The sequence below is a fragment of the Pseudoalteromonas sp. GB43 genome (assembly GCF_054923805.1).
On the sequence record NZ_JBPCHJ010000002.1, the window covers coordinates 461,372 to 576,714 of the forward strand.

At 40.6% G+C, this 115,343-nt stretch carries 96 protein-coding genes and 17 pseudogenes (2 of these 113 running past the window's edge); 64 read left to right on the plus strand and 49 right to left on the minus strand.

The features are described 5' to 3' along the window. Positions 1 to 272: the start of an IS30 family transposase gene (locus tag ACRWSG_RS19460; protein WP_074989424.1), read on the minus strand. Its footprint begins 676 nt before the window's first position; 272 of the gene's 948 nt are visible here — the first part of the coding sequence; its start codon is at positions 270 to 272; its stop codon lies beyond the left edge, outside the window. Between the two features lie 49 nt (positions 273 to 321). On the opposite strand from ACRWSG_RS19460, the gene ACRWSG_RS19465 reads away from it, so the two are divergent. The 7 genes from ACRWSG_RS19465 (at position 322) to ACRWSG_RS19495 (ending at position 4,725) form a co-directional block, all read left to right on the plus strand. Beyond that, the gene (locus tag ACRWSG_RS19465; RefSeq protein WP_462167265.1) at positions 322 to 585 is read left to right on the plus strand and encodes a hypothetical protein; all 264 of its coding nucleotides are present in this window, start codon (positions 322 to 324) and stop codon (positions 583 to 585) included. A gap of 40 nt (positions 586 to 625) precedes the next feature. Next, complete coding sequence (locus tag ACRWSG_RS19470) at positions 626 to 1,678, plus strand: hypothetical protein (RefSeq protein ID WP_462167267.1); 1,053 nt, start codon at positions 626 to 628, stop codon at positions 1,676 to 1,678. 50 nt (positions 1,679 to 1,728) lie between these two features. Next, positions 1,729 to 2,538 (plus strand): hypothetical protein, encoded by an 810-nt coding sequence (locus ACRWSG_RS19475; protein ID WP_462167268.1) that lies wholly within the window; start codon positions 1,729 to 1,731, stop codon positions 2,536 to 2,538. Positions 2,539 to 2,552: 14 nt separating this feature from the next. Further along, a complete protein-coding gene (locus ACRWSG_RS19480; RefSeq protein WP_462167269.1) occupies positions 2,553 to 2,930 on the plus strand; it encodes a hypothetical protein in 378 nt (125 codons plus the stop codon). 87 nt (positions 2,931 to 3,017) lie between these two features. Further along, positions 3,018 to 3,821: a hypothetical protein gene (locus ACRWSG_RS19485; protein ID WP_462167270.1), complete on the plus strand. Its 804-nt coding sequence runs from the start codon at positions 3,018 to 3,020 to the stop codon at positions 3,819 to 3,821. Next, on the plus strand, positions 3,818 to 4,213 hold the full coding sequence (locus ACRWSG_RS19490; RefSeq protein ID WP_462167271.1) for a hypothetical protein: 396 nt from the start codon (positions 3,818 to 3,820) through the stop codon (positions 4,211 to 4,213). The genes ACRWSG_RS19485 and ACRWSG_RS19490 overlap by 4 nt, the downstream gene beginning before the upstream one ends. Continuing rightward, positions 4,213 to 4,725 (plus strand): DUF6795 domain-containing protein, encoded by a 513-nt coding sequence (locus ACRWSG_RS19495; RefSeq protein ID WP_199528519.1) that lies wholly within the window; start codon positions 4,213 to 4,215, stop codon positions 4,723 to 4,725. The genes ACRWSG_RS19490 and ACRWSG_RS19495 overlap by 1 nt, the downstream gene beginning before the upstream one ends. Here the strand turns inward: ACRWSG_RS19495 and soxR are convergent. Beyond that, a complete protein-coding gene (gene soxR, locus ACRWSG_RS19500; RefSeq protein ID WP_199528517.1) occupies positions 4,722 to 5,177 on the minus strand; it encodes a redox-sensitive transcriptional activator SoxR in 456 nt (151 codons plus the stop codon). The two genes, ACRWSG_RS19495 and soxR, sit on opposite strands and share 4 nt — an antisense overlap. A 218-nt stretch (positions 5,178 to 5,395) precedes the next feature. Between soxR and ACRWSG_RS19505 the strand changes: the two genes are divergently transcribed. Next, entirely contained in the window at positions 5,396 to 5,881 is a 486-nt protein-coding gene (locus ACRWSG_RS19505; protein ID WP_138599212.1) for a hypothetical protein, read from the plus strand. Positions 5,882 to 5,942: 61 nt separating this feature from the next. On the opposite strand, the gene ACRWSG_RS19510 is transcribed toward ACRWSG_RS19505, so the two are convergent. Beyond that, positions 5,943 to 6,356, minus strand: a complete 414-nt coding sequence (locus ACRWSG_RS19510) for a hypothetical protein (protein ID WP_462167272.1) — start codon at positions 6,354 to 6,356, stop codon at positions 5,943 to 5,945. Between the two features lie 50 nt (positions 6,357 to 6,406). Then, a complete protein-coding gene (locus ACRWSG_RS19515) occupies positions 6,407 to 7,039 on the minus strand; it encodes a hypothetical protein (RefSeq protein ID WP_462167274.1) in 633 nt (210 codons plus the stop codon). A 211-nt stretch (positions 7,040 to 7,250) separates the two neighbouring features. Between ACRWSG_RS19515 and ACRWSG_RS19520 the strand changes: the two genes are divergently transcribed. From ACRWSG_RS19520 to ACRWSG_RS19535, 4 genes are all read left to right on the plus strand, one after another. Continuing rightward, on the plus strand, positions 7,251 to 8,198 hold the full coding sequence (locus ACRWSG_RS19520; protein ID WP_074989424.1) for an IS30 family transposase: 948 nt from the start codon (positions 7,251 to 7,253) through the stop codon (positions 8,196 to 8,198). A gap of 184 nt (positions 8,199 to 8,382) precedes the next feature. Next, positions 8,383 to 9,045, plus strand: a complete 663-nt coding sequence (locus tag ACRWSG_RS19525) for a GAD-like domain-containing protein (RefSeq protein ID WP_462167276.1) — start codon at positions 8,383 to 8,385, stop codon at positions 9,043 to 9,045. Between the two features lie 59 nt (positions 9,046 to 9,104). Further along, entirely contained in the window at positions 9,105 to 9,263 is a 159-nt protein-coding gene (locus tag ACRWSG_RS19530) for a hypothetical protein (RefSeq protein WP_462167278.1), read from the plus strand. 159 nt (positions 9,264 to 9,422) lie between these two features. Beyond that, positions 9,423 to 10,523 carry an RHS repeat-associated core domain-containing protein gene (locus ACRWSG_RS19535; protein ID WP_462167280.1) on the plus strand — a complete coding sequence of 367 codons (1,101 nt, stop codon included), beginning with the start codon at positions 9,423 to 9,425 and terminating at the stop codon, positions 10,521 to 10,523. A gap of 1 nt (position 10,524) precedes the next feature. Here ACRWSG_RS19535 and ACRWSG_RS19540 read toward each other — a convergent pair whose 3' ends face one another. Next, complete coding sequence (locus ACRWSG_RS19540) at positions 10,525 to 11,472, minus strand: IS30 family transposase (RefSeq protein WP_074989424.1); 948 nt, start codon at positions 11,470 to 11,472, stop codon at positions 10,525 to 10,527. Positions 11,473 to 11,588: 116 nt separating this feature from the next. On the opposite strand from ACRWSG_RS19540, the gene ACRWSG_RS19545 reads away from it, so the two are divergent. From ACRWSG_RS19545 to ACRWSG_RS19585, 9 genes are all read left to right on the plus strand, one after another. Continuing rightward, positions 11,589 to 12,779, plus strand: coding sequence for an ADP-ribosylglycohydrolase family protein (locus ACRWSG_RS19545; protein ID WP_462167282.1), 1,191 nt, complete (start codon positions 11,589 to 11,591; stop codon positions 12,777 to 12,779). Between the two features lie 368 nt (positions 12,780 to 13,147). Beyond that, on the plus strand, positions 13,148 to 14,242 hold the full coding sequence (locus tag ACRWSG_RS19550) for a polymorphic toxin type 15 domain-containing protein (RefSeq protein ID WP_462167283.1): 1,095 nt from the start codon (positions 13,148 to 13,150) through the stop codon (positions 14,240 to 14,242). Then, complete coding sequence (locus ACRWSG_RS19555) at positions 14,239 to 14,625, plus strand: GAD-like domain-containing protein (protein WP_462167285.1); 387 nt, start codon at positions 14,239 to 14,241, stop codon at positions 14,623 to 14,625. Before ACRWSG_RS19550 ends, ACRWSG_RS19555 begins: the two co-directional genes overlap by 4 nt. Beyond that, positions 14,568 to 14,924: a T6SS immunity protein Tdi1 domain-containing protein gene (locus ACRWSG_RS19560; RefSeq protein WP_462167287.1), complete on the plus strand. Its 357-nt coding sequence runs from the start codon at positions 14,568 to 14,570 to the stop codon at positions 14,922 to 14,924. Before ACRWSG_RS19555 ends, ACRWSG_RS19560 begins: the two co-directional genes overlap by 58 nt. A 164-nt stretch (positions 14,925 to 15,088) precedes the next feature. Then, entirely contained in the window at positions 15,089 to 15,397 is a 309-nt protein-coding gene (locus tag ACRWSG_RS19565) for a hypothetical protein (protein ID WP_462167289.1), read from the plus strand. Between the two features lie 17 nt (positions 15,398 to 15,414). Next, positions 15,415 to 15,555 (plus strand): Imm49 family immunity protein, encoded by a 141-nt coding sequence (locus tag ACRWSG_RS19570; protein WP_462167291.1) that lies wholly within the window; start codon positions 15,415 to 15,417, stop codon positions 15,553 to 15,555. Further along, the gene (locus ACRWSG_RS19575; RefSeq protein ID WP_462167547.1) at positions 15,555 to 15,935 is read left to right on the plus strand and encodes an immunity 49 family protein; all 381 of its coding nucleotides are present in this window, start codon (positions 15,555 to 15,557) and stop codon (positions 15,933 to 15,935) included. The genes ACRWSG_RS19570 and ACRWSG_RS19575 overlap by 1 nt, the downstream gene beginning before the upstream one ends. Before the next feature lie 76 nt (positions 15,936 to 16,011). Beyond that, complete coding sequence (locus tag ACRWSG_RS19580) at positions 16,012 to 16,461, plus strand: hypothetical protein (RefSeq protein WP_462167293.1); 450 nt, start codon at positions 16,012 to 16,014, stop codon at positions 16,459 to 16,461. Positions 16,462 to 16,739: 278 nt separating this feature from the next. After that, positions 16,740 to 17,426, plus strand: coding sequence for a GAD-like domain-containing protein (locus ACRWSG_RS19585; RefSeq protein WP_462167294.1), 687 nt, complete (start codon positions 16,740 to 16,742; stop codon positions 17,424 to 17,426). 259 nt (positions 17,427 to 17,685) lie between these two features. On the opposite strand, the pseudogene ACRWSG_RS19590 reads toward ACRWSG_RS19585, so the two are convergent. Then, positions 17,686 to 18,637, minus strand: a pseudogene (locus ACRWSG_RS19590) (IS30 family transposase). Positions 18,638 to 18,859: 222 nt separating this feature from the next. Between ACRWSG_RS19590 and ACRWSG_RS19595 the strand changes: the two are divergent. Beyond that, complete coding sequence (locus ACRWSG_RS19595) at positions 18,860 to 19,567, plus strand: immunity 49 family protein (protein ID WP_462167295.1); 708 nt, start codon at positions 18,860 to 18,862, stop codon at positions 19,565 to 19,567. A gap of 70 nt (positions 19,568 to 19,637) precedes the next feature. Here ACRWSG_RS19595 and ACRWSG_RS19600 read toward each other — a convergent pair. Then, positions 19,638 to 19,800, minus strand: a pseudogene (locus tag ACRWSG_RS19600) (MerR family DNA-binding transcriptional regulator); the annotation flags it as partial. Positions 19,801 to 19,876: 76 nt separating this feature from the next. Between ACRWSG_RS19600 and ACRWSG_RS19605 the strand changes: the two are divergent. The 3 genes and pseudogenes from ACRWSG_RS19605 (at position 19,877) to ACRWSG_RS19615 (ending at position 21,521) form a co-directional block, all read left to right on the plus strand. Continuing rightward, a pseudogene (locus tag ACRWSG_RS19605) lies at positions 19,877 to 20,342 on the plus strand (flavodoxin family protein). 47 nt (positions 20,343 to 20,389) lie between these two features. Next, positions 20,390 to 20,914: a DsrE family protein gene (locus ACRWSG_RS19610; RefSeq protein WP_462167296.1), complete on the plus strand. Its 525-nt coding sequence runs from the start codon at positions 20,390 to 20,392 to the stop codon at positions 20,912 to 20,914. Between the two features lie 124 nt (positions 20,915 to 21,038). Further along, the gene (locus ACRWSG_RS19615) at positions 21,039 to 21,521 is read left to right on the plus strand and encodes a GDSL-type esterase/lipase family protein (RefSeq protein WP_462167297.1); all 483 of its coding nucleotides are present in this window, start codon (positions 21,039 to 21,041) and stop codon (positions 21,519 to 21,521) included. A 71-nt stretch (positions 21,522 to 21,592) separates the two neighbouring features. Here the strand turns inward: ACRWSG_RS19615 and ACRWSG_RS19620 are convergent. Continuing rightward, positions 21,593 to 23,852 (minus strand): annotated as a pseudogene (locus tag ACRWSG_RS19620) (TonB-dependent receptor). 256 nt (positions 23,853 to 24,108) lie between these two features. On the opposite strand from ACRWSG_RS19620, the pseudogene ACRWSG_RS19625 reads away from it, so the two are divergent. From ACRWSG_RS19625 to ACRWSG_RS19645, 5 genes and pseudogenes are all read left to right on the plus strand, one after another. Continuing rightward, positions 24,109 to 25,115, plus strand: a pseudogene (locus tag ACRWSG_RS19625) (LacI family DNA-binding transcriptional regulator). A gap of 104 nt (positions 25,116 to 25,219) precedes the next feature. Continuing rightward, a complete protein-coding gene (locus ACRWSG_RS19630; protein ID WP_054554017.1) occupies positions 25,220 to 26,476 on the plus strand; it encodes an MFS transporter in 1,257 nt (418 codons plus the stop codon). 2 nt (positions 26,477 to 26,478) lie between these two features. Beyond that, positions 26,479 to 26,865: a trehalase family glycosidase gene (locus ACRWSG_RS19635; protein WP_462167298.1), complete on the plus strand. Its 387-nt coding sequence runs from the start codon at positions 26,479 to 26,481 to the stop codon at positions 26,863 to 26,865. Between the two features lie 31 nt (positions 26,866 to 26,896). Beyond that, a complete protein-coding gene (locus tag ACRWSG_RS19640; RefSeq protein WP_462167299.1) occupies positions 26,897 to 27,988 on the plus strand; it encodes a trehalase family glycosidase in 1,092 nt (363 codons plus the stop codon). Positions 27,989 to 28,151: 163 nt separating this feature from the next. Continuing rightward, positions 28,152 to 28,850 (plus strand): helix-turn-helix transcriptional regulator, encoded by a 699-nt coding sequence (locus ACRWSG_RS19645; protein WP_462167301.1) that lies wholly within the window; start codon positions 28,152 to 28,154, stop codon positions 28,848 to 28,850. Between the two features lie 148 nt (positions 28,851 to 28,998). On the opposite strand, the pseudogene ACRWSG_RS19650 reads toward ACRWSG_RS19645, so the two are convergent. From ACRWSG_RS19650 to ACRWSG_RS19675, 6 genes and pseudogenes are all read right to left on the minus strand, one after another. After that, positions 28,999 to 29,773, minus strand: a pseudogene (locus tag ACRWSG_RS19650) (CsgG/HfaB family protein). Next, complete coding sequence (locus ACRWSG_RS19655; RefSeq protein WP_462167302.1) at positions 29,773 to 30,198, minus strand: curli assembly protein CsgF; 426 nt, start codon at positions 30,196 to 30,198, stop codon at positions 29,773 to 29,775. Before ACRWSG_RS19655 ends, ACRWSG_RS19650 begins: the two are co-directional and overlap by 1 nt. Beyond that, on the minus strand, positions 30,188 to 30,580 hold the full coding sequence (locus ACRWSG_RS19660; RefSeq protein WP_054554012.1) for a curli production assembly/transport protein CsgE: 393 nt from the start codon (positions 30,578 to 30,580) through the stop codon (positions 30,188 to 30,190). The genes ACRWSG_RS19655 and ACRWSG_RS19660 overlap by 11 nt, the downstream gene beginning before the upstream one ends. 36 nt (positions 30,581 to 30,616) lie before the next feature. Beyond that, the gene (locus tag ACRWSG_RS19665; protein ID WP_462167303.1) at positions 30,617 to 30,910 is read right to left on the minus strand and encodes a hypothetical protein; all 294 of its coding nucleotides are present in this window, start codon (positions 30,908 to 30,910) and stop codon (positions 30,617 to 30,619) included. 237 nt (positions 30,911 to 31,147) lie between these two features. Next, positions 31,148 to 31,564, minus strand: a pseudogene (locus ACRWSG_RS19670) (curlin); the annotation flags it as partial. A 50-nt stretch (positions 31,565 to 31,614) separates the two neighbouring features. After that, positions 31,615 to 32,130 carry a hypothetical protein gene (locus tag ACRWSG_RS19675; RefSeq protein WP_462167304.1) on the minus strand — a complete coding sequence of 172 codons (516 nt, stop codon included), beginning with the start codon at positions 32,128 to 32,130 and terminating at the stop codon, positions 31,615 to 31,617. A gap of 556 nt (positions 32,131 to 32,686) precedes the next feature. Between ACRWSG_RS19675 and ACRWSG_RS19680 the strand changes: the two genes are divergently transcribed. The 3 genes from ACRWSG_RS19680 to ACRWSG_RS19690 all read left to right on the plus strand — a co-directional run bounded on the left by ACRWSG_RS19680 (position 32,687) and on the right by ACRWSG_RS19690 (position 36,539). Beyond that, positions 32,687 to 35,185, plus strand: coding sequence for a S8 family serine peptidase (locus ACRWSG_RS19680; protein ID WP_194441301.1), 2,499 nt, complete (start codon positions 32,687 to 32,689; stop codon positions 35,183 to 35,185). Between the two features lie 134 nt (positions 35,186 to 35,319). After that, the gene (locus ACRWSG_RS19685; protein WP_462167305.1) at positions 35,320 to 35,676 is read left to right on the plus strand and encodes a hypothetical protein; all 357 of its coding nucleotides are present in this window, start codon (positions 35,320 to 35,322) and stop codon (positions 35,674 to 35,676) included. Further along, positions 35,574 to 36,539 (plus strand): MFS transporter, encoded by a 966-nt coding sequence (locus ACRWSG_RS19690; protein WP_462167306.1) that lies wholly within the window; start codon positions 35,574 to 35,576, stop codon positions 36,537 to 36,539. The genes ACRWSG_RS19685 and ACRWSG_RS19690 overlap by 103 nt, the downstream gene beginning before the upstream one ends. Before the next feature lie 49 nt (positions 36,540 to 36,588). Here the strand turns inward: ACRWSG_RS19690 and ACRWSG_RS19695 are convergent. After that, positions 36,589 to 38,987: pseudogene (locus ACRWSG_RS19695) on the minus strand (TonB-dependent siderophore receptor). A 152-nt stretch (positions 38,988 to 39,139) separates the two neighbouring features. After that, positions 39,140 to 40,360, minus strand: a complete 1,221-nt coding sequence (locus ACRWSG_RS19700) for an MFS transporter (protein ID WP_462167307.1) — start codon at positions 40,358 to 40,360, stop codon at positions 39,140 to 39,142. 138 nt (positions 40,361 to 40,498) lie between these two features. On the opposite strand from ACRWSG_RS19700, the gene gtfA reads away from it, so the two are divergent. Next, positions 40,499 to 41,971 carry a sucrose phosphorylase gene (gene gtfA, locus ACRWSG_RS19705; protein ID WP_462167308.1) on the plus strand — a complete coding sequence of 491 codons (1,473 nt, stop codon included), beginning with the start codon at positions 40,499 to 40,501 and terminating at the stop codon, positions 41,969 to 41,971. On the opposite strand, the gene ACRWSG_RS19710 is transcribed toward gtfA, so the two are convergent. Next, positions 41,968 to 42,999, minus strand: a complete 1,032-nt coding sequence (locus ACRWSG_RS19710; protein ID WP_462167310.1) for a LacI family DNA-binding transcriptional regulator — start codon at positions 42,997 to 42,999, stop codon at positions 41,968 to 41,970. The genes gtfA and ACRWSG_RS19710 overlap by 4 nt on opposite strands. A 129-nt stretch (positions 43,000 to 43,128) precedes the next feature. On the opposite strand from ACRWSG_RS19710, the gene ACRWSG_RS19715 reads away from it, so the two are divergent. Beyond that, complete coding sequence (locus ACRWSG_RS19715; RefSeq protein ID WP_462167311.1) at positions 43,129 to 43,800, plus strand: YoaK family protein; 672 nt, start codon at positions 43,129 to 43,131, stop codon at positions 43,798 to 43,800. Here the strand turns inward: ACRWSG_RS19715 and ACRWSG_RS19720 are convergent. Next, positions 43,790 to 44,698: an AraC family transcriptional regulator gene (locus ACRWSG_RS19720; protein WP_462167312.1), complete on the minus strand. Its 909-nt coding sequence runs from the start codon at positions 44,696 to 44,698 to the stop codon at positions 43,790 to 43,792. The genes ACRWSG_RS19715 and ACRWSG_RS19720 overlap by 11 nt on opposite strands. Positions 44,699 to 44,875: 177 nt before the next feature. Here ACRWSG_RS19720 and exaC point away from each other — a divergent pair. The 5 genes and pseudogenes from exaC to map all read left to right on the plus strand — a co-directional run bounded on the left by exaC (position 44,876) and on the right by map (position 49,590). Then, a pseudogene (exaC, locus tag ACRWSG_RS19725) lies at positions 44,876 to 46,395 on the plus strand (acetaldehyde dehydrogenase ExaC). A 655-nt stretch (positions 46,396 to 47,050) separates the two neighbouring features. Continuing rightward, complete coding sequence (locus ACRWSG_RS19730; protein ID WP_462167313.1) at positions 47,051 to 47,791, plus strand: hypothetical protein; 741 nt, start codon at positions 47,051 to 47,053, stop codon at positions 47,789 to 47,791. Then, the gene (locus ACRWSG_RS19735; protein WP_462167314.1) at positions 47,727 to 48,536 is read left to right on the plus strand and encodes a S41 family peptidase; all 810 of its coding nucleotides are present in this window, start codon (positions 47,727 to 47,729) and stop codon (positions 48,534 to 48,536) included. The genes ACRWSG_RS19730 and ACRWSG_RS19735 overlap by 65 nt, the downstream gene beginning before the upstream one ends. Before the next feature lie 72 nt (positions 48,537 to 48,608). Further along, on the plus strand, positions 48,609 to 48,815 hold the full coding sequence (locus ACRWSG_RS19740; protein ID WP_462167548.1) for a ParD-like family protein: 207 nt from the start codon (positions 48,609 to 48,611) through the stop codon (positions 48,813 to 48,815). Next, positions 48,808 to 49,590: a type I methionyl aminopeptidase gene (map, locus tag ACRWSG_RS19745; protein ID WP_462167315.1), complete on the plus strand. Its 783-nt coding sequence runs from the start codon at positions 48,808 to 48,810 to the stop codon at positions 49,588 to 49,590. The genes ACRWSG_RS19740 and map overlap by 8 nt, the downstream gene beginning before the upstream one ends. A gap of 8 nt (positions 49,591 to 49,598) precedes the next feature. On the opposite strand, the gene ACRWSG_RS19750 is transcribed toward map, so the two are convergent. The 4 genes from ACRWSG_RS19750 to ACRWSG_RS19765 form a co-directional block, all read right to left on the minus strand. Continuing rightward, positions 49,599 to 50,060, minus strand: coding sequence for a hypothetical protein (locus ACRWSG_RS19750; RefSeq protein ID WP_054553999.1), 462 nt, complete (start codon positions 50,058 to 50,060; stop codon positions 49,599 to 49,601). 110 nt (positions 50,061 to 50,170) lie between these two features. Then, positions 50,171 to 50,443: a hypothetical protein gene (locus tag ACRWSG_RS19755; protein ID WP_462167316.1), complete on the minus strand. Its 273-nt coding sequence runs from the start codon at positions 50,441 to 50,443 to the stop codon at positions 50,171 to 50,173. Then, the gene (locus tag ACRWSG_RS19760; protein ID WP_462167317.1) at positions 50,416 to 51,339 is read right to left on the minus strand and encodes a BamA/TamA family outer membrane protein; all 924 of its coding nucleotides are present in this window, start codon (positions 51,337 to 51,339) and stop codon (positions 50,416 to 50,418) included. The genes ACRWSG_RS19755 and ACRWSG_RS19760 overlap by 28 nt, the downstream gene beginning before the upstream one ends. A gap of 42 nt (positions 51,340 to 51,381) precedes the next feature. Continuing rightward, entirely contained in the window at positions 51,382 to 52,173 is a 792-nt protein-coding gene (locus tag ACRWSG_RS19765) for a hypothetical protein (RefSeq protein ID WP_462167318.1), read from the minus strand. 335 nt (positions 52,174 to 52,508) lie between these two features. Between ACRWSG_RS19765 and ACRWSG_RS19770 the strand changes: the two genes are divergently transcribed. Beyond that, positions 52,509 to 54,005 carry an arylsulfatase gene (locus ACRWSG_RS19770; RefSeq protein WP_054553996.1) on the plus strand — a complete coding sequence of 499 codons (1,497 nt, stop codon included), beginning with the start codon at positions 52,509 to 52,511 and terminating at the stop codon, positions 54,003 to 54,005. 40 nt (positions 54,006 to 54,045) lie between these two features. Here ACRWSG_RS19770 and ACRWSG_RS19775 read toward each other — a convergent pair whose 3' ends face one another. The 4 genes and pseudogenes from ACRWSG_RS19775 to ACRWSG_RS19790 all read right to left on the minus strand — a co-directional run bounded on the left by ACRWSG_RS19775 (position 54,046) and on the right by ACRWSG_RS19790 (position 60,012). Then, positions 54,046 to 56,286, minus strand: coding sequence for a cytochrome c3 family protein (locus tag ACRWSG_RS19775; RefSeq protein ID WP_462167549.1), 2,241 nt, complete (start codon positions 56,284 to 56,286; stop codon positions 54,046 to 54,048). Positions 56,287 to 56,412: 126 nt separating this feature from the next. Continuing rightward, the gene (locus ACRWSG_RS19780; RefSeq protein WP_082389304.1) at positions 56,413 to 57,639 is read right to left on the minus strand and encodes a threonine/serine exporter family protein; all 1,227 of its coding nucleotides are present in this window, start codon (positions 57,637 to 57,639) and stop codon (positions 56,413 to 56,415) included. A gap of 149 nt (positions 57,640 to 57,788) precedes the next feature. Continuing rightward, entirely contained in the window at positions 57,789 to 59,009 is a 1,221-nt protein-coding gene (locus ACRWSG_RS19785) for a glycosyltransferase (protein ID WP_462167319.1), read from the minus strand. After that, positions 59,006 to 60,012, minus strand: a pseudogene (locus ACRWSG_RS19790) (LacI family DNA-binding transcriptional regulator). Before ACRWSG_RS19790 ends, ACRWSG_RS19785 begins: the two are co-directional and overlap by 4 nt. A gap of 162 nt (positions 60,013 to 60,174) precedes the next feature. On the opposite strand from ACRWSG_RS19790, the gene ACRWSG_RS19795 reads away from it, so the two are divergent. The 3 genes from ACRWSG_RS19795 to ACRWSG_RS19805 all read left to right on the plus strand — a co-directional run bounded on the left by ACRWSG_RS19795 (position 60,175) and on the right by ACRWSG_RS19805 (position 64,549). Next, entirely contained in the window at positions 60,175 to 62,628 is a 2,454-nt protein-coding gene (locus ACRWSG_RS19795) for a S9 family peptidase (RefSeq protein ID WP_462167320.1), read from the plus strand. Positions 62,629 to 62,743: 115 nt separating this feature from the next. Continuing rightward, positions 62,744 to 63,343, plus strand: coding sequence for a hypothetical protein (locus tag ACRWSG_RS19800; protein ID WP_462167321.1), 600 nt, complete (start codon positions 62,744 to 62,746; stop codon positions 63,341 to 63,343). Positions 63,344 to 63,451: 108 nt separating this feature from the next. Continuing rightward, a complete protein-coding gene (locus tag ACRWSG_RS19805; RefSeq protein ID WP_371351600.1) occupies positions 63,452 to 64,549 on the plus strand; it encodes a serine hydrolase domain-containing protein in 1,098 nt (365 codons plus the stop codon). A 24-nt stretch (positions 64,550 to 64,573) separates the two neighbouring features. Here ACRWSG_RS19805 and ACRWSG_RS19810 read toward each other — a convergent pair whose 3' ends face one another. After that, the gene (locus tag ACRWSG_RS19810) at positions 64,574 to 65,479 is read right to left on the minus strand and encodes a LysR family transcriptional regulator (protein ID WP_462167322.1); all 906 of its coding nucleotides are present in this window, start codon (positions 65,477 to 65,479) and stop codon (positions 64,574 to 64,576) included. Between the two features lie 110 nt (positions 65,480 to 65,589). Between ACRWSG_RS19810 and ACRWSG_RS19815 the strand changes: the two genes are divergently transcribed. Both ACRWSG_RS19815 and ACRWSG_RS19820 read left to right on the plus strand, forming a co-directional pair. After that, positions 65,590 to 66,348, plus strand: a complete 759-nt coding sequence (locus ACRWSG_RS19815; RefSeq protein ID WP_462167323.1) for an SDR family NAD(P)-dependent oxidoreductase — start codon at positions 65,590 to 65,592, stop codon at positions 66,346 to 66,348. Positions 66,349 to 66,439: 91 nt separating this feature from the next. Continuing rightward, complete coding sequence (locus tag ACRWSG_RS19820; protein WP_300358652.1) at positions 66,440 to 67,057, plus strand: LysE family translocator; 618 nt, start codon at positions 66,440 to 66,442, stop codon at positions 67,055 to 67,057. A gap of 58 nt (positions 67,058 to 67,115) precedes the next feature. On the opposite strand, the gene ACRWSG_RS19825 is transcribed toward ACRWSG_RS19820, so the two are convergent. Next, positions 67,116 to 68,024, minus strand: a complete 909-nt coding sequence (locus ACRWSG_RS19825; RefSeq protein ID WP_138599394.1) for a LysR family transcriptional regulator — start codon at positions 68,022 to 68,024, stop codon at positions 67,116 to 67,118. Between the two features lie 118 nt (positions 68,025 to 68,142). Here ACRWSG_RS19825 and ACRWSG_RS19830 point away from each other — a divergent pair. From ACRWSG_RS19830 to ACRWSG_RS19890, 13 genes and pseudogenes are all read left to right on the plus strand, one after another. Then, positions 68,143 to 70,120: pseudogene (locus ACRWSG_RS19830) on the plus strand (ligand-gated channel protein). Positions 70,121 to 70,341: 221 nt separating this feature from the next. Further along, complete coding sequence (locus ACRWSG_RS19835; RefSeq protein WP_462167324.1) at positions 70,342 to 72,522, plus strand: extracellular catalytic domain type 1 short-chain-length polyhydroxyalkanoate depolymerase; 2,181 nt, start codon at positions 70,342 to 70,344, stop codon at positions 72,520 to 72,522. 593 nt (positions 72,523 to 73,115) lie between these two features. Further along, a pseudogene (locus ACRWSG_RS19840) lies at positions 73,116 to 73,993 on the plus strand (NAD(P)-dependent oxidoreductase). 98 nt (positions 73,994 to 74,091) lie between these two features. Then, positions 74,092 to 76,343: pseudogene (locus tag ACRWSG_RS19845) on the plus strand (polysaccharide lyase 6 family protein). Between the two features lie 9 nt (positions 76,344 to 76,352). Further along, positions 76,353 to 78,427: pseudogene (locus tag ACRWSG_RS19850) on the plus strand (heparinase II/III domain-containing protein); the annotation flags it as partial. Positions 78,428 to 78,520: 93 nt separating this feature from the next. Then, positions 78,521 to 79,468 (plus strand): IS30 family transposase, encoded by a 948-nt coding sequence (locus ACRWSG_RS19855; RefSeq protein ID WP_074989424.1) that lies wholly within the window; start codon positions 78,521 to 78,523, stop codon positions 79,466 to 79,468. Between the two features lie 182 nt (positions 79,469 to 79,650). Further along, positions 79,651 to 79,998, plus strand: coding sequence for a cupin domain-containing protein (locus ACRWSG_RS19860; RefSeq protein WP_054553983.1), 348 nt, complete (start codon positions 79,651 to 79,653; stop codon positions 79,996 to 79,998). Between the two features lies 1 nt (position 79,999). Beyond that, positions 80,000 to 81,295: an MFS transporter gene (locus tag ACRWSG_RS19865; RefSeq protein ID WP_462167326.1), complete on the plus strand. Its 1,296-nt coding sequence runs from the start codon at positions 80,000 to 80,002 to the stop codon at positions 81,293 to 81,295. A 57-nt stretch (positions 81,296 to 81,352) separates the two neighbouring features. Further along, positions 81,353 to 82,279 (plus strand): sugar kinase, encoded by a 927-nt coding sequence (locus ACRWSG_RS19870; protein WP_462167327.1) that lies wholly within the window; start codon positions 81,353 to 81,355, stop codon positions 82,277 to 82,279. Between the two features lie 73 nt (positions 82,280 to 82,352). Then, positions 82,353 to 82,973, plus strand: a complete 621-nt coding sequence (eda, locus tag ACRWSG_RS19875) for a bifunctional 4-hydroxy-2-oxoglutarate aldolase/2-dehydro-3-deoxy-phosphogluconate aldolase (RefSeq protein WP_462167329.1) — start codon at positions 82,353 to 82,355, stop codon at positions 82,971 to 82,973. A gap of 11 nt (positions 82,974 to 82,984) precedes the next feature. Further along, on the plus strand, positions 82,985 to 84,076 hold the full coding sequence (fbaA, locus tag ACRWSG_RS19880; RefSeq protein ID WP_462167330.1) for a class II fructose-bisphosphate aldolase: 1,092 nt from the start codon (positions 82,985 to 82,987) through the stop codon (positions 84,074 to 84,076). Beyond that, entirely contained in the window at positions 84,064 to 85,029 is a 966-nt protein-coding gene (locus ACRWSG_RS19885) for a class 1 fructose-bisphosphatase (protein WP_462167331.1), read from the plus strand. Before fbaA ends, ACRWSG_RS19885 begins: the two co-directional genes overlap by 13 nt. A 766-nt stretch (positions 85,030 to 85,795) precedes the next feature. After that, entirely contained in the window at positions 85,796 to 88,756 is a 2,961-nt protein-coding gene (locus ACRWSG_RS19890; RefSeq protein ID WP_462167332.1) for a TonB-dependent receptor, read from the plus strand. A 104-nt stretch (positions 88,757 to 88,860) separates the two neighbouring features. Here ACRWSG_RS19890 and ACRWSG_RS19895 read toward each other — a convergent pair whose 3' ends face one another. Further along, complete coding sequence (locus ACRWSG_RS19895) at positions 88,861 to 89,592, minus strand: FadR/GntR family transcriptional regulator (RefSeq protein WP_462167333.1); 732 nt, start codon at positions 89,590 to 89,592, stop codon at positions 88,861 to 88,863. Between the two features lie 255 nt (positions 89,593 to 89,847). Here ACRWSG_RS19895 and ACRWSG_RS19900 point away from each other — a divergent pair, with 255 nt between their 5' ends. Beyond that, positions 89,848 to 90,492: an HAD family hydrolase gene (locus tag ACRWSG_RS19900; protein ID WP_462167334.1), complete on the plus strand. Its 645-nt coding sequence runs from the start codon at positions 89,848 to 89,850 to the stop codon at positions 90,490 to 90,492. A gap of 41 nt (positions 90,493 to 90,533) precedes the next feature. Here ACRWSG_RS19900 and ACRWSG_RS19905 read toward each other — a convergent pair whose 3' ends face one another. The 6 genes from ACRWSG_RS19905 to ACRWSG_RS19930 all read right to left on the minus strand — a co-directional run bounded on the left by ACRWSG_RS19905 (position 90,534) and on the right by ACRWSG_RS19930 (position 97,547). Continuing rightward, the gene (locus tag ACRWSG_RS19905) at positions 90,534 to 92,612 is read right to left on the minus strand and encodes a TonB-dependent siderophore receptor (RefSeq protein ID WP_462167336.1); all 2,079 of its coding nucleotides are present in this window, start codon (positions 92,610 to 92,612) and stop codon (positions 90,534 to 90,536) included. Between the two features lie 235 nt (positions 92,613 to 92,847). Beyond that, on the minus strand, positions 92,848 to 94,494 hold the full coding sequence (locus ACRWSG_RS19910; RefSeq protein WP_462167337.1) for a hypothetical protein: 1,647 nt from the start codon (positions 94,492 to 94,494) through the stop codon (positions 92,848 to 92,850). A gap of 166 nt (positions 94,495 to 94,660) precedes the next feature. Then, complete coding sequence (locus ACRWSG_RS19915) at positions 94,661 to 95,542, minus strand: EamA family transporter (RefSeq protein ID WP_138599398.1); 882 nt, start codon at positions 95,540 to 95,542, stop codon at positions 94,661 to 94,663. Positions 95,543 to 95,692: 150 nt separating this feature from the next. Further along, positions 95,693 to 96,097 (minus strand): hypothetical protein, encoded by a 405-nt coding sequence (locus ACRWSG_RS19920; protein ID WP_462167338.1) that lies wholly within the window; start codon positions 96,095 to 96,097, stop codon positions 95,693 to 95,695. Then, a complete protein-coding gene (locus ACRWSG_RS19925; protein WP_462167339.1) occupies positions 96,067 to 97,260 on the minus strand; it encodes a PepSY-associated TM helix domain-containing protein in 1,194 nt (397 codons plus the stop codon). The genes ACRWSG_RS19920 and ACRWSG_RS19925 overlap by 31 nt, the downstream gene beginning before the upstream one ends. Further along, positions 97,257 to 97,547 carry a hypothetical protein gene (locus ACRWSG_RS19930; RefSeq protein WP_462167340.1) on the minus strand — a complete coding sequence of 97 codons (291 nt, stop codon included), beginning with the start codon at positions 97,545 to 97,547 and terminating at the stop codon, positions 97,257 to 97,259. Before ACRWSG_RS19930 ends, ACRWSG_RS19925 begins: the two co-directional genes overlap by 4 nt. A 443-nt stretch (positions 97,548 to 97,990) precedes the next feature. Here ACRWSG_RS19930 and ACRWSG_RS19935 point away from each other — a divergent pair, with 443 nt between their 5' ends. Continuing rightward, a complete protein-coding gene (locus ACRWSG_RS19935) occupies positions 97,991 to 100,006 on the plus strand; it encodes a TonB-dependent receptor (protein WP_462167550.1) in 2,016 nt (671 codons plus the stop codon). A 36-nt stretch (positions 100,007 to 100,042) separates the two neighbouring features. On the opposite strand, the gene ACRWSG_RS19940 is transcribed toward ACRWSG_RS19935, so the two are convergent. The 7 genes and pseudogenes from ACRWSG_RS19940 to ACRWSG_RS19970 form a co-directional block, all read right to left on the minus strand. Then, positions 100,043 to 101,719, minus strand: a complete 1,677-nt coding sequence (locus ACRWSG_RS19940) for a methyl-accepting chemotaxis protein (protein ID WP_294410969.1) — start codon at positions 101,717 to 101,719, stop codon at positions 100,043 to 100,045. A gap of 151 nt (positions 101,720 to 101,870) precedes the next feature. After that, complete coding sequence (locus tag ACRWSG_RS19945) at positions 101,871 to 102,857, minus strand: Gfo/Idh/MocA family protein (RefSeq protein WP_462167341.1); 987 nt, start codon at positions 102,855 to 102,857, stop codon at positions 101,871 to 101,873. A 2-nt stretch (positions 102,858 to 102,859) separates the two neighbouring features. Then, positions 102,860 to 103,659: pseudogene (locus ACRWSG_RS19950) on the minus strand (class I SAM-dependent methyltransferase). A 4-nt stretch (positions 103,660 to 103,663) separates the two neighbouring features. Then, positions 103,664 to 104,035: a hypothetical protein gene (locus tag ACRWSG_RS19955; RefSeq protein WP_462167342.1), complete on the minus strand. Its 372-nt coding sequence runs from the start codon at positions 104,033 to 104,035 to the stop codon at positions 103,664 to 103,666. 54 nt (positions 104,036 to 104,089) lie between these two features. Further along, on the minus strand, positions 104,090 to 104,509 hold the full coding sequence (locus tag ACRWSG_RS19960) for a DUF3429 domain-containing protein (protein ID WP_138618328.1): 420 nt from the start codon (positions 104,507 to 104,509) through the stop codon (positions 104,090 to 104,092). A gap of 78 nt (positions 104,510 to 104,587) precedes the next feature. Next, positions 104,588 to 106,124: pseudogene (locus ACRWSG_RS19965) on the minus strand (AMP-binding protein). Between the two features lie 92 nt (positions 106,125 to 106,216). Then, the gene (locus ACRWSG_RS19970; protein ID WP_462167343.1) at positions 106,217 to 107,236 is read right to left on the minus strand and encodes an AraC family transcriptional regulator; all 1,020 of its coding nucleotides are present in this window, start codon (positions 107,234 to 107,236) and stop codon (positions 106,217 to 106,219) included. A 141-nt stretch (positions 107,237 to 107,377) separates the two neighbouring features. Here ACRWSG_RS19970 and ACRWSG_RS19975 point away from each other — a divergent pair, with 141 nt between their 5' ends. The 3 genes and pseudogenes from ACRWSG_RS19975 to ahpF all read left to right on the plus strand — a co-directional run bounded on the left by ACRWSG_RS19975 (position 107,378) and on the right by ahpF (position 110,396). Beyond that, the gene (locus ACRWSG_RS19975; protein WP_054553959.1) at positions 107,378 to 107,881 is read left to right on the plus strand and encodes a 2,4'-dihydroxyacetophenone dioxygenase family protein; all 504 of its coding nucleotides are present in this window, start codon (positions 107,378 to 107,380) and stop codon (positions 107,879 to 107,881) included. Positions 107,882 to 108,088: 207 nt separating this feature from the next. Continuing rightward, positions 108,089 to 108,660: pseudogene (ahpC, locus tag ACRWSG_RS19980) on the plus strand (alkyl hydroperoxide reductase subunit C). A 155-nt stretch (positions 108,661 to 108,815) separates the two neighbouring features. Beyond that, positions 108,816 to 110,396, plus strand: coding sequence for an alkyl hydroperoxide reductase subunit F (ahpF, locus tag ACRWSG_RS19985; protein ID WP_138599405.1), 1,581 nt, complete (start codon positions 108,816 to 108,818; stop codon positions 110,394 to 110,396). 87 nt (positions 110,397 to 110,483) lie between these two features. On the opposite strand, the gene ACRWSG_RS19990 is transcribed toward ahpF, so the two are convergent. The 7 genes from ACRWSG_RS19990 to ACRWSG_RS20020 form a co-directional block, all read right to left on the minus strand. Beyond that, complete coding sequence (locus ACRWSG_RS19990; RefSeq protein ID WP_462167345.1) at positions 110,484 to 110,735, minus strand: DM13 domain-containing protein; 252 nt, start codon at positions 110,733 to 110,735, stop codon at positions 110,484 to 110,486. Next, complete coding sequence (locus tag ACRWSG_RS19995) at positions 110,692 to 110,955, minus strand: hypothetical protein (RefSeq protein ID WP_462167347.1); 264 nt, start codon at positions 110,953 to 110,955, stop codon at positions 110,692 to 110,694. The genes ACRWSG_RS19990 and ACRWSG_RS19995 overlap by 44 nt, the downstream gene beginning before the upstream one ends. A gap of 2 nt (positions 110,956 to 110,957) precedes the next feature. Further along, complete coding sequence (locus ACRWSG_RS20000; protein WP_462167348.1) at positions 110,958 to 111,764, minus strand: substrate-binding periplasmic protein; 807 nt, start codon at positions 111,762 to 111,764, stop codon at positions 110,958 to 110,960. A gap of 38 nt (positions 111,765 to 111,802) precedes the next feature. Further along, positions 111,803 to 112,381, minus strand: a complete 579-nt coding sequence (locus tag ACRWSG_RS20005; protein WP_462167350.1) for a methyl-accepting chemotaxis protein — start codon at positions 112,379 to 112,381, stop codon at positions 111,803 to 111,805. Further along, a complete protein-coding gene (locus ACRWSG_RS20010) occupies positions 112,369 to 113,427 on the minus strand; it encodes a methyl-accepting chemotaxis protein (RefSeq protein WP_462167351.1) in 1,059 nt (352 codons plus the stop codon). The genes ACRWSG_RS20005 and ACRWSG_RS20010 overlap by 13 nt, the downstream gene beginning before the upstream one ends. Positions 113,428 to 113,621: 194 nt before the next feature. Then, positions 113,622 to 114,230 (minus strand): hypothetical protein, encoded by a 609-nt coding sequence (locus tag ACRWSG_RS20015; protein WP_462167352.1) that lies wholly within the window; start codon positions 114,228 to 114,230, stop codon positions 113,622 to 113,624. Further along, on the minus strand, positions 114,187 to 115,343 hold the 3' portion of the coding sequence (locus ACRWSG_RS20020) for a carbohydrate-binding family V/XII (protein ID WP_462167353.1). The gene runs 478 nt beyond the window's last position; 1,157 of the gene's 1,635 nt are visible here — the last part of the coding sequence; its start codon lies beyond the right edge, outside the window; its stop codon occupies positions 114,187 to 114,189. Before ACRWSG_RS20020 ends, ACRWSG_RS20015 begins: the two co-directional genes overlap by 44 nt.

Sequence of the window (115,343 nt, forward strand, 5' to 3'; positions counted from 1 at the left end):
TCAGGGCTCCATTTTTGCTCCAATCCAAACTCAACGAACGCAATTGTAAGTGCTGGCATGGAATACTTGGCAGCTAGATGTTTTCGTTTACATGCCTTTGAATGTGCAACCTCAGGCAAGTAATGACTTCGAGTACTATTGCGCCTAACTTCACGACTTATAGTGCTGTGGCTCACTTTTAGCCTTTTCCCTATCTCTCGATAGCTAAAACCCTCGCGTAAGTAGGCCTCAATCTGGTATCTTTGCCCTTCGATCAACTGCTTGTAACTCATGGTATCTACTCTTGTTTTTTGGCGATTACAGAGTACCACCAACAGGCAGTTGATTCTCTTCTCACCGTTTAACCATGAGTGGTGCACTTATTATCTGAATTCGGGCCAAGCAAAAGACGAGCAATTAAAAGAGTTTAATGATGACGAGCAACTAGATAATTTACTGATGGGTAAACCAATCAAAAAGCTCAATCCACCTGAAATCTTTAAGTTTCCTTGGAAATACGCAGAAAATATAAAACCAGAAAGTGAGATTAAATTTGGCAAAACAGCGTGGCAAAAATTCACCTCGTTTTTAATGATTGATTTGTAAAAACTGACTGTTAGGGCAACATTGAAAGATAAGGATATCAATGTCTATTTCGTATAGATTCGCAAAAATGAATGCAAGAACAATCGAAGCGTCGCAAAATTTTAAAAATTATTTTTCGAAGAAGAGGTTTAATAAATTCACTGATTTAATGGGTTTTCAAATAGTAAAAATTCTAGTCTTAAAGGATGAAGAAAGAAGGCTTAAAGATTTAAATAGTATTGATAACGAAGGGCGTTATTTAGGTTTCCAAAAAGCAAATGATGCGATGCTTGCGTTAACTTTAGGGCCGATATTATTGGGGGCAGTGCTAACGTTTATTTCTATTATAGCTTTAATGGTGTGGGTCTATGAGTCAATTTACTATCCAAATAATGCTGCTTCTCCATTGTTCTTTGTATGCCTCTCCTTAGGATTTAACCTTTTCTTCCTCAACTTCGGGCCTATTATAGCGCGTTATATTTTACCTCGGCGAGAGGTGTATTTTGACCGCATAAATCAAACGGTGAGTTTTACCTGGTCGGTTGATAATGCGCAAAAGAATGAGCTTGGTCATGCGACATTCCCATTCTCAGATATCGAGGCGTTTTACGCTAAAGCCAACCATTCACAAGGACATGGTGTGACTCATGCGATGTATGTGGCTCATAAAGATTACGGCAACCATGCAGGTGCGTTTAGTGAAATTCGCGTTAAAGACAACCCACAAAATCCAAACTACTGTCGTTATACATGGGAGCGCGTGGTGCGTTTTATGGATTTAAGCAAACCATTAGTGGACTCAGCCGAAATTGAGCTGTTTCGTCATTTAGACCCACTAACACGCGATTTTGATAAACAGAATAACCGCCCAGAAAAGTATTGGCGTTTAATGGGTTACAAACAGATGCAGCAGATAGAAGAAAAGCTTGATAACGATATTTATCGTTTTAACTTTGATGGCGCAATAACCAACCCTAAACGCTGGGCAAACAAAGAAATCACTAAGCCATGGGAAAAATGGCCAATTGACGAAAGCTTAAATCAGCCTGATACAACGCCTTATTGGAAGCGATTAACAAAAACCTTATTAAGACAAGTAGCAGTGGGTGTTTAGGGTCTGAGATATTTAAAGTGGAATGGTTAAAACAAGGAATGTAGATAGCAATGACTATGAGTAGCGATGATAAAGGCTCTGTAAAATCAAGCAAGCTGGATGATTTAATTGATAACCTTATTAGTGATGAGGAGCTTGAGCGCTATATTGCTGAACAAAACGACGGTTTAACTCATGAAGAACGAGAAAAAATTAAAAGAGAAAATCGTATTAACGCAATTAATCAGTGGTGCGCCGAAAACCCTGGTAGAGACCCAACAAGAGCAAAAGATAAAACCATCAAACAGCTCGCCTTAGATGAAGAAGCTGAGGTGCTATTAGAAGAATTTAGAAGAGATAACCCTGAAAAAGCTGCAGAAAATAGAAGGAGAGCCGAAAATAGTTGTAGGTACCGTAAGAATAGTCAAACCTATAACGAACAGCTGCCAAGAGACTACTTACATCAAGACAGTTATGAAACACGATTAAAAAAAGCAGAAGCACTCAATGGCTGCAGCTTTAAAACTCGTACCTTTAAAAGTAAGCGTTTTACTGATCAATATGCAGCAGAGCTTGAATCCCCTAATCGTGGCTCAACACTTGAGGGGCATTGGGTAGAGAATGATGGTAAGCAGTTGGCTATTTCATGGTTTGGAGGGTGGTCTAACTTATTTACAGCACTTGGCTTTTTCTTTGAAACACTCGCTTTTATGGTTTTCTTATTTCATGTATATGCGTTAATTGCGAATGGGTTTGAATATTTTTGGGTGATGGCCTCAATCTATGTGACGCTCTTTGGTTTGGGTTATTTCACTTTAAAACATCGAGCCATATTAGCGCACCGAGATAATTTTTACTTTAATCGCCATACCGTATTGTAAAAACCCCGCATACTTTGTTTAGAAAACCGTTTTATTTACCTTACGAAGACATTGTTTGCTATGGCGCAAATCAGCGTAATGTCGGCTCAGCCCGTGGTGGCTCACGTGTATTTGTATCACTCATGGTGCCGTTAAAATACCCTAAACATTACCGCTTCACTAAGCCCACTTTTTATGTAGGTGGTTCAAATCGTGAATGGGATTCACTGGCATATGCCACAGCCATGACCTTTATGGATACATCCATCCCGCTTGGCACTCACTTATATCAATCGATAGAGCATTACTTCAAAATTGATAAAGACATAACAGAAAAAAACGGATTCCCTGAGGAGCTAAAACCCTATTTAGATCCTACAGATTGCCAAGTGAATAGAGAGGCCGTGTGGTAGTGAAGTCTATTAAGACAAATAGCGGTGGGTGCTTAGGGTCTGAGATATTTAAAGTGGAATGGTTAAAAACAAGGAATGTAGATAGCAATGACTAGTGATGATAAAAGCTCAGTAAAATCAAGCAAGCTGGATGATTTAATTGATAACCTTATTAGTGATGAGGAGCTTGAGCGCTATATTGCTGAACAAAACGACGGTTTAACTCGTGAAGAACGAGAAAAAATAAAAAGAGAAAATCGTATTAACGCAATTAACCAGTGGTGCGCTGAAAACCCTGGCCGAGATCCTGCTAGAGCAAAAGATAAAACCATCAAACAACTGGCGTTAGATGAAGAAGCTGAGGTGCGAATAGAAGAGTTTAGAAAAAATAACCCTGAGGAAATGGCTGAAATTGAAAGAAGAAATGAAAACAAAAGCAAATATTTTGATGATAGAGAAACCTATAAAGCGCAACTGCCAAGAGACTACTTACATAAAGACAGTTATGAAACGCGATTAAAAAAAGCAGAAGCACTCAATGGCTGCAGCTTTAAAACTCGTACCTTTAAAAGTAAGCGTTTTACTGATCAATATGAAGCAGAGCTTGAATCCCCAGATAGTGGCTCAACACTTGAGGGGCATTGGGTAGAGAGCGATGGTAAGCAGTTGGCTATTTCATGGTTTGGAGGCTGGTCAAATTTATTTACTGCTCTAAGTTTCTTGCTAATGGTCGCAGCGGTTATGTTTTTTTTCGTTGATTTGGTTGTTATTGGTTTTGTGTGGGGCGACTATCGATGGGTGCCATTTGCTATATATGCACCTATGTTTATTGTCGGTTTTTATATGCTGAAACATCGCGCAATATTAGCGCACCGAGATAATTTTTACTTTAATCGCCATACCGGTCCGTGAAAACTCCGCATACTTTATTTAGAAAACCGTTTTATTTACCTTATGAAGACATTGTTTGCTATGGTGCAAATCAGCGTAATGTCGGCTCAGCCCGTGGTGGCTCACGTGTATTTGTATCACTCATGGTGCCGTTAAAATACCCTAAACATTATCGCTTCACTAAGCCTACTTTCTATGTAGGTGGTTCAAATCGTGAATGGGATTCACTGGCATATGCCACAGCCATGACCTTTATGGATACATCCATCCCGCTTGGTACTCACTTATATCAATCGATAGAGCATTACTTCAAAATTGATAAAGACATAACAGAAAAAAACGGATTCCCTGAGGAGCTAAAACCCTATTTAGATCCAGTCGATTGCCAAGTAAATAGAGAAGCCGTGTGGTAGTGAACTTTGTTAGGTTAGCATTTATCGCTATTTTTCTTTTTACTTCAACTGAGGTATTCGCAGGCATGTTTGGTTTGTTCAATAAAAGTGATTTTTTGTTATCGGCTCCAGTTCAAGGGGTTTTACTAGATAATGGTAAACCGGTGGCAAAACAAAAAGTAACCCGTTCGCTTACTTATGGTAAAGAATATATTGATAAGACGATAACAGATGAGAATGGCCGCTTTCGTTTTGATAAAAAACTAATAAGAACAGCTAAACCTGCAAATATGTTTGATAATGACTCGCTTATTCAACATATCTACCTTGAAAATGGCACTCCCGAAGGTATTGTGCTTTGGTATACAAGTATTTCAATTCATGAAAATAGTAATACCCTTAAAGGGTTGCTTGGTGATCTTGTTTGCGATTTATCAAACAGCCCACAAACAGTTGATATTCAGATAGAAGAGGCGCCTGAGCATACGTTTGCTATTTACGGTATGTGTGAGCTGAGCAAAGCTAAACTTTAATCTCTTTCTAACAGCACAGCGCCGCTGTGCTCTTCACCTAAATAATCATCTTTGTTGTAGATAGGGCATTTGGCCATTGATAAACAGCCGCAACCAATACAACCATTAACGCGCTCGCGCAATCGCTGCATGTATTGAATGCGTTCATCTAATTGCGTTTGCCAAACTTTAGAAAGAGCTGCCCAATCTTGTTTAGTGGGTGTGCGCTGCTCAGGTAGGGTGCTTAACGTTTGTTTAATGTCTTCAAGAGTTATGCCCATGGTTTGTGCAGCTTTTATTACGGCAATTCGGCGCAATACATCGGGTTTATAGCGGCGTTGGTTACCGTTATTACGCCAGCTGCGAATAAGCCCTTTAGACTCATAAAAATGCAAGGTCGAAACTTTTACGCCACTGCGTTTTGCCACAAAGCCAACCGAAAGGTTTGCATCAATAAGTTTCTTATCTGACATAATTTGCTCCAATGTGTTGACCTAAAGTTAGCTTGAGGTAATGTGCATTCAATAGTAAAAAAAATGCATTTCACTGTGCAAGCAATATTTCAATCTTAGTGTCGAAATTTTAATTTCATCTATGAATAAAGTAACTTTTTTAATATTTTTGGTAATTTTTTGTGTTTTTTGATGTATAGTATATTTCTGTTTATGTTTTAAATACAAAAGGAAGGGTTATGAAAAATAAATTGTTATTTGGTATGGTTTTATTAATGGCTAGCTCAACATCATATGCGTCAGTGAAAGATAAAAAAGCAATGAGGAACGTTGACAGTAATATTGTAGCTGAAGTGAGTAAAGTAAAATCTAGCTGTGGGAATTCAGCTTTAGATGTAACTGTAGACTGGGATAGCTATAAGAATATGATTAGTAGTAATAGTGAAAAGCTTAATAAAGATAACTATAAGAGTGAGTGGGTTATTTCTCATTCAGGTCAACGAACCGTTGCGGCACTTGAGGCAATAACATCTATATGTGGAAGTGATGAAGATTATAAAGAAGAATTAGCAAAGTTAAAAAAGATTAAAATAACAGCTAAGCAAGACTTTTTAGATTCAAAAAATAACTTTACTTTATCTGATAATACTTTAAATATTGAAACAGGTCATAAGATGACTCGAAGAGCGTCTGATTATACTGATAAAATAAAATCTTTATTTTAAATTGATTGTTGTAATGATCTACTAAATGTAGATCATTACATTTAAGTCTATAACTAGAATGTTATAGCTCTTTTTCTATAGCATTCTGTACTGATTCAGCTCTTTCATCTATTTGATTCGCCGCATTCAATATTGGTGAATGATTTAAGGTTAAAATACCCTTGCTGTATGTCGCAAAGTGGTTAGCATTATGAACATTACCATAGTTTTGAATGATTAATTTTTTCAAATCTTCTTCTATCGCTTCTTTAGAAAATTCATCAGAACACATTTCTTTAAATGCTTTTATGGTTGGTTCAAAATAGATTATAGGCCAAGTTTGATCATATAAATGAGCGTAATCATCAATAGCAAGCGTTTCCCAATTTACTTCTATATCAAATTCGAATTTGGCTGCTTCGAAAATTTGTCTTTTAAGTGAATCGAAACGATTCTTTTCAAATTCTCTTGCTGCTTTTTTCTCTCTTAGTCCCATTGTCATTCCTTATTTATTTGACATGTTTATTAATGATTTAACTTAATGAATTACAAAGTTCTATTAAGTCCTTTTTCGATAAGTTGATTAATGTTGTGTGGTAGAGGCTCTGAGTAGTTAATTTTTATTGTTATAGTTTTATTGTTGAGCTTCAAATTAAACTTTGACATTTCGTCATTATTAATGTGGAATGTATGTACTTTATTTATTGCTGATAATGTGAAGTCATCATTAGTTAATTTTTTTATGTTTTCTGTTAAGTAATCGATAACAATAGAAATTTTTTCAGCCTCAATATTGTTATTATATTTATCAGCAAAGAATTTAAATTCTAAATCATAACTTGATTTAAACATTTCTGACGTTAAATTTATTATTTCATCTATATCAATTATTTCTGATGTTGGCTGTTTGGCTTCTAAGTTTTTAAATAAATTTACTGTTGAATTTTGGTCTTTAATTGTTACGTGTGTTGCATAATTTAAATCAAAAATGGTTTTGTTTTTATCTTTATCAGATATGAGTACAGTGTTACTCTTTTCACTTAACTCTTCTAACCTGCCGGTAAAATTATTTCCAAACTTATCAAAAAGAGTAACTTCAAAAGAAGATTCTTGATTGATTAACCTGCTTATTAAATCTATTGGAGAGGGGATTGTTGGTTTTTCTTGGGTGTTAATCATGATATTCCTTATCTAGATTTAGTCCTTAATTTAGGGATATTATCTTTTTTTTTTGATTCAGACAATATCATTTTTCACTTTCTGTGTTAAAAACCTTTGTTTTATAGCCCGAATTCAGATAATAAGTGCACCACTCATGGTTAAACGGTGAGAAGAGATCAACTGCCTGTTGGTGGTACTCTGTAATCGCCAAAAAACAAGAGTAGATACCATGAGTTACAAGCAGTTGATCGAAGGGCAAAGATACCAGATTGAGGCCTACTTACGCGAGGGTTTTAGCTATCGAGAGATAGGGAAAAGGCTAAAAGTGAGCCACAGCACTATAAGTCGTGAAGTTAGGCGCAATAGTACTCGAAGTCATTACTTGCCTGAGGTTGCACATTCAAAGGCATGTAAACGAAAACATCTAGCTGCCAAGTATTCCATGCCAGCACTTACAATTGCGTTCGTTGAGTTTGGATTGGAGCAAAAATGGAGCCCTGAGCAGGTTGCGGGTGTAAGCAAAATTATCGGGCATCCTGTGAGTCATGAATGGATTTATGGCTATATTCAAAAAGATAAATTGAGTGGTGGCAAGCTATACAAACATCTGCGACAAGGGCACAGACGTTATCGTAAAGGCAGCCGAAGCAAACGTGTCATCATCCCAAATCGTGTTGGCATTGAACATAGACCTGCGATTGTTGACACTAAGACACGATTTGGTGATTGGGAAGCGGATACAGTACTTGGCAAGCATGGTACGGGAGCAATCGTTAGTTTAGTCGAGCGTACAAGTAAGTTTTACCTGATACGCAAAGTGCCAGCAAAAAGTGCAGCGCAAGTGAGCAGAGCAATGATAGGTATGCTGTGGCGCTATCGACGCCATGTTCATACGATAACCGCAGACAACGGGAGTGAGTTTTGTGAACATGAGCATGTTTCAGACAAGCTAAAAACCGACATCTACTTTGCTAACCCCTACTCATCATGGGAAAGAGGGTTAAATGAGAACTTTAATGGCTTGTTGCGTCAATATATTCGCAAAGGCACTGATTTACGAACGGTGACAGATAAGCAAATTGCGCACATAGAAAAGGCGCTCAATGCGAGGCCGAGAAAATGTCTAGGGTTTAGGCAACCAGCGGTAATATTCGATGAATTACGCAAAGCAGCCTAATTTAGCGAGTGGTGCACTTCGGACTTGAATTCGCGAGTCACTGCTTAATTATTCACCATTGTTCACAATGGTCGAAAGCCGATAGAGTTGATGAAATGGATAAAGCAGCTAAGCAAGCCATGGATTTGCACGGTCAGATGCAAAAATGAATGTAGAATTATCACGTTTTAAATAAGGGGAACACATGAGTGAGTTTAAGTTGGATGAAGGTTTTGAATATTTTTTAGAGAAATTTGGGAAACCAGAAAAACAAGAATGTTGCTCCGTAGAGACGTTGGAGAAATTTAAAAATAAGCTCCCAGATTGCTTTTTAGAATATTGGCAAGAATTTGGGTTTTGTAGCTTCAAACAAGGTTTATTTTGGATTGTCAATCCTAGTGATTATGAAGACTTATTAGATGAATGGTTAGAGCCTACAGATATACCTGACAATGATGTTTATCATGTTTTTGCTCGAAATGCTTTTGGTGATTTATTCCTTTGGGGTGAAGAAACTGGTTATAAATACAAAGTAATGGCTGCAAGAGGCTGGGTGATAGAAAAAAAAGGTAGAGTAAAAAAAGATTATAATACCGCAATTGAATACTTTTTTGGTTTTTTAGACACAGCATCTCATGACTTTAAGGATGAAGCGGGAAATGTTTTGTTTGAACCTTGCATTAATAAATTTGGTGAATTAAAAGCAGATGAAATGTTTGGTTTTGAACCGAGCTTAATTGTTGGTGGAGAAGCTATTTTTGACAATATTAACAAGGTAAATATTTTTGTTCACTTATCTATATTGGCGCAATTTGGTCAAATCGAAGTACTTGATCATGATGCACTTATACGAAAAGCTTTTTCATAATTAGAATACTATTTAAAATCGTTCTTTAACAACACGGATGTTCTATAGGCTTGGGCTATTTGGCTAAGCCTTGCAAATATTTTGGCTCTTATTGCCTAGCCCATTTTGGCGATAGCGATTTTGACTACGACCCACTAGGTCGTCGTATCGCTAAGCAGACTGAGCATGGCAAGATTGATTATATTTGGGATAACGACCAGCTAATAGGTGAATACTAGCACGGCGAGTATACCTGGTACATCAACCTGCCCAATCAATTTCACCCGGTCGCACTGATTAAACAAGGTGAACTGTATTACTACCACCTAGACCAACTTAACACCCCACGTTTTGTAACTAATAAAAACGCAGAGGTTGTATGGCAAAACCACGCCGATGTGTACGGCTATGAAGAACCAGAAGCTAATGCTGACTTTAATAAAGAAAACAGCTTCACTCAGCCAATACGTTTTCAAGGGCAATATTTTGATGAAGAAAGCGGCCAACATTACAACCGCTACCGCTATTACAGCCCCAAACAACAACGCTTTATAAACCAAGACCCGATAGGCTTAGTGGGTGGCATAAACCACTATCAATACGCGCCGAACCCGGTTAATTGGGTGGATCCCTATGGGTTGATGTGTAAGGAAGGTGAAAGAAGTTTAAAAATAAGCTTAGATAGAGCTTTCAATAAAGGTGTGATTAGTAGGGAGTTACAAAGGAATCTATTTGAAGCTGCGCAAATTGGTTTCATCACTCCGAAAGAGATTAAACAAGAGCTTATATCTGGAAATCCAGCTTCATTACTTGTATTCGAAGCTAAAGACAAATCAGAGCCACTAGTTTCTCAATCTGTAATAAAAGAAAGTAATAAAACTCCGCCCTCTGTGGATGAGCTAATTATGTCAGATTTTAACATCGGCAATAGTTTAAATGGTTTAGAAGGTGAAGATTTCAAAAATCATGTCCTTATGAATTACTACTTACATCCAGGTTTAGATGTACTATCGCGCGAAGAATTTTTGTCAATCTCTGTATATACAACAAACTTATATGAACCAATTAATAATGGTTTAAGAGGCTTTTCTTCCGATGATAAAAAGAAATGGTCTAGAGTTGTTGAAAATGCCAATAAAGGCTTAGAAAAACTAGCTGAAAACCCAGAGTTCAGATATGAAGGTGAGGTTGTGCGGGGAGATAAGTTTAGTGATGATTTATTAGATGAGTTATTTCCCATTGGCGGAATACATTATGAAAAGGGTTTTAAAAGTACCAGCTTTAATCCAGATAAAAGTTTTTCCGGTAATACAAAGATTACAATTAAATCAAAAAATGGTGTTAAAGTGGCTGACACAGCTTCAGTAGCTCCACATGAAGAAGAAGTTTTATTTAAATCGGGAACTAAATTTAAAGTTATCAGCCGTGAAAAAGTTAATGGTAAAAATTTTATAGAGTTGGAAGACGCGAATTCAAGTCCGAAGTGCACCACTCGCTAAATTAGGCTGCTTTGCGTAATTCATCGAATATTACCGCTGGTTGCCTAAACCCTAGACATTTTCTCGGTCTCGCATTGAGCGCCTTTTCTATGTGCGCAATTTGCTTATCTGTCACCGTTCGTAAATCAGTGCCTTTGCGAATATATTGACGCAACAAGCCATTAAAGTTCTCATTTAACCCTCTTTCCCATGATGAGTAGGGGTTAGCAAAGTAGATGTCGGTTTTTAGCTTGTCTGAAACATGCTCATGTTCACAAAACTCACTCCCGTTGTCTGCGGTTATCGTATGAACATGGCGTCGATAGCGCCACAGCATACCTATCATTGCTCTGCTCACTTGCGCTGCACTTTTTGCTGGCACTTTGCGTATCAGGTAAAACTTACTTGTACGCTCGACTAAACTAACGATTGCTCCCGTACCATGCTTGCCAAGTACTGTATCCGCTTCCCAATCACCAAATCGTGTCTTAGTGTCAACAATCGCAGGTCTATGTTCAATGCCAACACGATTTGGGATGATGACACGTTTGCTTCGGCTGCCTTTACGATAACGTCTGTGCCCTTGTCGCAGATGTTTGTATAGCTTGCCACCACTCAATTTATCTTTTTGAATATAGCCATAAATCCATTCATGACTCACAGGATGCCCGATAATTTTGCTTACACCCGCAACCTGCTCAGGGCTCCATTTTTGCTCCAATCCAAACTCAACGAACGCAATTGTAAGTGCTGGCATGGAATACTTGGCAGCTAGATGTTTTCGTTTACATGCCTTTGAATGTGCAACCTCAGGCAAGTAATGACTTCGAGTACTATTGCGCCTAACTTCACGACTTATAGTGCTGTGGCTCACTTTTAGCCTTTTCCCTATCTCTCGATAGCTAAAACCCTCGCGTAAGTAGGCCTCAATCTGGTATCTTTGCCCTTCGATCAACTGCTTGTAACTCATGGTATCTACTCTTGTTTTTTGGCGATTACAGAGTACCACCAACAGGCAGTTGATCTCTTCTCACCGTTTAACCATGAGTGGTGCACTTATTATCTGAATTCGGGGAGGTTTAAAATATGAGCGAAAAAAAATACTATAATGATTTTGGTGAGTTAATTACCTCTTCTGCAATAATTCGTATGTTAGAAATGGAAAATAAAATTCCTGACAATCTGCGTTTTCCCCCAATGACAAATAAGTTTAGTAATTCTAGAGAGCCTATTAAAACACAGTGGATGTCATCTTATCTTGTTTACCGAACCGCGGTGCCCAAACCTACTGATGAACAGTGCAAAGAATATTATAAGAGAATTCAAGTAGATTGTGATGATGATATTAATCGTTTTCGAGGCGCTCTGCTTGGTTGTGCAGTTGGGGACGCTTTAGGTACGACGCTTGAATTTCAAGCTCCGGGAACATTTGAGCCGATTAATGGCATTATTGGAGGTGGGTCGTTCAATCTTAAAGCAGGGGAGTGGACTGATGATACAAGTATGATGTATTGCTTAGCTCATAGCCTTGTTCGCACTAAAGTTTTTGATCCAAAAGATCAAATGGATTTGTATTCTAAATGGTGGAAAGATGGTGTTTTTAGTGTTAATGGAAAATGTTTCGATATTGGAAATACCGTAATTCATGCACTGAAAAATTATGAGCGAACAGGTGATCCTATAGCGGGTGACAAAGATCCTAATTCAGCCGGAAATGGTTCGTTGATGCGTTTAGCACCAATACCGATTCGTTACTATTACAGCTTCGAAGACTCAATTAAATATGCCGCTTTAAGTTCTAAAACAACTCATGGTGCAGAAGAAGCAGTTGATGCATGCCGATATTTTAGTGGTTTGCTATGGGGAGCACTTCATGGTGAATCTAAAGAAAATTTACTAGATGGAGTTTACTCACCTATCGAGGGTTATTGGGAGAAGAACCCACTTTGTCAATCTGTAACTGACTTAATAATAAATGCTGAGTATAAAACTAAAAAAGCTTCGCAAATACGTGCTAGTGGCTATGTAATGCATACTTTAGAAGCTGTTTTATGGGCTTTTTATCATTCTGATACCTTTGAGGACGGTGCTTTGCTGGCTGTCAATCTAGGTGAAGATGCTGATACTACTGGGGCTGTATATGGACAACTTGCTGGTGCTTATTATGGAGAGCGTGTGATTAATTACGATTGGGTTAAAAAGATTAAAGAGTTACATGTCTTTTATTTAAAAGCTATGGAACTTAAAGAGCTAATTAAGTCAGAGCTAACTAATTAAAAGTATTTGTTTTTTACTTTTTCTTGTACCGACGCTTTAAGTAATGATGACAAAACGTATGTCAGCCTTGATGTTATTGAGATGAATGTAGAAAGGGTCAATGACAATTTGTTTCGTTGGCTTAAATTTCATCCTGATAGCGAGTTCCCTTGTTTAAGACTAGAGATTTTAGAAGCGGGTAGTAATGCGCTTATCAAACGAAAGAATATATGTAACGTGTATGATGAAGCGTTAAACTTGGTTCATCAACCTACCCAATCGCACTGATTAAACAAGGTGAACTGTATTACTACCACCTAGACCAACTTAACACCCCACGTTTTGTAACTAATAAAAACGCAGAGGTTGTATGGCAAAACCACGCCGATGTGTACGGCTATGAAGAACCAGAAGCTAATGCTGACTTTAATAAAGAAAACAGCTTCACTCAGCCAATACGTTTTCAAGGGCAATATTTTGATGAAGAAAGCGGCCTACATTACAACCGCTACCGTTATTACAGCCCCAAACAACAACGCTTTATAAACCAAGACCCGATAGGCTTAGTGGGTGGCATAAACCATTACCAATATGCGCCGAATCCAGTGAATTGGGTAGATCCGTTTGGACTTAGTTGTAAAGAAACTAAAACAATTGAAGTGCCTGCGTATGATAATAACGACCCTATGGCTGATGCAATAACCCCTGTTGCTATTACACCAGTTGAATGGTTCGTTGAAGGGCTTGCAGATGCTGCCGAGGCAATAAGCCAAATGGTAGATACAGGCGTAACAGCTGCTGGGGTTGCGACTGCGGGTATTGCACTTATACCAGGTAAAGTGGCAGATAAAGCACTCGAGCCTGCGGTTAAAAAGTTAGACGACATTGCAGATGCTGCACAAACAACCCTAACTCAAGCTGCTAAAAAAGCGGCTAGAGAAATGGATTTACATAAAGTTGCCTGTTTCAAAAAGAATAAAAAAGGCACAGATGCTGAGTATGATCGTCAATTGAAAGGCCAGCAAGATGGCATAAATGATATGACGGTTAAAGAGTACTTAGATAATCGTGAGGCATACAATAAAATCGGTCGAAAAGGGACTGGTTCTGCACAGCAAAAAGCAAGAGACAACTTTGAATCAAAGTTATTTAATAAGTATAAGAAAGAGTTAAGAAAAACTGATAGGTTAAGAGGGGAAGAGCTAGAAAGTAGGGCTAATTTTTTAGCAAAACGAGACATGAAAACGCTTAACGCGCTGCATAACCCTGACATGATTGCCGGAGGTTATGATAACGTAGTGGACTTGGGTGATGCGAGCGTCAACAAGTCAATTGGTTCACAGTGGAAGAACAATGGTAAAGATGATGCTGGAAATAAATTAATTTCAAGCCGAGTTGAGGCTATGGATACACAGGCAAAAAAAGCATTAGAAGAACTAGGACCAGACGCTAAGATGAATGTAGATTTACACAGGTGTAAATGATGAACGAATATTTTGAAGACTTTTATGATTATGCGGGATTTGGCCCTGCGATAAAAACGACAATGCCAAGTAAGGAGACGCTTGACTTTTTTAAAGGCAAACTTCCTGACCGTTTGTTGGAGTACTGGCAACAGTATGGTTTTAGTGGCTGGGGTGATGGTATTTTCTGGCTAGTTAACCCCCAAGGTTACCATGAAATTTTACAAACTTGGCTTGAAGACACCGAATTCGCTAAGCGTGAAAACAATGGAATTGATAAATATTATGTAATTGGTCGTGGTGCTTTTGGGGATTTAGTTGTTTGGGGAGAGCATCGGGGCAAAGTTTGGATATTAATTCAAATTTCGGGATGCTATTTCCAACTGATAGTACAGAAGACTTAGTTGAGGATGAAGAAGAGTTAACCATAGATTTGTTTTTCGCCACTATGAGTAAAGCTCCCTTAGATCAAAAAGACATTAACGAAAAACCTTTGTTTGAGCATGCACTAAAAAACCTAGGCCCATTAGAAGCCGATGAAATGTATGCGTTCGTTCCTGCGTTGGCTCTTGGTGGTGTAAATAAGCTTGAAAATTTGCAGAAAGTAAAAGCGATTGAGCATTTGAATTTTCTAGCTGAATTGGGCGAGAAACGCATAATGGCTGATATTGTCGCTATGTCTAATGAACTACATAAGAAGTAACGCAGTAGCGGTTAATCATTTCAACTAAGTAATATTAAATTGGGTATACCTCGGTGAATTAAATATTTATATATTGAGACCCTATAACAAATAATAACTTTTCTGTTAGTGAAGTTAAAATTTCAGAATTTGATATTGATTAAAGGGAATTAACAGGGTAACAAATGAAAATAGAAAGAATTTACAAATCTAAGTTTGAAAGTATACCTCTTGACGAATGGCTAGAATCTCCAAAGAGAAGAATGAAAAAAATTCCTACAAATATAATAAAGCGAAGAGATAATTTGTTAAGCTTTTCAAATTTATATATTAGTTTTTCACGTTGGCTCACTTGGGAAGTCCAAACCAATGAAATAGAAAAAGAGTCTGCATCAGGTTTACGCTATGCATCTAAAATGTACGCGGCTTTTTTGAAGCTCGCAGAGTATCCCGAGCAAGACTTTACGTTTAGATTTTCGATTTACCTGCAGTGACTTGGAACGGTAGAGGTATGCTCGAAGCGGGTTATGCAAACCCCGAGGAGTGGCTTGATGCCTATTTTTTAGCTGTGATCACGCGCGATTCTGAAAGTATGGATAGCTTAGCGAACTTCCCCGTTGAAATTATGAAACAAAGTGCCACAAAAGCATAATTGTTTCATATAAGTTAGTCGAAGTATTTCAAGCTTTCCATCACAGGCAAGATAATTATCCATCGTTACTCAACCAGTGTATGAAAATGGCAGTAGATCAAGGTAACGATTGGGCATTAGGCATAGCAATGGGGTATTTAGAAACGTTTGCAGCACTCACCACCGACATTGGGTTTGACTTCAATGAAACGCTTGCAAAAAATGTTCAGCTACAAGAAAAATATTGGATAAATGCAAGTGGTCCAGACACTGTCCCGGTTGAATCATTTTTACCTCTTCAACTGTTGGGCATGGCATGTATGTGGCGAGATATGGGTAATACTGTAACGGTTGAAAGTGATTCACTACCTCTCTTTTTAATCGAAGGAACCTATTTTTAATATTCACTTATAAGCTTTAAAAGTAACGACTTAAAAACCTAAAAACTAGGCACGTATTAAATAAATACTTAGGTGTATGATGAAACAATTGATTATTAGCATTTGTTTGATTTTTACTTTTTCTTGTACTGACGCTTTAAGTGATGATGACAAAACGTATGTTAGCCTTGATGTTATTGAGATGAATGTAGAAAGGGTCAATGACAATTTGTTTCGTTGGCTTAAGTTTCATCCTGATAGCGAGTTCCCTTGTTTAAGACTAGAGATTTTAGAAGCGGGTAGTAATGCGCTTATCAAACGAAAGAATATTTGTAACGTGTATGATGAAGAGTTAAAAGTGACACATGATTTTAAAAAGTTAACATTTTTAGATATTTACAATCTGAATGTTAATTCACAAACTCTGACATTTGACTTAGAACTCTCTTTGTTGAGTCAGAATGTAGTTAATATGAATTGTTTAATTAAGATTGAAAATACAGATTTTTCTCCACTTGAGTGTCACCGCTTAAAGGTGGAGAAATAGCCAGCGGCTGGATTGATGCTAGCTGCTATAAGAATACGTAAAAAACCTTACAAGTTCGTAGTTGAGCACAAGGTTGTTTACGAGATAGATACCGTAAATTTAAAGGTTTAACTTGAAGGTTAATTATGGAGATAAGAGTAATTTTTATGGGCTGTATGCGAGGAATGAAAATGATTCGAACAAGTGAAATCGTGCTGTATTTAATCTAAAGCCAACAGGTGAATTCAATATTGATTTTTCATGGGGTCAAGAATTGGCAGATGAAATAGAGCGACTGAATGATGAATAAATTTTTCGATAACTTTTACAACTTCAAGGGATTTGGTCCCGCGATAAAAGCGACAATGCCAACACAAGAGACACTTGATTTTTTTAAAGGCAAACTTCCTGAGCGTTTGTTGGAATACTGGCAAGAATATGGTTTTTGTGGCTGGGGTGATGGCATTCTCTGGCTAGTAAATCCAGAAGATTACCATGATATTTTACAAACTTGGCTTGAAGATACTGAGTTTGCAGAACGAGAAAAAGCCGGTATTGATAATTATTATGTGATAGGTCGAAGCTCTTTTGGAAAGCTCATTGTTTGGGGGAAGACATCTGGTCAAAGTATTACCATTAATCCAAGTTTTGGTATGATTTTCCCTACTGATGGCACTTCGGACTTAAATGAGGATGGAGAAGATTTAACGGTAGATTTATTTTTTGCTATTATGCGAAAGGATGCATTAGAGCAACAAGACATTAACGAAAAGCCTTTGTTTGAGCAAGCACTTAATAAACTTGGCATGTTAGAAGCTGATGAAATGTATGCATTCGTTCCTGCGTTGGCTCTTGGTGGTGTAAATAAGCTTGAAAATTTGCAGAAAGTAAAAGCGATTGAGCATTTGAATTTTCTAGTTGAATTGGGCGAGAAACGCATAATGGCTGATATTGTCGCTATGTCTAATGAACTACATAAGAAGTAACGCTGTAGCGATTAATCATTTCAACTAAGTAATATTAAATTGAGTATCACCTTGGTGAATTAAACAAGCTATTTCATCGAGTGCTAATGACATTAAATATTTATATATTGGGGCCCTATAACAAATAATAACTCTTCTGTTAGTGAAGTTAAAATTTCAGAATTTGATATTGATTAAAGGGAATTAATAGGATGACAAATGAAAATTGAAAGAATTTACAAACTCGCGAATTCAACCCCGAAGTGCACCACTCGCTAAATTAGGCCGCATTGCGTAATTCGTTAAACACAACGACAGGCTGTTTGTAACCTAGGCACTTTCTAGGTCTGGCGTTTAGCGCACGTTCTATATCGGCCACCTGCTTATCCGTTACCGTTCTTAAATCCGTGCCTTTGCGTATGTACTGGCGCAGTAAACCGTTGAAGTTTTCATTCAATCCGCGCTCCCATGAGGAATACGGATTCGCAAAATAAATATCAGTGTTGAGCTTATCTGCAACTAGCTCGTGGTCACAGAACTCGCTGCCATTATCAGCGGTTATCGTATGCACATGACGGCGATATCGCCACAGCATGCCTATCATGGCTCTGCTTACGTCTGCCGCGCTCTTTGCTGGCACTTTACGTATTAAATAAAGCTTGCTTTGGCGTTCAACTAGGCTGACTATGGCACCCGTTCCATGCTTACCCAGTACGGTATCAGCTTCCCAGTCACCGAACCGTCTTTTCTTGTCAACAATCGCTGGGCGGTGCTCAATGCCCACTCGGTTCGGGATAATGACACGCTTCGCACGACGACCTTTGCGATATCGTCGATGGCCTTGTCGTAAGTGCCTAAACAACTTGCCGCCACTCAATTTATCCCGTTGCACATAACCGTAAATCCATGCATGACTCACTGAAAGCCCAATAATCCGGTTTCACGCCTGCAATTTGCTCGGGACTCCACTTTTGTTTTAATCCGAACTCAACAAAGGTGATGGTCAGCTTAGATAGACACGACTTTGCGGCTTGAACGCGCCTTTTGAGTGTCTTTGCCTGGGCGACTTCGGGTAGATAGTGATTTTCCCGGATCCTATTTCGTCTGATTTCTCGGCTAATGGTGCTATGACTGACTTTCAGGCGTTTGCCTATCTCACGATAACTAAAGCCCTCGCGTAAGTAGGCTTCTATCTGGTATCTTTGTCCTGCGATCAACTGCTTGTAACTCATGGTAAATGCTTCTGTTTGTTTGGCGACGATAGAGTACCACCAACAGGCAGTTGATTCCTTCTCACCGTTTAACCATGAGTGGTGCACTTATTATCTGAATTCGGGCCTAAGTTTGAAAAAATACCTCTCAAAAGACGTTTAAAGAGATTAAATCAAGCGTTTGAGGAAATAAGCGAAGATGTTGAAATTAGAAGAGACAATTTATTAGCAATATCAAAAGATATGATATCTCTTTCTCGTTGGCTTACTTGGGAAGTCCAAACCAATGAAATAGAAAAAGAGTCTGCATCAGGTTTACGCTATGCATCTAAAATGTACGCGGCTTTTTTGAAGCTCGCAGAGCATCCAGAGCAAGACATTACGTTTAAGATATTCGATTTACCTGAAGTGACTTGGAACGGTAAAGGTATGCTCGAAGCAGGTTATGCGGAACCAGAAGAGTGGCTTGATGCCTATTTTTTAGCGGTGATCACGCGTGATTTCGAAAGTATGGATAGCTTATCAAGCTTCCCCGTTGAAATTATGAAACAAAGTGCCACAAAAGCAGGGCCTGTCTCATATAAGTTAGTCGAAGTATTTCAAGCTTTCCATCACAGGCAAGATAATTATCCATCGTTACTCAACCAGTGTATGAAAATGGCAGTAGATCAAGGTAACGATTGGGCACTGGGCATAGCAATGGGGTATTTAGAAACGTTTGCAGCACTTACCACCGACATTGGGTTCGACTTCAATGAAACGCTTGCAAAAAATGTTCAGCTACAAGAAAAATATTGGATAAATGCAAGTGATCCAGACACTGTCCCGGTTGAATCATTTTTACCTCTTCAACTGTTGGGCATGGCATGTATGTGGCGAGATATGGGTAATACAGTAACGGTTGAAAGTGATTCACTACCTCGCTTTTTAATCGAAGGAACCTATTTTTAATATTCACTTATAAGCTTTAAAAGTAACGACTTAAAAACCTAAAAACAAACAAGCACGCATTTCAAATGATGAGTGTTTGACTACATTTAACCGTAGTTGGTTTGCGCAGCTTTTTACGCCAGCTGCGAATGCCCTTTTGACTCATAAAAATGCAAGGTCGAAACTTTTACACCACTGCGTTTTGCCACAAAGCCAACCGCTAGGTTTGCATCAATAAGTTTTTTATCTGACATAATTTGCTCCAAGGTGTTGACCTAAAGTTAGCTTGAGGTTTTACGCTGCACACATCATAAAAAAGGAGTGATAGTCATGCAACAAAAAACAACAACAAATACGGTAATTATTTATTCAAGTGCACGAAAAACGGGTAACACAAGCTTACAAGTTAATGATTATAAAGCCCAATATGGCGGTGATCTGGTATGTCTAGATGACTATGTTATCTCGCCTTATTGCTACGATAAGCAATATAAAAATGATGATTTTTATGCGGTATTTGAAGCGCTGTTGAATTATCAACACTGGGTACTGGCATCGCCAGTGTATTGGTATAACACCACACCGCAGTTTAAAGCATTTTTAGACCGGATCACTGATTACATGGATGATGAAACTCTCAGGTTCAAAACTGAGAACACTGCGTGAAAAGCAGTTTTCATTGCTCTCAAATGCAGGAGCTGCTCAGGCACCTAACGCGTTTATCGAGATGTTTAAAAACACCTTTAATTACTTAGGCATGACCTTTAAAGCGCACCAACATATTGATGCTAGTTAAACGGGTTTAAACAAGGTAGGCTAGAGTAAAAAACAACAGGAACTTTTATGAAATCAACACTGTTAGGTTTATCTTTAGCCTTATTATCTTCGTTTAGTTATGCAGAGCAAGCTGAGCCTGCTATCAAAGGTTTTGGTTTTTATTATGATGTGTCAAACCATGCACCAATCTCTGATCAAACGGTTTTCAAAGTGGCATTTGATGTAGCTGATGCGGCAGAAAAAGGGGCGCAGAATAACAAAATGAACTCATTAGCACGGTTTATTAATATGCATATAGCCCATGGTGTGAAGCCTGAGAACATTCAACTTGCTTTAGTTGTGCATGGTGGCGCAAGTGTTGATGTACTGGAAAACAGTTTTTATAAACAGCGCTTTGCCAGTGACAATAAAAATCAGCAATTGATCACTCAATTGTTAGCGCATAATACCGTTGTTTATGTGTGTGGACAGTCTGCAACGCACATGAAGGTAAAACAGCAACAGCTTATTCCTGGTGTGCAAATGGCGTTATCGGCAATGACCGCGCATGCTCAGTTGCAGCAGCAAGGTTACACACTGAATCCATTCTAATGAATATCTTATGTTTTGGTGATTCAAACACCTATGGTATTTCGCCCGTCGATGGTAAACGCTTTGCAGCCGATGAGCGCTGGCGTTTAGTTTACTGGGTATTAAATTAGGTGCCGGCTACCAAGTGATTGAAGCTGGCCAGCCCAATCGTACACTGGTGAACGACCCACCTTTTAGTGGTGATAAACTGGGCATTAAATACCTAGAGCCTTACCTAGCGGCTTATCATTTAGATGTGATTGTTATTCAGCTCGGCACGAATGATTTAAAGCGCCGTTTTGCGCTGTCGGTTGTTGATATTGCCAACGCACTAGAAGCACTTATTTTAGATATAAAAAACTATTATCGGCACCGTGAATTACCCAAAATAATAATTTTGAGCCCGCCAGCGGTGTATGAGGTTGGCGCGTATAAATCTATTTATGCAGGAGCGAATGCTAAATGTGGTGAGCTAAAGCTAGCTTTTTCTGAAGTGTGTGCGAAGCAGCAGGCTTTGTTTCTAGATTCAACTTCTTTAGCCACTCCTTGCCTGCAAGAGGGGGTGCATTTAACCTTTGAATCGCATAAGTCTATAGCAGATCACGTGTTGCGCTTAATAGTCAAATAAAAAAGCCACAGGTTGTAAAACACTGTGGCTTGGGTATTGATTGACTTACAACCAAGGGATTTTAGGAGAGTTTAAAACTCATAACTTACGCTTAAACGCGTGGTGCGAGGCATAATATAACGGCCATTTGGTGCATCAGCATTACGAGGATCACCTTCGGTAATGCCTTGTTCATCAGTTAAGTTATCAATAGCTAACTGTATTTTAATACCTTCCATAGGCTCAACAATTAAACCTAGGTCAACTTTTTCATAGCCTTCTAATGTAACAGTATTTTCGTTGTCGCCCCAACGATCATCAACTGCTGAAATTGTGCCGTATAGAGTTGCATACATGCCGCTGACTTCAAAGTCATAGCTCGGTGTAACACGTACTTGCCATTTTGGCTGACGTTGGCTTTCGTTGCCTTCGTTGGTCGGGCTTTCTGTGATTCTCAGTTTCTTGCAGTGTTGAGTTTAAGTTAACTGAGAAACCAGATTCGTGGTTATAGTTATAATCAAGCTCAATACCGTATGCTTCATTTGTTAAAATTTCAGCAGGGGCGCCTGGACGACGAACAAAAGTGTCACCTTTTACTTCATTCGTGAATAAAGTGGCATAAAAATCAGTACTATCGGTCAAAAGCTTGTAACCGAATTCAGCCTGTGTCACTTCTTTGATTAACTTTTCGCCGCCTTGGTAAGCGCCGTAGTTATCACGAAAATCATCGAAATAAGGCATTTTATAACCACGGTTAACACGTGCAAATACACCCATATCATCATTAATTGAGTAGTTAATACCTGTTGTCCATGATGTTTTGCTTTCATCGTACTGGATAGATTTAGTAATAACACCATCTAGGCCTTCATCTACAGTGTATTCTACTTCGTGATTTTCAAAACGAATACCTGCATCAAGTGTGAATGCATCATTGATTTTATACTGAGCTGTTGAGTAAAACGCATTGGTGCGTGCATCACCTGTCGAGTTAATATCGTAGTTCCATGCACAACCTTCAGTACTTGCATTACACTCAATGTCATTTAACATCTCACCGCCTGCTTCAAGTACATGATAAGCAGCGTTTCCTAAGCTCCACCAGTCGTTTGCAGATGTGCTTGCTGTGTAATAACCGAATGCGGCAGACAGGTCACCAAAGTCTTTAGAAAAGGCAAGATCATTAGTGAATGAACTAATTTCTTTTAATACAACCCAACGACCAAGTTGTTGTACTGGTGTATCTGCATCATAAACAGTGCCTGTTGCTGCACCTGCTGCGGTTTCACCATTAGTTGCTACTTCACCCAATGTTGTTGCAGAGCCTGCTGGAACAAGGCCGTAGGTATTTGCATCACCTTTAGTAAAGTTAAAGCGATCTACAAACTGCCAGCCATTATCAAATTCAAGCTTGATGCTACCGCCAGACACATGACCTTTCCAACCGCGCCCTTCACCTAAGTCAATTTGATGTTCATCATTGTTAGGGCCAGTATATATAGTTGCTTGACGATTTAGAGTGCCAAGTTGTGTGTAGCCAGCATCAATACCTTCAACATTTAAAGGCGTAGGTAAGTACCACGCACCGTGATCATCGGTATGACGGCTGTATAAGTTGATGGTGCCATTGTCTAGCACCTTTGTAAGGTTAATCGTAAATTGATTGCCTTTTTCTGAGGTAAAACCTGCGTCACGAATACCAGGTGAACTCTTAACGTAACCACCTACCATGTAGTAAAAATCTTCAGAAATTTCACCACTTACCATCGCATCAATACGTTGTAGGTCATAATCAGATGTTGTGTACTTAAAAATAGCTTCGGTATCTTCGCTACCGCGCTTTAAGCGGAAGTTTGTTGTTAAACCGGGCTGACCGTTTGAAACAACTGGGTTAGGGCCACCGCGAAGTGCTTCCATTGTCTCAATTGTTTCATCAAGACGGAAAATAGAAGAGTTTTCTAAAAATGAGAGCGTCGGAGCAGGGTAGATAGGAGAGCCATCAATGCTAATTGTTAAAAATGGTGCATCACCACCACCCGGAAAGCCACGTACAAATACGTTCGCGCCTGATTCACCACCAGAGCTTTCTACCCAAACACCAGGTACAGCTTTAAACAAGTCCGCGGTGCTTTTAGGTGAAAGTTTAACAATTTGGTCAGCATCAATATTCGTCACGGCATAACCGGCGTCAATTTTGCGAACACCTACACCACCTGGTGTACCAGATACAATAATGCGTTCTACTTTTTCTTCTGCTGCCTGTTGTGTCTGCTCTTCAGCAAAAGCAGTTTGGCCTGACATTGCTAAAAGAATTGCGGATGCAATTGCAGTTCGTGTGTGTTTTGTTGCCATAGTTTTTTCCCACTAATCTGTTGTTAAGTACACTGCATAACAAGATTTTAAAAAATTGTTAATGCTTTGCCTATTTAAACCATAGAAGTTTATGCAAACGTTTGCAAACAATTTTGTAACTGTTTTTCACAATTTTCTTGGTTTCTTCCAGTTAACTTGGTTTTGTTATTGATTTTTAATAAAAAATTTTAAGCAGTTGTTTGTTTAAAAAAATGCTATATTGTTATCCCAGTTTAAGGATTACTGTGTTACTGCCATGAACGATAAAAAATTAAAATTAGTTGATTCTTGCTAAATTAGCAGGTGTATCTACCTCGACAGTGTCAAGAGCACTTAATGATAACCCTTTGATTAAACTAGAAACTAGGCAGAAGCTTCAGCGTTTAGCGAAGAAACACAACTTTAGTCTGAATACTGCTGCAAGCCGTCTTCGAACGCAAAAAACCAATGTGATTGCTGTGATGATCAATCTTGATGGTGACACAGAACAATCAATTAATGACCCTTTTTTACTGAAACTTGTTGGCGAAATTAACCTTGCACTGAATAAGCATGGCCTCGAACTGTTACTTTCTAACTCATTTATGGCAAGTGATGATTGGGTCAATTATTTCATCAACAGCCGTCGGGCTGATGGTTTGATTGTTGTCGGACAAGGTAAAAGCCAGGCGAATATTGAGGCAGCTGCAAATGCGGGTGTTCCATTGGTTGTTTGGGGAGATCCAAAAACAGAAAGTAATTACCCTATAGTTGGTAGTGATAATTACTTGGGATGTTCGTTTAGCCACTGAACGCTTACTTGAGCACGGTGCAAAAAATGTGTTGTTTTTGGGCGATCCTGCTCACGCTGAAATTGGTGAACGCTACAGAGGCTACTTAGATGCAGTTTCAAAGGCAAAAGCCACGCCAAATGTACTGTCTATCGATATCACGAGTAAAGCTGCCTATCAGGGTATAAATCAGTTACTGGTAGATAAGGGGCTTTGTTTCGATGGGATTATGGCATGCAGTGATATGGTCGCTCTTGGCGCTATGAAGGCCCTTAAAGAACGCTACATCAGTATACCAAATGATGTTGGTCTTATCGGATTTGATGACATTTCTATGGCTGATATTAGTCATCCATCACTTTCAACTATTAAGCAAAATACCCAGCGCGCCTCTATTATTTTGGTTGAAAAACTACTTGCACAACTCGCAGGCCAAAAAGTTAACTCCCAAGTTGTTGAAATTGAAATGATAAATCGACAATCTAGCAAATAGAGTTCGGTTTTTTGTGAATAAATTGTGTATTTTGTTATTGCAAACGTTTGCAAAAGAAATTCCACTCAACTAGACTGAGTAAAAATTACTTTCGGTATAGTTAAATGGCTTCATTAAGAATTACCATAGCGTTAGCAAGCAGCTATTTTGTATTTGCAATTATGCTCAATAGTGTAGGCACTGTTATTTTACAAGCAATTAATAGCTTGGATGTTAGCAAGACGGATGCCTCTGTTTTAGAGGGATTTAAGGATTTGAGCATTGCCATTATGTCTTTTTTAGTCGCTTCATTCATTCCAAGAATCGGCTACAAAATCGCGATGCTCTGTGCATTATTGTTAGTGTCGGCTCTTTGTTTATTGGTACCAAGCATTGCTGAATTTTGGGTGCTAAAAGCATTATTTGCTGCAATTGGTTGTAGCTTCGCTGTAGTGAAAATTTCTGTTTACTCAATTATTGGTCAACTTTCTGATAACGCGAACAAACATTCGTCTTTGCTAAACACTATTGAAGGGGTGTTTATGCTTGGGGTGTTATCGGGTTACTGGATCTTTGCATTATTCATCGATGCTAATAACCCCCAAAGTAATGAATGGTTGAATGTATATTACATGCTAGCAGCGATCGTCTTAGTGACTACCTTTACTGTTTTAACAGCGCCTATTAAATCTCCTGAGTTACATAACCAGAAACAGTCACAAGTAGACGCTTTCTTAGATATGCTGAAATTAACATACCAACCCTTAGTGCTTATTTTTGTAGTTAGTGCTTTTTTATACGTTTTAATTGAACAAGGAGTGGGTACCTGGCTGCCTACCTTTAACAATCAAGTTTTAAAACTCCCCGTTGATGTCAGTATTCAGCTCGCTAGTTTATTTGCTGCAGCGTTAGCGCTTGGCCGTTTGGTTGCTGGGCAAGTACTTAGGTTTATTAGTTGGTTCAAGATGTTATTGACTTGCCTGATTACAATGGGGCTGTTGATTTTACTTGTTTTACCTCTTACTCATGATGTTGATGGCAGCCAAGTAAAAAATATTTTTGATGTGCCTTTTGCGGCATATATGTTGCCTCTAGTCGGTTTTTTTATGGCACCTATTTACCCTTTACTCAACTCAGTCATGCTGAGTTCTTTAGAAAAGCATAAACATGCTGCGATGACTGGCTTAATCGTTGTTTTCTCGGCTTTAGGGGGCACCACGGGTTCAATAATTACGGGCTTTGTGTTCGATAAGTTTAGTGGCCAGCACGCCTTTTATTTAACTTTGCTGCCAATAGTCCTGTTGTTAGTAAGTGTTTCGGCGTTTAAAAAAGCGACGCTTGTTTTAGAAAATGGTCTGACACGTCAGGCAATTAAGGAATGATTATGAACTTTGTTAATAGCCAGCTATTTAAAGATGTGCAAATGGCAGAAATTTTTGCTGATTCTAAAACATTTGCAGATGCAGTCCCCAATTTATCTTGGCAGAGTGCGAGTGAGTTATACCAATTAGTAGGTCCTTTGCAAGGTGAAAAGCTTCGTGAGTTTGTTATGTCGCACTTTTCATTCGCCAACCAAGCTATACCAATGGCGAAACTCAATACGACATCGGTAAACCAGTATATACTCGATCTATGGCCGCACCTGCATCGCAGTGCCGATAGTGATTTATCAAGCTCTTTGATGCCTCTACAGTTTGACTACATTGTTCCTGGTGGACGTTTTCAAGAAATTTACTACTGGGATAGTTACTTTACAGCATTAGGCGTTTGAGGACATAGGCGACCTGGCAACCATTGAAGCCATGGTTAATAATTTTATTGACTTGCAAAAGCGCAATGGCTGCATTCCAAATGGAAATAGAGTTTATTACAGCTCTCGGTCTCAGCCGCCCGTTTTAGCTTTGATGGTTACGCTATTATGGGAGGCTAAATATGAGCAACGCAAAGATTTTTCTTGGCTAGAAAAAGCGATAGCGGCATTAGAAGCTGAATATCAGTTTTGGATGAAAGGGTGTGAAGAGTTAGTTGACGATAAACAAGCTACTAAGCGTGTCGTTAAAATGTCTGATGGGGCTATTTTAAATCGATATTGGGATAGCGCCCGCTCGCCACGACCAGAGTCGTTGAAAGAAGATTTGCATGATGCGCAAAATCTTTCAGCTGATCAGCAGTTGAGTTACTTTCAGAATATTCGTGCTGCCTGTGAATCAGGGTGGGATTTCAGCAGTCGCTGGCTCAGTGAGCCAAGTGATTTGAAGAGTATTGAAACAACAAATATAGTACCCATTGATTTAAATTGTTTAGTTTATAACCTCGAAAAGACCTTAGAAAGGTTTTACAGCTTAATTAACAAAGAGCATAAAAGTCGAGCAATTGCTGAATTGGCATTATTTAGACTAGAAGCAATTAATCAATATTGTTGGGACAATGATAAAGGCGTTTATAGAGACTTTAATATTCGTTTAAATAAGCAAAGTCCCATTGATTCTATGGCAATGGCTGTACCTTTATTTGTCGGTGCTGCATCTGAGCAGCAAGCTCAGCAAGTAAAAACTAAACTAATGAGTGACTTTTTAAAACCTGGAGGGTTAGTTACAACATTATCTAATACTCCTCAGCAGTGGGATAGCCCTAATGGCTGGGCACCTCTGCAATGGTTTGCTGTTAAGGGTTTGCTTGACTATGGCTTTATCAGCGAAGCCGAAGCTGTCATGAAAAATTGGTTGAGTATGATTGAAATGCGTTTTGCTGAGGATAAGTGTCTTCTTGAAAAATACAATGTATGTGAATTGGTAAGTCGTGCTGGTGGCGGTGAATACACAGTACAACAAGGGTTTGGTTGGACGAACGGCGTAACATCACGTTTTTACAAACTACTCAATGACTCACTGTAAAAGGGGAGATGTGAGTATGGTCATTTACAATTTGTTAACTCGCGCGCCTAATCATCCAAATGGATTGGTGATGTTGTAAATTACTAAAATAAAGGGTTATAAATGGTTGAATCATGTATCCAAATTGGGTATTGTGAATAAAATGTTTCAAGGAAGAAATGAGATGATTCAACCAACTTCTGTTTTTCTAAAAGCACAACCAAAACTGCAAAACCGTAGTCAAAGCTATCAATTTTTAATCAAGATGCTTGATGCATTCTTTGTCCGCGTCAAAGTAGATACAAGCTTACCCCAAGATGCGATGCGCGACGAATTTGATCTTTATCTGATAGATAGCACTAACACCGATTGGAAAGACCTATTACCAGCAGAATTAGTACAACTTGCTAAGCAAAACTCAGTGGTTATTTTTAATGCAGATGCTGACGCCATCTGTGAAAAGAACCTACTTTTAAATGGCATTAAAGGCGTGTTTTTTGCCGAGCAATCACCTGAAGATATTTTTTCAGGGCTTGTGAGAGTGATCAATGGTGAGTTATTTTTTAGTCGTAAAAGTATTTCTACAACCTTTAATCACATGCTTTATGCTATGTCTCGTAGTCAATTTAGTGCCAGTAATGATTCGGTAAATAACGATATTGATCTCAGCTTACTAACTAAACGCGAGAAATCAGTGATTCATCTACTTGCACAAGGCGCGAGTAATCGAGATATCGCAGAGCGTTTAAACATCAGCGATCATACGGTTAAAACCCATCTTTACAGCGCATTTAAGAAAACATCATCACGTAATCGCGTAGAACTAGCTAACTGGGCACAAAGCTACATGGCAGTGAGTTTGTCTTTACAAAATACACAGTGATTATAATCCAAAGGTGTAAGTATTGCGTTTAAAGGAGAGTGATTTTACCCAGTGCTTAGCTCTAGCATGGTTAGTAGTAGTTCTTGGTGACGAAAGTCGGCAGTTCATTTTAAGTGTGTGACGCTGTGATGTCAGCGCCACAATTCAATTAGACCGCTTTTGCAGCCCAAATACCTTTGTTAATACCTTTTAGTACAAGATCACTTAATGCTTTTTCTATTGCTTGAGTTACGCAGATGCTCATAGGCTCGTTGTCGGTAAAACCGGCTTCTGCTTCAGCTAAACGCTTGTAACTGACATAGCGAAAGAACCCTGCGCGCATTTCTTGACTGAGCACTTTTTTGCTTGTCGCAACGGATAGCAAAACTTGCGTTTGTGCGAACATCGACAGCGCGTAAATAAATTGAGATTGCATCCTCACGGTATAACTCTGATGCGCCAATCCCGAAGTATTCCATCCCAATACCGCCCGTTTTAATATTAGTATCGTAGCTGATGATACCGCCTTCTAAGATTATTTTTGCAGTCGTAAGCGGTGGCAGTTCAGGCAGTTTGTCGTTTTCGGCTTGCGCGGCACGAATAATTTTGCGCTCAGTCAAAATGTTTTGTAGACCTTCACGTTCTACCGGAATAAACCAATCTGATTCATGTAATGCTTGCACTAAAATAGAGTTTGCGCCTTGGGTCACTGCGGTAGAAAACGAACTGACATTAGCTTGAGGTTTGTATTGCCCAGTTTGGTCGCGAAATGAATACACAGAAACAGGAATGCTGCCCACTGGTTGTGGAAGTGCTTGCAATGCCTTAAAGGTTTCTGTTGGCTCTAGTGTACTTGCGAGTTGCTTTGTCGGTGGAATTAAATTGCCCATTGATGAACAACCCGACAAAATTACGATTAGTGTGGTTAAGATTAAACTTCTCATTATCCAAACCTCGGTACTTCAATAACTGTAATTGTTCCATCAGAAGTATTTGTTATTCTTACAGTAATAGAATCGCTAGTACTGGTAATGATTTGAATTTCATAATCACCTGTCATGAAGATAGAGTCACCGTTAAAAATACTGTCGTCGATTTCATCACCAAACGCCATATCGGTGATTCCACGAACCATGCGATTTAAATAGGTACGCTCTAATGAGTCTTGAAATTTTTCACCATAAGTTTGTTCGATTGTTGGCGCTTTATGTTTATTCTGGGATTGCGCTTTATTAAGCAGCATGCTGCCATTGAGTGGACTGCCACCAAAACTTGGATTTATAGGGGTATAAACGAGTTCAGTTGCCCAACTGTAGAGGGGGCAGAGTATTATTATTAGTGTTGTTAAGTATTTCATTTTACCATCCATTTTTTGCCATATCAGGTGATGATTGCTGCATTTTGTTACGCGCCATTGCATCCATTACGCTATACATGGCTTGTTTAACACGCTCATCTAATGGCTCTAAACGACGCCCTAGGTAGGTAACGTACACAATTTGGTTGTTCATTCTTAAAACAAGGCGAGTACCCGCTCGAGGTAATACCGTTTCTTTTATTTCGATATTAAAGCCAGCTGTTGAAGGTAAGTCACGCCAAAGATTGGCAAACTCAAAATAAAATTGATGGCCAAATCGGCTAATGCTTCTATCGAGTACTAAACCATCAATTTCGAGATCTTCGCCATAACTAGCAGCACTTTGAGCTGCAAGCAAGATACAACATATGCGGAGAAAGTTATTTAATTTCATAGTGAAATGAGGGAGCAAGGCTCCCCCTAAATATGATTATTCTTGGGTTACAGTCGCGATATTGCCATCACCTAGCTGAGTGATAACGACCGTGCTGTTAGAGCCAATCATTGAGCCTTCTACAAGGTTAGCATTACCTTCTTGGACAACGACCAGTGAATTACCTTCACCACCTAACAAGAATGCGCCTTCACCAATGCCTGCAACAAAGTTTTCAGAACCAGTTTGGCTAATATCAACTGAATTGCTACTTCCTTCCATGATAAGGTCAATCGCATTTAGTTCACCAACTTGTGTGAAAGCAACCTGGTTATTGTTGCTATCAAGCACACTTGCAAACGTTAGTGCGGCTTCATTTAGATTACCTTCTTGGTTAATCGCAATATCATTATCATTTGAAGATAGCGATGTATCTGGATAAGAAGACTGAACCAGTACCGTGTTTTCATCACCTGCTTGTGCAATATCAACGTTATTATCGTTGCCATTAAAGTTAGCAATATGTGCACTGTTTGAATCACCAATTTGGTTTGCAACAAATTCATTATCATTGCCAATTGCACCAAGGTATACATCATTGCCGTTACCATTTTGGAATGCCGTTAGCTCGTTATCATTGCCAATTGCATCTAAGCCTGCAGTATTCCCATCTTGCTTTTGATTAACAAGTAACGTATTGCCGTCACCAATTAATACCGCTGATTCAAAGCTATTGCTGTTGCCTTCTTGGTCTGATTTAACTTCGTTATCATTACCTGTAACTTCAGCAATTAACGCAGTGTTTGAGTCGCCATCTTGCTCAAGTTCAACTTCGTTGTAATCACCACGAACAGAAGTTAATGTTGCACTGTTAAACGCACCGGTCTGGTCAATTGTAATGTCGTTGCCATTGCCGACAATTTCATCTGACGTAAAGGCGTTGAATAAGCCTTCTTGAGCTACTTCAATCGTGTTGTCATCACCAATGACAGTATTAAATGTAGCTTCATTTAATAAACCAACTTGCTCAGAGCTTACTGTGTTGCTATTACCTTCTAAATCGAAGTTGTAGAACCAGTTATCCCATCACCTTGGGTTACAGTAATTGTATTTTCATCACCTGTAACTGTGTTAATAGCTTCATTATTAATACCAAAGAAGCCAGCACCTTGTTGTTCAACACGAATAGCGTTGTCGTTACCTACTGTTTCAGACAGTGCGCCATTCATTGTGCCATTCTGAGTATGAGCAACATCATTGAAATCACCTGTATTATAAATAAGTGATAAGTTAGATGTTTGTGCTTGGTTAACTTGAACCATATTGCCGTCACCAATACTGACGGTTTCTGCACGTTGTCCAGTGCCTTGCTGGGTAATAACTGCTTCATTACCCACACCTGTTACAGATACTTGATCTAGAATAATTGAGTTGCTAACACCTAAAGTTGTTACCTGAGTAGCAAGCTCAGAGCTAGACTGCGCTTTGTCATCAGTATTTGCGTTAGCAGCAAAGCTTGAACCGAGTGCAAAGGTGATTGCACAGGTAAGAAGAGACTTTCTTAACTTCATGATTATTTCCTTTAAATTATTATTAATCAAAGCTCTAAAATATTATTTTTGCTTTTAGGGCCATGTACCGGCATGCCTTGCCGGATTAAATTGCGTGATATTCAAGTGTTCGCTAACAATCAGAAGTGAATGAAGCAAAATTGTTAAATGCACTGAAAAGATAAAGCAATTAACAGAAAATCACTTTAGACAGATATGGAATAATATAAAATCAGCAGTTTTTGTGGTTTTAATTAATTCTTTATTTTCATGATCTTATAATTATCTAATCAGGTTTTGATATGAGGAATTATTACAAAGCAGTAAAAAAGTTTGATAAATAACCTCGGGTAATTGACGCTCCATTTGTCACGAAAAAGGCTGGTTTTTATCTGAATTTAGAATCTAAATTGGTAAAAAAGCATGGATTTGCTGCCTGTTTAATTTTTTTCCTTGCCTGTTATCTGCAATTCGCCATTTATGGGGTATGCCGCGTGATAATCATTTTCAGAAGTAATGAGCTTTGGTGGTCGAATCATGTTGATTCGGTCAGTATTACTAATTATGGATAGTAAATATGAAAACTAAATTATCTGTATTAAGCCTCGCCTTATTACCTTGTATAGGTGCTGCGCAAATCAGCACACCAGCAAAAACAACTCTCGTCGGTGCAAGTGAAGATTCTGTACTCGTTATGTATAAAAAGGGCACTTCTGCAGCAATGCGTGCTCATGCTCGTAGCTTAGTCAGAGCCACAATCAGCGATATGAATAAAGATGGTGTTGATGATAATTACTCAGCGATTTTATCTGGCCGTTTAGCTAAGTTTAAAATTGCAGGAATGAGTACAAAAGAAGCTATCAAGCGTCTACAAACTCATGCTGCCATAGAATATGTAGAACCAGATTATCGAGTCTCAATTGCAAGTGCGCCTAATGATCCAGATTTTTCATCATTGTGGGGGTTACACAATGAAGGTCAGACAGGTGGTGTAGATGATGCTGACATCGATGCGCTTGAAGCATGGTCTATCTCAACAGGTAGTCGCGATGTTGTTGTTGGTGTGATTGACACGGGTGTTGATTACAGCCATGAAGACTTAGCTGATAATGCATGGATCAACCCAGGCGAAATTCCAGGAGATGGCATCGATAACGACGGTAATGGTTATGTTGATGACGTTCACGGTATTAATGCTATCACTGACTCTGGTGATCCAATGGATGACCAAGGCCATGGTACTCACGTATCGGGTACAATTGGCGCGTCAGGTAATAACAGCACGGGTATTGTAGGTGTTAACCACGAAGTATCGATTGTAGGTTGTAAATTTTTAAGTGCAGATGGTACCGGTTCCACTTCTGACGCTATTAAATGTATCGATTACATGGTTGATCTTAAGAATCAAGGCGTAAATTTACGTGTTCTAAATAACAGTTGGGGCGGTGGTGGCTTTAGCCAAGCTCTAGCGGATGCTATCACAGCGAGTGAACAAGCTGATATCTTATTCGTTGCTGCTGCGGGTAACGATGCGGTTGATAATGACCAAAACCCTCACTATCCGTCAAACTACGAGCACGACAGCGTATTATCTGTTGCCAGCACTGATAGCAGAGATAACATGTCTAGCTTTTCACAATGGGGTTTAACCAGTGTTGATTTAGGTGCACCGGGTAGTGCTATTTTATCAACGGTACCGGGCAATGGTTATGCTAGTTATTCGGGTACTTCAATGGCAACACCACATGTTGCGGGTGCCGCAGCATTAGTACTATCGATTAATCCTGATTTAACAGCGCTTGAACTTAAAGAGTTGCTAATGAATAGCGGTGACCAGAATGAAGCACTGCAAGGTAAAACAGTGTCTGGCAATCGTTTAAATGTGAATCAGGCACTAGAACAAGCTGATCCGACTCCAAGCTTCAAAATCTCGGTTTCGCCAAGTTCACAGCAGATTACTGCTGGTGAAACGGCAACTTATACCTTTGAAATTGGCTCAATCGCCCAGTGGGAAGGTGTTGTTAGCCTAGCACTTCAAGCTGACTTAGCGGGCGCAACGCTATCGCAAACTGAGGCGGTTCCTGGTGATGTAGTTACTTTAACTGTACCAACAGAAGAGGCAACAGCGTGGGGTAGCTATAGTTTTGTTGTTGATGCAACATCGGGCGAGCTAGCTAAACAAAGCAGTGCGTCATTGTTTGTTAACCCTGTTGGCTTAAATGACTTTACTTACTCAAATGAAACACCAGTGTCTATTCCAGATAACAATGACACGGGTGTTGATTCAATCATTACAGTTGCAGATGAACTGACGGTTTTCTCAACGGATGCAAGTATTGATATTGCTCATACTTACATTGGTGATTTAATCGTTACATTAACGTCGCCGCAAGGTACAACAGCTACACTACACAGCCAATCAGGTGGTGGTGCCGACGACCTAGTACAAAGCTATTCGCTAGCAAACTTTAATGGTGAAGTTGCGACAGGTGATTGGGTACTTAATGTGAAAGACGTACTGTCAGCTGATACGGGTACTTTAAACAGCTGGTCACTGACGTTTAGCGCTATTGGTGAAGTAAGCCCGCAGCCACCACAAGCTGGCTTTGCATTTGAAACATCAGGCTTAAATGTCACTTTCACTAACACCAGCACTGATAGTAACGATGATATTGTTGCTTGGGCGTGGGACTTTGGTGACGGTGCTTCTTCAACAGATGCTGACCCTATGCATAGTTACGCACAAGCGGGTAGCTATGAAGTAACGCTAACTGCGACCGATAGCGAAGGTCAAACAGATACGTTTACACAAACGGTTGTGGTATCTGATGTCGAAATTGAGCTATCTGTTAAACGTGCAAGTAAAACACGATTAGGTACGATGCGTGTTGATTTAGGTTGGCAAACAGTGGCCGATCAAGTAAGCATTTATCGTAACGGTGAACTAATTGAAACAGTCGCTGATCGTGGTTTCTACCGCGATGTACAGCGTAAGGCTGAGTTGCCAAGCTATGAGTATCAAGTATGTGTAACTGAAACGACTTGTTCTAACCCAGTAACAGTGTCCTTCGACTAACATTGTTCCACACGACAAAGCCCAGTTTCCCCGCTGGGCTTTTTTATTTGTATTACAAAATGAGTTTTCTACTACAACAATGTATAATATGCGCCCTTTAAATGTTGACTTGTCGTATTGATGTGGGGTTGTGAGTGAAAGCATTGCTGAAACAGCATGGTGTAATTTTTATTCTTCTAAGTATGCTAACCGGGTTAATGGGGGCATTCGTTAACCCATTGATGAGCTTATTTATTGTAGAAGGGCTGCGAGCACCCCCTATGTACTTAGGTGTTTATGTGGTGGCGGTCACCATTATGGGGTTAGTTATCAGTCAGTGGCTAGGTAGCATGGCTGATAAAGGCACCAGTGCGCGAAAGTTATTTATGGTGGCTGTATCGGGTATGGTGTGTGCGTTAGTGGCGTTTTTGCGAATGCTACTGCATTTTGGCAAGTCTTGCTCGCAGGCGTGTTGTTTCTTGCAATGGGTAATGCGGCAATTCCGCAAATGATGACCGTGGCAAGACAATGGGCTGGGCGTCAACAGAACATCGACATCACCAGTTTTAATTCCCGTTTACGTGCTGCTATTTCCTTTGCGTGGGTGGGCGGTCCGCCACTTGGTTATTTGTTAGCCGCTGGAGGCGAGTTTAGCCGCTCGTTTTACTTTGCTGCGGTGTGTGCCTTGGTTGCTCTTATTTTTGCATTTAAGTTTATTCCTGACTACAGCGCTAAGAAATCACAAAACGGCAGAGAGCCTGCAGCCGCAGCGAGTTTATCATTTTGGTTGTTGGGCTTAGCTATTATGCTTGGTTCAACGGGCAATATTATGTATTCATCGGCACTGCCGCTTTATAGCATTACTGAACTAGGATTCGCTGAACATACGCCTGGGCTGTTTATGGGTGTAGTGGCGCTGTTAGAAATTCCTATCATGCTGTATGGGGCTAAGCTTGCTAAAAAATACAGTAAAGTCGCGATGCTTGCGGTGGCATTTTGTTGTGCCATTGTATTTTATTTAGGAGTGTTTTTTGCCACTCAAGTTTGGCATTTGATCGCGTTGCAAGTATTGAATGGGCTGTTTTACGGTATTTTTGCGGGCATTGGCTTAACCGTATTACAAGATCAGCTCCCCGAACGAATAGGGTTTACCTCAGCGTTTTACACGAACGCCATTAAACTGGGTGTTATGTGCGGGGCAGGGGCAACTGGGGTTGTTGCACAGTTTTATAGTTTTAGGTTTGCAACACTTGGCTCAATGCTAGCAGCCAGTTTGGCCCTTGGGTGCTTAATACTATTTAGTTATGTAAAACGAAATGAGCAGCAACTTAGTCAAATACAGCACCCTTTTGTTACTGTTGGTAAGAACACATAAAACGCAAAAAGCCCAGTAAACACTGGGCTAAAACGAGGGAGGAGAGTAATTAATAAAAAGAGTATTTTAAAGTAAGCGACGTTGTACGGCCGTTAATAGTACGGGCACGAATAATGTCGTTATCTGGTACTGAGCCTTCTTCTGCTTCTGTGATACCTACGGTGTCGAACAGGTTGTTCACGTTAAGCGATAAACTTAAGTTTTCAGATAGATTGTAACTTACAAAGCCATTCACTTGTGTATAGCCATCAAACTCAAGGTCGTTACTGTCTTGTGCGTAAGCATCCGTTGTACCAATAAAGCTTAGGCCTGCAGCACCTTTGTCAAAGTTGTAAGTTGCCATTAGAGAGTAAATAAGGTCAGCTTGACGACGTGGTGTATTACCGACTAACTCTGGCGATAACGCATCTTTAGCAATTTCTGCGTCTGTCCAAGTAAAGTTACCACGGAAATCCCAATCACCTACGTAGTAGGTTGATTCAACCTCAATACCTTTTGCTTCGTACTCGCGGTCAAAGAACTTTTGTGATGTTGCTTCGAAGTTTTGCTCTTCTGTTTCTGCGTAGAATGCAGTTGCAAATACTGATAGCGAATCAAAACGTTTTTTCACGCCGATTTCGTATTGGTTTACTTCATCAATTGCATCGGCTTCTGCAACTGAGCCATCTGCGTCTACTTTACCAAATAATAAGCGGTCTGCATTCGCGCGGCCGCCTTTACTTAAGCGGGCAAATGTCGCAAAGCTTGGATCAATTTGGTAGTTCGCACCAATTGAGTATGAGCTGTAGTGCCAGTCGTAGTTAACAATGCTAGGATTTGCATTATCAATACCAGCAACACTTTGCTCAGGAATTGAGATGGTACCGTCGCCATTCATATCAATTGTTGATGTTACTGCACCTGCGTAGTTACCGCGTGCTTCACCTGAATCATAGCGAGCACTTGCATCAATGCTTAAATCGCCAAACTTAGTGGCTAAGTTAATGTAAGGTGCGCGTGTTTCGTATTCTGTGTCGTAGTTACGTTGACAGCAGTTACCCCAGTAAGGTGTACCATAAGCGTACAAGCCATTATCTGAGTAGCTGTCGCCATTTGCAGCGTAAACGTCAAGTAATGCCGCGTTGTCGCCTTTTAGCTCCATAACATATGAGTTCCAAAGCCACGACATATCAATCGATTGGCTTGATGCAAAGTAACCAAACGTAACACTGGTGTCATCAGAGAACGACTTAGTTAACTTAAGATCATTAACAATTGAGCCCATGTCGTTGAGCGTTACATCGAATGTATGAATACGCATTGCTAAATCGTCATCGCCATAGGCTTCGCCTGCTGAACCACCATTTGCATAAACAAGCGATGCACCATCACCAGCAATACTAGAAGCAATAGAGCTTGCACTTGCAACTTCAGCTGGAATAAGAGAAATAAAGTTACCGCTTACTGATGACGTTCTAAAGCGGTTTTCGATGCGCCAGTCGTTTTCTAAATCAAATGCTGCTTCAAAACCTACTGAGGTAACAACTGGGTTCATACCGTCGGTCATATCGCCCGTGCTGATTTGGTTATCACCATTTAAACGCAGCGTTTGTGTGAAAAGAGCAGAATGCGGCGTATCTGATTGCGCATCGAAACCTGGGATTGAATCGCCATCTGAGTACATAGGCATAGGTAGGTAACCTACGCTTTTATCATCGAGGTGTTTAAAGTACACACGCACATAACCAGCATCAAATTCTTTGGTCAGGTTTGCCTTAATTTGGCCACCTTTATTTGATGTATAACCGGTTTCACGCGGTATTCACCTTGGCGAACGAAGCCACCAATGTGATAGCGCACACTGTCGTTTAGGTAAGTACCATACTCAAAGTCTGTACGAATAGAATCATAATCAAGGCCTACAGTGGTCGATACACTGCCTGATTCGTTCTCACCCGTTTTTGAAATAAAGTTGATGATACCACCTGGTGCGTCACTTGCTGCTGTTGATGCTGAGCCACCACGGATTGATTCAACACTTTGCACTGTTGAATCTAAGCGCATGAAGATATCTGCGTTACCAAAGGCAATATCGCCAAACTGCATAACTGGTAAGCCATCTTCTTGTAGTTGCAAGAATTTAGCACCGCCTGATGCAACCGGTAAACCACGTACCGCGATATTCGCGTTACCTTCACCGCCTGTTGATTCTGAACGAACACCCGGAATTGTTCTGAAGGCTTCTGCAGTAGAACGTGGTGTTGATACTTCAATTTCAGCTAATGTCACACTGCTAACCGATGAGCTTGATGCCATGATGGTTGTACGGCGTGGTACACCGGTTACAACGATAGTTTCAAGACCGCTTTTTTTAGCCTCAGGTTGTGCTTGCTCTTCGGCGTGTAAGTTATGGCTTACTGCTAATGCAAGCGCGCTTAATGTATAAAGGGCATGTTTGTGTGTTGTCATAATGTGCCTCGTCTCAATCCCAGATGGTTTGTTGTCTAAATTGTTATCTTAATCGATTAAGTAAAGATAACAATAATTTTACACAGTGCAAGTCTTTTTAGTGAAAAACTTGCACGATTTATGTTCGATAATTGATTTTTAACGATTTTTATTTAGTGGCTTAATGCACTGTGCTGCGCTAACGCTTGCTCAGCAGGGTTACGTAAGTAGTTATATAGCATGGCTAAAAACAGTAAACATGCGAAGCCTGTTGCGAGATAAAAGCCGTAACGAATGTGGCCAAAAAAGTCGCTGATCACACCCATTAATAATGGGCCTGCTGCCGCAGAAAGGGCAGTAAAAAACAAAATAACTCCAGCTACCGCACCGTGTTGCTGCACCGCAAAGCAAGAAATACCTTTTGAGTTTAAAGTTGGGTAGATCATCGACATGAACAGCCCAGATAAAGGGAGTAAGAACACTGCCCAATCAACGCCACCGAAGATTAAGCCTAAATAACACAGTGCAATTCCTAAGCTTAAATACAGCATCGCCGCTTGCCAGCTTAAGTGATTTAATAGCCATACCGCTAAAAACCGCCCCGCAGCGCGTAAAATGAAAAATAAGGTCAGTGCATAGGTTGCCAGTAATTGCCACGGGCCGTCGTAATCGCCAAGTAGAGTAGGCATCCAAACGTATATTGCTACTTCGGTTGCAACATAAAGGGCAATTGCTAATGAAAAGCCCAGTGCATAAGGGTTTTTCATCATGCTCATGGTGGTTGCAAGAGAGGCCGGTTTTGCGTGTTCTTCTAGCTTTTTAGGTTTAGGGTAATCTGCACGCCAAGCAATTATGGTTAAAATCAAACATAAAACCCCAGCGATAACATAAAGGTAGGTCCAGCTAACCTGTTGGGTGATTAAAAAGCTGACAAGGGCAGGGCCTACAATGGCGCCAACACCAAAGAAACCTTCGACCAAATTCATGGTTTTTGTGTGCTCTAAATTGTTTGTAGAAATATCACCTAACAGTGCCAAAGCACCGGTTTTAAATAGGCCAATAGCAAGACCAATACAGCTAAGCAGCACTACAAATACGCTAAAACTACTGCTAACAGCAAATAGAAAACAACAAATGGTGAAGATGCCGAGTCCTAGCATGATGGTTTGTTTGCGGCCAAAGCTGTCGGCCAAAAAACCTAAAAACAGGCCACTAAAAGCAATAAGTGCCATCGGTGCATAATGGAAAGCACTGGCTTGGGTCATGCTTAAATTAAATTCTTCGATAAGCTCAGGTATGATCATACCAACCGCATCAGAGGTCATCGCAAACATAAAAAACATCATGTATGTCAGCCATCTAATGGTTTGCAAAGGATCGTGTGTTCTATTCATTGTTGTATCCCCACCGAAAGGTCTGCGCCTTTACTATGTATATTAGTGTATAAAAACTATAAAAACTGCTTGAATAATTTGCTGTCGTGGTTAAAGATATATCTTAATCGATTAAGTTTCAACTTGGTATTAACAATTATGATCAACAATAAAGTGCAATTAATCACCTACGCAGACCGTATTACTGGTCAAGGTATTGATGAATTAAGTAATTTATTAAATGGCCCACTTAACAATGTGTTTGCAGGTGTACATTTGTTGCCATTTTATAATCCGATTGATGGCAGTGATGCTGGCTTTGATCCTATTGATCATAGTGAAGTAGACTCGCGCCTTGGTAGCTGGGACGATATAAAAGTCCTTGGTGCAAACTATGACTTAATGGCTGACTTAATTGTTAACCATGTTTCAGCACAATCTTTCCAATTTAAAGATGTACTCGCTAAAGGCAAGCAATCTGAATTTTGGGATTTATTTCTAACCAAAGATGATGTATTCCCAAATGGCATGTCTGAGGCTGAACAACAAGCGATTTATCGTCCGCGCCCAGGTAGTTGTTTTACACCAATTACATGTGGTGACGGCCAAACCTATGATTTTTGGACCACTTTTACCGATAACCAAATTGATATCAATGTGAAATCAACGGCGGGTATCGAGTATTTAGATACGGTGCTTGGCAAATTTGCTGATAATAATGTCAATATTATTCGTTTAGATGCGGCAGGCTATGCGATTAAAGAAGCTGGCACAAACTGCTTTATGTTGGATGAAACCTTTGAATATTTAAATAAGCTTTCGGCGCAAGCTAATGAAGCGGGTATGGAAACCATTGCCGAGATCCATAGCCATTTCCAAACTCAGGTTGAAGTCGCAAAGCGTGTAAATATGGTTTACGATTTTGCTTTACCACCCCTTATTTTACACAGCTTGTTTAGCAATGATGCGCAAGCATTACTGAATTGGCTAACTATTTCGCCGCGTAACTGTTTAACGGTACTTGATACTCATGATGGCATTGGCATCATTGACGTATATCCGATGGGTGATAAACCGGGCTTATTAGACGCTGCGCAAATTGATAACTTGGTTGAAACCATTCATGAAAAGAGCGAAGGGCAAAGCCGCCTAGCGACTGGTGCAGCAGCAAGTAATGTCGATTTATATCAAGTAAACTGCACATATTACAATGCCTTGGGTGCAGATGACTTTGATTACTTATTAGCGCGTGCGATTCAGTTCTTCGCACCAGGTATTCCACAAGTTTATTATGGTGGCCTGTTCGCTTGTGAGAACGATATGGAATTATTGGCTCGTACCAATGTAGGTCGTGATATCAATCGCCCTTATTTAAATGCGCAAGACATTGATGCTGCGCTTGCTAAACCTGTGGTGAAAGGTTTAATCAAGCTGATTCAATTACGTAATGAGCACCCAGCTTTTAACGGTGAGTTTATTGCTAAAGGTGAAGGCAGTGAGTGCCGTTTAAGCTGGCATGATGATACCAGCTCAATCGAGTTAAAAGTTGACTTTTTAAGCCGTGAAGTGATCATTGTTGATCACCGTGAAGGCGAACAAAGTATTGTTGATTTGGCTGACTTTTTAGCTTAACTACTTTGACCCAATTGCAGTTGATAGTCGATTTCGGCTGTTTGCTGCTCTTTCGATAGAAACAAGGTCGCAGCAATACGGCCTTTTTCTTCGCTATTTTGATGAACAGTGGTGAGTTTTGGCACAAATCGTTGGCCTTCATCGATGCCATCGAAGCCAACAATTCTGACATCTTCAGGAACCGATAAGCCCATTTTTAATGCTTCGCGCATGGCGGCAAGGGCGATCAAATCACTCATACATAACAATACGTTTGGCCTTGGTGTACTGCTAAGTGCTTCTTTGGCGGCAATGCTGGCAAAGCGCTCGCTGCTTTCAGGAATATTCCATGTTCTATCATCACCCAGGGTGATGCCAGCATCGCTGATTGCTTGGTGATAACCGCGCAGTCGTTGATGAGCAATCGACTGACCGGCTTCAAACTCATGATGTTCGTATACTCGGCATAATACGTCGTTATCAAGTAAGCGCAGGCCTAAAATAGCAACCCGATCATCATTTTTGTGCAGTGCATGTTTGGCAATATCAAAGCTGGCTTGTTGGTTGTTTACGTTTACTGAGGCATCCCGACCGATATTAAAGTCAACCGTTACCACATGTTTTGCGACCTGTTTTAATTGTTCCACAAGTTGCTTGTTACGAGGGCGACCATAACAAATAAAGCCATCAACAAAATCGACCACGCTATTAAGGTTATCGCTGTTACCAGAAAATAATAAAAGGTTAATACCATTTTTTTCGAGTACCGCCGATACACCGCGCATAAAACTGCTTGCAACCGGATCTGATACCATATATTCAACGCTGTCTGGCAATACTAAAGCAACAATATTAAAGGTGCCTCGGCGTAATGATTGCGCCGCCTTGTTAGGACCAAAGTAGCCGAGCTTTTTACAGGCAGCCAAAATTTCTTCGCGGCGTGCTTTCGATAATTGATCAGGGCGGTTAAACGCATTTGATACGGTGGCATTTGAAACACCTAACTCTTGGGCAATACTTTTCAGCGTCCAACTTTTTGGCTTTGTCATTGTAGGTTCTTAATCGATTTACTTAATTGTAAATTACCATATAAAGAGTCGAAAAAAAGTGTTTTTAGTCATAAAAATAGGCGTACCATAAAAGAATGAATACGAGTGTGAGAAAAAGGCGAGTAGCGAGTGATTTCTAAGTTACCAAAATGGGTTGAGATTGGCGCATTTATTTTGGCGCTGGTGGCTGGGTGTGTGAATGCGGTTGGTTTACTTAGCTTTGAGCATCAAGCGGTATCCCATTTATCAGGAACTGCAACCTTGCTTGGCGCAGATCTTATACACGGCAATAGCCTTGATGCTTTGCATTTATTAGGCGTATTACTGTCATTTTTAGTTGGGTCTGGTATTGCTGGTTTTTTGCTACATAGTTCAGCACTTAAACTAGGTCGTCATTACGACACAGCATTATTCATTGAAGCAGGGCTTTTACTGGGCGCACTTTGGCTATTGTTTAATGGCTCTGGCTACGGGCACTTTTTAGCGTCTGCGGCATGTGGATTACAAAACGCCTTGGCAACAACTTACAGTGGTGCAATTGTGCGTACAACCCATGTAACGGGTATATTTACAGATTTAGGTATTATGTTTGGTCGGGTTTTACGTGGCGAAGCGCTTGATAAACGTAAGGCTAAACTGTTTGGCTTAATCATTTTAGGGTTTATTTTTGGCGGCTTAGCAGGGGCATGGTTATTTGCAAAAATGAGCTTTTCGGCGCTTTATGTGCCAAGTGCTATTTGTATCTTACTTGCCTTGACCTATCGTGTTTATTCTCATCGCAATCCAGAACTTAATGATTAGCGATACTCTTTGGGGTTGCGCCAAAGGCTTGTTTAAATACACGGCTAAAATGGCTTGGGTTATTAAAGCCTAATTTGTAACAAACTTGGCTAATTGCCTCGCCTTTTTCGAGCAGTTTATACGCTTTTTGTAAGCGTAATTGCTGTTGCCAAAGAGCGGGCGTAACACCAAATGCCAGTTTAAATTGCTGATAAAATTTACTGCGGCTCATACAGGCTATCTTGCATAACACATCAATATCAATATTCTCTGCAAGATGCTGTTCTATATAACTAATTACATGGCTTAATGGGGTTGTGAGCTTGCCTTGCTTACAACTTGCTATCATTAAGTCTCGGCTTTGCTGCTGTAACAGGCGGGTTATGAGTTCATTAAGTGATAAATCAATTAAGTAATCACGGTGTTGCTCATTTTCGCTAAACAGGGTGATCATCCGCTCAAGCAGTTGTTGAGTTTGCAGGTTATGCTGGGCGTGCACTAACTTGGCTTGATATTGAAAAAAGTCATCCTGGGTAATTTTCTGGTTAAAATTAAGAGCATCAACTACTTGGCTTATTTTGTCGGTACTGATTTCAATCGCTAAACAGGTTGTTGGCTGATTGAGAGATGCATTGGGAAAATCGATTAGCACCCCTTGCTCTGGGGCAAGAACAAATGACTGGTTTGGTAAAAACTCTTCATGATAATCACTGTCGGCGACATGCATGATTTTTTTACCGCTGATCATGCCGCAAAATAATAATTCAGTGGAATGTAACGCCACTTTTTGGGCATCTAAATAGGTGTCGTAAATACTTAATTCAGCATGTTCGCCCGCAAAACTGACTTTATTTTCAATAAGCACATCAATACGTTGTCGTTTTTTATCTAAACTTCTATTGCTAACTGATGTGTTCATTGTTGCCTCGCTGTCGTCCTAAATTCTGGACAAATAGTCAAAAAGTCTGGACTAGGAATCAAGTGTGTTTTCAGTAACTGAGCTAACTTCAACTGTTAGCGGTTCATTAAACAATAACCTACCGCATAATTTAGTCAATGCTAAATAAAACACAACAATTTGAAGAGAGAACACATTATGATTTATGCAAATCCAGGCAGTGAAGGCGCAAAAGTTAACTTTAAAGCGCAGTATGAGAATTATATTGGTGGCCAGTGGGTTGCCCCTGTAAAAGGAGAATACTTTGAAAACATTAGCCCAGTAAACGGTAAAGTGTTTTGTAAAGTACCTCGTTCATCAAAAGAAGATATCGAGCTGGCACTTGATAAAGCCCACGATGCAAAAGCGGCATGGGGAACTACGTCGGTCACCGAGCGTAGCAATATCTTATTAAAAATTGCCGATCGTATTGAACAAAACCTAGAAATGCTGGCAGTGACCGAAACCTGGGATAACGGTAAAGCAATTCGTGAAACACTTGCGGCAGACGTGCCACTCGCGGCTGATCACTTTCGCTATTTCGCAGGTTGTGTGCGTGCGCAAGAAGGTTCAATCGGTGAGATAGACGAAACCACGGTTGCTTATCATTTTCATGAGCCACTGGGTGTAGTAGGGCAAATTATTCCTTGGAACTTTCCATTGTTAATGGCGGCGTGGAAACTTGCACCAGCCCTTGCTGCCGGTAACTGTATTGTTTTAAAACCAGCTGAACAAACGCCTACATCTATATTAGTGTTGCTTGAAGTGATTGGTGACTTATTGCCTGCAGGTGTTCTAAATGTGGTTAACGGCTATGGTAAAGAAGCAGGCGAAGCGCTGGCAACCAGTACTCGAATTGCGAAGATTGCCTTTACAGGCTCAACGCCAGTGGGTTCACATATTTTAAAATCCGCTGCTGATAATATTATTCCTTCGACGGTTGAGCTAGGTGGTAAATCGCCAAATATCTTCTTTAACGATGTCATGGAAAAAGACGATGAGTTTTTGAGTAAGGCGATTGAAGGGGCTGTACTTGCGTACTTTAACCAAGGTGAAGTGTGTACGTGCCCATCGCGTTTATTTATTCAAGAAGATATTTACGAGCAATTTATTGAGCGTGTTCTTGCCCGAACTCTACAAATTAAACGGGGTAATCCACTTGATACCGAAACTATGGTGGGTGCTCAAGCATCACAAGCTCAGTTTGATAAGATCCTAAGCTACATCGAAATTGGTAAACAAGAAGGGGCCGAAGTTCTCGCTGGCGGCGAAGTCGAGCAACTGTCTGATGAGTTTAATGGCGGTTACTACATTCAACCAACGCTATTAAAAGGCAGTAACGACATGCGCGTGTTCCAAGAAGAGATTTTTGGCCCGGTTATTTCAATGTCGACTTTTAAAGATGAAGACGAAGCGTTAGCCCTTGCTAATAGTTCTGAGTTTGGCTTAGGTGCTGGTGTATGGAGTCGAAACATGAACCGTGCTTATCACTTTGGTCGTAAGATTGAAGCGGCCGTGTTTGGACCAACTGCTATCACATGTACCCAGCACACGCTGCGTTTGGTGGTTATAAAAAGTCAGGCATAGGCCGCGAAACACATAAACTTGCCCTTGATCATTACCAACAAACTAAAAACCTATTAGTCAGTTACAGTGAGAATCCACTGGGCTTCTTTTAAAAGCAATTTCTTATTGTTGTCGAAACTACCCAAACGCCAAATCTAGTGGCGTTTTTATTTTATAACGGGCATAAAAAAGCCCGGCGAACACACAAGCCAGGCTTTTCGACAACAATTTGGTGGAGTCACCGCGTGTGCAGTGACTCGGAATAAAAAAGCTTAGAGAACACACAAACTAAGCTTTTGACAACAATTTGGTGAGTCACCGCGTGTGCAATGACTCGGAATAAAAAAGCTTAGAGAACACACAAACTAAGCTTTTGACAACAATTTGGTGAGTCACCGCGTGTGCAATGACTCGGAATAAAAAAGCTTAGAGAACACACAAACTAAGCTTTCGACAACAATTTGGTTGAGTCACCACGTATGCAGTGACTCGGTATATAAAAAAGCCCAGAGAACACACAAGCTAGACTTTTTGTGACAACAATTCGGTTAGCGCAAACACGCTCAATGGTGTGAAGCTGTTTAGCTTAAAAGCGCTGATGAGTTAACTTTAGAGTAATCCTTCTAATTCGACAAACGATTAAAATAAACCTGATAGATGAATTTTTTTAATCTATTAGCATGTGAAGTACTTTTTATTGCCACAACAATGCCTTAGTGATTAAATAGGGTGTTTTTTAAACATAATAATTATTTAAAATGGATTTTTATGAAACGTTTGACGCTTTACTTATCACTCATCTTTACAGCTCTAAACTTTGGCCCTTTTGGTGTTAATCTATGTCGCGCCGATGAGGGGCGTACAGTCACTCACTCTGAAATTAATTGGTCTGAACTTGCTATAAAAGATGTTGAAGCGGCTTACCAATTATCGGTTATCAATCACCCAGGGATGCATGATGTACGAAATCCAGGCTTTGCTAAACAGCTTGAAAAAGCAAAGCAAGAAGGCTTAAAGCTGGCTGTAAAAGCGCATAGTTCACAAGGTTTTGCTGCGGCTATTGCACGTTTTAGAACTGTACTACAAGATGGTCATGCGGGAGCGATTGATACCTTACCAAGTGAATTAAAACCCCAAAGAAGTTGGCCGGGCTTTTCAACTGTATGGCGCGGTGATGCGTTAAAAGTGTATTACAGCGAATTAGATACAGTTGCCAAGGGCGATAAGCTCGTAAGCTGTGATAATACAGCAATTAATACTTTGCTCGTTGAACGTGTTTTTCGCTATTACGGCGAAGTTGAGCAACCTGGTAGTTGGTGGAATCATGGCTGGCGACTAACTATTGATGACGGAAACCCGTTTTTATCGCCACTTGAAAGCTGCACATTTGAAAAAGCCGACGGCTCTGTTTACAGCTTAAAGTTAAATTGGCGTATTAGGCCTGATGATGTCAGTGGTAAACTTAAACATGCTTACAACGGCGACAAGTTACCAATTGAGCTTAATTGACCTTTTAAAGGATATTGCGTGGATCAGTATGCCAACGTATGCACCCAATGAGCAGCAGCAAGCAGATTACCAAACGATGCTGAGCGCCATTGAACAGCAACATGATAAGTTAATGCAAGCTAAAGCTGTGGTGCTTGATCTTCGCCATAATCAAGGTGGCTCATCGATGTGGAGTGAGCAAATAGCCTCAGCACTTTGGGGTAGCGAACAGTTTAAATATGGCCGCTATGAGTTAGACAAAAATACCCAAGTGTGGTGGCGTGCTTCTAAAGGCAATACTGACTATTTTGGCGATGTAGTCGCAAGCTATGATAAAGCTAGCCCTTGGTATCAATGGTTAAAGACGACTCACGAAAGTATGCAGGCGGCTTATGAAAAAGGTGAACATTTTTATGTTGAGATACCTGCAGCAGAGCAGCCAGCATTGCCAAAAAACGCCAGCAAGTTTACTACACCGGTTTATGTGATTGTGCCAGGGCAATGTGCCAGCGCCTGTTTAGACGCACTTGATAGTTTTAAATTATTTGCAAACACACAGTTAGTTGGCGCACCAAGTAGTACCGATTCTACCTATATGGAAGTGAGGCTCGAAACCCTACCTTCAGGTTTTGCTAAAGTCATTTTGCCGATAAAGGTCTATGTGAACAGACCCCGAGAAAAAGGCTTTTATTATCAACCTGATATTCAATTCAATGAACTTGAATGGACAACGCAAGCGCTTGTTAAAATGATTGCTGAGTTGTAATTAAACAAGTTCTTCTTGCTTTTTTATATTATATGAATACGATCTATATACGTTTCATATATAGGTCGCATGATGGGTATTGTTAAAATAAGCGATGAGCTACACGAAGAAATCCGTAAAGCAAGCACAGCGATGGTGCGCTCAATCAACTCACAATCTGAGTATTGGATTAAAATAGGGATGCTTGCAGAGCTTAACCCCACCATGACTTACAGCGATATTATCAAAGAGCAACTTCGTCAAGCTGATGTGAAGGCTAAGGATTTGAGTGATGAGTAAAGTTGTAATTAAAAATGCAGACGAAATTGCTTTGATGCGAGAGTCTGGTCGATTACTTGCTGATGTATTTGCTTATCTCGACCCTTTTGTAAAAGAGGGAGTGACTACAATGGAAATAAACGATCTCGTTGAGCGCTACATTGTTGAGCAGTTACAAGCAAGGCCATCAAGTAAAGGGCAGTACGGCTACCCTTATGTACTAAATGCCTCTGTGAACGAGGTGGTATGTCATGGTTTTCCAAGCGAGAAGGGTATTTTAAAAGCAGGCGATATTGTGAATATTGATATCACTCTTGAGAAAAATGGCTATTTAGCTGACTCGAGCAAAATGTACTTAATTGGAGATGTATCGCCTTTAGCAAAGCGTTTGGTAGACACCACCCAGCAAGCCCTGTGGCACGCGATTAAAATGGTAAAACCAGGCGTGAGGCTGGGGGATATTGGTAATGCGATTGCAAACTTTGCTCATCAACATGGTTATAGTGTGGTTAAAGAATACTGTGGTCATGGTATCGGCCAGCAAATGCACGAAGAGCCACAGGTATTACATTATGGCAAGAAAAATACCGGGCTGGTATTAAAAGAGGGGATGACCTTTACAATTGAGCCAATTATCAATCAAGGGGCTGCTAAAGTAAAAACCAAGCCTGATGGCTGGACTGTGGTTACAAGAGATAAAAAGCTTTCTGCGCAATGGGAGCACACTTTAGCAGTAACGGCTGAGGGAGTTGAAGTGTTGACCTTACGCGAAGAAGAGCAACACTTTTTAAAATAAATTGTGTGTTAACAGGCTAATTCAGCAACGGGCTCTTCTGCTAACCAGTTAAGGGCCGCTGTTTTTGACTTAAATACATTCATTATCAAGCCTGCTCGTTTATACAAATTGCAGTAGGTATCACTCAGCAAGCTACCGCCTTCAAGCCCATCTTTTATGACTAAGGCTGTTTTGGCTGGTGCAATGCCCTTACGCTTGAGTTCAACAAAATACACCATTAACTTTTCAAGTGCATCAGGGGTTGCCATACACGAATTTTTAAATTCAACTAATTCAAACCACTGGCCGTAATCAGCGTTGAGCTTATTGATGTAATCCTTTTGCATAAAAGAGTGCGCGTCAATAATCTCTTCATTGAAAGGACCTGTTGCGGTTGTTAAAAGTGTATTTTCACGTTGATAAAACTCAACAAGGCCGTGAGGTTTAAAGTTTTTGAATGGATAATGGTTTGTTGATACTTTTTTATGCATCCGTTCAATCCCTGAATGTTTATTGAGCTTTTGATAATAGCAGTGAAATCAACGAATTCAATCTTTTGGTTTGGATTTTCTTAAAAACTAGTGAAAAAGCACTGGTTTTGCTACCAGGTAGAACCTGCTTGAATGTATATAGCATTTTGTTCAGGACCATGGGCTACATCTAAACCAATGCTGATACCGTAATGTTCATCAATCAAATAGCGAAACCCTGCACCCACAGTATCAATGGTTTCAGCCTTTGATAAGTCAGAAAAGCTATCGGCTGCCCAGCCCATACCAGTAAACACATTGAGTTTTATTTTATGTGTGACTTTATAGCTTGCTTCAGCATCAGTAACAAATACATCTAGGCCTTGATAACGCGTTGCTGACACCCCACGCAGCTAATACTTGGCGGAATGTAAACTGGTAAGCGTTTCTCACCTCGATTATTAACCGAGTCATACTGCATACGTAAAGCAAAATTAAACTTATCGGTGTAACGCCAATAGTTTAAGGCGGTTAGCTTTAGACTGGTGTAATCAACCTTACTGCCAATAGCCTCATCAAAATATAAATATTCGGCCTTGTAATTAAAGCCACGTTCAGGGTTAAGCGGGTTATCTCGGCTATCGTATTCCAGTAGCGGACCGATACCTGACGTATTTACATCAAGTGAAGGGTGCTCCTTGATAATGTCGTTTTCAAGTAAAAAATCTTCGATAGGGTTATCGGCTAAGCTAATATCAACTTGGCGATAAATCTGTTTAAAACCGTAAAAGAAGTTACTATCGTCATAGCGTAACTTAAGATTTTGGAACACAGCAGGACCTTCAATATTTAACGATAATGGCGTGAGAAGCTTTATTTCGTCGAAGGTATAAAAATCAAGATTGATACTCGCCCAGCCAACAATCCCTTGATAGCGAATACGGTCTTCATCCCAAAACGTAATGTGACCAACAGCGCCGCCTTTGGTCCCATTTTTAGTGCCCACTAGGCCCACTAAACTAATGCTTTGTGGTAGGGTAGAGCCCTCTTTTTTCTTCTTTTTAGCCTTTTTCTCGTTGTCATGAAAAAAAAGGCCAACAACACCAAGGCCAGGCCCTACAGCTGGTTCTGTAATAAACGTCGGGATGGGCAAAAATGAAATAGGTTCATCAACTTTTTGTTGTTGATTGCTTAATTGTTGCTCGGCAGGTTTTATTGCATATTCATCGTAACTTGATGCAAAGCTTTCAGTGCTTAGTAAACTTACCGCCAACATATTTATTAGTACTACTTTTTTCACTTAATCCCTTACCCTGTAGTTTATTTTTCTTCAAATCTTAATTTATAGTTGATAATTAAACTCGAGACGGTGGTCGCCATCCACAAAGTCAGCGTTTTCATTCCAATTTGCAAAATAGCGGAGATTCATTCGCGGGTTTATTTGGTAACTTGCGGCGAATTCATGAGTTAAAATATGGCTTTGGTTTAACCCATAGTAATGGTCTTTGTAGTTATCACTACCGCCGATAGTGGTTAGCCAAAATGGATTGTAGTTAAGCCATATTTTATCGTTAATTGTCACTTTAGCGTACATACCCACTAAACCATAAGCACCCATAATGGAATAACCACTGTCACGACTGCCGTCATCTTCTAGGGTATTTTCACCAAGCGATGCACCCACACCAGCTAACGGATAGAACGTGAAACGTCCCATAGGTTTTAAAGCTTTAATAAAGCTGTACGAAACATCCATACTTTCGTCAGCAACAAGATTGGCATTAAGGTTATAGTTAGCATCAATTTGCGTTGCACTCATAGAGCTCAAATCAACAGAGAAGTTTCGAAAGCGAAACGAGTCGATAGAATCTGTTGTTTTGCTGTCGCTTTCCCAGCCTAGTGCATCGCCATATATGCCTTTTACTTCAATAACATTCATTCCGGCAGTTGTTGCGATACCTGTGTCGTATGCTTGGCCTACTTTTAAGTTTAGCCCTTTGTTAGTGGTACCAAAGCCTATTTGAGTATAAACAGCCAGAGGATCTGACATGTCTTGTACTTCTTTTTGATTATCCGCATAACTGGAAAATGAAACCCCAATACTAATTAGTGTGATGAGGTGATATGAAGTCATGTGTTGTCCTTACACAGAGATAAAAAGGCTTTTTCATTAGTTAGTTATAGTCTATTTTTTGTTCTTGTTCAATCCTAATTGAGGGCGAAAATATGGGGATCCAGTAGTTAAAATTTATGGGGTATTAGTTTTTTAGTATAGCTAAAAAGTTCACTAAGTATTTGTTGTTAGGTATTAATTATTAATTTCAAAAGCGGTTTATAGAAAATAGGTGGTTTTATTGATAGAGGCCAATGTATATAAAGGTAAGTGCTAGAATCGACCGTTTTTTCATCTATACTGATGAAAGCTCATTGTGAGTGAAAGGTATTGCTTTAACTAATAAAGGATGATTTATGAAAAAACTAATAGCGGCAGCTATTTGCGGTTTGGTTTCAACGGTAAGCCTTGCAGCTGATAAGCCAAACGTATTGGCCATAATGGTTGATGACGTTGCGCCAATCTCACTCAGTGCATACTCGCACGGTATGACCTACCCAACCCCTAATATTGATCGCATTGCTAACGAAGGTGCATTGTTTACTGATCATTATGCACAACCTAGCTGTACTGCGGGCCGTGCAGCATTTTTAATGGGGCAGTTGCCTGTGCGGACAGGCTTAACCACGGTAGGTCAACCTGGTAACCCTCTTGGTATAAAAGAAGCCGATCCTACCTTAGCCGAATTTTTAAAAGCTCGCGGTTATATGACGGCTCAATATGGTAAAAATCATTTAGGTGATTTAGATGAGCACTTACCAACAAAGCATGGCTTTGATGAATTTTACGGAAATTTGTACCACTTAAATGTGTCTGAAGAACCCGAGCAGGCTGATTACCCTAAAGATCCTAAGTTTGTTAAAAAGTTTGGCCCGCGTGGTGTGATTGAATCTTACGCCAATGGCAAAATCACTGATACTGGCCCACTTACTCGCAAACGAATGGAAACGTTTGATGAAGAAGTGTTAGAGCGCTCACTTAACTTTATGGAACGCGCAGTTAAAGCGAAAAAACCATTCTTTATTTGGCATGCCACAAGTCGTATGCATGTTTACACACACCTAAAACCTGAAAGCCGAAATTTAGCGACAGGCATTAGTTCTGAAGAAGATATTTTTGGTAGTGGCTTGATGGAGCATGATGGTCATGTTGGCAAGCTACTAGATAAACTTGATGAGCTAAAAATTGCCGATAACACCATTGTTATTTACACCAGCGATAATGGTCCTGAGCAATCAAGCTGGCCTGATGCAGGAACCACTGAGTTCCGTGGTGAAAAAATGACAACCTGGGAAGGGGGCGTGCGCGTGCCTTTCTTGGTACGCTGGCCTGATGAAATACCAAAAGGCTTAAAGCTCAATGGCATTTCATCACATGAAGATGTTTTCCCTACAGTTGCGGCTGCATTAGGTGAAAAGAACTTACGTGAAAAGCTTAAAAAGTCAGACAAAGTGTATATTGATGGTGAAAACAACCTAGCTTATTGGACTGGTAAAGCTGATAAATCTGCACGTAACTATTTCTTTTATTACTATGAGTCACAACTTACGGCGGTACGTTTTGGTCCATGGAAAATGCACTTCGCAACCAAACCAAATGGCTTATATTACGAAGATATGGTAACTCACAGTATGCCTAAATTATTTAATTTACGTAAAGATCCATTAGAACACTATGATGGGGTAACTGGTTTTCATCAAATCATGCGTAAGAGTTGGTTGATGCAGCCGATTATTGCTAAGTTAAATGAACATGTTCAAACCTTTGTTGAATTCCCACCACGTCAAGAAGCGGCGTCACTTAACGTGAATGAAGCAATCGAAAAAGCAAAATCACTAAACTATGGGCATTAATTATTAACCATAAGTTGAAAAGGGCCGATTAGGCCCTTTTTTAATGATTAATGCTATTCATCATTTCGAGCTGTTTCACAAACTGCTCAACTTGCTGGTTACCCGGTACCAAGCGGGCTAGGTTTCTGGCATAAAACAGCGCTTGGCTGTAGTTCTCTTCTGCCACATACCACTGTGCCAAACTGTAGCTGATATCTGGGTTATTCGGTGTTAAATTAAATGCGCGCTCAAGGGCTGAGATGGCCGCTGGCATGTTGCCTAAATCTTGTAATAGCAGGGCGTAGGTAAACTGATAGTTTGCATTTTCTTGTGCAAACTGCGCTGCTTTTTGTAAATGGTTAAGAGCGGTGTTTTTTTGTTTTGCGCGAATAAGGCTCATTGCCAGGGCATAATGTATGTCGGCGCTTTCTAGGTTAACGTCTAAGCCTTGTTTTAAGATGACTTGCGCTGCTTTTTCATCGCCTTGATTACGGTATAAATCTGCTAAATTGACATAAGCGGGAGCAAAAATAGGCTCAACACTGATTGCTTGCAGGTAATGTGCTTTGGCTTGCTCAGGCTTTTGTAATGTGAGCGCCAAATTGCCTAAATTGGTGTGTGAATAGCCACGCTCTGCTTGGTACTCTTGAATGCCTTTGTATTCATCAAGGGCTGCATTTAAACGTTTGCTGTCTTGCTCATTGAGCCCCGTAGGGAAGGGTTGAATTAACATACCTGCAAGTGCTCGTGCAGCTTCGGCTCTGATAGGCAAATTTTCATCATCTAAAAGCGGGTTCAACAGGCGCCAGCGCTGGTTGATATCAAACGGCATCGCCGCCTCAATGGCTGCTTGGCGTTTTAATGGTTCGCTGTCTTTTACTGAGCGAGCAATCGCGACGACAGCATTGTTATCTTGGCTTGCGGCTAAGCGGCTTAATGCTGATGCACGGATGATCTCAGGAAAGCCTTTATCTTGCACGATTTTGGTCAGCATGGTTGATGCATTAGGCAAACGGTTATCCGCGGCATGAAACGCCTCAGAAAAATGCGCAGTGCCAAGGTGCTTTGAATGTGGATGCCAGCCTTTTATTTTAGCAACCGCCCATTGTGGCGTCTTGTCTTCATGGCAGCTATTACAGGCATTTGGGGCATTGGTTTTTAATGTTAAGTCTGGACGAGGTACCCGAAAGCTGTGGTCGCGCCTTGCATCCACTTGCATATAGGTGGTGGCAGGCATATGACAATCAACACATTGGCTACCAGTACTTGCCACTTTATGACCGTGATGTTTTGGCGTGTCGAACACCTCTTGGCTATGACATTGCGTACAGGTTTGATTACCCGGTAGCTTTAATTTACCCGAATGAGGGTTATGGCAGTTACTACATGTTACCCCGGCATTGAACATTTTACTTTGTAAAAATGAACCCCAAACATAGTCTTCGTCCCACACTTGACCATCAACGTGATAAAGCTCTGGAGTGAGTAATGAGCCTTGAAAGTGTTGTAAAAAGCTATGTGGGTCTTTGCGGTCATCAAGCTGTGAGCGGCGAGCATGGCATGTTGCACACACTTGCACTTGCTCGCTTTTTACCAGAGGCTGCACGCTTTGCATACTGCCATCGACTTCTTGGGTAAACAGCGGGGTTTGCTTTTTAATATTATGCGCAAAGCCTTTATCAGCAATACTGCTATCGCCATCAGCCCATTTTAAATGCGCTTGTGTGTCGCCATGACACGCTTTACAGCTCACGTTAATGCTTGAATAAGTTGAATCAAAGCTATTCGTTTTAAGGTCAAATTGCTTTTTGAAATCAGTTGAGTGGCAATCGGCACACATATGATTCCAGTTTTGGCCTTTTTGCGACCAATGAAAAAGTTCGTGTTGTTTCTGCTCAGGATGCAGTACAAACCAGCGCTGACCGCCTTCTGTTTTACTGCGTGAGTCCCACGCAAATGGAAACAGTTGTATGTGGCCTTTGCCCATATCAAACATGTATTGCTGCAATGGCTCATAGCCAAATGTGTATAAAACAGGGTAGTCAGTCAACTTGCCATCAAGGTTTGGCATGCTTATAAAAAGTTGTTGGTCTTTTTGAAAAAAGCGCGCTTGCTGGCCTTGATAGTCGAGGGTTTGTTCGTTGAAATTGCCAAGCACTGAAGCGGGAGTGGCTTTTTCCATAGCATGAAAATGATGGGATGTTTGCCAGTCTGCAACTTGGCTTTGATGACAGTTAGCACACTGGGACTCTGCAAACACACTAAATGCGAAAAAGCTACATAACAGCCAAGCCAATCTCATCACAGAATAAATCCTTTTTATTTTTACCACATGCACTTATGAGTTATATCAGTTTGTTACTGATAAGCAAAGTCGGCTTGTTAAAACGAGGATATAAAAAAGCCCGAGAAGCTCGGGCTTAGTAAGTTATAGACTTTTCTTCGGTGGCAGCGCAACGTTAGCGAAGATAAGCCCCGCCACTAATGACATAAATATCAAGAAGGTTTGTTGGCCTATATGCTCCGCATAAACGAAATCTTGACCTTCAATTAATGAATTCAAACCGATATAGGTTTTACTTCCAGGTACTAAAACAATTAAACCTTGCATGGCTACAATAGAGGCGGGTGCATTTGCAACACGGTTAAACAAGTTACTGAATACCCCGACAGATAAAGCACCAACAAATGTACCTAATGTGTAGTCTAGGTACATAGCGGAACCAATACTTGTGCCATACGCGATAAAGCCAGAAGCGATTGACCAAACTGCATGCTTTAATTTTGTTCTAAAAATAACGATTAGGCTGCTACATAACATGAAGATAGCAAGCCAAGCCGTCCATTTTGGTAAAGGTTCCGGTTGCACAAAATCACTTTGGCCAAAAATAGCAAAACCAATACCGATACCAATAAAAGCACCAAAATACAGTTTAAACAGCAGCATGAATGAGTCCATCACCCGAGCTGTACCAGATACTAAATGCCTTGCCGCTAACTCTGCTAAACCGAGGGCTAATGCTAACCCGGGTATAAATACAATGATGGCTGAAAGTACCACCAGTCGTATGTTTATTTGGGCATCAAGGTATACGCTTACAGCGCAGGCAATCATCGCAGAAACAATGGCAACTAATGGTTCAAGCATATGGGCAACACGCTTAGAGCGTGTTGACCAGAGTACAAATAAATACACCACTAAGGTGATCAGTGCTGACCAAAATACATCATTCCAGCTAGTCCCCATCAACATGGCAAATGCCCCACCTGAGGTCGCAAATGCAACGCCAGTCATAAATTTATTATATGGGTTTGGCATGGTGTAAATAATATCGAGCTGTTTATCGACTTCTTGTAGCGTCAGCTCGCCATTAAGCATTTTGTTTACTAAGTCATCGGTATCTGCCAGCGAGCCTAAGTCATGATCGCCCGGATCAACACGCGCCACATGGGTGTACTCTTCTTCGTGCCCATCTGTCCAAATAACAAATGTCACTGATGTTGGCGACATAACAAAAGATGATTTCAAACCGAGGTAAGTCGCAACTTCCATTAAGTGCGCTTCTAGTCGGTATGCAGGTGTACCGTATTTATGAAGCATTTTGCCAAGCTTCACGATAAATTTTCGTTTTTCAGTAAACGTTGCGGTTTTCAAAGGCGTTTTGAACCAAAGGTTAAATTGTTCAGTTAAGGATAGACCAAAATTCAATAAGATATAGTCTAATAGCTAGACTATATCGCTTAAATTGACCAGCGCGATTTTAGCGACAAAAGCCGCTATGTCTAGTGTTATTTACGGCAAAATTACTTATTTTTTGCTTCAATCCACTGCGCCATGTATTGGGTCGAACGCATGGTGTGATGTTTGAGCATTTGGCCGGTAAAATTTTGCTGTCTATGCTGCGCTAATGACTCACTAATGGCGGTGATTTTAGCGATTAACTGCGACTGAAGTTTTGATTTATCATAATATTTTTGCAATAACTGCTGGCCATTTTGCTGTGCCTCAGTAAATAACGCTTCGTCTTGATAAAGTGCCACTGCTGCATCTGCAAATTGCTGTGCATCTTCACAGATTGCGCCTGACCAAGGCTCATTTTGATGCATGCCTTCACTGCCAATAGGAGTTGTTACGCTCGGCGTTTGCATGATCATCGCTTCGAGTAACTTACCCTTAATACCAGCCCCAAAACGCAGTGGCGATAAACATACTCGGGCATCTTCCATCACTTGATAAGCATCATCAGCCCAGCCTTTGATTAAGAAGCCGGTTTTTGGATTGTTAAGCGCTGTCGCCTTAGGCGGTGGGTAAGAGCCATAAATGTGGAGCTCGGCATCGGGTAATTGTTTACGGATCAGCGGCCAAATTTGTTGTAAGTACAACACTGCATCCCAGTTTGGCGCATGACGAAAATTACCAATGGTCATAAAGTGTTTACGCTCAGCAAATGCTTTGGTGCTGCTGGGAATATGCTGTAAATCAACCAAAAATGGTAGGTGGTGAAGTAGGGCGTTATCGACTTTGAAAACGTCATTGAGTAGCTGCATCTCGTAATGCGAGATAATTAAGCTGATGTCTGAGCGTAAAATAGCGGCGATTTCTCGTTTTGCAATATCACTGTGTAAATCGCTATGGCTGAATTCTCGGCCTGCTTTATGAGCTTCGTGGCGTGCATTTCTGAGGCACTGTAAATCTTCGGTATCAAGAATTTTAAGTGCGTTAGGGCAGTATTTATCGACTCGCCAGCCAAATTGCTCTTCCATCATAAAGCGGTCAAACATCACAATATCAGGGTTATACGCTTGTACGTACTCATCAAAGCTGGAGCAGTTTAATGCAATTACTTGTGTGGTAATGCCATCTTCGCTGAGATCCACCATGTGTTCGGTTTTTTGCGCAGGGCTTGCAAATTCGACTTGCCAGCTTTCTGCACTAAAGGCGCGCAGGAGTGACATCATGTGGGTGCCGGCTGCCGACGAATTAGGCTCAGGCCATACATAGCCGATCACTAACACTTTTTTCATTGGCTTGAATCTCGTATTTTTAAGTTAACATCCACCAAGGTGCGAACGGGTGGCGTTGATTTATCTAATAGTTCTTTTAACACCTGACAGGTGCGTTTACCGATTTCATCGGCATTAATGGCGATGGTTGAAAGAGAAGGAAGCATTAAGCGTGAATCTTCTAGGTCATCAAAGCCAATAACTTTGATGTCTTTACCTGGCTCTATACGTGTTGGCGCATAGCTTCAATCGCGCCGTAAGCAATCACATCATTAAAACAGACAATGGCCTTGGTATTTGGCGCTTGTTTTATAAGGGTATTAAAGGCTTCTCGGCCACCTTGGCGGTTTGTCGGCGCTTGAATAACGGGTTTTTCGTCAGTGATATTAAATTGCTCAAGCGCAGCTAAAAAACCACTTAAACGTTCATGGTAGTCAGATATTTCTGCCGTGCCGCCTAAAAATGCAACTTCTTCTATGCCTTGCGATAAAATATGGCTAGTCGAAATATGTGTGCCTTTTTTGTTATCAGGCAAAATACACGGCGCAGCTGAAAACGGAATTTCACGCATGATATTAATAACCGGAAAACCACTATTTATTAAATCATCTTGCCACTGCTGCTCTGTCCCCGGTGCTGGACACATAATAAACGCCGATACGTTGTATTCTTTTAGGGTTTTCACCACTTGAGTTTGCCTTTCGACACACTCTGCAATATTCACCAGCATTGGCAGCATGCCAAGCTCAAAGATGTGTTTTTCGAGACCAACAGCAAGCTGAGCTGAATACGGGTTGGTTAAGTCATTTATAACCAACGCGACTAGGTTTGATCGCTTGCTGCGTAGTGCTGCAGCATCGCGGTTATACACATAGCCAAGCTTATCAATGGCAGCCAGTACTTTTTCTTTACTTTTTTTACTGACCTTATCACTGTTGGTAAGGACCAAAGACACCGTTGATTTTGAAACTTGTGCTTGTTCAGCTACATCCCAAATTGTGACTTTGCCTGTCGATTTTTTCATTTTTATTAGCAAAAAGTGGCGAATAGAGTGCTTTTATTTTAGCGTAATTTAGCTGTTTAAGTCACTGATTGGCTGCCAAAAGGATCGAAACTCTTTATGAAATGCTGCAAACATGTTCTACTTGTTTACAGAAACGAAAATAAAAACGAAAAAGGAACGAACATGAAAGCATTTAAACTGCTTTTTGCGCTAGTTATTGGCGCAGCTGTTTGCACACCCAGTTTTGCTAATCAAGGTTATCAAACTCCATCGCCCGCACTGGCTGCTGTGGTTGACGCTAAGCTCGCGCCAAGTAGTTATTTATCGAATGATGGCCAGTGGCTGGCGCTATTCGATAGAAAACGCATCGATACCTTACAAGACTTAGCCAAAGAAGAGTTAAAACTTGCGGGCATTAAGCTTAATCCTGCTAATTTTTCGCGCTCACGAGTGCGTAATAAATTTACATCTTTAGTGCTTAAGCATGTTGAAACAGGCTCTGAAATTGTTGTATCGGGTTTGCCAAATGGCATTTTACGCTCACCAAGTTGGTCAAGCGACAGTCAATATTTGGCATTTGTGGTTGAGCAAGCATCGAGTGCTAACCTATGGGTCTATAATGTAAGTACTAAGCAAGCCCGCCAGTTAAGTGATACGCCTCTTAATTCTGTGCTAACGCGCACGCCTTATACGTGGCTGCCAGATAGCAGCGCTATTGTCGCTAATGCAGCGGTCAATATTGGTAAAGCACGTATCAGCAACGACAGCTCGCAGGTTGTGCCTGTTATTCAGCAAAGTAGTGGTGAAAAAGCGCCTGCGCGTACTTATCAAAACCTGCTAACTAGCCCATACGATGAAGCACAATTTAAGTTCTTTGCCCAAAGCCAGCTGACTTATATTCCGCTCAGTGGTCAAGGCCAACCGATTGGTCAACCGGGCTTAATTAAATCGTTTTCGGTCTCGCCTGATTCAACCAATATTTTGGTTGGTATGATTGATGAGCCTTTTTCGTATCAAGTACCTTACAGCCGATTTGCTGCGACTTGGCAAATTTGGGGCATGCGTGGCTATACGTTAGCAGAGCTTGCGAAGCAGCCTTTAGCAGATAACATTCCACAAGGTTATGACAGTGTGCCTACTGGTCGCCGCGAATTTCAATGGCGAGCAGATCAAGGCGCTGAAGTAATTTGGGCAGAAGCACAAGACGGCGGTGATATGAAAACCGACGTGCCTTATCACGATCACCTTTATAGCCTAAGAGCACCATTTAAACGTGATGCTAAGTTATTTGCGAAAGTTGAACGCCGTTTTGACTCAATTACTTGGGGCAACGGTAATGTTGCTCTGTTATCTGAATGGCGCTTTAGCGACCGACAAGTTCGCACATTTGTTATTCAACCTCGTAATGCAGATAAAAACCGCGTGCTATTTTCTGAGCGCAGCTATAACGATGCGTATAAAGATCCAGGTTACCCAATTTATGAAAAGAATGATTTAGGCGCTGACGTATTAAAAGTTGTTGGTGGGCGTTATCTTTTCTTACGCGGTAACGGTGCCTCTGAACAAGGTAATATTCCGTTTTTAGACCGATATGATGTAAAAACCAATTCCACAACACGTGTTTGGCAATCAGAAGCGCCATACTATGAGCGTGTGCGTGCAATGCTTGATGATGAAGGCGAGCGTTTAATTACGATTCGCGAATCTAAAACTGAGCAACCTAACTTTTTTATTCGCGACCTAGACGATAAAACCCTGACTCAACTTACGACTTTTGAGCACCCTTACCCAGAATTTAAAGGGGTGACTAAAGAGCTAATTCGATACAAGCGTGATGATGGCGTTGAGCTTAGTGGTACGCTTTATTTACCGCCTGGTTATGATTCAACTCAAGGCCCGTTACCGGTTCTAATGTGGGCTTATCCGCTTGAATATAAAGATAAAGCCGTTGCGTCACAAATGCGCGAGTCGCCTTATGAGTTTACTTATATCGGTTATTGGGGACCAATGCCTTATCTTGCAAAAGGTATTGCCGTATTTGACGACCCGAAAATGCCAATTGTGGGTGTTGATGGTAAAGAGCCAAACGACTTATTCCGTAAGCAGCTGGTGGCAAGTGCTAAGGCTGCGGTAGATGTGCTTGTTGAAAAAGGTGTGGCAGATAAAGATAACATTGCCATTGCTGGTCACTCTTATGGTGCCTTTATGGTGGCGAATTTATTAGCGCACAGCGATTTATTTAAAACCGGTATTGCCCGCAGTGGTGCTTACAACCGCACCCTAACGCCATTTGGTTTCCAAGGTGAAGAGCGTGACTTTTGGCAAGCGCAAGATGTGTACGCGGCGATGTCACCGTTTTTCCATGCTGAGAAAATCAATGAGCCTATGCTGATGATCCACGGTCAAGAAGATCCAAACTCGGGTACCTTCCCAATGCAAAGTGAGCGTATGTACGCTGCATTAAAAGGCCTAGGTAAAGAAGCCCGCTTAGTGATGTTACCTTATGAGGCGCATGGCTATCGCGCTCGTAAGAGCTTGCTGCATGTACTTTGGGAGCAAGAGCAGTGGTTAGAAAAATACTTATTAAGTGACGAAAAACCCGTAGAGCCAGTTGCCGCTGACGGTGTCACTCAGTAGTTAGTTAAATGGTTATATTAGGAATCCCCGCCCATTAAGCGGGGATTTTTGTATTGCCTACTTGCATATTCTTATTCGTAGATAAGCGGTTAGCAAATAAGAGGAAATGTTGTTCATGTTTATAATTCCAGATACCGACAAGAAAATTCGCGCAAAGATATCTAGCTATAAATCTGCTTTTAACCGAGAGATTAGAGATTATGGCTGTATCTCAGATGGTTATGGTAAGCGATATTTAATATTTCCTTTGTTGCTCGTACTCAATGATATGAAAAAAGCTGAGCAACATATACAGTGGCATGATTCACACTTTCCTGATGATATGGGTGAGCCAGTGCAAATGTTGTGTCGTTCGATACTAACGTTTCGTATTGGTGATATTAATAAGGCGTCTTACGAACTAGCTGAAACTATGTTTTCGAATGTATATTTATTGCCATGGCTACTTGATGAAAAAGTAGAACCTATTGATATGTGCCATCTAACAAACTTCTCACTGTTAGAGTATTGTGAGGAAGTACCACACAGAGTTCTCGAAAGCATATCAGAGCAAGAGCTGGAGTGGATTTACAGCTGCTATCATTCAGGGGCTTTTGTAAAAGCAAGAACACGTTATATTGAAATCTACACGCGCTTAAAGCATGTTTCAGAAATGGATGAACGCGTTAAGCTATCTGATGAAGCTGAGAAGTTACTATCAGCTCTAAAAGTTTAGCAGGCAATAGCTTAAGGGAAGGTCCTAAGTGCTTGGTTTCTGCTTTGAATGCTATTTTAGTCAATTAAATTAGGCCTTTGATGCGGTCGTTATAAAACAAGGATGCTCATGAATAAGTTTATAATTCTAATATTATTTTTAATATCGTCTTGCTCATTACATGCAAAACAAACCAAAAGTTTAGAATTTTCTAAAGTGCTAGATAAGGAGATCCCGTTAATTCTTGAAAAAAGCAAAGCGCGTGGTATTGCTATATCGATTGTTCAAGGGAATGAGGTGCTTGGTTCATATTCTTATGGCCATGCTGACGCTGAAAATAGAACCCCAATCACACACAAAACTTTATTCAATGTTGGCTCCATTTCTAAAGTGATTACAGCTTGGGGCGCAATGATACTAGTTGAACAAGGTAAAGTTGAACTTGATAAACCAATTAATGATTACTTAAAAAGCTGGAAAATACCGAATTCTCAGTTTGATGCTAACAAAGTAACTTTACGTAATATTCTCTCTCATACTGCAGGGCTTTCATTAAGTGGCTACAATGGATGGAGTGCTGAAGATCCATTACCTACTCTTGTAGAGTCATTAGAAGGCAATAATACGGGTGATGGAGCCGTTAAAATTATTCATGAACCTGACACTAAATGGTCATACTCAGGTGGTGGTTACACGATAGTTCAGCTGTTAATTGAAGACCTGACTAATCAATCTTTCAGTAATTTTATGACTAAAAACGTTCTTTTACCCCTCGGAATGACAAATTCTTCGTTTGATATCAACCGTATTTCTCCAGCAAAGCTGGCTAGTCCTTACGATGAGAATGGCAACAAAACAGCTATGGTGTACTTTACAGAAACAGCTGCCGCTGGCTTTATAACAACGGCAGATGATTTAGCTAAGTTTAATCAGGCAGTGCTAAAAAATGAGCAAGGTAATTACATTGGTTCAAATATTTTATCAAATCAGCTTATTGCAAATATGATTCAAGCTCAGCCTCACACAGGAGGGCGATGGAGTATGAGTTATGTCGTAGACTCTGAGAATAACAGTCTAGGTTTTGCAGGGTTTAATAGAGGCTGGACATCCTTAACTCGCTCTGTGACAGATAAAAATATTGGTTATGTAATATTAAACAATAGTAGCGTTGGTGGAGTGAATAATGAAATTGATCAACTCCTGCTGTCTGTAATTAAAGGTAGTTAAACTGAAGCGCACATAGCAAGTATCTTAGCTATGGGTAATCGGTTTTAATTGCTCGCTTAACCAATCAATAAACACTCGGGTACGCCTTGGTAAATGGCGTCGATTTGGGTAGACGATATTCATAGGCATGGGCGGCAAATTATAGTCAGGCAAAACTTGGATAAGTTCACCACGACTAAGCTCGTCAAGAACTCCATGACGAGGCACTTGAATAAGACCAAGCCCAGCTAAACACGCTGCTTTATAAGCATCAGTATTGTTGACTGTGAGCTGTGATTTCATGGTCAGGGTTTGCCAATCGCCTTGCGTATCTTGGTATTCAAAGCCAGGGTCAAGTTGGCCGAGTGTTTGGCTATAGCGAACAATGTAATGCTCGGCTAAATCGCTAAGTTCAGTGATGTTGCCATAGTTTTTAATATAACCTGGGCTTACACAGTTAATCATAGGGCAGTGGCCAATTTTTTTCGCAATCAGCGATGAGTCTTCTAAATTACCGACTCGCACTACACAATCAAAGCCTTCTTCAATTAGGTTAACTCGTCTGTCAGAACTACTCAATTCAATCTCTAATTGCGGGTGTGCAGATAAAAAGCTGTCTAGATTCGGTAGCACTAAGCGCCGACTAATTGGCTGTGGCATATCTACTCTAAGACGCCCTGATAACGCTTCGTCTTTTTTATGAAATAGGGTTTGTAGTTCGTCTATATCAGCAAGCATATCTTTGCAGCGCTGATAAAACACAGTGCCTTCATTGGTCAGCGTAACTCGTCTTGTTGTGCGGTTTAGAAGCCGAGCACCTAACGTATCTTCGAGTTGTTTGACCAACTGCGAAACAGATGATTTAGGCATGCTCAGTGAAAGTGCTGCAGCCGAAAAGCTTTTTAGCTCTGCAACCTGAACAAAGGTTTTCATGGCATTTAGTTCATTCATTATTGTTTGTTATTTGCGAACAGTTAATTCAATTTTACATGGTTTATCTGGTTTTGCAGTGTAAATATACTGATTGCTCACAATTACTTCAAAGCAAAAGGGTAAGCACGATGAGCAACAAAATTGCAGTGATCACAGGTGGTAATCGCGGTTTAGGTAAAAATACGGTTTTAAGTTTGGCACGTAAGAACATTGATTGCGTATTTACTTACAGAAGCCATAAAAATGAAGCGCAGCAAGTTGTAGAAGAAGTTGCAGCGCTAGGGGCAAAAGCCGTCGCCATTCAACTTGATGTGAGCGATATTTTAGGTTTTGCTGAATTTAAACAAACACTTGAAAGTACCTTGGCAACACAATGGCAAACATCTCGATTTGATTATTTAATTAATAACGCAGGCCATGGCAGTGATAGTGCATTTGCTGATACCAGCGAAGCTATGTTTGATAATTTGATGAATGTACATGTAAAAGGGGTGTTTTTCTTAACGCAAACACTGCATGAGATGATCAATGATGGCGGGCGTATTATTAACTTATCTTCAGGGCTGACACGTTTTGCATTACCAGGAAAAGCGGCCTACGCCACCATGAAAGGGGCCGTTGAGGTATTAACCAAATACATGGCAAAAGAACTTGCTGCTCGCAATATTGCCGTGAATGTCGTCGCACCAGGCGCAATTGCCACTGATTTTGGTGGCGGTGCAGTCCGTGATAATGAGCATGTTGCTCAATTGGTCAGTTCATTTACAGCCATGGGACGCGTTGGCCAAGCTGATGATATTGGTCCTATGATTGCGCAGCTACTCGGTGATGAAAACCGTTGGGTGACCGGGCAACGCATTGAAGCATCAGGCGGTATGTTTTTATAAGCCTGTTAGCAATCGCGTGTTTGTTTGCTTATTTAAGTGAATGTGATTTAATCGCTTTCTCTTTTTAAGCAATAAACATGTGATTGCATTTATGCTCGATTTAGCAGTACTCGCGGTTTTTATTCCGACCTTTTTCTTTGTTTCGATTACACCTGGTATGTGTATGACGCTCGCCATGACGTTAGGGATGAGTGTGGGCGTTAGACGTACGCTGTGGATGATGGTCGGCGAGGTGTTAGGGGTTGCCACAGTAGCCATTGCAGCGGTGATTGGGGTTGCCAGTATTATGCTTAATTACCCTGACTTATTTGTCTTTTTAAAATACCTAGGTGGCGCGTACTTAATATACTTAGGTGTTAATATGTGGCGCGCTAAAACCAGCTTTAAACCTAACGATGATACACAGCAACAAATTGGCCGCGGGCAATTATTTTCGCAGGGTTATATCACTGCCATTGCAAACCCAAAAGGGTGGGCATTTATGATTTCTTTACTCCCTCCGTTTATTAATGTTGACTTAGCGGTTGCTCCTCAGCTTGCGGTATTAGTGAGCATTATTATGCTGAGCGAATTTATCTGTATGTTGATTTACGCAACAGGCGGTAAAAGCTTAAGGCTGTTTTTAGATAAAGGCGATAATGTGAAGTGGTTAAACCGTATTGCTGGCGCGCTTATGATGGGTGTAGGCGTTTGGCTGGCGCTAGGTTAACGCTAAGTTGGATAATAGCCATCTGCATATTGCAAATGGCTATTATCCTTTATGAGTCTTAATCAACTAATTCAACTTGCTTAGACACATGGTTAAAGCATAGTTTTAAAGTATCAATGGCAGTTCTTGTTTTTGCCGCTAAACTGTCTCTGGCTGGTGTTACAGCATAAACAGTATAGTTTGGCATTGCCCATTCAGGTGCTATTTCAACCAGTTCTTTCGATTTTAGTAAATGCCTAACTTCTGGCTCGGGTAACACGCCATAGCCAACACCATCAATCACAAGTTTGATTAAACTTTGCATGTTGTTCACTGTAATTTTAGCCTTTGGCAGTGGCTTGCTTTCTAATGTAGAAGGGTTAAATGCGTTGCTGTCAGCATTACTGTGTCCAATTCTGGCAAACTGGTTGAGATCTTGCCAGCGAGCCTGTTTTATTTGACTAATTGGATGATCTTTATGGGCGCACAACTTTAGTGGCCACGTTGCTAATTGCCTTGCTACTAGGTTGGAATCTGTTAATGGGCCAATAGCGATTGCTAAGTCAGCGCCGCATTTAATCATATCAATTGGCTCGTCAGTCAAAATTAACTGAATACGTAAATCATCAAATTCGTTAATTAAGCGCTCCAACGGCTCGCTTAATAATCCTCCACCAAAACCCACTGGCGCCACTAATTTAAGCTCGCCACTGGGCTTATTTTGCAAATGTTGTAATTGCGTACTGGCTTGATCAGCTAGTGCCAGCATTTTTAAACAGCTTTGATAATACAGGTGGCCGGCTTCGGTTAAGGTAAGTTCGCGTGGGCTGCGGTTAAATAGGCTTAATCCGATTTCTTGTTCTAATTGCTTAATGTGTTGACTCACAGCCGATGTGGTCATCGATAACTCTGCAGCTGCACCGCTCATATTGCCTGTCTCTACAGTACGAGAAAAAACGCGTAGTGTTTTTATCAGCTTGGAATTCATAGTTCAGGCCTTCTTAATTCAGTTTTAAGAAATCGTAAATTGTGAAAATCGGGACTTCTTATTAGTATGCAAACGCTAATTATTATCATTAATAAACAAAATGTCACGGAGTATTATTATGACGAGGGTTGTTACGAACATTTTACCATTAACGGCAGCTATACTGGCTAGTTTGTCTTATTCTGCAAATGCAGATGATAAAAAGCAAGACATGGAAGTGATTGTAGTTTCTGCTTCAGGTTATGAGCAGATGCTTAAAGAGGCACCAGCCAGCATCAGTGTTATTGATCGTGAGCAACTCGAAAAGCGTTTTTATCGTGATCTAACCGATGCAATGACAGATGTTCCTGGTGTGGTTGTCACAGGTGGTGGCGACAGAAAAGATATCAGTCTTCGTGGTATGGCAAGTCAATATACTTTGATTTTAATTGATGGCCAGCGTCAAACCTCTCGTGAAACCCGCCCAAATAGTGATGGCCCTGGTGTTGAAGGAGCATGGACTCCGCCTATCTCAGCGATTGAGCGCATCGAGGTTATCCGTGGCCCTATGTCGTCATTATATGGCTCAGATGCAATCGGTGGGGTTATCAATATTATTACCCGTAAAACACCAGAAAAATGGTACGGTGAACTACGCTTAGATAGCACCATTCAAGAATCAAGTGAATCGGGCAATATCAATCAAGGTAGCTTTTTCACAGCGGGTGGCTTAATTCCTGAGTTATTAGGTATGCAGTTATCTGGTCAATTCTCAAAGCGTGACGAAGACGATTTTGAAGCAGGTTTTCGTGGCAAAGAGCAAAGTAATATCAAAGCTAAGTTCATCTTAACGCCTTCTGATAACCACGAAATCATGCTTGAAGTAGGCTCTGCAAAACAAAAACTCGACGAAACATTAGGCAAAACGGTTGCTCCTTTAGCTGAAGGCGAAAGCTGTGGTCGAAATGGCTGTCCTGAGTCATCAACCACAGAGTATGACCAAGAGAGCTATTCACTAAGCCATAATGGTTTTTATGATTTTGGCTCATCACGCAGTTACCTAAAGTACGATAAATTCGATAATACCTCTCGCGAAATGTATGTCGAAAATACCGATGCGCAAACCAGTTGGACTTTACCTTTTACCAATCATAATGCTGCATTTGGGGCGTCATATTTAAAGGAAGAGCTGGACGATTACACCAGTAACCGCATAAGTGACTTAACCCATGTTGAGAACGAGCAGTGGTCAGTATTTGCAGAAGATGAGTGGGCAGCAACCAAGCAATTTAAACTCACTACCGGTCTTCGTTATGACCATGATGGCAATTTTTCAGGCCATTTCAGCCCACGTTTGTATGGTGTGTATACAGCAACTAAATCGTTGACGGTAAAAGGCGGTATCTCTACAGGTTTTAGAGCGCCGAATATTCGTCAATCTACTGCAACGTGGGGGCAAGTGAGCCGAGGTGGTAATATTTACGGTAACCCAGATTTAAGCCCTGAAAAATCTGTAAACTACGAAATGGGTATCTATTACGATGCAAACCGTGATTTATCGCTTTCAAGCACCGTATTTTACAACGAGTTTGAAGATAAAATTACCCGTATTTCGTGCCCACTCACCCAGTGTACTGATGGACCAAACCAGTTTGGTTCGATGCCAACGACCTATGTCAATGTGGATGATGTTTGTTACACAAGGTTTTGAGTTATCAGTATCTTACGACATTACTAGTGAGCTTGATGTTAGTGCCAACTACACCTACACCGATTCTGAGCAAAAAACCGGTGAATACAAAGGCAGCCCACTTAACCAATTACCAAAGCATATTTTACAAACTTCAGTTAATTGGCGCCCGGTTGATAAACTAGGCACCTGGTTGCGTGTACATTACCGTGGTGAAGAAAGTCAGCCGACAACAGGTCCGTCACAAGACAGCTTAATTGCGCCAGATTACACCTTGGCTGATATCGGTGGTAACTATGATTTAAGCCGCAGCATTAAGTTAGGGTTTGGTGTTTATAACCTGTTTGACAAAGAAATCACCGAAGCTGAATACGGATATGTTGAAGATGGTCGCCGTTATTGGCTATCAGTTGGGTTTAATTTTTAAGCCGACTCCTTAGCAAAAGCAAAGCCAACGAGTTACGTTGGCTTTGTTAATGAAACTGGCTTAAGTTTCGTAAATGACAATAAATCAGGTTGTGGTGCTTTTGGTTTGTTTTGCAATAGATGTATAGCACTATAGTTATAGGTCGCTTTTTGAATAGTTCTACTACATTGAGTTAGTCATCAACTGACAGACAACAATGATAACGACTATAAAGGCGATATATGCAAAAAGTAACACAATTATGTAAACGAAAATCAGCGTCGTTTACTCCGCTCGCAGTGCTCTGTGCTGCTATTTTCTCGCAGCCAAGTTTTGCAGGGAGTTGGCAGCAAAATGTCAGCATTGGCGGTTTTAATAATGTTCATATTTACACTCCTGATACGCAATCAAGCATAGGCAATGGCCATTCTTTGATGCTGGTACTGCATGGCTGCGTGCAACCCATTAATAACTACTTAACTGCGAAACTTGAAGATGCAGCCGAAGCCCATGGCATGGTAATAGCCGTTCCTGATGCGATGAATAAAGCAGGCTATAGCTGCTGGTCATATTGGCAAGGAGCAATCAATCGCAGCTCTGGTGATTATAAAAATTTAATTAATTTAGCCAATGTATTAAGTTCTGATGCAACGCGTAATATTGACCCTAAACAAGTGTATATTGCAGGCTTATCATCTGGGGCTGCAATGGCTGCTCAAACGGCTTGTGTAGCGCCTGATGTATTTGCTGGGGTTGCACCAAGCGCTGGGCCAACCATCGGCACAAGTTCAAGTGGGGCAATTTCGACCTGTGAAACAGTGTCTGAAAACACCTTTGTATCCCGCTGTGAAAGCTATGCTGGCAGTTATAAAGATCATTTTGCCACACAAATAGCGGTGATTGGTCATGGTACTGCCGATACCACAGTCAATACCTGTTATAACCAGCAAAACGCAGATGGCTTTGCTGCCCTTTATGAGGTTAATCAACTTTCAGGCACAACGACCATAAGTGATGATGCAACACGCACTGCTGAGCAGTCACTTTGGCAAGACAATCGGGTTGCTATGCTGTGGTTTAATAATTTGGATCACTCGTGGTCGGGCGGACAAGGTGCGTCTGGCGATTATGTGGCGGCAAACAGTATTAATTTTGCAACCTATCTCGGTGAGTACTTTGCGGCTAATAATAAACGAGTTGATCGTAATGCAGGCCCTGAAATTAGTAATTTAACTGCCACAGTCAGTAATAACCAGCTCACCATTACAGGCAGTGCAGTCGACCCAGAAGGCAATGTAACCAATGTTGATATAAACGTGTATAGCCTAGCCAGTGGCGCGGCAAGCTTAATTGAATCACTGAACGTACAAGTCGATGCGAATAATAGCTTTAGCGGGGTGACAAGCGTACTCAGCGATGGACTTTATGAAGTGCGTGTCAGTGCCACAGATAATGAAGCGAAACAAGGTGATGAAGCTAATCTTACGGTACGTGTCGGGCCAGAGCCTGCAGCTACAGCACCGCTACTGAGTGATACTGCGGCAAGTGTAAACGGGCAGTGCGCTACAGTGACGGGAACGGTGATTGATGATAATCAAAACTTAAGTACTGTCGTGGTCAGTTTTAGCAATGGTGATGTGACAGCTACAGTGAATGGGCTTGAGTACTTTGCTGAACAATGCAATCTGGCTGGTGGCAATAATACCGTAGTGATCACCGCAACTGATGATACTGCGCTGACATCAACAGATAACATTAGTTTTGTCATCGATGCTGGCGTGACAGGCGATTACAATCTTCATATCAACGAAGGCCATATTAGCTGGGGCGAAGGTTACTCTGCCTGTTATTTAGCGTTTGGAACCGCTGCCTTTACTATGCGCGAGTATTCAGCGGGTACCAATCAATGTCAATGGATCGCTGATGATGATTCAAGTTGTGCAGGGCCATTACAGGCATGCAAAACCACCACCGAACCGACTAATGACGCAGACAACGACGGTGTGCTCGACGGCGCAGATAATTGCCCGAATGTAGCGAATGCTGATCAAGCTGATAACGATAATGACGGGATTGGTAATGTGTGTGACAGCACTCCTGATGGTGAAACGAGTGACTCTGACAGCGATGGTGTTAGTGATAGCCTAGATAACTGCCCGCTGGTGACCAATAGTGATCAACTGGATAGTGATGCAGATGGTGTGGGTGATGCGTGTGACTCAACCCCGAATGGTGATTACCAATGCACTGAAACCACCTCTAGCAACTATGCACATGTGCAAGCAAATCGCGCAACCACGAATGGCTCTTACGCCTATGCAGTGGGCTCAGGTGATAACCTAGGTCTTTATAACACCTTTTATACCAGTACCTTAGCGCAAACTAGTGCTGGGTATTATGAATTAGGTAATTGCCCTAATTAATAAATGTGTGTCGTCCATGCGGGCGACATAGCTTTAGTTACTCTTATATTTTAACCATTACCGCCTACGTTAAAAATGATTACAGGATTACCAGTGGAATTGTTGAAACAACTAGTCACGACGCTTTTTGCTGTTTTCAATAATATTTAAATGCTTCAAATTTGTTTACTAATTTAAGCTGGTTGGCATGATTGGTCACAAAGATGATTTTAGTGTTCTTACCAATTTTGTGTTTTTATGTTGCACGCTCATCTCAAAATTTTCTCAAACTTATCAATTCCCGTAAATAATAAAATAATCTAATAAAATTAACTAATTAAGTTAGTAAATAATTTTACTTGATAGCTTTTACTTTTATCGCGACAGACTTTTTTGAATATTGGTCAATATTCTTTTCTTTTTTTGTAACGCCAATTGGTTGGCAATGCAATTTATTGGTAATAACTTATGTTGTTATTGGTAACCTTGTTGTGCCAGTTTGTGTAAGTGCTGCTATTAAGATGTAGTGCTGTGAGATTTAAAAAATTTAACTAGGCGCACTTTTCGAAATGGTTAACTTCATTCAAAAGTGTCAATTTATTTAGGAGTTCTACATGTCAAAACCAACGATTGGTTTTATCGTATTGGCTTAATGGGTGGCAATATGGTCGAGAATCTACAAAACAAAGGCTATCAGTTGATTGTGATGGATCTTAATAAAGAAGCCGTTACAAAATGTGTAGAGCGAGGTGCTCAAACAGTATCGACAGGTAAAGAGTTAGCCGCTGCTTCAGACATTGTTATGCTTTGCTTGACAACATCAGATATCGTGGAAAAAGTAGTTTATTCAGATGAAGGTTTATTGGATGGATTAAAAGAAGGATTCGTTTTAATCGATTTTGGTACATCAATTCCTGCCTCAACTAAGAAAATTGGTAAAGACCTTGCTGCAAAAGGCGTAGGTATGATTGATGCACCTTTAGGGCGTACTCCAGCGCATGCAAAAGATGGCTTATTGAATATTATGGCTGCAGGTGACTTAGAGACGTTTAATAAAGTGAAGCCTGTATTAGATGATCAAGGTGAAAATGTGTTCCATTTAGGGGAGCTTGGCGCAGGTCATACAACAAAGTTAATTAATAACTTTATGGGTATGACAACGGTATGTGCGATGTCTCAAGCATTTGCTGTTGCTGATCGTGCCGGCGTAAATCGCCAACAACTTTTCGACATTATGTCTACGGGACCATCAAATTCACCTTTTATGCATTTTTGTAAAAACTATGCGGTGGATGGAGTGAGTGATCTTGGGTTTTCAATTGCAAATGCAAATAAGGACTTAGGTTACTTTTTACAGATGGTAGAGGATCTTGGCACTGTGTCAAAAATTGCTGAAGGCTCATCGGCGAACTTGCAAGCTGCATTTGATGCGGGAATGGGTCAAGGCAATGTGCCTGAGATTTTTGATTATTTCAAAAGCTTAGTTAAGTAAAGCCATTTGCCAAAGCGCTTCACATCGTGAAGCGTCTGAACACACATAATAAAGCTGATGGCGTTTTTCGTCGAAATATCAGTAAAAATGAGTTAACTATGCGATTGATTAAACTAAATATAATAAAGCTTAGCCTAGTTATTCTTGGTTGTTTTTCGACAACGATTGCAGCCAAAGACTACTTAATAGACAACAAACAAGCTTACGCAAAAATAGCCAACACGTTACAAGCAGGTGATACCGTAATTTTACAAAATGGGGTGTGGCATGACTTCGAAATTGTTTTATCTGGTCAAGGCTCTAAACAATTACCGATTAGATTAAAGCCGCAAACTAAAGGTAAGGTTATTTTATCTGGGCAGTCAAACCTTCGTTTAGCAGGGCAGTATTTGCATGCCAGCGTATTGTGTTTAAAAATGGTTATACCCCGACATCCGCGGTTATTGAGTTTCGTAATGGTAAAGAACTCGCATTTAATTCGCGTGTCTCTGAAATGGTAATCGATAATTATAACAACCCAGATAAGCGCGAATCTGATTATTGGGTAGCGCTTTATGGTCAGCATAACCGTTTTGATCACAACCACTTAGAAGGTAAACGAAATAAAGGAGTGACAGTTGCGGTTCGGTTGAATTCTGAACAAAGTCAGCAGAATTATCATCAAATTGACCATAACTATTTTGGCTATCGTCCTGTATTTGGCTCTAACGGTGGAGAAACGTTACGTATAGGGACGAGCCACTACTCGTTGTCCGATTCGCACACATTAGTTGAGAACAACTATTTTGAACAAACCAATGGTGAGGTCGAAATCATTTCGATTAAATCAGGTAAGAACCATATTCGAAATAACATTTTTTATGAAGCTCGCGGCACACTTACACTGCGTCATGGGAATGGAAATATCATCGAAGAAAATATTTTTTTCGGTAATGGTGTAGAGCATACTGGCGGCATTCGCGTTATCAACAAAGATCACATTATTCGTAATAATTATCTCGAGGGATTAACGGGATTTCGTTTTGGCAGTGGCTTTACGGTGATGAATGGTGTGCCTAATTCACCCATTAACCGCTATCACCAAGTTGAAAATGCGCAAATTGAAAACAATACCTTTATAAATGTTGAACATATTCAGCTTGCTGCTGGCAGTGATGCTGAACGCAGTGCTGTACCAATTAATAGTGTGATGAACAATAACCTGATCATTAACGACTCGCAGCAACCGTTCACAGCTTTTGATGATATTAGTGGCATTAAGTTTAGTAAAAACATTGCCAATACAGCCGTATTACCATCGCTTAGCAAGGGAGTAAAGCAACAGCAAGTTAAGTTAAAGCGTAATAAAGCGGGCTTACTTTACCCTGTTTCAGAGTCAGTTTTTGCGGGTGCTAAGGCTGATTTAACTGTACTGAAAAAAGCAGACACAGGAGTGAGCTGGTACCCTAAAAGCCCTGCAATTGTGGCTTTTGATTCGGGAAAAACCCATCGAGTCGAAAATTCTGCGAAGGATCTCCTGCTTAAAATTGAACAAGCGCACTCTGGTGATGTACTTGAACTATCAGCAGGAGACTATGACCTCGCAAAACTGGTCGTGATTGATAAAACCCTTTCTTTTAAGGCGGCTCAAGATGGCGCTGTGAATTTGACTTTTGAGCGCTCTAGTTTGTTCGAAATTCATGATGGCGGCAGTTTAAAGCTAGAAGGGTTAGTTATATCTGGTAAAAACAGCCCAGACTCAGCGGGTAATTCGGTTATTCGTACTAAAAAATGGGGCATGGTTGAAAACTACCGTTTGATTATGGAGCGTTGCCAATTAATTAATTTAGATATTAATCATACCTTTGATTTTTTTAAAACGGGTAAAGGTGCACTAGCGGATGAAATCACTTTAATTTATAACCAGTTTAGTCAGGTTACTGGTGATATCTTGCGCCTTGACAGCGAGATTGAAAACTTAGGTGTGTATAACGCAGAGTATGTCACCTTAACAAATAACCATTTTGATAATGTTAGCGGTGCGCTAGTTAAGCTTTATCGTGGCGGCACTGATGAAAGTACGTTTGGTCCACACTTTTTGTTAAAGAATAATACACTGAACTCAGTGGGTTTAGGTAAGCGAAATAAAACTAATGCCAGTGTTTACTTACATGGTGTGCAAGTTACCGAAATCGCCGAGAACGCGTTTACCAATTCTGCGCCGATTGTCGTTGAACATACAGTTGGTGAACCGCAAACGCGTATTATCTCAAACACGTTCACTAATACAGCAAAACCACACATTAAAGAGCTAAATATTGCAGGCTCGCATACGGCTATTTTAAAAAATAACCAAGTGATTCAGAAGTAGGGAGCAAGCATGAAAATATTTAATTTTTACACAGGCTTAAAAATAGCGGTAACTGCTCTGGCTATTACCACATGCAGTGCTTTTGCGACGCACCCAAATTTAGTAATCACCCAATCTGATGTTGAGAAGATGCGCAGTGCGCTTAACCAATCGGGTCGCTTTAATGATCGGTATCTTGAGCTAAAGCAACAAGTAGATCAGCAACTTGCTTTTGGGATTGTTGTGCCGTTACCTAAAGATGGTGGCGGTGGTTATAGCCATGAGCGTCATAAAAAGAATTATCAGCTGATGTATGGCGCTGGCATAATTTACCAGTTAAGCCAAGAGCAAAAATATGCCGATTTTGTGCGCGATATGTTACTTGAATATGCCGCACTCTATCCAACGTTAGATGTGCACCCCAAACGTAAAGTTAAGTCGCAAAACCCAGGAAAATTATTTTGGCAAAGCTTAAATGAAGCTATGTGGTTGGTATACACAATTCAAGCTTATGATTTGATCGTTGAGACACTAACAGATCAAGACATTAATGACATTGAGCATAAGCTATTAAGACCTGTGGCACTCTTTTTATCACAAGGACAGCCTTCTACTTTTAATAAAGTACATAATCACGGCACTTGGGCTACAGCTGGAGTTGGCATGGCAGGCTACGTGTTAGGTGAGCCACAGTGGGTTGAAAAGGCGCTGTATGATTTAGATAAATCAGGTAAAGGTGGCTTCTTAAAGCAGCTTGATATGCTTTTTTCACCTCAGGGGTATTATAACGAATACCCTATTACCAGCGCTTTGCGTTACTCCCTTTTGTTACGTTTGCCCAAGCTATTGCACATAACGAACCTGAGCGAAAAATTGCACACTATCGTGATGGCATTTTGCTAAAAGCCATAGATACTACAATTCAACTAAGCTATAACGGTTTGTTTTTTCCGATTAATGATGCAATTAAGAGCAAAGGGATCGACACCATTGAACTTGTGCATGGTGTGACGGTTGCTTACGGTTTAACGGGTGATACAGGCTACTTAGATATTGCTCAACAACAAGGGCAAATTATTCTTTCGGGAGATGGTTTAGAGGTTGCAAATGCGTTAGATGAAGGATTAGCAACACCCTATCAGTTCAGGTCCGTCGCATTTGGAGATGGCAGCCAAGGAGATGAAGGGGCGCTTGTGATCATGCGCAGCAAACCCAATGGCGAACAGGCATTACTCTTTAAACCTGCTTCTCAGGGATTAGGGCATGGCCACTTCGATAAGTTAACCTGGCAGTTTTATGACAAGGGACAAGAAATTGTTTCTGATTATGGTGCTGCGCGTTTTTTAAATGTTGAAGCCAAATTTGGGGGTCGTTACTTACCGGAAAATAACAGCTATGCAAAACAAACCGTAGCGCATAATACAGTCGTTGTGGACGAAATCAGTCATTTTAATTCAGATGTAAAGCAAGGAAACAAACATGCTCCAACGCTAAATTTCTTTGAAACCTCGGAATACGGCAGTGTATCGAGTGGTCAAATAAATACAGCTTACGAAGAGGTTGAGCTTGAGAGAACGCTTGCTTTGGTCGAACTTAAAGAACTAGGTAGTACTATTGCTATTGATTTATACAGTGTCAACGCATCACAACCTCACCAACTAGATTTGCCTTTGCATTATAAAGGGCAATTTATCGATAGTAATTTTGATTTAAATACGCAGAGTCAACAGATGACGGCGCTGGGTAAAAAGAATGGTTATCAACATCTTTGGTTAAGAGCGCAAGCTCGTCCTGAGAAGGGGTTAGCTAAGGTCACATGGTTAAATGAAAATGGCCGCTTTTATACTTTATCAAGCTTAGTGAATGGCGAAGAGTCGTTTTTATTCACGCAAGTTGGTGCAAACGATCCTAATTTCAATCTACGTAATGAACATGGTTTTATCCGCCGAGTGAAAGGTGTAAATAGGCATCAATTTATTTCAATACTAGAGCCTCATGGTGAATATAACCCGAGCAAAGAATATACCCTCGTTGCACAAAGCCGATTATCTGCCTTGTCTCACACACAACAGGGGGAGCTTACGCTTATTGAGTCCCGAATTCAGATAATAAGTGCACCACTCATGGTTAAACGGTGAGAAGAGATCAACTGCCTGTTGGTGGTACTCTGTAATCGCCAAAAAACAAGAGTAGATACCATGAGTTACAAGCAGTTGATCGAAGGGCAAAGATACCAGATTGAGGCCTACTTACGCGAGGGTTTTAGCTATCGAGAGATAGGGAAAAGGCTAAAAGTGAGCCACAGCACTATAAGTCGTGAAGTTAGGCGCAATAGTACTCGAAGTCATTACTTGCCTGAGGTTGCACATTCAAAGGCATGTAAACGAAAACATCTAGCTGCCAAGTATTCCATGCCAGCACTTACAATTGCGTTCGTTGAGTTTGGATTGGAGCAAAAATGGAGCCCTGAGCAGGTTGCGGGTGTAAGCAAAATTATCGGGCATCCTGTGAGTCATGAATGGATTTATGGCTATATTCAAAAAGATAAATTGAGTGGTGGCAAGCTATACAAACATCTGCGACAAGGGCACAGACGTTATCGTAAAGGCAGCCGAAGCAAACGTGTCATCATCCCAAATCGTGTTGGCATTGAACATAGACCTGCGATTGTTGACACTAAGACACGATTTGGTGATTGGGAAGCGGATACAGTACTTGGCAAGCATGGTACGGGAGCAATCGTTAGTTTAGTCGAGCGTACAAGTAAGTTTTACCTGATACGCAAAGTGCCAGCAAAAAGTGCAGCGCAAGTGAGCAGAGCAATGATAGGTATGCTGTGGCGCTATCGACGCCATGTTCATACGATAACCGCAGACAACGGGAGTGAGTTTTGTGAACATGAGCATGTTTCAGACAAGCTAAAAACCGACATCTACTTTGCTAACCCCTACTCATCATGGGAAAGAGGGTTAAATGAGAACTTTAATGGCTTGTTGCGTCAATATATTCGCAAAGGCACTGATTTACGAACGGTGACAGATAAGCAAATTGCGCACATAGAAAAGGCGCTCAATGCGAGGCCGAGAAAATGTCTAGGGTTTAGGCAACCAGCGGTAATATTCGATGAATTACGCAAAGCAGCCTAATTTAGCGAGTGGTGCACTTCGGACTTGAATTCGCGGTTAACTGTGGCAGATAAGCCTTATTTAATTGCCATTAATAACAACAAAGGCGCTAGTAAAAGATCATTTAAATATAAAAATCAATCATATTCATTAGACGGTCACTTAGGCGTTTATTTGATGACCAACATTTAGGAATAGTTGCCATGACTAAACAAAGTGAACATTTTACATTTGCAAGCGACGCTGAAGTTGAAGACCTAGGGAATGGCCTAAAACGTCAAATGCTTGGTTATAACGAAGAACTAATGGCCGTTAAAATTTGGTTTGCACAAGGCGCTATTGGCTATAACCATGCTCACCGTCATTCACAAGTTACTTATGTTGTTGAAGGTGAATTTCATTTTAATATTGATGGTGTTACCAAAGTATTAAAAGCAGGTGATAGCTGTTTTATTCCTCCTTTTGCAGATCACGGTGCAACTTGCCCAACGGGCGGTATTTTAATTGATACCTTTAGCCCTGCTCGTGAAGACTTTTTAGAGGATGAATAATATGAAACTTCAAGGTTTACGCTGGTGGGTAATTGCTCTAATAGCACTGGCAACTATTATCAATTATATCGATAGACAAGCGCTTAGTGTGCTATGGCCTGATATTGTTGAAGAACTGTTTCCTGATGAATCAGCTTTAGAGCGAAAGCAAATTTATGCCAATATTTCGATTGTTTTTGTATTTGCTTATGCATTTGGGCAAGCAATTTTTGGCAAAATTTTTGATTGGGTTGGTACGCGCTTTGGTTTTGTTTTATCAATAGGTGTGTGGTCGCTAGCAACCGTGGCTCATGCATTTGCCCAAGGAGTAATGAGCTTAAGTCTTTTTCGCGCTATTTTAGGCGTTGCAGAAGCTGGGAATTGGCCGGGAGCTGCAAAAGGCAATGCTGAATGGTTTCCAACTAAAGAACGTGCCTTAGCACAAGGAATTTTTAACTCTGGTGCTGCAATTGGCGGCATTATTGCAATCCCTCTTATTGCTTATTTGACTGTCTACTTTAGCTGGCAAATGGTGTTTGTTGTGGTAGGTGTTATGGGCTTCTTATGGCTAGTGCCTTGGCTTATTCTAGTGAAAGCTCCACCAGGCTCTCATCCATGGATCAGCGAAGAAGAAAAGCAATACATCTTAACCGGCCAACGTCAGTCTACAGCCGATAACACCAATGATGAAGAATACAACCCAAGCACGACTGAGCTTTTAAGTCGTAAACAAAGCTGGGGCGTTATCATTGCATCAGCAGCAATTGACCCTATTTGGTGGTTGTTTGTTTTTTGGATCCCAATTTACCTCAATGAAGTCTATGGCATGGATGTTAAGTCAATTGGAATTTATGGTTGGGTGCCTTATGTAGGCGCTATGTTTGGTGCATGGTTTGGTGGTTTACTTGCGCAAAACCGTTTAAAAGCCGGATGGAGCACGGATAAAACACGTAAGCTCACCATTACATTAGGCTGCTTAATTATGTTGCCAGCCTTAATTGCCATGGCAAACCCAGGCGCGCCCGTAGTAGCTGTATTGATTATGGCTGTGATTTTATTCGGTTTTCAAACAGCCAGTGGTAATGTGCAAACGCTACCGAGTGACTTATTAGGGAAAAAAGCAGTCGGCACCTTATCGGGTATTTCTGGTATGGCTGCAAAACTAGGTGCTGTAGGTCTAACGTCATTGGTGCCTTACTTAACTGCCGGCGGTAATTACACACCTGCATTTGTGATTGGCGCATCGCTTGCGATTATTGCGATGTTGGCTGTTTGGCTATTGATCCCAAAAATTGAACCACTAAGCAGTAAAAAGTAACCCAAATAAAGGCTTTTTAGATTCTCTAAAAAGCCTTTTTAATTACAGGATAAAATAATGAAAAAAATCTTCTTTTTGGGTGAATGCATGGTTGAGTTAAAAGCTATTTCAGATAGCACGCTAAATCAATCATTTGCTGGCGATGTTTATAATTCAGCGGTGTATTTAAAGCGTTGTTTTAGCTCACTTGAATGTGGGGTTGTAAGTGCTATCGGTACGGATGCGCTCAGTATTAAAATGCGGCAGCGATTTGTCGAAGAAGGCCTAGCGACACAGCTTGTCTTCACACATGCTAATAAAGTACCCGGTATTTACTACATTGAAACTGATGAGCAAGGGGAGCGCAGTTTTACCTACTGGCGACATGACTCAGCAGCCCGTAAAGTGGTGGATTTTTTTAACCCAAGTGTTGAAGAAGAATTAGCCAGTGCAGATATGCTGTTTATCTCGGGTATTTCATTGGCTGTCATTGAACCAGCAAGCCGAGATTTATTTTGGCAAATCGTGCAGCGGATAAAAAAAGCGGGCGTTAAAATCGTTTTTGATCCCAATTATCGAGCCCGGTTGTGGCAGAGTGAACAAGAAACTAAAGGGCAATACACTATTGCATTCGAACTAGCTGATATTTGTCTACCAGGTATTGAAGATTTAACGGCACTTTATGAGCTTCATAGCGCACAAGCCGTTATGGACTATTTAGCGCAATTTAATATCTCAGAAGTCGTTGTTAAAAATGGCCCAAGCTCTGTCTTTACAAAAATAAATGGTCAATTGTTTGAGCATCAAATTACACCAGTTACACATGTTGTCGACACCACATCAGCAGGCGATGCATTTAATGGTGCTTACCTAGGTGCCAGAATGGCAGGTATGGATGAACATAAAGCTGTACAGCTTGCTGCAAAAGCCGCTGCTGTGGTGATCCAGCAGCCAGGAGCAATTACACCAAAAGAACACTTTGTGAAGGCCATGCAGAGTACTTAATTTCAAAACTACCTTTTAACTGCTCGTTAGCAGCAACTTGATCTTTACCAATTAATTTAAAGAGAGAACGAACATGATCCGCTTTTCTGAACTGATGTCAGGGCAAACACTGCTGCCTCTTATTCAAGCTGAGACACCTGAACAAGGGGTAAAAATAGCCAAAGCAATGGCTGATGCAGGGCTAGGGCTGGTTGAAGTTGTACTTAGAACGAAGGCTTCATTAGCGACTATTTCAGCGATAAAACAACAATTGCCCCAACTCACGGTTGGTGCAGGGACGGTTATCAACGAAGGTATCCTACAGCAAGCAATTAAAGCAGGTGCAGATTTTATTGTTACACCTGCTGTGTCAGCAAACTTACTTCAAGCGCTAAAAAACTGTGGTTTACCGGTTGTTCCCGGTGTGTCTAATACTGCAGACATTTTAATGGCATTAGAGGCCGGCTTTTCTGAGCAAAAGCTATTTCCTGCTTCTTTATCAGGAGGGCCGGCGTTTTTAAAAGCTGTGTCGAGTGTGTTCCAAGATGTTCGCTTTTGCCCAACAGGTGGCGTGAATGAGCATAATAAAGATGAATATTTAGCATTAGATAATGTGATTGCAGTAGGAGGCACGTGGGTCGCTAAACAACAATGGGTTGAGCAACAAAACTGGCAAGCGATTACCGATGCATGTATTGCAGCGAATAAAGCATAACGGAGGCTGAAATGTCGTTGGTAGATACAGCAGTTAAAGCAGGGGTGGTTGTTGGTAGGGATGTTGCAAAACAATACGATGATGCTAGAGAGAACCACTATGCCTTACCGGCAGTGAATGTGGTGGGTACATCATCAATCAATGCAACACTGGCAGCTGCAAAAAAGGCGCAGTCTCCGGTTATTATTCAGTTATCCAATGGGGGCGCACAATTTTTCTGTGGTAAAGACTGTGGCTTGGAACCGCAACATGCTGCGATTTTAGGCGCTGTCAGTGCCGCGCACTATGTGCATGGTGTTGCAGCGCATTATGGTGTGCCAGTTATGTTGCACACTGATCATGCCGCAAAATCATTACTACCTTGGATAGATGGCTTACTAGATGAGGGAGAACGTTACTTTGCAAAAACGGGCAAACCTTTGTTTAGCTCTCATATGATTGATTTATCTGAACAGTCCTTAGAGGAAAATATCGAAACATGTGAACGTTACTTAGTTCGTATGGCAAAAATAGGAATGACACTTGAAATCGAGCTGGGCTGTACTGGGGGCGAAGAAGATGGGGTTGATAATAGTCACCTTGATAGTTCAGCGCTTTACACCCAACCAGAAGATGTTGCTTATGCCTATGAAAGACTCAGTAAAATTAGTCCTAATTTTATAATTGCCGCCTCGTTTGGCAATGTGCACGGCGTTTATAAACCGGGTAATGTAGTATTGACCCCGCTTATCTTAAAACAATCTCAGCAGTTTGTAGCCAAGAAATTTAATTTGCCACATAACAGTTTGAACTTTGTGTTTCATGGCGGTAGCGGTTCAGAACCAGCAAAAATTACTGAGTCGCTAGGCTATGGTGTGGTAAAGATGAATATCGATACTGATACACAATGGGCATGTTGGGATGGGGTGTTAAATTATTACCGCCAACATAGTGCCTATCTGCAAGGTCAAATTGGCAATCCAGACGGCGACGATAAACCGAACAAAAAACATTATGATCCAAGAGTTTGGTTGTACCAAGGCGAGCAAGCAATGACAGCGCGGTTATTGCAGTGTTTTAGTGATTTAAATTGTATCAATAGGTACTTACCATGCAACGATTGATCCCCGTATTAAAAAAAGATGCTGTCGAGACTGAGCTGATCATGCTGATCAGAACTATTTTAGCGGCATGTAAAGAAATTGCTTTTCGCGTGAGTCAGGGAGAGTTGGCAGGGGTACTTGGCTCCACCTTGGATGAAAATATCCAAGGTGAGGTGCAAAAGAAGCTCGATGTAATCGCAAACCAATTACTTAAAGACATGTTACTTGAAGAAGCATCGGTTGCGGCTATTGCATCTGAAGAAGAAGATCATGCCGTAGCTGGTAACGCTAAAGGCCACTATATCGTTGCTTTTGACCCCCTTGATGGCTCTTCAAATATTGATGTTAATGGCCAAATTAGCACTATTTTTACTTTTTATCGCAAACGCGATGATGTGCCTTTTGATAGTGATGAACAATTCTTACAGGCTGGTGAAAGTCAGGTATGCGCAGGTTATGTTTTATATGGAGCATCGACGTTATTGGTTATGAGTACGGGCGGACCAACTCGCTGCTACACCTTGGATTTAACCCATGGAGGCTTTTTGCTAACAAAACAGCAGATGCAGGTTGCAAATACACGTAATGAGTTTGCTGTAAACATGGCTAATTATCGCTATTGGCATGCTACGGTACAGCATTACTTTGACCAGCTTCTATACGCTGATGAGCAATTTGACAAAAGCGCTATGCGTTGGAATGCAGCCATGGTAGGAGATGTACACCGGATTTTAACGCGAGGTGGCGTTTTTATGTACCCAGCAGATCGCCGAGTGGGTAATGAGAATGGTAAAATACGACTACTTTATGAGGCAAACCCATTGGCAATGTTAATTGAAAATGCACAGGGACAAGCCACTACTCAAGGGCAGAGAATTATGTCGATAATGCCAACTAATTTACATCAACGAGTACCCGTAATTATTGGCTCACCTGAGCAAGTAAAAGGGTTTAATCAGACTGTTTTTGAATAAACTAATTTAGAGAGTAGGTTATGTTAGGACTCATTCGCGGATTAGCATTTGGGGCTTGTTAGTCTATTCGAACTGACTAAACCACCAAATGATAAAAGCGCTTTGTATTTTTTGGAAACATTCATTATTTATCGTTGGGATAACTGAAGTGGAATTAACTTAGGCTACTTATACGCTTATGCAAACATTGAGTTTGAAGGTAGCACTTGTTTTGATACTTATAATACCGATGAGAATGGAGACACAATTAACTAAGGCAACCATGGTGTCGTAAATAAATATGGTCCTCACTTATTTACTGGAGTGATATTTAAGTATTAACCTATTATTTAAGGATAATACCAGCCTACACTAAGACATGTTATTTTGAGGTATAAAACTAGTCGCTTCTTGCGTTAAAAATACTATTTACGACCGCATAGGTATAAAAAGAGCGTAATTCGATTCTTTTTTTTTGCACTAACTTATTGGTTAACCAATTTTTAGGTGTTTTTACACGGAGATCACATGTAAATTGTTATTGATATGTGTTTTTACGTACACCTAAACCATTTAAGTTTATGTTTTTTATCTGCTTGTTTGTTTTTGTTAGTTGTAAAAAATATTGGTAATAATTTTTATTGAATATTTTTTAAATAAAGTTATTACCAAAAGGTTGATTCTTTTTTGTGGTGAGTGTAATTATTTGGTTAACCTTTTGTAGGGCGGTTAGCAATTTTACAACAACAATCATTTACATCATGCGTTTGAATACACAGGAAACACTATGAAACACACACTCTCTAGTATTACGTTAGCGATACTCTCAGCAAGTACACTCAATGTTGCATTTGCGCAGCAAGAACCAAGTCAAACAAAAACGGAAGAAGAATTTGAAGTGATTGAAGTCTCAGGTATTAGACAGTCACTTACTAACGCACTAGCGGAAAAGCGCTCAGCGGACAGTTTAGTTGAAGTCATTCAAGCCGTAGACATAGGTAAATTACCAGATCAGAACTTAGCTGAAGTACTAGAAAATGTTACTGGTGTTCAAATTACTCGCCAAGCAGGTGTTGGTACAGGTGTTCAAATTAGGGGAACTAATGCTAATAGAACAGAGATAAATGGTGTCTCTACTGTTGGCTCAGGTTCAGGTCGCACGGGCATTAGCTTTGAAGATGTGTCTGCCTCAATGATTTCTGCTGTTGAAGTTATTAAGTCACCGGAGGCGAAGACCATCGAAGGCTCTGTAGGTGGAACAATTAATCTACGTACAATTCGCCCTCTACAACTCAATGAAACACTTGCTGCAATTCGTGTTCAAGGTGAAGATAGTAGTTTATCTACCGATGGTATGAAGCCTAGAGTCTCAGCATCATGGGGCGATAATTGGGAACTATCTTCTGGAGGTGAGTTTGGTGCTGTTTTTAGTGCAAGTTATGCGGAGCAGGATGTCACGGCTTTTAGACCTCGTGCAGATAGAGATAACTCTGTAGCTGCCGAGAGTGGAGCTCAAAGCGCTCAATCATTTGACTTTCTACCAATTCAGTTCTTGATCCAAGATTACGATAATTACGAGTCCGAAACCGTAAACTTTGCAGGTACACTCGAATGGGCGCCAAATGATAGTACAAAATTTTTCTTTGATGCTGTTGTAAATGATCAAGATTGCCGTCAAGAAAGCTCTCGTGTTCAGGCCTCTGGTGTCAGTGATCTTAGGAATGTATCTGCTCCAACGGAATTTGAAACGATTCATTTTGGCACCTTAGACGGTCAAGACCTTGGTAGTATTGAGGCTGCCCTAAAGGGCGTTATTCCAGTAGAAGATGGCGGAGCAGATCCAAATCTTCGATTCTCAAGTGATACAAACTCACGTCAAACTGATAGTCAGATTTTCCGTTTAGGCGGCCAATGGCAAGGAGATGATCTATTTGTTAGCGTTGAAGCATCTACATCTCGTTCAGATTCAACGACTCCAAGTTTCAATACAACATTGAATTTTATTAACCCGAATGTTGCTACAAATGACTCTAATGAAAATGGAACCCCCTTTGAGTATGACTTAAGTGGTGGTGCTTTATCCTTTGGTATTGCCCAAAGTGAAGCGAATGCGCCAACCAGCTCACAGTTACTCGACCCTGCAAATGTCGTCTTACGCGATGTAAACCAAGGTCGTGACACAACTGAAAATCAAGAAGATGCATTTCGCACTGATTTTGTTTATTACCTCGACGGTATCGTTACATCAGTTGATTTTGGTTATCGTTACAACAAATCTACAAGTACTTCAGACCAAATTCGCAACAATGTTGGTCTTCGTAAAATGGCTGACAGCCCATCGGGTGACCTATTCGCAGAACTTTTAGTTGCTGGCCTAGATAATTTTAATGCTGCAGATGGTCGCAAGCTATACATTAAAGATTTTTTACTTATTAACCCTGAATTAGCAGGTTCAAATCCAGACTACGTATTAAGCGTTTTAAATGATGCAATTGCGGCTAATAATGCCATTACCGGTTCTGATCGCGCACCAATCAGCTCGCCAACTTCACAAGTAAGTGCGTTTTTTGATATTGAAGAAGTTACTCATGCTTTGTATGCACAAGCTAATTTTGAGTACGAAATGTTTAGAGGCAATATCGGTGTTCGATATTTACAGACAGATATTACCTCTGTAGGTAATTCTGTCACTGTCGATGATGAAGGGAACCAAGTAGTATCGCAAATTGTTTCTGAAGCAGATTATGATTTTATTTTACCGCGTCTTAACCTAAGCGCGAATGTCTCTGAGGATGTGATTGTTCGTTTAGGGTGGTCAAAGGATATTCGTCGTCCAGATTACGATGACCTATCGACTTCAGTTTCATATAGCACAAGTCCGAACAGCGCGGTGTCAATTGGCAACCCAGGTCTTGAGCCAGAGGAAGTAACTTCGTTTGACATTTCTACTGAGTGGTATTTTGCCCCTTCAGCATTAGTGAGTGTTGGCTACTTTCATAAAAAACGAAAAGATTTACATGTAACTCGACAAGTTGACCCTTATGAAGACCCAGCTACAGGCTACCGTGATACCACAGGACCTGTTTGTGAAGAAGTTGGTACTTTTAATCCGATCGCCGATATTAATGTATTTGGCCCGGAACCAGGTGTTGGGCTTTGTGTGCCAACACAAACTACGATTAATGATTCAGATACGCGAACACAGCAAGGTGTAGAACTGGCATTTCAATATGACTTGTCAGAGTTTGAGAATGATTTAGGTTGGGCTTCTGGTTTTGGCGTTATGGCTAACTATACATATCAAAAGTCTTCTGGAGGAGAGGCTATAGATACGGCTACAAGTAGAGCTAATGCCATTTTCGCATTAACAACGGGTATTGAAGATATTACCGTTTCTGCTAAGCAGCCATTAATTGATCTTTCTGAAAACGCGTATAATTTTACTTTATATTATGAAAAATATGGATTTTCAGCTCGTGCCCGCTACACGTGGCGTGAAGGTTATCGTTCAGAAGACTTTGGTAGTACATCAAGCTATCCGTGGGGTTTCCCGGTTGTTCAAGAAGATCGTGGACAATTAAATGCGAGTGTTAGCTATGATGTGACAGAACAACTTAATTTAGCTGTTGAAGCGGTGAATTTAACTGAGTCAGAAGTTAGCCAGTCATGTGTCAATGAAGGGGCTTTACTTTGTTATCAAGGTTTAACTGACCGTCGTATTACATTTGGGGTAAGTTATAAATTCTAACAGTTCGATTTAGAAAAAAAGCAAGCTGAGTAGCTTGCTTTTTTTATATTTAATTAGGGGGGCTTGAAACCTCTAAAGAATCCGCCTTAAAGTTTTGCTTATCTTTATTGAGTTAAATGTGAGATCGAATACAAACCACGAGTCTCATTCGTTTTTCTTCTGATCTCTTCAAGTGCTTTCTTTTCACTTGCCGCAAATAGTGAGTTAATTAAACGATTAAAGTGGTTGTGCATTGCTTTACGAGCCGCAGATGAATCCTTATTCGCAATTGCCTCGTAAATACTTGTGTGCTCTTGAAGGCGTTGCTCATCACTTTGCGAACAAACATCTTCATAGGCAGCGATTATTTGTGGCTCAGAACGTCTTAATTTCCATAAGTTCTGAATAGACATCACAATGGCATTATTTCGAGTCGATTTAGCAATAATTTCATGAAAACGCTGATCAGCTTCAATTGCCATATCGGGCACTTTCATATCTTCTAAACTTTGCTTTAGCGCAGCAAGTTCTGGTTCTTGAATTGTCGCAGCTGCTAATGCTGCTGCTTCAGCTTCAACCAAAGCACGAGCTTGGGTTAGCTCAAATGCACTGATTGGTTGATCTACAGTCTCTACTTTGCAGTTATCGGTAACAAATACACCAGAGCCAGTTTTAACTTCTACACGGTCACGAACTTCTAACGCGATAATTGCTTCACGTATTGTTGGTCGGCTTACTTGATGAGTGTCGGCTAATTCGCGTTCTGCAGGTAAGCGACTCCCTACAGGGTAGATCCCACGATCTATCTGAGACTCTAATTTATCAACAACGGTCCAAAAACGTCTCCGTCTTTTCATTATATCTCTCCCGATCTTCAAATTAGTCATAACTATAAAAACGATTTTGAGTCTTAGATAACTAATGCGAAGAACGCTTATTAATTGGTAAGTTTTCTGGTAAAACAATAATTATAATTGGTAAATTACATACCTAAGCTAATCTTGTCAATTTGCTTTTATAAATAACTGAAAGTGCTGATAGGTAGTGGACTTTTCAATACACAAACTGATTCTAAATTTTAGTAATTGGCAATAATAAAACTGGAGCAATCAATGCAAAACTATGAAGGGTATCTTTTTGATATGGATGGCACATTGGTTAATTCTGAGCCGCTTAAAGCAAAAGCTTTAGCAATGACATGCTTAGAATTTAACGTAAAAATCAAAGCTGAAATATATAAAGAAGTAATGGGGCAAAGTTGGCAAGTTGTACTCGAATATATTTTTAGCAACGCAAAAATTAGCAAAGTACCAGAAAGCTTCAACCCGTGCTTTGAAAAAAACTACAAAACGTTATTGAGAGCAGAGCTAAAATTAAATAATGGAGCTAAAAGGCTCTTAAACGATATTAAGAAAAATGAAAAAAAATGTGCCTTAGTAACCTCAGCGTCGCGGTGGATGGTCGATACTGTTTTATCATTAATAAATTTAGAGGATGTTTTTGATGTGATAATTACTAATGAACAAGTGACAAATTTAAAGCCTCACCCAGAAGCGTATCAACTCGCATTAAAAAAATTAGCTATAACCAGTAAACAAGCTATTATTTTTGAAGATTCTAGGTCTGGAGTAATTGCAGCACAAGCAAGTGGCTGTGAAGTAATAGGCTTTCTGCACAACTATAATCAAAAGCATAATCTTGCGGAGTTAGTCCCGTGTATTGATAGCTTTAACAACTATAGTTTGACTGACAGATAGATAAGTGTCGCCTACGAAGACGACACTGTTCTAAATAAGGTTTAAAACTTATAAGTCAGGGTGAGGCTACCGTTTGTTGGCGCGCCATAATAACCCACAGTTTGTAAGCTATTGATGTATTGCTCATCAGTAATATTATTAACGTTAGCTTGTACTGCAACTTGGTCATTAATATTCCAACGCGCGAAGGCGTTTAGCAGGGCGTAACTACCTTGCTTAACATTGTAATCAGTGCTTTCGATTTTAGATTGCCAACGGCCATTTAAACCCACAACCACATCATCTGTTAGTGCATAATCCACCGTTACACCGACAACATCACGAGGTGCCCATTTATTGGTGTCATCACCATTTTCATCTGTAACATCAATATGTGTATAAGATGCGACGATATTCAGAGCGTCGGTGATTTTACCTGTGACTTCAAATTCATAGCCTTCTGACTCAATAGACACGCCTTCATAGTAATAAATACCATCTTCAGTGAGGCCCGCATATTGTGCAAAGTTATCTTGCTCAGCAGTAAAATAGGCAAATGTTGTCATTAGGGCATCATCAAACCAAGAAGCTTTAACACCGGTTTCAAAGTTAGTGCCTTTGGTAGGTGCTAAGTATTGGCCGTTGTAATCAGCTTGCTCTTGCGGCTGATAAATATCTGAGTAACTAGCATATAAGTTTAAATCGTCGTTTAACTTATAGGTAAAACCGATATATGGGCTTGTTTCGCTTTCGTCATTATCGATTGATGCACCGGCATTCATACCTGAGCGTTCAAATTCAATAGCGTTAAAACCAACCACTGTAAATAATTTATCAGTAATGTTTAACTGAGCAGAGCCAAAGTAACGGGTTAGCTTTTGTTCAATATCTGAATACAGAACCGGCGTTAACCAATCCGGTTCTGGGATCGCATCTAAATCGTACGGAAACGCAGGCGTTGGTCCATAAGCCGGTGTATTATCAAAATCAAACGGGTGTTGATACATCACATCATCACTTTTTGCATGGCTTACACCAAAGCTAGCTTGGTGCTCTTTACCAAACAATTCAAAGGCACCAAATGCTTTGATTTCAAATAAATCAGCATCTACTTCGCTGTCGTAGCGACCCGGCCAACCACTTAGGCCAAGATTGGTGTCTTTATCAATGCTGCCGCTGGCATAAAATAGTTTGTCTTGCTCTTCAAAACCACGGAAGTTGTAGCTCGCTTGGAGCTGCCATGCGTTTGCAAAAACATAGTTGTATTCAACAAATGCAGAGGTGTTAATGGTGTCCCACATTGTCCACTCTTGGGTGGTTGTGTCGCTGACATCCCATTTAGCTTGCGTACCATCTGTATAGTTATAAACAAGGCCGCCCCAAGTATTGCCATCGGTATCTGCGTCTTGATATGAGTAACCTAAAGTAACCGTTGAGTTATCTGTAAGCTGACCATCTACCACCGCAGAGAAAAACTCGCGATTGTTCTCAAGGCCATCCAGATATGATTCTTTATCTTCTGCAGCAGCCACAAAACGAGCAGCCCAACTACCTGATTCAGTTAATAATAGTGAGTAATCAGCTTGTAAACGTTTAAAATCCCATGAGCCAACAGAGACACCGATTTCGCCGCCGTTTTCGTTTTTAGGGCGTTTGCGTACATAGTTAAGCGTGCCCGATGCATTACCTACACCAGTAAGTAAACCGTTGGCACCACGAATCACTTCAATTTTTTCGTAGCCGTATGCTTCCATTGCACCGGTAACGATACCCCAGTCATTCGGTAAGCCAACCCCATCGATTTGTGTATTCTTAATTTCAAAACCACGTGATGTGTAGTTGGTACGGTTAGTTTCCCATTCTTCAACATTGATACCTGGCGCTAAGCGTAAAGCATCATTAATGTTAAAAGCGGAATAATTTTTTAATTGCTCAGCAGAGATCACACTGATTGATTGCGGAGTTTCATCAATTTCTAGCGCTAAACCTGTCGCGCCTTCACTAATACGGTTCTGACGTATGCCAACAATTTCGATTTTTTCGACATTGACCTCTATGTCAGTCGTTTGTTCTGCAAAACTGATTTGAGGGTACAATGCACAAAGAATAGCGGTTGCAATAGGCAACTGAGTGAACTTCATTTTTATCTCCGCGTGTTATTTAGCAAATTTTTATAGGGTTATTGTTTTTAATAAGGAAACAATCGGCGGGTAAGTTATCACAACTGATAATAGTTATCATCACCATTTATCGCAAAAGTGATATGTTAATACAAATAAATGTAACAAATTATGTCAAAGAGTTTTGTGTATATGAAAAGGCGAGTTAATTTAAGGCATGAAAAAGACGCCCAGAGGCGCCTTGATTTAGGTGTATTTATTTTCTGCGGAGGGTATATGTGTCTTCATCACGAACAGTAACAGTTTGAGCAAGGCTTACTTCCTCAATATCCATAACATGTACTCGTTCTTTAGCGTGAAGTAATTCTTCATCCATAGATTGCTCTTCTTGAAGGAAGTAGAAATGCTTGCCTAATTGACCACCGTCATGATCAATATCGGCTTGGTATAGATTGTAATCTTTGTTACCTGCAACTGTTTCTAGTGTGCCCGAAGTACCCGAACCAGGTAAAATTGCAAAATAAGCCACTCGTTCAGGAACATGACCTTCATTCAAACTTTCTTGCTCATAAAATGCTGCTTTAAAGCCTGTTGTTGCTAAACTTTTGGCACGCGTATAGGCACTGTGTCCGCCATTGTAGGTTTGAATTTGCAAAAAGACGTAAGGTTTTGCGCTAAATGCTTCCGTAAATACAACATCTGTAAACTTTCTAGAGTTAGACAAGCTAAAACTACCAATTTCAACAATTGTACCGTCGCTCATTGTATAGCGACCTTCATTCATTGTTAAAAAGTCAAAAGACTCAGTTTCGTCATGTTTTGTGTTTAAATATTGCCAATTCTGGAATGAAATCTCAGAGCTATTCGTTTCAATATTCTTTAAACGAATAACACCACCATTTTCATCATGCACGGTTACTGCTGATGAAAACACTGCTGGTTTTGTAAAATACTGATCTTGAAAATCAAATGACTGCCATTCACCACCTAGTTGGTTATTAACTGTTTCTGAGTAGTAAGGAATGCCATCATTTGCAATAGCGCAAGGTGCTTCAGTGTAACAACTTGTTGAGTTTAATGTGTTTGTTGTTAAGTCACTGATGTGAATCGGCAAGGTTGCAACAAGGCAAGTTTTTCCTGAATAAGGGCTAAGTTTATAAAGTTTAGATTCGTTTTGATCACCATGATCATTGATAATTACACGACTGATTAAAACGTCACCTTTTTGGCTTAATGTTGCACCTGTGACATTAACAAGGTTGTGATTGGCTAATTTAGTATATGAATAGTCATTACGATCAATGCTATATACCGAAGTCGCTGTTACTAATAAAAGTTCACCATTTTTAACGACTAAATCAGCGCGGCTTAAGCCATCAACACCACTGAAGTCAGCTAGTACAGTTTCTTCGCCAGTGTATTTGTCTATGCGATATAGCTTTGAGAAGCTCACTGCAAAAAATGAATCAGTATCTGAAGCGTATGCCATACCGAAAACTGATTTAGTCTTACCTACAACAACATGCTCGCCTGTTGCGTGATCAAAATAGGCTAAGCGACTGTATTTATACTTGTCACCTCTAATAGGTAAACTTGGAAATTGCTCATCACTGATATCAAGGTGGCTAACATCTACTTTGAATTCAAGTGGAATAGGTGAAGACACATAATAAGTGCGGTTAGTTGTTTCGTCATATGCAATTGCAGCAGAACTAAATTTTGCAACAGAGTCTGCTCTAGCGGTTTTTTGCAGTTCATCGAGACCGAATACAACACCTAATTCGCCTCTGCCGGCATTCATTGCTACTAATTCCCCTTGACAGCTATTAGCGATTGCATAAGAAGTCAAAAAGCTACTTGAAAGAGCTAGGGTTGATAGAAATAATTTGGCTTTTATCGACATAAGTAAATCCCACTTTTAGGTTTCTAGCGACACAAAGAGATAAGACCACTTTGTATTAATAGTGAGCATTATAGTGAGAACTCTCACTTTACGAATGCCGATAAAAGCTGTTTTTAAGTCTGAAATTTAATCTTTAAGTACTAAAAAATGCATGTTTAATGTTAAATTAGCTGTTTTTCTGACTTTTCTGATCTTGTGAATCACTCGACATCGAACTGCCAACCGAGGCGGTAATCACTAATAAAATGGCCAGCCACTGCCATACACTTAAAAATTCAGAGAGAATTATAAAACCAGCCAATGCTGCGATCGCAGGCTCTAAACTCATCATGATGCTAAAGCCTTGTGCGGGCATATTGCGAAGTGCCACCATTTCTAATGTATAGGGTAGTGCGCTAGACATAATAGCCACTAAAATACCAAGTGGTAATACTTCCCAACTCAATAATGCAGCGCCTTGCGAAACGGCGCCGTAAGGCACAAGCACAATCGCGGCGACGCTCATCCCCATGGCTACAGTCATCCCGCCAGAGCCTTGGTTTCCAGTTTTTTTGCCAAACAATATATAAAACGCCCAACATGCACCTGCTGCAAGGGCTAAGATCACGCCCACAGGATCGAGGCTGTCTTCGCCTTTCATGTCAGGTAGCAATAAAATAATGCCAACAATGGCGCAGGCTACCCAAAACAGATCGCGCTTTTTACGAGATGAAAGTAGGGCAACAGCAAGGGGGCCAGTAAACTCCAGAGCAACACCAATGCCTAAAGGAATGCGCTCAATCGCGTAATAGAACAGGATATTCATGCCACCTAAACTCAGTCCATAAACGATGATCGGCATGCGTTGCCCTATCGGCGGAAAAGCTCGCCAAGGCTTAAAAACCAGGCACAAAATAGCAGCTGAAAAACCTAATCGAAGTGCTGTGGTACCTTCAGGGCCTATTAAAGGGAATAATTGCTTTGCAACAGAGGCACCAGATTGAATGGTAACCATTGCAAGAAGCACGCAAATAACAGCAATAAAAAACGGTGGAATGGTGCGCTGCATCACTGTCCTTATGAAAGTTAATAGTTCAAGTTTGCGGCGATTCTACTGATGTTTTGAGGGAGAAGAAATGTTTTTCGTTAAACGGACACAGATTTTCGATAAAGCAAAATTATAGGTATCAAATTGCTTTGATACCCATAAAGAGAGTGCTTAACTTTGTCCTGCTTGTTCAAAGGTCGGCATGATGGTTTGCGTGGCCTGTTTTTGCTGCTGGCGTTTTGCCACTTTAAAGAAAGTAGCCGCAAAAATAGCAGCGACAATATCAACTAAATAGCTTGAGTAAAATAGTGAATTGGTGTCGCTGGCAAGTTTTACTAGCGTAGATAACACCATTAATGCACACAGACTTGCGAGTAAATAAAACCCAACCGTGGTTGCCTTTTGCACAGGTTTTAAGAAGCTATATATTACAAAAACAAAAAAGGCTGCATAGTAACTGTATAGGGTAGCGTAGTTTGTGTTGCTAACAAATGCAGGCAGCCATTTGGCAGCGACGAGTGTAAAAGCAACGGCAATCATAGACCCTAAACAAACGCCAATGGTGAGTTTTGCCATAAACAAGGTACTGCGTTTATTAGGATCTTTTTGAAGCGTTTGTCTATCCACAGTAGATTACCTGAATAGAATAAGAAGGCGCCAAGTAATCCCATAATGAAGTAACCCCAACGACCCCAGTCTCCTCCATAAGTGCCAAAATGGAGTGAGAAAATACTGGCAACCATGTTACCCCACACTGCATCTTCGCCTTGCGGGTAGCTTGAGTTAACCACTTCTAGTGTGTACGGGTTCATAAATAAATAATCAGTATCTGGGCCGCGTACAACCGCATTATTGTTACTCATCATAAACACCGCAGAAGGTGATGCTGAATTTAAATTACTATAGCGAATATGGATTGGCTCATAGCCGGGGGCATAGTTTTTCGCTGCGAGTACTTGCTCATCAATGCGTGGCAAGTTTTCAATATGAAAACTTTGCGCCGCAGGCGTAGGGCGCTGAAATAGCGGCTTACCATCATAAAATTGCGCTAAACCACCATAAATAAAATCATGAAATGCAAATACCACCACGGTAAAAGCAATGACTAAATGAAATGGTAAACTGGCTATACCGACAAGGTTATGGCTATCAAGCCAAAATCGACTAAATCCTTTTTCTTTTCGCAGTGCAAAAAAAGTTTTAACTAATGTCGGCAGTAAAATTATCACCCCAGAGACTAAAGCTAAAAAGTACAAAACACAGGCAATACCAAGAATATACACCCCTGATTGGTCATGGCCAATTTCGCCTATGAAGCCTGCTGTACGGTGTAAATAGTCTACTAAATCAGCAAGTTCATTTTCGGTTTGTACGCTGACGTTTAAACTGCCATTAACATTTAAGTGGGCGAAGTTGAGTTGTTTATCAAGCTCCATGCCTCGGGCATTGCCTTTGATATACCACGAAAGAGGTGCATTTGGGGTATGTAAATCGAGGTTAAAACCTTTGGCCAGTTGCTCACTATGTTCATTAATTGCCGTATCTACCAGCGTTTGGTAGTCATAATTAGAGCTGGTGACTTTAGGAGCTTGAATGGGGGCAGCCCATTGCTGGATTTCGTGTTTGAACATGGTCAAGCTGCCAGCATAAAAACCTATGAATAGCACTAAACCTGCAATGATGCCTGTCCATGTGTGTACTCCTTGATAGGTGCGAAGAATATCCGATCTGACTTTCATAATGCGTTCCTTAGCATAAAAAATACGCCATAAAGCAGCACAGTTAACCCACCAAGTAAAAGCCAAGCTTGCTTTGCTGAGTTGAACAAATAACTAAAACTAAAAATGGTTAGCCAAACTGGCGTGATCATCCACATGTTAAATTGCACTTTATCGCGAGCATCAATGCCTCCAGGGCCATACCAAGCAAAAAAAGCAACGAAAATAAATGAAAGTGCTAGCCCTAAAATTGCACCTGCTAGCGTTTTCCCTAACCAAGTTGGTTGGCGTTTAGCTGAACTTGTCATGAGTTATCCTTTTCTTTGCAGCAGGCTCGCAAAAGGGAGCAGCATCAACATTAGCATCACACTAAAGATGATGTAGAACACGGCCGCTGTGACTGAGAATTGTTGAAGGGCAAGTATTGATGCGCAAATAGTTAACGCAATTGAAAGTAATCGCCATTGTTTTTTAATTGGTTTTTTTAAGAATTGCTGCTGTTTTCTGGTGCAATATAAAATACTGACAGCGAAAAAGATAAGCAGAGTAACAGTAAAAATGAGCATGAGATTATAGTTGTAGTAAACGGTAAATCTTATTGTAAATGATAACCAAACTCAATTGCAATAACATTAAGCTTGTGTTAATTTCCTAGCGTTTTTTATCAAACGCAATTTGTTTAATTCTAATAATCTCTTACGGGGAAAGGACATTGGCTACAGCATTTAAACTTAATTCACTCACCAAAGTTATGCTTGCATCATTACTTGTTACGCAAGGCTCAGCGTGGGCCGACGACGATCAAAACAGTCGAAAATCAATGGATACCATTGTTGTTACAGGTGAAAAAACTGAGAAGTCACTTAAAGAGACGATGTCGTCAGTGGCGGTTGTTGATAAGTCGCTATTAGAAAACGGCCAACTTGCATCGATATCTGAAGCGCTGTCAGAAATGGCGAACGTTGTTGTGTTAACGGGCTCGGTGCCAGATATGCGAGGTGTGTCTGGTAATGGTGGCGCAACGGGCTTTAACTCATTTAGTGGTGGTTCAAAGGCTCGTGTCTCAACCTTGATTGATGGTGTAAGCCAGCCGTTTGTAGCTGATTTAACTGGTGATACGGGTCTGTGGGATGTAGAACAAATTGAGGTTTACCGAGGATCGCAATCAACCAGCAATGGTCGTAATAGTATTGCGGGTGCTGTCTACATGACAACTAAAGCGCCAACTCAAGATTTTGAAGGCGCTGTGCGCGTCGGTTATCGCAACCAAGATAGCTACCTAGACACTGCCGCAGTGGTATCAGGAGCGTTAGTTGAAGATGTATTAGCATTTCGTTTATCAACTCAGTACGTTGATGGCGAAACATTTTCAAATCCGCCGGTATACGAAACAAACCCAACTGATCGTGAGTTAAACAAGTTAAATACCAGTAGCACACGCGCTAAATTACTTTACACACCAAGCCAAGATTTATCAGTACAGCTAACATATTCAACTTATAGTGAAGAGGGTAACTCGGGTCGTAAGTACTTTTTAGCGGATGAGCCATTTGATTATGAGCCACTATATCAACGTATTATGGATACTGAATCTGACACCACGCAAGTGAATGTTGATTACAAAATTAACGATGATTTTTCGTTAGATGTTTTAGTTGCTTATATGGATTACAAATGGGGCTTTGAAGCATACGAGCCACTTGAAAGCGCAGAATCTGATGTATCAATGGATGAGAGTAACATCACTGTCGATACCAAATTGAACTTTGGTTTAAGCAATGATTTTTACTCTGGTTTTGTGGGTCTTGCTTATTTTGACCGCGACCAAGACTTTGAAAGTGTTGGAGCGACTAATTACTACGGTGACGATAGTAGTAAATCGACGGCAATATATGGTGAAACAAGCTTTAACTTAAGTCGCGATTTCACATTAACAGCTGGTCTGCGCATTGAGCGTGAAGAACAATTACGTAATTTTAATATGGCATTTCGCGGTGATATGCTGGTTGAACAACTTGATAACTCTCACACACTGCGTTTACCAAAGCTCGCGATTCAATATGATATTAGCGACGAAACGACTTTATTTGCTAGTGCTCGTCGTGGTTACAATGCAGGGGGCGGCGCCCTTGATTTTACCGCAGAAGATTATTATTACTACGATGAAGAAACGGTTAATACCTATGAAATTGGCTCACGCAGCGTTTTAAATAATGGCGATATTAATATTAGTGCCAACGTGTTTTACAACAACTTCAACGGTTATCAAGCGCTAAGCTCTGAGCGTAAAATCACTAATATCGAAGATGCTCATAGCTATGGTTTAGAAGTTGAAGCTTACAGCATGCTGGGCGAACAGTGGCAATTACATGGCGGTTTTGGTTTATTGAAAACTAAAATAGATGAATCAATTGCGTTCCCAGAAGCCGTTGGCAATGAACTAAATTCTGCGCCGGAGTTAACCGCGAGTTTGGGTGTATCTCACTGGTTTACTGATAGTTTAAAAGTAAATTTAAGTGCTAATTATGTTGATGAGTTTTATGGCGATTTAACCAACACTGAAGAGCGCGTTGCAGGTGATTACACCATTACGCGTTTATCGATGAGCTACGATACCGAACAGTGGCTGATCAGTGCTTTCATCAACAACGCCTTAGATGAAGAGGCGTATACTGCAAAAGAGCCTGCTAGTGACCGTTACCCACAAGGCTATGTTGCAGTTGTAAACCCACAAACAATCGGTGCATCTGTTACTTACCGGTTTTAAATAAACTAATCGCTAGTCGCTGAGCAGAACCAGCGACTAGCTCAATTTAAAGCGGTTAATCTGCCCGTTTAAGTTATTTGCTAAGTTAGCCAGTTTGCTTGAAGAATCTGAAATACTTTGTGTTTGTTGCTGCGACTGACGACTTGTATCTTGGACTTCGTTTAAACGCTGGGCTATTTCTTCGGTCACTTGAGATTGCTGCTCAGATGCAGAAGCTATGGTCATATTGGCATCAGAAATCGCTTTCGCTTGAAGGCTAATTTCATCAAGCATATGGCCTACTTTTTCTGAATTGAGCACCGCCTCTTTAATTTGCGCATCGCTTGAACGGATCCTTTGCGTTACTGCATTGGTTGCAGATTGTAATGAGTCAATTTTATCTTGGATCTCAAGGGTTGAGCTCTGTGTGCGGCTAGCCAATGTTCTTACTTCATCAGCAACCACTGCAAACCCTCTGCCTTGTTCACCCGCTCTTGCGGCTTCGATTGCAGCATTCAGTGCTAGTAAATTAGTTTGTTCGGCAATGTTACTTATTACACTTAAAATAGCAGTGACTTCATTTACTGAGGCTTCCAGCTGATTAAGATCTGTTAGCGATTTGGTTAAGGTGTCGGCCACTGACTCAACAGAGCTTACCCCTTGTTGGACAACCTGTAGGCCTTCTTTGGTTTTTTGATTAGCAGCGGTGGCACTGCTTGCCGCTTCTGCACAGTTTTGAGAAACCTCTTTAACGGCCGTTGAGTTTTCATAGACTGAGCTTGAAATTACCTCAATAGCTTGGCTTTGAATATCATTGAGTGTTTTAGCTTGCTGTGATATTTCATCTAAACTTTTCGCTGCCACTTGTGCTTGCTCTGATTGATTATGTATTTCTTTTAGAAGCTGGGAGAGCTTATCAACCATAATGTTGAAGCTGACCGCAAGTTGGCCTATTTCATCATCAGCTTTATGGTCAATATAGCGAGAGAGATCTCCTTCAGAGATACGCTTGGCCTCATTAATTAAAGCATGAGTTGCTTTAATCACTTTTTTCTCTAATTGCCAATAACACACTATCAAGGTAGCAATGATGGTTAGAACTAAAGCGGTGCTAACTAGGCTTAAAGTTACCACACGGTCATGATTATTTTTTACCTCTGCTGCACTTTTTTCCTCAATTGAATTTAAAAAGGCCTGTACAGGCTGCTGAATTTTCTCAACTTCGGCCATGTAAGCATCGTTGGTTAAAAGCGTAATAGCTTGCACCCATCTTTTATGCTCGCTGACGGTTAAGTTGTTAGTATCTCGACCAAGTAAATCACTGACTAAGCTAAATGCTTTTTCTTCTGTTTCGACTAGTTTGAGTGATAAGTCGTTGGATTTTTGTAATAAAGCCAAATCATCGGTAGCGACATTAAAGGCTTTTAAGCGCTGCACATAGTTTTTTTTCTGACCATTGAGCCAAGCTGCTTTTCCTTGAATTTGGTCAACAAGATGATGGTATTCAACTTCATAGCGAGGATCTAAGGTTACGACATGTTGACGAGCAAGCTCAGTAAGGCGAATCGAATTTGAAGATGAAAACTGAGCAAGATGGCTTAGCTCATAACGCTGTTGAGCCGACTCCATACTCTCATCTTGGCCTGATTGTAAAAATAAAATAATGAAGAGAAGTCCGGCTGCAAGGGTAATGGTTGCTGCGAAAACGGTTCTGAGTAAAAAGCGTATAGTCAAAGTATTACCCTTCATATTGAAAGTAAGTACTATTAACCATAGTACAAAAATTTTGTTTCAATAAAAATTACGGGTAAGTTATTTAGAGGTGGTCATTTAAGCTTATGTTGAAAATGAAAAGGGCAGAGTCAACCACCCTTGAGTAATGCATTTATTGGTCTGCTGAATACACAACGCCAAGCTGATTTCGTGCTTCATCAAGTACAGCCATAACTTGTTTTGACAGTGTATGAGTATTAACAGATGACTCAATTTGTCCTGCATTCGCAGCTTGAATAAAGTGGCTGACCTCATGGCGCATAAAATGATCATCAAATGGCTCAGACAGTTCTTCAACCGTGCCATCGTTACCAATAAATTGCATGCGCTTTAATAATGACACCGCTTCAATACGTATTCGGCCTTTCTCACCTTGAATTTCAGTAAAATTATCGCCTTGCGAGATTTTCGAATAGCTGATCACCGCTTGCTTATCAGCGTAATTCAAAAGCACATCGCCAGCGCCATCAACACCAGTTTCAAGCAACACACCACTGGCTTTTACACTCTGAGGCGCGCCCCATAATGCGAGTAAAATATACAGCGGATAAATACCTAAATCGACTAATGCACCGTTAGCAAATTCTGGCAAGAAGGTATTTGGGCGTTCGCCGTTTTTATATTTATCGTAACGCGATGAGTACTGACTATATTGGCCAATATATTTGCGGGGTGTGCCAATCTTTGCCATGGCACTTTTTAAGCGTGCAAAATTTGGTAAATGGGTAGTCATCATCGCTTCCATGTATAAGCGTTGATGGGTTTTTGCTGCTTGCACGATTGACTCAAGCTCTTTGCTATTCGCAGCAGAAGGTTTTTCGCCTAAAACGTGTTTACCTGCTTTTAAACACATGACGGCATAATCTTTGTGTAAGCTATTTGGTGCTGCAATATAAACGGCATCGACTGATGGGTCTTCGCATACTTGCTCAATATTGGTAAACACTTTAGCGTTTTGAGCATCGTGCTTTATAAGGAAAGCCTCGCCTGTTTGCTGCTCTCGAGAGCACACACCATATAAGGAGAAATGTTCAATTTCTTTAGCTGCACTCAGTAGTGTATCGCTTATAAAATTGGTACCTACAATCACAAAGTTCATGGTTACTCCTCGCTGTTTTGTACAAGCCATGCTTGCCAATTCTGTTCAAATTTCTCCATTTGTTTATGTTTTTTGCTTAACAAATGTTTGTCTTCATCTTCTTGGTCATATAAGGGCCAACGCGGCATAATGCACAGTATTTTTCACCTAAATAAGCAGGAAAACTAAGCTTAGGGGTAATTTCATTGTTAGTTTTTTCGCTAAATACATAGGTAATGCCGCTAGTATCTTTAACGTGTTTATCGCGATCAACATTGCGAATTTTATAGCCCGGAAACACGCTAATATCGAATGGCATTTGGCCAAGGTATTGGCAATTAAGCCTTTGATTTAAGCTGCCCTCAATATTCCATTCGCGGTAAGGTTTTACATCTTTAGAGGTGATGTAACATAACATCGGGCCGTTTTTATCTAATGCAAACTGGCTAGCGTAGTCTAAGTAGCGATGCAACAAAGCACGGTTTAATACATTCATACCCCCTTGTTGGGTGTGTGCTTTAAATGCGGCTTCACCTTTAAATGCAGGTATCAGCGGAAATTGAAAAATAACCACATCGAAACAAGCGCCATCTAAGCGCTGCCATGAGTCTGACCTTGTTACATCAAACTCAGTGAGTGTTTCAATATTAAGTTGTTGCAAGGCGCTAAGTGCATTGTCGGCATATTTTTGTTCTATGGTGTTTGCATCATCATAAGTTGAAGCAACAAGCTTGGCTGGTTTTATATAACGAGCAACAGAGTGTGAAAATGATAAATCACCATCGCCTACCGTTAATATGCGCCAACTAGGGTCTAAATACATGGGGTTATTTGCCTTGTTCTGGCGCTATTTCAACTGAAATTTTAGGGCAAAGGGCTAAGCGAGTTTTAAGGCCTTCTATGGCTATTTGCTTAAAAATTAGATTGAAACTAATTAAAACAGCAATAACGATATGAATAGGACCATGGGTAAAACCTGCTTCTGTATCAAAAAGCATTAAGCCGAATAACAAGAACATGGTAGCTAAAAATATTTCAATCAGCTGATTTGAGTATAGCTTTAAGTTGCCTTGGTTTTTATAATCTTTTTTGATGTGAATTGCACAAAAAAAAGGGATCACTTTTACTTTAAAGTGAGCGTTTTTTTCTACATAATTTTCGCCAAGGTGGTCTAGTTTAGCGCGCAGTTGATCTATCATAGCAAGTCCTTAAAAAACTGAGCCGCGGATGTTACCGCAAACGCAAGAAAAGGGCTACTCAGGATAGATACTCATGCCAATTACAAATATGTGGCATACAAACACAACCGAGGTTAAAACGAATCGCATTTTTTGATAATCAACGTGATAGGTTTGCCACTGCGGTGTGCTTTTCTCAAACAACAGCACTAACCAAAAGCTCGCAGCAAGCCAAGCCAGTATCCAGCTTGACGGTAAAAAGCTTAAAAAGCCAATCGGTAAGATAGGAATAATTGCTTTAATGGCATCAGCATGCGTTTGCTGGCCTGCATGCCATAAATTGCCAGCCATAAAGGCTAAAATGGCGATGCTATAAAAAGTGAAAAAGTCTAAGTTAACGGCATTACTACCTGCTATAAGCGGCCAGCCTACACAGCCTAAAAAAGGCAGTAAACCTAAGTAACCAAGTTGAATATGATTAATAAACTTTTCCATAATGACCTTTAAACTACCTAACTGGTATAAAATAACTCGTAGTTATTTTATACCAGTTAGGCGGCTAAAACGATCGCTTTATTGCTGACGTAACTCTCGACGTAGAATTTTGCCAACCGTCGATTTAGGCAATTGTTCCATAAAAATGATTGATTTAGGCACCTTATAAGCACTTAAGTTTTCGCGGCAGTAGTCACTCACTTGTTGTTCATCAACCTGCTCTTTTAAAGTAATGTAGGCACACACACGCTCACCGGTTTTTTCATCTTTTGCACCAATAACAGCCGCTTCGCAGATAGCCGGATGCTGACAAAGTATGTTTTCAACTTCGTTAGGGTACACGTTAAAACCAGAGACAATAATCATGTCTTTTAATCGGTCTACAATTTTGTAATTACCACTTGGTAGCTTCAGACCCACATCACCGGTTTTGAAAAAACCACGTTTCATGCATTTACCGGTTTCATCTTGGCGTTGCCAGTAGCCCATCATTACTTGCGAATTTAACAACTATCTCGCCAGACTCACCGTCTGCAACGGGCTCATCGTTTTCATCCCAAATTTCCACGGTGGTGTTTGATAGTGGGCGACCAATGCTGCCTATTTCTTCATTTTGAAAATCGTTTAATGTCACAACAGGCGAGGTTTCTGATAAGCCATAGCCTTCTGTGATTGTACATCCTGTGGTACTCATCCACGCATCAGCTGCAGCATGTGTTAAAGCTGCGCCCCCTGACACGGTCATTTTTAGGTTTGAAAAATTAAGTGCTTTAAACCTTGGGTGCATACACAGACCAATAAACAAGGTGTTAATCCCTGAAAAGTAATTAATATCAAAAGGTTCGATTTGCTTAACTAAGGCATCTAAATCACGAGGGTTTGGAATAAGTACATTAAACTGCCCCATGGCAAATAAGCTAACCATGTTCACCGTAAAGGCATATATATGATAAAGCGGAAGCGGGCAAATACCGGTTTCTTGACCAGGCGTTAAAATGTTGTCAAAGCGCTCATTCATTTGCTCGGCATTGGCTAAGATGTTGCCATGACTAAGCATCGCTGCTTTGGCAACTCCTGTGGTACCACCGGTGTATTGTAAAACAGCAATATCGTCACGACTTGCTTGATGAGCGTCAAGAGGGTCAAGTCTTTCACCTTGGCGAATGAGTTCGTTTAACGAAAATTGATTCTCTTGTAATGCTGGCTCAGCTAAAGCGGCTGCAACAATAACGGTTTTAATGGATGTATCATTAATAATTGTTGCTAATTTTTCGCTAAGGGCATCAAGAATAACAATGGCTTTTACATCTGCATCATTAAACTGGTGTAGCATTTCACGGGCAGTATAAAGCGGGTTGGTATTGACTACGATTAATCCTGCACGAAATGCTGCATAAGTTACGATAGGGTAATCAACAATATTAGGTAGTTGAATAGCAATTCTGTCTCCTGCAACAAGACCACTTTGCTGTTGAAACCACTGGGCTAAATAGCGAGATTGTTGTTCTACTTGAGAAAAAGTGAATGTTCTTCCCACACTTGTGTAGGCAGGAAAGTCAGCATAAGTCTTACAACTATGCTCAATTAATTGCGTGAGGTTATCATGTGTGTTCATGGTTATTCCTTAGCTTGTTTGACTAATGAATATATACAATTTGTTAACGTGAAACTTAGCTTTAAACGACTTGTTTTTGACTTTTTACGCCATTAATGGGAATGAAACTTGCGGTAATCTCTAGGTGGAATACCATACCAACGTTTAAAAGATCGAGTAAATTCGCTGTAATTAGAAAAGCTCAAGATATCTGATATGTTTGATAAAGTGAGGCTAGATTCAATTAAATATTGATGTGCCAAATGACAGCGTACATCATCGACTAATTCACGAAACGTTGTGCCATGCTTTGTTAAGTGGCGCTGTAAGCTACGGGTACTCATCGATAACTTTTCGGCTACAAGGTTTACCCCAAACTCCTCGTGTAGTAAGTACTGCTTGATCATCACTTCAACATGATCTGAGATATTTTCACGTTTGGTGTTTTGAATCAGCCCAAGCTGTTGGCTGAGTATAGAAAACAACTGCTTATCTGAGTTCTTAATAGCGAGTTTAAGGTATTTTTTTTCAAACACGACTGCTGTGTGTGCACAATTAAACACAGGAACTTGACCTAATGCTTGGCGATAAACACTCGGATTTTCATTACCACTATGGGGAAGTTCCAAACGGTGCAGTTTTATTTGATTATCGGTTAGTTTCTTTAATAAATTAACCCCAACACTCAGGGCTAGATCAGCGCCATGATAGACACTCACTTTTAAGCTACTACGAACTAAAAATGATAGTTTTACATAGTTTTGGTCTACTTCAAGGAGTAAATCAGCGCTATTTTGATGAATGTGATAATACTTAGTTAAATTTTTAAGTGCCGATTCAAGGGTGTCGCAATTACCCACCAAATAACCAACAGAGCCCAAAATGTTCAAGCTTTGCCAACGCCCTAATTCTAACCCAAAATAGGGCAGGTTTAGTTCTTTCGCCGTGGTCTCTAACAGTTGAATGAGTTGCTGATACTGCACAAAGCTATTGGCATCTTGTAGTTGTTTTCTGTCTAAACCAACGTGTGATAAAAGTATATCAGGGTTCACCAATTTGCTTTCGATCAGCTCAATATAGCCATGTAGAGCAGATACTCTAATTAGATCAGGTGCTTGTGTTAATCGGGGCATAGTATGCTCTTTTTTGTGCTCTGGCGTAAAAAGTAAAAAAAATTGCGTACAAAGTAAAGTAATACAGGTCAGTAAAGTTTAACAATGTATTAACGTAAACAATACGCTGATTTACTAACACGCATTAAAGAGGGCACACACATGGCATTACCAGATATTATTAATCATCAAGATTTTTTACTCACTATTCATACCAATGATGAAAAGCTAATTAAAAACGCTTTACCAGGCGTGCACATTTATCCACTCATGCTGGATTCTGAGAATGGGGTATGGGTTTTACGCGTTTTATTTGAACCGGGTACAGTTTTGCCAAAGCACTTTCACACTGGTGTTGTGCATTTATATACCATGGCGGGCAGCTGGCACTACACTGAGTACCCTGACGATTTACAAGTAGCGGGTAGCTATTTATTTGAACCAGGCGGTTCGATTCATCAATTTCAAGTCCCAGCAGACAACACTGAAGTGACCGATACCTTTATGATAGTAATGGGAGCCAATATTAACTTTGACCCTGATGGCAACTATATGAACATTATGGATGCAGGTTGGATTGAACAAGTGATGTTAGCAGCTGCAAAAGAGCAAGGAATTGAGCCTAACTACATAAAACCAAAGAGTTTATACGGTTTTAGTAAGTAATTTTATTCCCTGAAATGAAGGCCCTTGATTGCGTAAGTTATTGAGGGCTTTGTAGTTTTTGCTATTTCCAATCTTTCAATCTAAAAAATAAATCAATTTAATCTAAACAATCAATTTTATTTTAATCGCTCAGGCCTCTATTGTATTAATCAAGCAGACGCAAGGCTGCGTTAATTAAACTTTTTAAATACATCAATGAGGAATATTATGAGCACTTCATTAATTAACACAAAACTACAACCATTCAATGCAACAGCTTACCACAACGGTGACTTTGTAGAACTAACAGAAAAAGACGTGCTAGGTAAGTGGTCAATCTTCTTCTTCTACCCAGCTGACTTTACTTTCGTATGTCCTACAGAGCTTGGTGATGTTGCTGATTACTACGAGCAGCTTCAAGAAATGGGTGTTGAGGTTTACTCAGTATCAACTGACACGCACTTCACTCACAAAGCATGGCACGATACGTCTGACACAATTGGTAAAATCAAATTCCCAATGATTGGTGACCCTACAGGTCGTATTACTCGTAACTTCGGTGTGATGATTGAAGACGAAGGTCTTGCTCTTCGCGGTACATTCGTAATGAACCCTGAAGGCGAAATCAAAGTAATCGAAACTCACGACTTAGGTATGAACGTCGTAGCGCGAAAGAGTTAGTACGTAAAGTACAAGCTGCACAGTACATTGCTAACCACGACGGTGAAGTATGTCCTGCATCATGGCAGCCAGGTGAAGAGACACTTGCTCCTTCACTAGACCTAGTTGGCAAAATCTAATTTGCCACAGCATTAAACGATAGCAAAGCTTTGCTTTGCTATCTCAATGCAACCCTAATTGCCCATCACAACTCACATTAAGAACATTAGCGGGTGATGGGCAGTTATATTTAAAATTTTTCTAGATTATTTATTCTGAACTCAAGGGCTAAGCCATGTTAGATACGAATATCAAAAACCAATTAACAAGCCACTTTGCTTCTATTACCAGCCCTGTTGAGCTGCTTATCGCCTTGGATGACAGCAATAAATCAACAGAACTAAAAAACTTAGCAAACGATTTAGCATCGTTAAGCGACAAATTCTCGGTGCGAGATAACCCTAACCAAGACGTACGTCGTCCGTCTATGGTGGTATCTTCACCTATTAACAATACGCAAATCACATTTGCGGGTGTGCCTATGGGCCACGAATTCACAAGCTTGATCCTTGCACTTCTTCACACTGGTGGTCATCCAAGCAAGGCATCAGAGACTGAAATTGAACAAATTAAATCATTGCCTGGGCCACTCAACTTTGAAGTATATATTTCATTAAGTTGTCAAACATGTCCGCAAGTAGTGCAAGCACTTAACTTGATGGCGGCACACAATGAAAATATTACGGCGACTATGATTGATGGCGCCTTGTTCCAAGACGAAGTGAACGAGCGTAATGTGTTAGCAGTACCGGCTGTGTACTTAAATGGAGAGTTATTCAGCCAAGGCGCTGTTAACCTGACCGACATTCTAAATAAAGTAGATACCAAAGCGGCTGCACGCCAAGCCGAAGCACTGAACGATAAAGAGTTATTCGATGTACTTGTTGTTGGTGGTGGTCCGGCAGGGGCTTCTGCGGCAATTTATTCGGCGCGTAAAGGCTTAAATACCGGTGTTGTGGCAGAGCGTTTTGGTGGTCAGGTTTCAGACACGTTAGCAATTGAAAACTTTATCTCAGTAAAAGCGACCGAAGGTCCTAAATTAGTTGCTCAACTTGAAGAACACGTAAAAGAATACGACGTAGATGTGATGCAAAACCAACGTGCGGCATCGCTTACTAAACAAGGTAATTACCAAATCACGCTAGAAAATGGCGCGGTGTTAAATGCTAAGTCAGTGGTATTAGCAACTGGTGCACGCTGGCGTGAAATGAATGTACCCGGTGAAAAAGAGTATCGCGGTCATGGCGTTGCTTACTGCCCTCACTGCGATGGCCCGTTATTTAAAGGTAAAGCGGTTGCGGTTATCGGTGGTGGTAACTCAGGTATTGAAGCGGCAATCGACCTTGCAAACATTGTTGAGCATGTCACTGTGCTCGAATTTGCTGATACCTTACGTGCTGACGAAGTACTTATTCGCAAAGCAAATAGCTTAAACAACATTACGATTATCAAAAACGCGCAAACAACAGAAGTTGTTGGTGATGGTAAACGAGTAACAGGCTTAAGCTATATTGACCGCATCTCTGGCGATGAAAAATCACTTGAGCTTGCAGGTATCTTTGTGCAAATCGGCTTGGTGCCAAACACTGAATGGTTAAAAGATTCAGAACTAGCACTGACTCGCTTTGGCGAAATCGAAATAGACAGCAAAGGTGCAACATCATTACCGGGTGTTTACGCGGCAGGTGATGCAACAACAACGCCGTTTAAGCAAATCATTATTGCCATGGGCAGTGGTGCAACGGCAAGTTTAGGTGCATTTGATTATTTAATTCGCCACAGCGATGAGATTCAAAACACCGAAGATGCAGCTTAATTAGCGACTCTTGATTAGGCAGCTCACACCCATAGCTGCCGCTTTAAAGCCGCCCTCTCCAAAGGCGGCTTTGTTTTATTCATCGAGCTACTGATACTGTGCTGCAGTTATAAATTCCTCAAAACTTTCACACCAAATAATCACAGTATTGTAATCGCTGACATCAATACCTTGTGGCACAACTAATTTAAAGCCGTTGAACGAACGCACCCCTGCAACACGCTGCATGGTGCCTTTTTGTGCTAAAAAATCGGTTTCGTTATCAATAAAGTTTCGCGACAGATAAAGTTGATAGTCAGGATCCTGGTGATAACGTGCCTTGCATAGAAATAGCATCATTCGTTAGATACACCATACCATCACCATAATGAAGGCGATCTGAGCCTTTAAGATCAGGTTTAAACTCTGCACTAAACAGAGCTCTCGTTTGATGTTGTTCAAGAGTCTTGATTTCAGGGGCTGGTTGCTCAGTTAAAATTGGCAAACTGTATATCCCAGCCATAAAGCCCGCAGCAAAAATAGCCAATGCTATGATGAAAATTAACAGTGCTTTTAGCATTATTATTCCCTATTTTTTAAGTTTATGATGTGGCGTTGACTTAAAGAAAATTGCTTTTCAACATCACCAAAGTGTTGTAAATAAAGCTGCTCAAGTTCACCCGATTGCTGTATCTTTTGCATGCCTTTTTCTAGCAAATCCCTAATATTTTGATTTTCTTTACTTAAGTAAAAGTAATAGTCATTGGGGTATTGCAACATAATGTCTGGCGCAATGACAAAGTTTGTTTGTTGTAGTCGCTGAAGTTCTACACCTATTGCTAATGCAGAACGAGGAAAGTAATCTGCTAGACCACTTTCAAGTGCTTTGACCATTCCTGCGTAATCAAGCTCTCCATTTACAGATAAACCATTTGCTTTTAGCACATCATAATCTGACCAGCTTTGTTGCTGCACTGCAAGTAGCGGTCTTAATTGTTCCAAGTTTTTGATAGCTTTAAATTTTAGTTGCTCTTTTTTATGAATAATTAGTAGCCGTTTACCGTGTAAGCCTTTATAAATAGGAATAGTTGTTTTTACTAAGGTATTACTTAACTGAGAAGGTAATGACAGCCAGGCGAGAGTTATGGCTTTGTTGTGGCTAAGTTGCTCTACTATTCGTTTATCATTCATTGGTTGCGAATCATATCGGATGATAATATCAGCATTTACCGCGGCAAAGCTTTTCGTAAGTATTTTATGAATGTATTGCTGTTTGACTGCATCAGTATAAATAGGTTTAGCAAGTTGGATTACAATTTGACTTTGCGCGATTGCGTAAGAACAATGCAAAGCTAAAAATAATAAAAACAGGCGCCAAATTGTAGTCATTTATTAGGATCTCTGTGTGCAAAGTAATCAGTTGCCCATCATACTTTGAATACATGGACCTGTTGCTGTAATCGCGACGCTAATGAAGCTAATTCTTGACTTGCTTGAGCGTTTTGCTGCGAGCTTTCGCTAACTAGTGAAATACTACTGCTAAATTCATTGATATTACAACTAAGTTCGTTGGCAACGATTGTTTGCTCATCTGTTGCGGTAGAAACTTCGTTGTTCATATCGGCAATAAGTGCCATTTCTTGAGTGATTTCAGTCAGTAATTGTGATGAGCGTTCTGCGTATTCAACACTTTGTTTAGCACTTTCGTCGGCATTACCCATGGCGGTCACTGCTTGCTGCGCCATTGCTTGTAGTTTACTGATCATTTCGTTAATACTCGCTGTGGCTTTTTGCGTGTTGTGCGCAAGTTGCCTTACTTCATCAGCCACCACAGCGAAACCGCGACCCGACTCACCTGCGCGTGCTGCTTCAATGGCCGCATTTAACGCAAGTAAATTTGTTTGTTCAGCAACCCCTTGAATCATCATTACCACTTGGTTGATATCTGTTGATTGTGTATTTAACTCATTGATAAGTTGAGTATTGGTATTAACTATATACGACAAGTGGTTAATTGCATCGATATTTTCTTGTACAGACTGTTGACAAGCTTCGCTGTCTTATCTGTGTGGGTGGCTTTTTCTGAAGTCGCAAGCGCATTAGCTGCAACTTGTTCAATAGCACTGCTCATTTGCGTAATAGCAGTAGCAATCATTGCCGATTGTTGTTCTTGTTCAGTGGCAGTGCTGGCAACTTGGTCGCTAATTGAGTTCATTTGCTCAGCGGCAGATGAGAGAGTAAGTGTTGCGCTGGTTACATCATTTACAAGAGCATGAATGCGCTCCATCATAGCGTTAAAGTGGTTTGCTGCCTGAGCTATCTCATCATTACCATGGGTTTTTGCGCGGAGCCGTAAATCAGCGTTTTCAGAGATTGATCCTATTGTTTCGCTCAGCGATAACAGAGGGTTGTGAATAGAACGATAAATAACAAAGGCAATAAACAACAAGATAATTATTAAAATAGTTATCGAAGCTGTCATTGCGATAGTGACTTGGGAAAAGTCTTTATCTGCCGCATTTTTAAATTTGTTGGCTTCATTGATCTGTAAATTAATCAGACCTTGATAACTTTCACTGAGAGGGTCAAACACGTCGTAAAGTTCTTTTACAAACACCTCATTAGGGATCGCTTTTAGCTGGTTACTGTTAACTTGGTTTAAAAACCTGCTAAGTTCACTTTCGACTACAGAGAGATTCTTTTCAACAATATTAACTAAGCGTTGTTCTTCGGAAGTGAGTTTTGTTGCTAAATAGCTTTTCCATTTATTGTCAGCAACATTTTTTGCGTTTTCAACTACGGCTAGAAAGTCAGCTTTGGAGATTTGATCAGCGCGGTATTTATGAAATAAATCAACAATGTTAACAGCGTAATTGTCCGATACTGTTTTTATTTGCTCTAACGGAAGTACTCTGTCTCTATACAAACTATCAATTCCTTTGACCATATTAGACATCATCGACATCGTGAAAATAGATGTGATCACAAAAACAGCAACTGGTAACAAAGCTAAGACAGCTAATCTCGTACGAACAGTGTAGTTATTTAACATGAGCGAGCAAACTTTTGTAGGGACTTATTATTAAAACTAATAGAGAAATGGTTTTAAGCAAGTTTTTGCAATTGTTTGATGGGTTTTTCTTTTGATAGACCTCATTTAGTTAGTAAAGTCATAATATGCAGCCTTTATATTGTAGGCAACAAAGCCAATTTTCACGTTGGCTTTGTTTTGTTCCTATTTTTACATTAATGGCCGCGATTAGGCATTTGCCTTGGTATCTGTCTTTGTGTATTGCGGCGCATTTGTTGGCGTTGCATTCCTTGCTGACGTGCTCTATTCGCCCTATTTAATTGCTGCATACGATTTTGTTGCCTGTTTTGCATATGCTGACGCTGCTGTAATGCTTGTTTCGCTTTACTTTTATCTATGTTTTGCAATTTATTTTGCACTTGCTGGCGGTCAATGTTTTGTGCCCGATCTTTGATTTGTTGCTGTTTATCAGAAGGTAATGTTTGCCATTTTCCTTCAACACGTTGTTGCCATTTATCGGCATCATGCTTGAGAACGTTTCCATTTTTATCCGCAAACACGTTGTTTGCCTTATCGCGTTGGCTGATGGCGGTTTTTAAATCGCGTTTCACTTGCTGCTTTGAGGCAAGACGAGATTTACTTTTATCGCGTTTATAAATGTTATGTCTTGGCTGTTTATTAAGATGACCTGGTTTATGGCCGACATTAATCTTGTTACCAATATTGATGTTGCCATTATTAATAATAATAGGGCCGCGGTAACCACCGCCATACCAGCCATTACAGCAATGATAAGGTCGGTAATTTGTTGGGCCAGCCGACATGCCAATTCATACCTAGATTCAAAAAGCCATTGCTCCAGCTCAAGCCAAACGACCAACCTGTCCAGTTGTTATAGCCAATATTAAAACCCCAAGTCGGTGGGCGAGGGTAGTAGTAGCCACCGCCCCAGTATGGCGGGTAATACCAACCCGTTCCATAAACTGGCACACCATAATAAGGGTATGACCACATGTAACCTGGGTAATAACCAACATACACCACCTCAGGAGTTGACTCGTATATCTCGACGTAAGTGACGTTGTAAACGGGTGAGCTTGGAGGAATTTTTGCTATGTCGTCTTTGGGAATGCTATCAGCAACAAGCCATGGTCCTTGGGCGGAGTTTGCCTTAAACCACACCGCATTATCGACTGCATAATATTTGCCTTTAATTTGCAGCACTTGTGCATCGGTATTAATAGCATAAGAAACTTGCGTGCCCGGGATACGTTCAAACTTAGGTTTGCCATCATAGTACACAGTTAAACTGGTATCTTTACGGCTGATAGCCGCTGTTTGCGGCACTTTTGCATCTAGTACAGCTTCGTCAGCTTCTTCTGTGCCGGCAACTGAAACTCTGAGGCCAGCTAAATCTGATTCAGGTGGGATATTGGCAAAGCTCTCTGGTAGTTCATCGCCACGAACAAATGTCCATGGGCCTGTTTGTTGTTTTGCCCGGTACCAGCGCCCAGATAACAAGACATACATGTTATTCGTTTGCATTTCACGTAGCCAAGGGGTTTCAGTGTTAAACACATACATGAGCTCGCCACCGGTTAAGCTCTTCCATTTAGCTGCGCCATCGGTGGCAATGAGCTCAGTGGGTTTAGTCGCCACGACTATAGCTGGTGGCGCACTAAGACCTGAACTTTCAGTATCTTTAGGGAGCATTTTTACAAGTTCGGTCGGTGGCATTTGAGTGAATTCATAAGGTCCTTTGGCTTGTTTTGCCTGATACCAAAATTGCCCATCGGTGAGATAACAAAGTTTACTTTTGCTATCTTTAATCACTGTCATGGCGGTATTTAAAGCACGCTCATATTGGCTGTTTTCAACTTTACTAAACTTAGGTTCACCATCAAAACTCAGCAGTACCGACAGTTGCTCTTTGAATA

Bases quoted from the DNA above. Each gene is read 5' to 3' on its own strand.
- ACRWSG_RS19470 (WP_462167267.1), top strand. From the start codon at position 626: ATGTCTATTTCGTATAGATTCGCAAAAATGAATGCAAGAACAATCGAA.
- ACRWSG_RS19475 (WP_462167268.1), top strand. From the start codon at position 1,729: ATGACTATGAGTAGCGATGATAAAGGCTCTGTAAAATCAAGCAAGCTG.
- ACRWSG_RS19485 (WP_462167270.1), top strand. From the start codon at position 3,018: ATGACTAGTGATGATAAAAGCTCAGTAAAATCAAGCAAGCTGGATGAT.
- soxR (WP_199528517.1), bottom strand. From the start codon at position 5,177: ATGTCAGATAAGAAACTTATTGATGCAAACCTTTCGGTTGGCTTTGTG.
- ACRWSG_RS19505 (WP_138599212.1), top strand. From the start codon at position 5,396: ATGAAAAATAAATTGTTATTTGGTATGGTTTTATTAATGGCTAGCTCA.
- ACRWSG_RS19510 (WP_462167272.1), bottom strand. From the start codon at position 6,356: ATGGGACTAAGAGAGAAAAAAGCAGCAAGAGAATTTGAAAAGAATCGT.
- ACRWSG_RS19515 (WP_462167274.1), bottom strand. From the start codon at position 7,039: ATGATTAACACCCAAGAAAAACCAACAATCCCCTCTCCAATAGATTTA.
- ACRWSG_RS19520 (WP_074989424.1), top strand. From the start codon at position 7,251: ATGAGTTACAAGCAGTTGATCGAAGGGCAAAGATACCAGATTGAGGCC.
- ACRWSG_RS19525 (WP_462167276.1), top strand. From the start codon at position 8,383: ATGAGTGAGTTTAAGTTGGATGAAGGTTTTGAATATTTTTTAGAGAAA.
- ACRWSG_RS19540 (WP_074989424.1), bottom strand. From the start codon at position 11,472: ATGAGTTACAAGCAGTTGATCGAAGGGCAAAGATACCAGATTGAGGCC.
- ACRWSG_RS19545 (WP_462167282.1), top strand. From the start codon at position 11,589: ATGAGCGAAAAAAAATACTATAATGATTTTGGTGAGTTAATTACCTCT.
- ACRWSG_RS19555 (WP_462167285.1), top strand. From the start codon at position 14,239: ATGATGAACGAATATTTTGAAGACTTTTATGATTATGCGGGATTTGGC.
- ACRWSG_RS19565 (WP_462167289.1), top strand. From the start codon at position 15,089: ATGAAAATAGAAAGAATTTACAAATCTAAGTTTGAAAGTATACCTCTT.
- ACRWSG_RS19570 (WP_462167291.1), top strand. From the start codon at position 15,415: ATGCTCGAAGCGGGTTATGCAAACCCCGAGGAGTGGCTTGATGCCTAT.
- ACRWSG_RS19580 (WP_462167293.1), top strand. From the start codon at position 16,012: ATGATGAAACAATTGATTATTAGCATTTGTTTGATTTTTACTTTTTCT.
- ACRWSG_RS19585 (WP_462167294.1), top strand. From the start codon at position 16,740: ATGATGAATAAATTTTTCGATAACTTTTACAACTTCAAGGGATTTGGT.
- ACRWSG_RS19595 (WP_462167295.1), top strand. From the start codon at position 18,860: ATGATATCTCTTTCTCGTTGGCTTACTTGGGAAGTCCAAACCAATGAA.
- ACRWSG_RS19610 (WP_462167296.1), top strand. From the start codon at position 20,390: ATGAAATCAACACTGTTAGGTTTATCTTTAGCCTTATTATCTTCGTTT.
- ACRWSG_RS19630 (WP_054554017.1), top strand. From the start codon at position 25,220: ATGGCTTCATTAAGAATTACCATAGCGTTAGCAAGCAGCTATTTTGTA.
- ACRWSG_RS19635 (WP_462167298.1), top strand. From the start codon at position 26,479: ATGAACTTTGTTAATAGCCAGCTATTTAAAGATGTGCAAATGGCAGAA.
- ACRWSG_RS19640 (WP_462167299.1), top strand. From the start codon at position 26,897: ATGGTTAATAATTTTATTGACTTGCAAAAGCGCAATGGCTGCATTCCA.
- ACRWSG_RS19645 (WP_462167301.1), top strand. From the start codon at position 28,152: ATGATTCAACCAACTTCTGTTTTTCTAAAAGCACAACCAAAACTGCAA.
- ACRWSG_RS19655 (WP_462167302.1), bottom strand. From the start codon at position 30,198: ATGGATGGTAAAATGAAATACTTAACAACACTAATAATAATACTCTGC.
- ACRWSG_RS19660 (WP_054554012.1), bottom strand. From the start codon at position 30,580: ATGAAATTAAATAACTTTCTCCGCATATGTTGTATCTTGCTTGCAGCT.
- ACRWSG_RS19675 (WP_462167304.1), bottom strand. From the start codon at position 32,130: ATGAAGTTAAGAAAGTCTCTTCTTACCTGTGCAATCACCTTTGCACTC.
- ACRWSG_RS19680 (WP_194441301.1), top strand. From the start codon at position 32,687: ATGAAAACTAAATTATCTGTATTAAGCCTCGCCTTATTACCTTGTATA.
- ACRWSG_RS19700 (WP_462167307.1), bottom strand. From the start codon at position 40,360: ATGAATAGAACACACGATCCTTTGCAAACCATTAGATGGCTGACATAC.
- gtfA (WP_462167308.1), top strand. From the start codon at position 40,499: ATGATCAACAATAAAGTGCAATTAATCACCTACGCAGACCGTATTACT.
- ACRWSG_RS19710 (WP_462167310.1), bottom strand. From the start codon at position 42,999: ATGACAAAGCCAAAAAGTTGGACGCTGAAAAGTATTGCCCAAGAGTTA.
- ACRWSG_RS19720 (WP_462167312.1), bottom strand. From the start codon at position 44,698: ATGAACACATCAGTTAGCAATAGAAGTTTAGATAAAAAACGACAACGT.
- ACRWSG_RS19730 (WP_462167313.1), top strand. From the start codon at position 47,051: ATGAAACGTTTGACGCTTTACTTATCACTCATCTTTACAGCTCTAAAC.
- ACRWSG_RS19735 (WP_462167314.1), top strand. From the start codon at position 47,727: ATGATGTCAGTGGTAAACTTAAACATGCTTACAACGGCGACAAGTTAC.
- ACRWSG_RS19740 (WP_462167548.1), top strand. From the start codon at position 48,609: ATGGGTATTGTTAAAATAAGCGATGAGCTACACGAAGAAATCCGTAAA.
- map (WP_462167315.1), top strand. From the start codon at position 48,808: ATGAGTAAAGTTGTAATTAAAAATGCAGACGAAATTGCTTTGATGCGA.
- ACRWSG_RS19750 (WP_054553999.1), bottom strand. From the start codon at position 50,060: ATGCATAAAAAAGTATCAACAAACCATTATCCATTCAAAAACTTTAAA.
- ACRWSG_RS19765 (WP_462167318.1), bottom strand. From the start codon at position 52,173: ATGACTTCATATCACCTCATCACACTAATTAGTATTGGGGTTTCATTT.
- ACRWSG_RS19770 (WP_054553996.1), top strand. From the start codon at position 52,509: ATGAAAAAACTAATAGCGGCAGCTATTTGCGGTTTGGTTTCAACGGTA.
- ACRWSG_RS19775 (WP_462167549.1), bottom strand. From the start codon at position 56,286: ATGAGATTGGCTTGGCTGTTATGTAGCTTTTTCGCATTTAGTGTGTTT.
- ACRWSG_RS19785 (WP_462167319.1), bottom strand. From the start codon at position 59,009: ATGAAAAAAGTGTTAGTGATCGGCTATGTATGGCCTGAGCCTAATTCG.
- ACRWSG_RS19795 (WP_462167320.1), top strand. From the start codon at position 60,175: ATGAAAGCATTTAAACTGCTTTTTGCGCTAGTTATTGGCGCAGCTGTT.
- ACRWSG_RS19800 (WP_462167321.1), top strand. From the start codon at position 62,744: ATGTTTATAATTCCAGATACCGACAAGAAAATTCGCGCAAAGATATCT.
- ACRWSG_RS19805 (WP_371351600.1), top strand. From the start codon at position 63,452: ATGAATAAGTTTATAATTCTAATATTATTTTTAATATCGTCTTGCTCA.
- ACRWSG_RS19810 (WP_462167322.1), bottom strand. From the start codon at position 65,479: ATGAATGAACTAAATGCCATGAAAACCTTTGTTCAGGTTGCAGAGCTA.
- ACRWSG_RS19815 (WP_462167323.1), top strand. From the start codon at position 65,590: ATGAGCAACAAAATTGCAGTGATCACAGGTGGTAATCGCGGTTTAGGT.
- ACRWSG_RS19820 (WP_300358652.1), top strand. From the start codon at position 66,440: ATGCTCGATTTAGCAGTACTCGCGGTTTTTATTCCGACCTTTTTCTTT.
- ACRWSG_RS19825 (WP_138599394.1), bottom strand. From the start codon at position 68,024: ATGAATTCCAAGCTGATAAAAACACTACGCGTTTTTTCTCGTACTGTA.
- ACRWSG_RS19835 (WP_462167324.1), top strand. From the start codon at position 70,342: ATGCAAAAAGTAACACAATTATGTAAACGAAAATCAGCGTCGTTTACT.
- ACRWSG_RS19855 (WP_074989424.1), top strand. From the start codon at position 78,521: ATGAGTTACAAGCAGTTGATCGAAGGGCAAAGATACCAGATTGAGGCC.
- ACRWSG_RS19860 (WP_054553983.1), top strand. From the start codon at position 79,651: ATGACTAAACAAAGTGAACATTTTACATTTGCAAGCGACGCTGAAGTT.
- ACRWSG_RS19865 (WP_462167326.1), top strand. From the start codon at position 80,000: ATGAAACTTCAAGGTTTACGCTGGTGGGTAATTGCTCTAATAGCACTG.
- ACRWSG_RS19870 (WP_462167327.1), top strand. From the start codon at position 81,353: ATGAAAAAAATCTTCTTTTTGGGTGAATGCATGGTTGAGTTAAAAGCT.
- eda (WP_462167329.1), top strand. From the start codon at position 82,353: ATGATCCGCTTTTCTGAACTGATGTCAGGGCAAACACTGCTGCCTCTT.
- fbaA (WP_462167330.1), top strand. From the start codon at position 82,985: ATGTCGTTGGTAGATACAGCAGTTAAAGCAGGGGTGGTTGTTGGTAGG.
- ACRWSG_RS19885 (WP_462167331.1), top strand. From the start codon at position 84,064: ATGCAACGATTGATCCCCGTATTAAAAAAAGATGCTGTCGAGACTGAG.
- ACRWSG_RS19890 (WP_462167332.1), top strand. From the start codon at position 85,796: ATGAAACACACACTCTCTAGTATTACGTTAGCGATACTCTCAGCAAGT.
- ACRWSG_RS19895 (WP_462167333.1), bottom strand. From the start codon at position 89,592: ATGAAAAGACGGAGACGTTTTTGGACCGTTGTTGATAAATTAGAGTCT.
- ACRWSG_RS19900 (WP_462167334.1), top strand. From the start codon at position 89,848: ATGCAAAACTATGAAGGGTATCTTTTTGATATGGATGGCACATTGGTT.
- ACRWSG_RS19905 (WP_462167336.1), bottom strand. From the start codon at position 92,612: ATGAAGTTCACTCAGTTGCCTATTGCAACCGCTATTCTTTGTGCATTG.
- ACRWSG_RS19910 (WP_462167337.1), bottom strand. From the start codon at position 94,494: ATGTCGATAAAAGCCAAATTATTTCTATCAACCCTAGCTCTTTCAAGT.
- ACRWSG_RS19915 (WP_138599398.1), bottom strand. From the start codon at position 95,542: ATGCAGCGCACCATTCCACCGTTTTTTATTGCTGTTATTTGCGTGCTT.
- ACRWSG_RS19920 (WP_462167338.1), bottom strand. From the start codon at position 96,097: ATGGCAAAACTCACCATTGGCGTTTGTTTAGGGTCTATGATTGCCGTT.
- ACRWSG_RS19925 (WP_462167339.1), bottom strand. From the start codon at position 97,260: ATGAAAGTCAGATCGGATATTCTTCGCACCTATCAAGGAGTACACACA.
- ACRWSG_RS19930 (WP_462167340.1), bottom strand. From the start codon at position 97,547: ATGACAAGTTCAGCTAAACGCCAACCAACTTGGTTAGGGAAAACGCTA.
- ACRWSG_RS19935 (WP_462167550.1), top strand. From the start codon at position 97,991: ATGCTTGCATCATTACTTGTTACGCAAGGCTCAGCGTGGGCCGACGAC.
- ACRWSG_RS19945 (WP_462167341.1), bottom strand. From the start codon at position 102,857: ATGAACTTTGTGATTGTAGGTACCAATTTTATAAGCGATACACTACTG.
- ACRWSG_RS19955 (WP_462167342.1), bottom strand. From the start codon at position 104,035: ATGATAGATCAACTGCGCGCTAAACTAGACCACCTTGGCGAAAATTAT.
- ACRWSG_RS19960 (WP_138618328.1), bottom strand. From the start codon at position 104,509: ATGGAAAAGTTTATTAATCATATTCAACTTGGTTACTTAGGTTTACTG.
- ACRWSG_RS19970 (WP_462167343.1), bottom strand. From the start codon at position 107,236: ATGCCCCGATTAACACAAGCACCTGATCTAATTAGAGTATCTGCTCTA.
- ACRWSG_RS19975 (WP_054553959.1), top strand. From the start codon at position 107,378: ATGGCATTACCAGATATTATTAATCATCAAGATTTTTTACTCACTATT.
- ahpF (WP_138599405.1), top strand. From the start codon at position 108,816: ATGTTAGATACGAATATCAAAAACCAATTAACAAGCCACTTTGCTTCT.
- ACRWSG_RS19990 (WP_462167345.1), bottom strand. From the start codon at position 110,735: ATGATGCTATTTCTATGCAAGGCACGTTATCACCAGGATCCTGACTAT.
- ACRWSG_RS19995 (WP_462167347.1), bottom strand. From the start codon at position 110,955: ATGCTAAAAGCACTGTTAATTTTCATCATAGCATTGGCTATTTTTGCT.
- ACRWSG_RS20000 (WP_462167348.1), bottom strand. From the start codon at position 111,764: ATGACTACAATTTGGCGCCTGTTTTTATTATTTTTAGCTTTGCATTGT.
- ACRWSG_RS20010 (WP_462167351.1), bottom strand. From the start codon at position 113,427: ATGTTAAATAACTACACTGTTCGTACGAGATTAGCTGTCTTAGCTTTG.
- ACRWSG_RS20015 (WP_462167352.1), bottom strand. From the start codon at position 114,230: ATGTCGGCTGGCCCAACAAATTACCGACCTTATCATTGCTGTAATGGC.